The sequence below is a fragment of the Citrobacter sp. Cpo074 genome (assembly GCF_030332745.1).
In the GTDB taxonomy this organism is placed as follows: domain Bacteria; phylum Pseudomonadota; class Gammaproteobacteria; order Enterobacterales; family Enterobacteriaceae; genus Citrobacter; species Citrobacter portucalensis.
The window spans coordinates 115,343-230,685 of record NZ_JAOWHG010000023.1 but is presented as its reverse complement, the minus strand read 5'-3'; the positions used below and the strand labels follow the sequence as shown (position 1 = coordinate 230,685).

Annotated in this window: 102 protein-coding genes (2 of these 102 running past the window's edge); 38 read left to right on the top strand and 64 right to left on the bottom strand. The window is 52.3% G+C overall.

Going from position 1 to position 115,343, the window contains the following annotated elements; all coding sequences use genetic code 11:
- The 3 genes in view from mtnN to OGX83_RS02110 are tightly spaced (at most 37 nt apart) and all read left to right on the top strand, a layout consistent with a single transcriptional unit that may run on beyond the window.
- A protein-coding gene (gene mtnN, locus OGX83_RS02120) for a 5'-methylthioadenosine/S-adenosylhomocysteine nucleosidase (RefSeq protein ID WP_003829195.1) crosses the window boundary here: on the top strand, nucleotides 1-587 show its 3' portion. Its footprint begins 112 nt before the window's first position; the window shows 587 of its 699 coding nt (coding positions 113-699); the start codon falls outside the window, past its left edge; the stop codon is at nucleotides 585-587.
- Complete coding sequence (gene btuF, locus OGX83_RS02115; protein WP_003829197.1) at nucleotides 580-1,380, top strand: vitamin B12 ABC transporter substrate-binding protein BtuF; 801 nt, start codon at nucleotides 580-582, stop codon at nucleotides 1,378-1,380. Before mtnN ends, btuF begins: the two co-directional genes overlap by 8 nt.
- A 37-nt stretch (nucleotides 1,381-1,417) precedes the next feature.
- Complete coding sequence (locus OGX83_RS02110; protein WP_003829199.1) at nucleotides 1,418-2,041, top strand: TRIC cation channel family protein; 624 nt, start codon at nucleotides 1,418-1,420, stop codon at nucleotides 2,039-2,041.
- 119 nt (nucleotides 2,042-2,160) lie between these two features.
- On the opposite strand, the gene erpA is transcribed toward OGX83_RS02110, so the two are convergent.
- Genes erpA through clcA form a run of 3 tightly spaced genes read right to left on the bottom strand, consistent with a single transcriptional unit; the run spans nucleotide 2,161 to nucleotide 4,008 of the window.
- Nucleotides 2,161-2,505, bottom strand: a complete 345-nt coding sequence (gene erpA, locus OGX83_RS02105; RefSeq protein ID WP_008786260.1) for an iron-sulfur cluster insertion protein ErpA — start codon at nucleotides 2,503-2,505, stop codon at nucleotides 2,161-2,163.
- Nucleotides 2,498-2,563, bottom strand: coding sequence for a small protein YadW (yadW, locus tag OGX83_RS02100; protein WP_122973801.1), 66 nt, complete (start codon nucleotides 2,561-2,563; stop codon nucleotides 2,498-2,500). Before yadW ends, erpA begins: the two co-directional genes overlap by 8 nt.
- A 23-nt stretch (nucleotides 2,564-2,586) precedes the next feature.
- On the bottom strand, nucleotides 2,587-4,008 hold the full coding sequence (gene clcA / locus OGX83_RS02095) for a H(+)/Cl(-) exchange transporter ClcA (RefSeq protein ID WP_111466095.1): 1,422 nt from the start codon (nucleotides 4,006-4,008) through the stop codon (nucleotides 2,587-2,589).
- A 168-nt stretch (nucleotides 4,009-4,176) separates the two neighbouring features.
- Here clcA and hemL point away from each other — a divergent pair, with 168 nt between their 5' ends.
- Nucleotides 4,177-5,457, top strand: a complete 1,281-nt coding sequence (gene hemL, locus OGX83_RS02090; protein ID WP_286587273.1) for a glutamate-1-semialdehyde 2,1-aminomutase — start codon at nucleotides 4,177-4,179, stop codon at nucleotides 5,455-5,457.
- Between the two features lie 96 nt (nucleotides 5,458-5,553).
- On the opposite strand, the gene stfH is transcribed toward hemL, so the two are convergent.
- From stfH to stfA, 7 genes are all read right to left on the bottom strand, one after another.
- Nucleotides 5,554-6,399: a fimbrial adhesin StfH gene (gene stfH / locus OGX83_RS02085; RefSeq protein ID WP_071446638.1), complete on the bottom strand. Its 846-nt coding sequence runs from the start codon at nucleotides 6,397-6,399 to the stop codon at nucleotides 5,554-5,556.
- Complete coding sequence (locus OGX83_RS02080; RefSeq protein ID WP_208744680.1) at nucleotides 6,399-6,929, bottom strand: fimbrial protein; 531 nt, start codon at nucleotides 6,927-6,929, stop codon at nucleotides 6,399-6,401. The genes stfH and OGX83_RS02080 overlap by 1 nt, the downstream gene beginning before the upstream one ends.
- Complete coding sequence (stfF, locus tag OGX83_RS02075; protein WP_186413708.1) at nucleotides 6,929-7,405, bottom strand: fimbrial minor subunit StfF; 477 nt, start codon at nucleotides 7,403-7,405, stop codon at nucleotides 6,929-6,931. The genes OGX83_RS02080 and stfF overlap by 1 nt, the downstream gene beginning before the upstream one ends.
- On the bottom strand, nucleotides 7,402-7,914 hold the full coding sequence (locus OGX83_RS02070; RefSeq protein WP_186413709.1) for a fimbrial protein: 513 nt from the start codon (nucleotides 7,912-7,914) through the stop codon (nucleotides 7,402-7,404). Before OGX83_RS02070 ends, stfF begins: the two co-directional genes overlap by 4 nt.
- A gap of 18 nt (nucleotides 7,915-7,932) precedes the next feature.
- Nucleotides 7,933-8,685 (bottom strand): fimbrial chaperone StfD, encoded by a 753-nt coding sequence (gene stfD / locus OGX83_RS02065; protein ID WP_208744682.1) that lies wholly within the window; start codon nucleotides 8,683-8,685, stop codon nucleotides 7,933-7,935.
- Between the two features lie 17 nt (nucleotides 8,686-8,702).
- Nucleotides 8,703-11,360: an outer membrane usher protein gene (locus tag OGX83_RS02060; protein ID WP_286585674.1), complete on the bottom strand. Its 2,658-nt coding sequence runs from the start codon at nucleotides 11,358-11,360 to the stop codon at nucleotides 8,703-8,705.
- Between the two features lie 83 nt (nucleotides 11,361-11,443).
- A complete protein-coding gene (gene stfA / locus OGX83_RS02055) occupies nucleotides 11,444-12,004 on the bottom strand; it encodes a fimbrial major subunit StfA (RefSeq protein ID WP_186413712.1) in 561 nt (186 codons plus the stop codon).
- Between the two features lie 640 nt (nucleotides 12,005-12,644).
- On the opposite strand from stfA, the gene OGX83_RS02050 reads away from it, so the two are divergent.
- A complete protein-coding gene (locus OGX83_RS02050; protein WP_219987447.1) occupies nucleotides 12,645-12,812 on the top strand; it encodes a hypothetical protein in 168 nt (55 codons plus the stop codon).
- Nucleotides 12,813-12,876: 64 nt separating this feature from the next.
- Here OGX83_RS02050 and fhuB read toward each other — a convergent pair whose 3' ends face one another.
- The 10 genes from fhuB to hrpB form a co-directional block, all read right to left on the bottom strand.
- On the bottom strand, nucleotides 12,877-14,916 hold the full coding sequence (gene fhuB / locus OGX83_RS02045) for a Fe(3+)-hydroxamate ABC transporter permease FhuB (protein WP_286585830.1): 2,040 nt from the start codon (nucleotides 14,914-14,916) through the stop codon (nucleotides 12,877-12,879).
- Nucleotides 14,917-14,930: 14 nt separating this feature from the next.
- Nucleotides 14,931-15,821, bottom strand: coding sequence for a Fe(3+)-hydroxamate ABC transporter substrate-binding protein FhuD (gene fhuD / locus OGX83_RS02040; RefSeq protein WP_008786256.1), 891 nt, complete (start codon nucleotides 15,819-15,821; stop codon nucleotides 14,931-14,933).
- Complete coding sequence (gene fhuC, locus OGX83_RS02035; protein WP_003829206.1) at nucleotides 15,821-16,618, bottom strand: Fe3+-hydroxamate ABC transporter ATP-binding protein FhuC; 798 nt, start codon at nucleotides 16,616-16,618, stop codon at nucleotides 15,821-15,823. Before fhuC ends, fhuD begins: the two co-directional genes overlap by 1 nt.
- Nucleotides 16,619-16,665: 47 nt before the next feature.
- On the bottom strand, nucleotides 16,666-18,915 hold the full coding sequence (gene fhuA, locus OGX83_RS02030; protein ID WP_048227070.1) for a ferrichrome porin FhuA: 2,250 nt from the start codon (nucleotides 18,913-18,915) through the stop codon (nucleotides 16,666-16,668).
- A 210-nt stretch (nucleotides 18,916-19,125) separates the two neighbouring features.
- Nucleotides 19,126-20,124, bottom strand: a complete 999-nt coding sequence (locus tag OGX83_RS02025; RefSeq protein WP_286587272.1) for a fimbrial protein — start codon at nucleotides 20,122-20,124, stop codon at nucleotides 19,126-19,128.
- 34 nt (nucleotides 20,125-20,158) lie between these two features.
- Nucleotides 20,159-22,645 (bottom strand): fimbria/pilus outer membrane usher protein, encoded by a 2,487-nt coding sequence (locus tag OGX83_RS02020; protein WP_286582171.1) that lies wholly within the window; start codon nucleotides 22,643-22,645, stop codon nucleotides 20,159-20,161.
- A 43-nt stretch (nucleotides 22,646-22,688) separates the two neighbouring features.
- Complete coding sequence (locus tag OGX83_RS02015) at nucleotides 22,689-23,402, bottom strand: fimbrial biogenesis chaperone (RefSeq protein WP_219987443.1); 714 nt, start codon at nucleotides 23,400-23,402, stop codon at nucleotides 22,689-22,691.
- A gap of 47 nt (nucleotides 23,403-23,449) precedes the next feature.
- Nucleotides 23,450-24,016, bottom strand: a complete 567-nt coding sequence (locus OGX83_RS02010; protein ID WP_174770691.1) for a fimbrial protein — start codon at nucleotides 24,014-24,016, stop codon at nucleotides 23,450-23,452.
- 421 nt (nucleotides 24,017-24,437) lie between these two features.
- Nucleotides 24,438-26,999, bottom strand: a complete 2,562-nt coding sequence (mrcB, locus tag OGX83_RS02005; protein ID WP_286587271.1) for a bifunctional glycosyl transferase/transpeptidase — start codon at nucleotides 26,997-26,999, stop codon at nucleotides 24,438-24,440.
- Nucleotides 27,000-27,134: 135 nt separating this feature from the next.
- Nucleotides 27,135-29,564, bottom strand: a complete 2,430-nt coding sequence (hrpB, locus tag OGX83_RS02000; RefSeq protein ID WP_286587270.1) for an ATP-dependent helicase HrpB — start codon at nucleotides 29,562-29,564, stop codon at nucleotides 27,135-27,137.
- 73 nt (nucleotides 29,565-29,637) lie between these two features.
- Here hrpB and thpR point away from each other — a divergent pair, with 73 nt between their 5' ends.
- From thpR to panD, 16 genes are all read left to right on the top strand, one after another.
- Complete coding sequence (thpR, locus tag OGX83_RS01995) at nucleotides 29,638-30,168, top strand: RNA 2',3'-cyclic phosphodiesterase (protein WP_286587269.1); 531 nt, start codon at nucleotides 29,638-29,640, stop codon at nucleotides 30,166-30,168.
- Nucleotides 30,169-30,183: 15 nt separating this feature from the next.
- Nucleotides 30,184-30,888 (top strand): DNA/RNA nuclease SfsA, encoded by a 705-nt coding sequence (gene sfsA / locus OGX83_RS01990; protein ID WP_048214903.1) that lies wholly within the window; start codon nucleotides 30,184-30,186, stop codon nucleotides 30,886-30,888.
- Between the two features lie 177 nt (nucleotides 30,889-31,065).
- Nucleotides 31,066-31,521: an RNA polymerase-binding protein DksA gene (dksA, locus tag OGX83_RS01985; RefSeq protein WP_003829221.1), complete on the top strand. Its 456-nt coding sequence runs from the start codon at nucleotides 31,066-31,068 to the stop codon at nucleotides 31,519-31,521.
- 70 nt (nucleotides 31,522-31,591) lie between these two features.
- Complete coding sequence (gene gluQRS / locus OGX83_RS01980; RefSeq protein WP_125362719.1) at nucleotides 31,592-32,488, top strand: tRNA glutamyl-Q(34) synthetase GluQRS; 897 nt, start codon at nucleotides 31,592-31,594, stop codon at nucleotides 32,486-32,488.
- A gap of 71 nt (nucleotides 32,489-32,559) precedes the next feature.
- Complete coding sequence (gene pcnB / locus OGX83_RS01975; RefSeq protein WP_204354956.1) at nucleotides 32,560-33,957, top strand: polynucleotide adenylyltransferase PcnB; 1,398 nt, start codon at nucleotides 32,560-32,562, stop codon at nucleotides 33,955-33,957.
- A gap of 51 nt (nucleotides 33,958-34,008) precedes the next feature.
- On the top strand, nucleotides 34,009-34,500 hold the full coding sequence (gene folK / locus OGX83_RS01970) for a 2-amino-4-hydroxy-6-hydroxymethyldihydropteridine diphosphokinase (protein ID WP_286587268.1): 492 nt from the start codon (nucleotides 34,009-34,011) through the stop codon (nucleotides 34,498-34,500).
- Between the two features lie 360 nt (nucleotides 34,501-34,860).
- Entirely contained in the window at nucleotides 34,861-35,454 is a 594-nt protein-coding gene (locus OGX83_RS01965; protein ID WP_219987439.1) for a fimbrial protein, read from the top strand.
- Between the two features lie 178 nt (nucleotides 35,455-35,632).
- Nucleotides 35,633-36,367, top strand: a complete 735-nt coding sequence (locus OGX83_RS01960; RefSeq protein WP_008786240.1) for a fimbrial chaperone — start codon at nucleotides 35,633-35,635, stop codon at nucleotides 36,365-36,367.
- Between the two features lie 59 nt (nucleotides 36,368-36,426).
- Complete coding sequence (locus tag OGX83_RS01955; RefSeq protein ID WP_174771600.1) at nucleotides 36,427-39,036, top strand: outer membrane usher protein; 2,610 nt, start codon at nucleotides 36,427-36,429, stop codon at nucleotides 39,034-39,036.
- Nucleotides 39,023-39,589, top strand: a complete 567-nt coding sequence (locus OGX83_RS01950) for a fimbrial protein (RefSeq protein ID WP_048236114.1) — start codon at nucleotides 39,023-39,025, stop codon at nucleotides 39,587-39,589. Before OGX83_RS01955 ends, OGX83_RS01950 begins: the two co-directional genes overlap by 14 nt.
- A 14-nt stretch (nucleotides 39,590-39,603) precedes the next feature.
- On the top strand, nucleotides 39,604-40,212 hold the full coding sequence (locus tag OGX83_RS01945) for a fimbrial protein (RefSeq protein WP_048236115.1): 609 nt from the start codon (nucleotides 39,604-39,606) through the stop codon (nucleotides 40,210-40,212).
- 11 nt (nucleotides 40,213-40,223) lie between these two features.
- The gene (locus OGX83_RS01940) at nucleotides 40,224-40,808 is read left to right on the top strand and encodes a fimbrial-like protein (protein ID WP_111466105.1); all 585 of its coding nucleotides are present in this window, start codon (nucleotides 40,224-40,226) and stop codon (nucleotides 40,806-40,808) included.
- A gap of 33 nt (nucleotides 40,809-40,841) precedes the next feature.
- Entirely contained in the window at nucleotides 40,842-42,062 is a 1,221-nt protein-coding gene (locus OGX83_RS01935) for a fimbrial protein (RefSeq protein ID WP_286587267.1), read from the top strand.
- Nucleotides 42,063-42,178: 116 nt separating this feature from the next.
- Nucleotides 42,179-42,973 (top strand): 3-methyl-2-oxobutanoate hydroxymethyltransferase, encoded by a 795-nt coding sequence (panB, locus tag OGX83_RS01930; protein WP_008786234.1) that lies wholly within the window; start codon nucleotides 42,179-42,181, stop codon nucleotides 42,971-42,973.
- A 78-nt stretch (nucleotides 42,974-43,051) separates the two neighbouring features.
- Nucleotides 43,052-43,906, top strand: a complete 855-nt coding sequence (gene panC / locus OGX83_RS01925; protein ID WP_008786233.1) for a pantoate--beta-alanine ligase — start codon at nucleotides 43,052-43,054, stop codon at nucleotides 43,904-43,906.
- A gap of 95 nt (nucleotides 43,907-44,001) precedes the next feature.
- Entirely contained in the window at nucleotides 44,002-44,382 is a 381-nt protein-coding gene (gene panD / locus OGX83_RS01920; protein WP_000621526.1) for an aspartate 1-decarboxylase, read from the top strand.
- Between the two features lie 6 nt (nucleotides 44,383-44,388).
- Here the strand turns inward: panD and OGX83_RS01915 are convergent, their stop codons facing one another.
- The 4 genes from OGX83_RS01915 to OGX83_RS01900 all read right to left on the bottom strand — a co-directional run bounded on the left by OGX83_RS01915 (nucleotide 44,389) and on the right by OGX83_RS01900 (nucleotide 47,917).
- Nucleotides 44,389-45,618, bottom strand: a complete 1,230-nt coding sequence (locus tag OGX83_RS01915) for a polysaccharide deacetylase family protein (protein ID WP_153753725.1) — start codon at nucleotides 45,616-45,618, stop codon at nucleotides 44,389-44,391.
- A 61-nt stretch (nucleotides 45,619-45,679) separates the two neighbouring features.
- On the bottom strand, nucleotides 45,680-46,120 hold the full coding sequence (locus OGX83_RS01910) for a PTS sugar transporter subunit IIA (RefSeq protein WP_032942385.1): 441 nt from the start codon (nucleotides 46,118-46,120) through the stop codon (nucleotides 45,680-45,682).
- A 103-nt stretch (nucleotides 46,121-46,223) separates the two neighbouring features.
- A complete protein-coding gene (locus tag OGX83_RS01905) occupies nucleotides 46,224-46,994 on the bottom strand; it encodes an ABC transporter permease (RefSeq protein WP_008786229.1) in 771 nt (256 codons plus the stop codon).
- Nucleotides 46,991-47,917: an ABC transporter ATP-binding protein gene (locus OGX83_RS01900; RefSeq protein WP_003829469.1), complete on the bottom strand. Its 927-nt coding sequence runs from the start codon at nucleotides 47,915-47,917 to the stop codon at nucleotides 46,991-46,993. Before OGX83_RS01900 ends, OGX83_RS01905 begins: the two co-directional genes overlap by 4 nt.
- A gap of 108 nt (nucleotides 47,918-48,025) precedes the next feature.
- On the opposite strand from OGX83_RS01900, the gene can reads away from it, so the two are divergent.
- On the top strand, nucleotides 48,026-48,688 hold the full coding sequence (gene can, locus OGX83_RS01895) for a carbonate dehydratase (RefSeq protein WP_008786227.1): 663 nt from the start codon (nucleotides 48,026-48,028) through the stop codon (nucleotides 48,686-48,688).
- Nucleotides 48,689-48,758: 70 nt separating this feature from the next.
- On the opposite strand, the gene hpt is transcribed toward can, so the two are convergent.
- The 3 genes from hpt to cueO all read right to left on the bottom strand — a co-directional run bounded on the left by hpt (nucleotide 48,759) and on the right by cueO (nucleotide 53,002).
- Entirely contained in the window at nucleotides 48,759-49,295 is a 537-nt protein-coding gene (gene hpt, locus OGX83_RS01890; RefSeq protein ID WP_003018658.1) for a hypoxanthine phosphoribosyltransferase, read from the bottom strand.
- 251 nt (nucleotides 49,296-49,546) lie between these two features.
- On the bottom strand, nucleotides 49,547-51,202 hold the full coding sequence (gene tcp, locus OGX83_RS01885) for a methyl-accepting chemotaxis citrate transducer (RefSeq protein WP_186413724.1): 1,656 nt from the start codon (nucleotides 51,200-51,202) through the stop codon (nucleotides 49,547-49,549).
- Nucleotides 51,203-51,385: 183 nt separating this feature from the next.
- Nucleotides 51,386-53,002 (bottom strand): multicopper oxidase CueO, encoded by a 1,617-nt coding sequence (gene cueO, locus OGX83_RS01880; RefSeq protein WP_057067420.1) that lies wholly within the window; start codon nucleotides 53,000-53,002, stop codon nucleotides 51,386-51,388.
- A 153-nt stretch (nucleotides 53,003-53,155) separates the two neighbouring features.
- Between cueO and OGX83_RS01875 the strand changes: the two genes are divergently transcribed.
- Complete coding sequence (locus OGX83_RS01875) at nucleotides 53,156-53,503, top strand: YacC family pilotin-like protein (protein WP_032941691.1); 348 nt, start codon at nucleotides 53,156-53,158, stop codon at nucleotides 53,501-53,503.
- Nucleotides 53,504-53,533: 30 nt separating this feature from the next.
- Here the strand turns inward: OGX83_RS01875 and OGX83_RS01870 are convergent, their stop codons facing one another.
- The 6 genes from OGX83_RS01870 to acnB form a co-directional block, all read right to left on the bottom strand.
- Complete coding sequence (locus OGX83_RS01870) at nucleotides 53,534-54,301, bottom strand: DeoR/GlpR family DNA-binding transcription regulator (RefSeq protein ID WP_032942381.1); 768 nt, start codon at nucleotides 54,299-54,301, stop codon at nucleotides 53,534-53,536.
- A gap of 9 nt (nucleotides 54,302-54,310) precedes the next feature.
- Complete coding sequence (locus tag OGX83_RS01865) at nucleotides 54,311-55,294, bottom strand: D-threonate 4-phosphate dehydrogenase (RefSeq protein ID WP_082196955.1); 984 nt, start codon at nucleotides 55,292-55,294, stop codon at nucleotides 54,311-54,313.
- A complete protein-coding gene (dtnK, locus tag OGX83_RS01860) occupies nucleotides 55,284-56,555 on the bottom strand; it encodes a D-threonate kinase (RefSeq protein ID WP_079934989.1) in 1,272 nt (423 codons plus the stop codon). The genes OGX83_RS01865 and dtnK overlap by 11 nt, the downstream gene beginning before the upstream one ends.
- Nucleotides 56,552-57,505 (bottom strand): 2-keto-3-deoxygluconate permease 1, encoded by a 954-nt coding sequence (locus OGX83_RS01855; protein WP_286587265.1) that lies wholly within the window; start codon nucleotides 57,503-57,505, stop codon nucleotides 56,552-56,554. The genes dtnK and OGX83_RS01855 overlap by 4 nt, the downstream gene beginning before the upstream one ends.
- Nucleotides 57,506-57,685: 180 nt before the next feature.
- The gene (yacL, locus tag OGX83_RS01850) at nucleotides 57,686-58,048 is read right to left on the bottom strand and encodes a protein YacL (RefSeq protein WP_020996227.1); all 363 of its coding nucleotides are present in this window, start codon (nucleotides 58,046-58,048) and stop codon (nucleotides 57,686-57,688) included.
- 174 nt (nucleotides 58,049-58,222) lie between these two features.
- Complete coding sequence (gene acnB, locus OGX83_RS01845; protein ID WP_008786215.1) at nucleotides 58,223-60,820, bottom strand: bifunctional aconitate hydratase 2/2-methylisocitrate dehydratase; 2,598 nt, start codon at nucleotides 60,818-60,820, stop codon at nucleotides 58,223-58,225.
- A 448-nt stretch (nucleotides 60,821-61,268) separates the two neighbouring features.
- On the opposite strand from acnB, the gene OGX83_RS01840 reads away from it, so the two are divergent.
- A complete protein-coding gene (locus tag OGX83_RS01840; protein WP_048214931.1) occupies nucleotides 61,269-62,855 on the top strand; it encodes a DUF3300 domain-containing protein in 1,587 nt (528 codons plus the stop codon).
- 10 nt (nucleotides 62,856-62,865) lie between these two features.
- Nucleotides 62,866-63,660, top strand: a complete 795-nt coding sequence (locus OGX83_RS01835) for a DUF2950 family protein (RefSeq protein ID WP_008786213.1) — start codon at nucleotides 62,866-62,868, stop codon at nucleotides 63,658-63,660.
- Nucleotides 63,661-63,723: 63 nt separating this feature from the next.
- On the opposite strand, the gene traT is transcribed toward OGX83_RS01835, so the two are convergent.
- The 5 genes from traT to pdhR form a co-directional block, all read right to left on the bottom strand.
- Nucleotides 63,724-64,455, bottom strand: coding sequence for a conjugal transfer complement resistance protein TraT (gene traT, locus OGX83_RS01830; protein WP_048236127.1), 732 nt, complete (start codon nucleotides 64,453-64,455; stop codon nucleotides 63,724-63,726).
- Between the two features lie 194 nt (nucleotides 64,456-64,649).
- Nucleotides 64,650-66,074, bottom strand: a complete 1,425-nt coding sequence (lpdA, locus tag OGX83_RS01825) for a dihydrolipoyl dehydrogenase (protein ID WP_003829486.1) — start codon at nucleotides 66,072-66,074, stop codon at nucleotides 64,650-64,652.
- Nucleotides 66,075-66,249: 175 nt separating this feature from the next.
- On the bottom strand, nucleotides 66,250-68,139 hold the full coding sequence (gene aceF, locus OGX83_RS01820) for a pyruvate dehydrogenase complex dihydrolipoyllysine-residue acetyltransferase (RefSeq protein WP_111466114.1): 1,890 nt from the start codon (nucleotides 68,137-68,139) through the stop codon (nucleotides 66,250-66,252).
- 14 nt (nucleotides 68,140-68,153) lie between these two features.
- The gene (gene aceE / locus OGX83_RS01815; RefSeq protein WP_048236129.1) at nucleotides 68,154-70,817 is read right to left on the bottom strand and encodes a pyruvate dehydrogenase (acetyl-transferring), homodimeric type; all 2,664 of its coding nucleotides are present in this window, start codon (nucleotides 70,815-70,817) and stop codon (nucleotides 68,154-68,156) included.
- A 163-nt stretch (nucleotides 70,818-70,980) separates the two neighbouring features.
- Nucleotides 70,981-71,745, bottom strand: a complete 765-nt coding sequence (pdhR, locus tag OGX83_RS01810; protein WP_286587264.1) for a pyruvate dehydrogenase complex transcriptional repressor PdhR — start codon at nucleotides 71,743-71,745, stop codon at nucleotides 70,981-70,983.
- Between the two features lie 564 nt (nucleotides 71,746-72,309).
- Between pdhR and aroP the strand changes: the two genes are divergently transcribed.
- The 3 genes from aroP to OGX83_RS01795 all read left to right on the top strand — a co-directional run bounded on the left by aroP (nucleotide 72,310) and on the right by OGX83_RS01795 (nucleotide 76,199).
- The gene (aroP, locus tag OGX83_RS01805) at nucleotides 72,310-73,683 is read left to right on the top strand and encodes an aromatic amino acid transporter AroP (RefSeq protein WP_008786209.1); all 1,374 of its coding nucleotides are present in this window, start codon (nucleotides 72,310-72,312) and stop codon (nucleotides 73,681-73,683) included.
- Nucleotides 73,684-73,842: 159 nt separating this feature from the next.
- Entirely contained in the window at nucleotides 73,843-75,249 is a 1,407-nt protein-coding gene (locus OGX83_RS01800; RefSeq protein WP_003829494.1) for a glycoside-pentoside-hexuronide (GPH):cation symporter, read from the top strand.
- Nucleotides 75,249-76,199: a glycoside hydrolase family 43 protein gene (locus OGX83_RS01795; protein ID WP_100271503.1), complete on the top strand. Its 951-nt coding sequence runs from the start codon at nucleotides 75,249-75,251 to the stop codon at nucleotides 76,197-76,199. The genes OGX83_RS01800 and OGX83_RS01795 overlap by 1 nt, the downstream gene beginning before the upstream one ends.
- Nucleotides 76,200-76,291: 92 nt before the next feature.
- Here OGX83_RS01795 and ampE read toward each other — a convergent pair whose 3' ends face one another.
- On the bottom strand, nucleotides 76,292-77,146 hold the full coding sequence (ampE, locus tag OGX83_RS01790; RefSeq protein ID WP_003829498.1) for a beta-lactamase regulator AmpE: 855 nt from the start codon (nucleotides 77,144-77,146) through the stop codon (nucleotides 76,292-76,294).
- Nucleotides 77,143-77,706 carry a 1,6-anhydro-N-acetylmuramyl-L-alanine amidase AmpD gene (gene ampD, locus OGX83_RS01785; RefSeq protein ID WP_008786207.1) on the bottom strand — a complete coding sequence of 188 codons (564 nt, stop codon included), beginning with the start codon at nucleotides 77,704-77,706 and terminating at the stop codon, nucleotides 77,143-77,145. The genes ampE and ampD overlap by 4 nt, the downstream gene beginning before the upstream one ends.
- A gap of 87 nt (nucleotides 77,707-77,793) precedes the next feature.
- On the opposite strand from ampD, the gene nadC reads away from it, so the two are divergent.
- The 4 genes from nadC to hofC all read left to right on the top strand — a co-directional run bounded on the left by nadC (nucleotide 77,794) and on the right by hofC (nucleotide 81,955).
- Complete coding sequence (gene nadC, locus OGX83_RS01780) at nucleotides 77,794-78,687, top strand: carboxylating nicotinate-nucleotide diphosphorylase (RefSeq protein WP_003837454.1); 894 nt, start codon at nucleotides 77,794-77,796, stop codon at nucleotides 78,685-78,687.
- 243 nt (nucleotides 78,688-78,930) lie between these two features.
- Nucleotides 78,931-79,368, top strand: a complete 438-nt coding sequence (ppdD, locus tag OGX83_RS01775) for a prepilin peptidase-dependent pilin (RefSeq protein ID WP_032942370.1) — start codon at nucleotides 78,931-78,933, stop codon at nucleotides 79,366-79,368.
- A 9-nt stretch (nucleotides 79,369-79,377) separates the two neighbouring features.
- The gene (gene gspE, locus OGX83_RS01770) at nucleotides 79,378-80,763 is read left to right on the top strand and encodes a type II secretion system protein GspE (RefSeq protein WP_286587263.1); all 1,386 of its coding nucleotides are present in this window, start codon (nucleotides 79,378-79,380) and stop codon (nucleotides 80,761-80,763) included.
- Entirely contained in the window at nucleotides 80,753-81,955 is a 1,203-nt protein-coding gene (hofC, locus tag OGX83_RS01765) for a protein transport protein HofC (RefSeq protein WP_286587262.1), read from the top strand. The genes gspE and hofC overlap by 11 nt, the downstream gene beginning before the upstream one ends.
- Before the next feature lie 57 nt (nucleotides 81,956-82,012).
- Here hofC and OGX83_RS01760 read toward each other — a convergent pair whose 3' ends face one another.
- The gene (locus OGX83_RS01760; protein ID WP_003829510.1) at nucleotides 82,013-83,056 is read right to left on the bottom strand and encodes a GMP reductase; all 1,044 of its coding nucleotides are present in this window, start codon (nucleotides 83,054-83,056) and stop codon (nucleotides 82,013-82,015) included.
- A gap of 225 nt (nucleotides 83,057-83,281) precedes the next feature.
- Between OGX83_RS01760 and coaE the strand changes: the two genes are divergently transcribed.
- Genes coaE through yacG form a run of 3 tightly spaced genes read left to right on the top strand, consistent with a single transcriptional unit; the run spans nucleotide 83,282 to nucleotide 84,849 of the window.
- Entirely contained in the window at nucleotides 83,282-83,902 is a 621-nt protein-coding gene (gene coaE / locus OGX83_RS01755; RefSeq protein ID WP_060682750.1) for a dephospho-CoA kinase, read from the top strand.
- Nucleotides 83,902-84,645 carry a cell division protein ZapD gene (gene zapD / locus OGX83_RS01750; RefSeq protein ID WP_008786201.1) on the top strand — a complete coding sequence of 248 codons (744 nt, stop codon included), beginning with the start codon at nucleotides 83,902-83,904 and terminating at the stop codon, nucleotides 84,643-84,645. The genes coaE and zapD overlap by 1 nt, the downstream gene beginning before the upstream one ends.
- A gap of 9 nt (nucleotides 84,646-84,654) precedes the next feature.
- A complete protein-coding gene (gene yacG / locus OGX83_RS01745; protein WP_003018740.1) occupies nucleotides 84,655-84,849 on the top strand; it encodes a DNA gyrase inhibitor YacG in 195 nt (64 codons plus the stop codon).
- A 173-nt stretch (nucleotides 84,850-85,022) separates the two neighbouring features.
- Here the strand turns inward: yacG and mutT are convergent, their stop codons facing one another.
- The 23 genes from mutT to leuO form a co-directional block, all read right to left on the bottom strand.
- Nucleotides 85,023-85,412: an 8-oxo-dGTP diphosphatase MutT gene (gene mutT / locus OGX83_RS01740; protein ID WP_008786200.1), complete on the bottom strand. Its 390-nt coding sequence runs from the start codon at nucleotides 85,410-85,412 to the stop codon at nucleotides 85,023-85,025.
- 56 nt (nucleotides 85,413-85,468) lie between these two features.
- On the bottom strand, nucleotides 85,469-88,174 hold the full coding sequence (secA, locus tag OGX83_RS01735; RefSeq protein WP_003829517.1) for a preprotein translocase subunit SecA: 2,706 nt from the start codon (nucleotides 88,172-88,174) through the stop codon (nucleotides 85,469-85,471).
- Nucleotides 88,175-88,234: 60 nt separating this feature from the next.
- Nucleotides 88,235-88,741 carry a secA translation cis-regulator SecM gene (gene secM, locus OGX83_RS01730; protein WP_003829520.1) on the bottom strand — a complete coding sequence of 169 codons (507 nt, stop codon included), beginning with the start codon at nucleotides 88,739-88,741 and terminating at the stop codon, nucleotides 88,235-88,237.
- A gap of 283 nt (nucleotides 88,742-89,024) precedes the next feature.
- Nucleotides 89,025-89,942: a UDP-3-O-acyl-N-acetylglucosamine deacetylase gene (lpxC, locus tag OGX83_RS01725; protein ID WP_006686706.1), complete on the bottom strand. Its 918-nt coding sequence runs from the start codon at nucleotides 89,940-89,942 to the stop codon at nucleotides 89,025-89,027.
- A gap of 100 nt (nucleotides 89,943-90,042) precedes the next feature.
- Entirely contained in the window at nucleotides 90,043-91,194 is a 1,152-nt protein-coding gene (gene ftsZ, locus OGX83_RS01720; RefSeq protein ID WP_003018753.1) for a cell division protein FtsZ, read from the bottom strand.
- 62 nt (nucleotides 91,195-91,256) lie between these two features.
- Complete coding sequence (ftsA, locus tag OGX83_RS01715) at nucleotides 91,257-92,519, bottom strand: cell division protein FtsA (protein ID WP_003018755.1); 1,263 nt, start codon at nucleotides 92,517-92,519, stop codon at nucleotides 91,257-91,259.
- Complete coding sequence (ftsQ, locus tag OGX83_RS01710; RefSeq protein ID WP_003018758.1) at nucleotides 92,516-93,349, bottom strand: cell division protein FtsQ; 834 nt, start codon at nucleotides 93,347-93,349, stop codon at nucleotides 92,516-92,518. Before ftsQ ends, ftsA begins: the two co-directional genes overlap by 4 nt.
- A 1-nt stretch (nucleotide 93,350) precedes the next feature.
- Nucleotides 93,351-94,271, bottom strand: coding sequence for a D-alanine--D-alanine ligase (locus tag OGX83_RS01705; RefSeq protein WP_008786198.1), 921 nt, complete (start codon nucleotides 94,269-94,271; stop codon nucleotides 93,351-93,353).
- Nucleotides 94,264-95,739 carry a UDP-N-acetylmuramate--L-alanine ligase gene (gene murC, locus OGX83_RS01700; protein ID WP_003018763.1) on the bottom strand — a complete coding sequence of 492 codons (1,476 nt, stop codon included), beginning with the start codon at nucleotides 95,737-95,739 and terminating at the stop codon, nucleotides 94,264-94,266. The genes OGX83_RS01705 and murC overlap by 8 nt, the downstream gene beginning before the upstream one ends.
- A gap of 51 nt (nucleotides 95,740-95,790) precedes the next feature.
- The gene (gene murG / locus OGX83_RS01695; protein ID WP_060682752.1) at nucleotides 95,791-96,858 is read right to left on the bottom strand and encodes an undecaprenyldiphospho-muramoylpentapeptide beta-N-acetylglucosaminyltransferase; all 1,068 of its coding nucleotides are present in this window, start codon (nucleotides 96,856-96,858) and stop codon (nucleotides 95,791-95,793) included.
- Nucleotides 96,855-98,099 (bottom strand): cell division protein FtsW, encoded by a 1,245-nt coding sequence (gene ftsW, locus OGX83_RS01690; RefSeq protein ID WP_003829529.1) that lies wholly within the window; start codon nucleotides 98,097-98,099, stop codon nucleotides 96,855-96,857. The genes murG and ftsW overlap by 4 nt, the downstream gene beginning before the upstream one ends.
- Nucleotides 98,099-99,415: a UDP-N-acetylmuramoyl-L-alanine--D-glutamate ligase gene (murD, locus tag OGX83_RS01685; protein WP_125362735.1), complete on the bottom strand. Its 1,317-nt coding sequence runs from the start codon at nucleotides 99,413-99,415 to the stop codon at nucleotides 98,099-98,101. Before murD ends, ftsW begins: the two co-directional genes overlap by 1 nt.
- A gap of 2 nt (nucleotides 99,416-99,417) precedes the next feature.
- Nucleotides 99,418-100,500: a phospho-N-acetylmuramoyl-pentapeptide-transferase gene (gene mraY / locus OGX83_RS01680; protein ID WP_003018774.1), complete on the bottom strand. Its 1,083-nt coding sequence runs from the start codon at nucleotides 100,498-100,500 to the stop codon at nucleotides 99,418-99,420.
- A complete protein-coding gene (gene murF / locus OGX83_RS01675) occupies nucleotides 100,494-101,852 on the bottom strand; it encodes a UDP-N-acetylmuramoyl-tripeptide--D-alanyl-D-alanine ligase (RefSeq protein ID WP_057067409.1) in 1,359 nt (452 codons plus the stop codon). The genes mraY and murF overlap by 7 nt, the downstream gene beginning before the upstream one ends.
- Nucleotides 101,849-103,336 (bottom strand): UDP-N-acetylmuramoyl-L-alanyl-D-glutamate--2,6-diaminopimelate ligase, encoded by a 1,488-nt coding sequence (gene murE / locus OGX83_RS01670; protein ID WP_286587261.1) that lies wholly within the window; start codon nucleotides 103,334-103,336, stop codon nucleotides 101,849-101,851. Before murE ends, murF begins: the two co-directional genes overlap by 4 nt.
- The gene (gene ftsI, locus OGX83_RS01665; protein ID WP_003829538.1) at nucleotides 103,323-105,089 is read right to left on the bottom strand and encodes a peptidoglycan glycosyltransferase FtsI; all 1,767 of its coding nucleotides are present in this window, start codon (nucleotides 105,087-105,089) and stop codon (nucleotides 103,323-103,325) included. The genes murE and ftsI overlap by 14 nt, the downstream gene beginning before the upstream one ends.
- 15 nt (nucleotides 105,090-105,104) lie before the next feature.
- Nucleotides 105,105-105,470, bottom strand: coding sequence for a cell division protein FtsL (gene ftsL, locus OGX83_RS01660; protein ID WP_000625651.1), 366 nt, complete (start codon nucleotides 105,468-105,470; stop codon nucleotides 105,105-105,107).
- Nucleotides 105,467-106,408, bottom strand: a complete 942-nt coding sequence (gene rsmH, locus OGX83_RS01655) for a 16S rRNA (cytosine(1402)-N(4))-methyltransferase RsmH (RefSeq protein WP_003018789.1) — start codon at nucleotides 106,406-106,408, stop codon at nucleotides 105,467-105,469. Before rsmH ends, ftsL begins: the two co-directional genes overlap by 4 nt.
- Before the next feature lies 1 nt (nucleotide 106,409).
- Complete coding sequence (gene mraZ, locus OGX83_RS01650; protein WP_003018792.1) at nucleotides 106,410-106,868, bottom strand: division/cell wall cluster transcriptional repressor MraZ; 459 nt, start codon at nucleotides 106,866-106,868, stop codon at nucleotides 106,410-106,412.
- 613 nt (nucleotides 106,869-107,481) lie between these two features.
- Complete coding sequence (gene cra / locus OGX83_RS01645; RefSeq protein WP_003018794.1) at nucleotides 107,482-108,486, bottom strand: catabolite repressor/activator; 1,005 nt, start codon at nucleotides 108,484-108,486, stop codon at nucleotides 107,482-107,484.
- A gap of 264 nt (nucleotides 108,487-108,750) precedes the next feature.
- Nucleotides 108,751-109,242 (bottom strand): acetolactate synthase small subunit, encoded by a 492-nt coding sequence (gene ilvN / locus OGX83_RS01640; RefSeq protein WP_286587260.1) that lies wholly within the window; start codon nucleotides 109,240-109,242, stop codon nucleotides 108,751-108,753.
- 2 nt (nucleotides 109,243-109,244) lie between these two features.
- Complete coding sequence (gene ilvI, locus OGX83_RS01635; RefSeq protein WP_020996230.1) at nucleotides 109,245-110,969, bottom strand: acetolactate synthase 3 large subunit; 1,725 nt, start codon at nucleotides 110,967-110,969, stop codon at nucleotides 109,245-109,247.
- Nucleotides 110,970-111,287: 318 nt separating this feature from the next.
- Nucleotides 111,288-112,235 carry a transcriptional regulator LeuO gene (gene leuO, locus OGX83_RS01630; RefSeq protein ID WP_020996231.1) on the bottom strand — a complete coding sequence of 316 codons (948 nt, stop codon included), beginning with the start codon at nucleotides 112,233-112,235 and terminating at the stop codon, nucleotides 111,288-111,290.
- A 654-nt stretch (nucleotides 112,236-112,889) separates the two neighbouring features.
- On the opposite strand from leuO, the gene leuL reads away from it, so the two are divergent.
- The 3 genes from leuL to leuB all read left to right on the top strand — a co-directional run.
- On the top strand, nucleotides 112,890-112,976 hold the full coding sequence (leuL, locus tag OGX83_RS01625) for a leu operon leader peptide (protein WP_048998978.1): 87 nt from the start codon (nucleotides 112,890-112,892) through the stop codon (nucleotides 112,974-112,976).
- Nucleotides 112,977-113,066: 90 nt separating this feature from the next.
- On the top strand, nucleotides 113,067-114,638 hold the full coding sequence (gene leuA / locus OGX83_RS01620; protein ID WP_008786191.1) for a 2-isopropylmalate synthase: 1,572 nt from the start codon (nucleotides 113,067-113,069) through the stop codon (nucleotides 114,636-114,638).
- Nucleotides 114,638-115,343 carry the 5' portion of a 3-isopropylmalate dehydrogenase gene (gene leuB, locus OGX83_RS01615; protein WP_003829570.1) on the top strand. 386 nt of this gene lie beyond the right edge of the window, so 706 of the gene's 1,092 nt are visible here — the first part of the coding sequence; it begins with the start codon at nucleotides 114,638-114,640; the stop codon falls past the right edge of the window. The genes leuA and leuB overlap by 1 nt, the downstream gene beginning before the upstream one ends.

Below are 115,343 nucleotides of genomic sequence, written 5' to 3'. Positions count from 1 at the left end.
TGAACGGTACAGAGGTTGCGCTGCTGAAATCGGGTATCGGTAAAGTGGCTGCGGCACTGGGCGCTACGCTGCTGCTTGAACGCTGCAAGCCGGACGCCATCATTAATACCGGTTCTGCGGGTGGCCTGGCCTCTACGCTGAAAGTCGGAGATATCGTAGTTTCTGACGAAGCGCGCTATCACGACGCCGACGTCACTGCCTTTGGCTATGAATTTGGTCAGCTACCGGGATGCCCGGCTGGTTTTAAAGCCGATCCTGCGTTGATTGCTGCCGCAGAGTCTTGCATCGCCGAACTCAATCTGAACGCCGTTCGCGGACTTATCGTCAGCGGCGACGCATTCATTAACGGTTCCGTGGGGCTGGCTAAAATTAAGCATAACTTCCCACAGGCGATTGCCGTTGAGATGGAAGCGACCGCAATTGCGCACGTTTGCCACAACTTTAACGTGCCATTTGTCGTGGTTCGCGCTATCTCTGACGTTGCCGATCAGCAGTCCCATCTCAGCTTTGACGAATTCCTGGTGGTTGCCGCGAAGCAGTCAAGCCTGATGGTTGAAACGCTGGTACAGAAACTGGCGCATGGCTAAATTACTCTCCAGGGCGCTGGTCGCCCTGCTTTTCACTCTCCCGGCGTTCCTTTACGCCGCGCCGCGTGTTGTGACGCTTTCTCCTGCCAATACTGAACTCGCTTTTGCCGCTGGCATTACCCCCGTTGGCGTCAGCAGCTATTCAAACTACCCGCCAGAAGCCAAAAATATTGAGGAAGTCTCAACCTGGCAAGGGATGAATCTTGAACGTATTGTGGCGCTGAAACCTGATTTGGTCGTCGCCTGGCGCGGGGGAAATGCTGAGCGGCAGGTGAATCAACTGACCTCTCTGGGAATTAAGGTCATCTGGGTGGATGCCGTTACCATTGAGCAGGTTGCCGATGCGCTACGCCAATTAGCAGCATGGAGCCCCAAGCCTGAACAAGCTAAACAGGCGGCGCAAACCATGCTTGATGACTATGCTTTACTTAAATCTCAGTATGCCAACAAACCGAAAAAACGCGTGTTTCTCCAGTTTGGTGCCAATCCTCTGTTTACCAGTGGAAAAGGTTCTATTCAGCACGAAGTTCTTGAGGTATGTGGCGGAGAAAACATCTTTGCCGGTAGTCGGGTTCCCTGGCCGCAGGTTAGCCGTGAGCAGGTCCTGGCACGAGCCCCCCAGGCTATTGTTGCCACAGGCGGTCCGGGTGAAACTCTGAAAATTGAGCAATACTGGGGAAACCAGCTAAAAATACCCATTATTACACTTAATAGTGACTGGTTCGAACGCGCGAGCCCGCGTATTATCCTCGCCGCAAAACAACTCTGTAATGCGCTTTCACAGATAAATTAGCGCCTGCCCCCACCAGGTCTGTTGTGAGGATTTAAAAATGCTCGTCTATTGGCTTGATATTGTCGGCACCGCGGTATTTGCAATCTCTGGCGTATTACTGGCCGGAAAATTACGTATGGATCCGTTTGGCGTCCTGGTACTTGGCGTGGTTACCGCCGTTGGTGGTGGAACGATCCGCGATATGGCGCTGGATAATGGACCGGTTTTTTGGGTTAAGGATCCGACCGATCTGGTGGTGGCGATGATCACCAGCATGCTGACGATCCTGTTGGTACGTCAACCAAGACGCATACCGAAATGGATCCTTCCGGTGCTGGATGCCGTTGGTCTGGCTGTGTTCGTAGGTATTGGGGTCAACAAGGCATTTCTCGCAGGAACAGGGCCGCTGGTGGCGATTTGTATGGGGGTGATTACCGGCGTTGGTGGTGGGATCATTCGCGATGTGTTAGCTCGTGAAGTCCCGATGATTTTGCGCACCGAGATCTACGCCACAGCCTGTATTATCGGCGGGATCGTGCATGCGACAGCGTTTTATACCTTTGATGTTTCACTGGAAAACGCCAGTATGATGGGGATGATTGTCACGCTGCTGATTCGGCTTGCCGCCATTCGCTGGCATCTGAAATTGCCGACGTTTGCGCTGGATGATAACGGGCGTTGATATGACGATACAGAATATGTAGGCCGGATAAGGCGTTTACGCCGCCATCCGGCACATTGCCCGGTGGCGTTGCGCTTACCGGGCCTACAACATCAGACCATCAGTATTACAGACAGCAATCAGATGCTGAAAGAAGAACCACACCCGCAGGTGCTTTTCGCATTCGGGTTAGTCACAACGAAGCGGGAACCTTCCAGACCTTCGGTATAGTCAACCGCGCCGCCCACCAGATATTGCAGACTCATCGGATCAACGACCAGACCAACACCTTGTTTCTCGATGGTCATATCACCTTCATTGACCTGATCATCAAAGGTGAAACCGTACTGGAAACCGCTGCAACCACCGCCAGTGATATACACGCGTAATTTCAGATTCGGGTTATCTTCGTCAGCGATCAGGCTTTTAACTTTATTGGCTGCTGCTTCAGTAAATTGCAGTGGCAGCGCTACGTCATCACTCATATTTTGCTCCAAACGACATCGGCAATTGGGTAAATTTCAACCCAATATTTTGGGCCATTATCTAATACCCTGGTATTTCGTTCAAGTATTCTCGCCAGCGGCAGTACCCTGGCTTTTTGCCGCCTGCTCCGCTTCCTGTTTTGCCAGCGTACGAGCCAGGATAGTCGAGTATAGCGGCTTTCCGCCCATAAATTGGGCTAATAGTGTTGCGCCAAGACAGGTAATAATCATTGGCAAAATGAGCTGATAGTTATCGGTCATCTCCAGCACCAGTACAATACCTGTTAGCGGCGCACGCACCGAAGCAGCCAACAAAGCCCCCATTCCGGCAATGGCAAAGGTTCCGGCCTCCAGGTGATACTGCGGAAAAGAGGCCGCCGCAGCCATACCGAACGCCGTACCAAGCAACGTCCCCAACGCCAGCATCGGGGCAAAGATCCCACCGGGTGCGCCGGATGAGAAGCACAGCAGCGTGGTGATCACCCGGGTGATAAATATAAACAGCAGTAGACCGACGCTAAAATTGCCTGCTGCGGCAATCGGGATCAGGTTAAAGCCACCGCCTGCCGCTTCAGGTTGAATTAATCCCAGAATCCCGCACAGACCGCCGATCGCGCCGCCCATCAGCACCCATTTTTTAATTTCACCGCCGTGAAAGCGCTGGAACATATCCTGGGTGCGCAACACCATGGTGTTGAACAATGGCCCGACACAGCCAAAAATAAGCCCGAGCACGAGATACAGCCACAGCGTATTCACCGGCGCATTAGACAGTTTCCCGACTTCAATTATCGGGGCTTCACCGTTGAAAACACGAAACACAATGCTCGACATAATAACGCCGGTAAACACGGCTTTGATCGACACAAGGTTATAGCGAAACTGCGGGCGCATCTCTTCAATGATGAACAGGATCCCCGCCAGCGGAGCGTTAAACGCCGCCGAAAGGCCCGCTGCCGCACCGGTAGCCAATAAGGTATGCCGCGCTTCGGCGCTACGCATGCGGAAAATATCCAGCACCATGCGCCCGAGGTTACCGCCAATCTGCACGGTCGGACCTTCACGCCCAAGCACCATGCCAGCACCCAGCGTGCCCATGCCGCCGATAAATTTCACCGGCAGGACACGCCACCAACGCACAGGTCGCAGCTCTTCCAGCGCACCTTCAATCTCAGGGATCCCCGAACCACCGGCTTCCGGCGCAAATTTACGCACCAGGAAATAGCCGACCATCGCCAGCAACGCCGAGAGAATAAACGCCAGCGGCCACAGCAGAATGTCATGGTCCGCAACCTGAGCCAGCGTGCCAATGCGCTGATTCTGCACCCAGGTCACCGCTTTCTCAAATGCCACGCCAACAAGCCCTGTCACAGTACCTACTACTGCAGCCATCAACAGGATCGCCAACGGCGTTTTGTCTCGTTCCAGGAGACGACGAATTTGATCCCTGCGGCGTAAACGCACAATTTGCTGTGCTTCAAAAGAGGGAGTGTCTGTCTTCATCAGATGATCATTAATTGGTAATACAAATACGGAATCGGCATTCTACTCGCACATTTCGCGAAAATCCCCTGCAAATCGCATTGTTTCAAATGCGTAAAACTTTCATAACCTTCTCTGAATAACTAGAATAGCGGGCATTTACTTTTTCTACGAACCAGGACCCCATCCATGAGTAAGTCTGAAAATCTCTACAGCGCAGCACGCGAACTTATCCCAGGCGGCGTCAACTCCCCCGTTCGCGCCTTTACTGGCGTGGGTGGTACTCCGCTGTTTATCGAAAAAGCGGACGGCGCGTATCTGTACGATGTCGATGGTAAAGCCTATGTCGATTACGTCGGTTCCTGGGGACCGATGGTACTGGGTCACAACCACCCGGCAATCCGTAATGCGGTGATTGAAGCTGCGGAGCGCGGTTTAAGCTTCGGTGCACCGACCGAGATGGAAGTGAAAATGGCGGAGCTGGTCACCGAATTAGTGCCGACCATGGACATGGTGCGCATGGTGAACTCCGGTACGGAAGCGACAATGAGCGCAATCCGTCTGGCGCGCGGTTTCACCGGTCGCGATAAAATCATCAAATTTGAAGGCTGCTACCACGGCCATGCCGACTGCCTGCTGGTTAAGGCTGGTTCCGGTGCATTAACGCTGGGCCAGCCGAACTCCCCAGGCGTTCCGGCCGATTTCGCGAAACACACCCTGACCTGCACCTACAACGATCTCGCTTCAGTACGTGCGGCATTTGAACAGTACCCGCAGGAGATCGCTTGCATCATCGTTGAGCCGGTTGCCGGCAACATGAACTGCATCCCGCCGCTGCCGGAATTCCTGCCGGGCCTGCGTGCGCTGTGCGATGAGTTTGGCGCACTGTTGATCATAGATGAAGTGATGACCGGTTTCCGCGTAGCGCTGGCCGGTGCGCAGGATTATTACAGCGTCGTGCCGGATCTGACCTGCCTCGGTAAAATTATCGGTGGCGGAATGCCCGTTGGCGCATTCGGCGGTCGCCGCGATGTGATGGACGCACTGGCGCCGACCGGTCCGGTTTACCAGGCGGGGACGCTTTCCGGTAACCCGATCGCGATGGCGGCAGGTTATGCCTGTCTGACCGAAGTCGCCCAACCGGGTATTCATGAAACGCTGAACGAACTGACGACGCGTCTGGCGGAAGGTCTGTTGGAAGCTGCCGAAGAAGCGAATATTCCGCTGGTGGTTAACCATGTGGGCGGGATGTTCGGGATTTTCTTCACCGATGCAGAAACCGTAACCTGCTATCAGGATGTGATGGCATGCGACGTCGAACGCTTCAAGCGCTTCTTCCACATGATGCTGGATGAAGGAATTTATCTGGCGCCGTCTGCTTTCGAAGCGGGCTTTATGTCCGTGGCGCACAGTCAAGACGATATCAATAACACCATCGACGCCGCGCGCCGGGTGTTTGCGAAGTTGTAAAAAAGAGAACGTGCAGAAATGTAGGCCGGGTAAGGCGAAGCCGCCACCCGGCTTTTTTTGGTTCATCGCAGGTTAGCCTGAACCGCACCAAACACCCTAAAGCTCATCAATAATATACTGGAAGCTACATGTCGACGTGAACTGCCCGGAGCCAATGTTGCTGGTGTTCACCGCCACATTAATGTCATGAAGTTCAACATCGGTTATCGGATGATCAACGGCGCTGGTCGTGACGCTCGACTGGTCGCAGCCCAGCACATTGAGCGTAATCCCCGATGAGACAAAACGGCAATAAGCGCCACGGTCGTCAAATTTGCTGCCATCGCAAAGTTTCCCCCCCTCCATCAAATAGGTATGTAACGTGCGATTCACCGTACCACCGGTGGCATCAAGCATGAGGGTTGTTTTCTGTTTCGAAACGTTCGCATCCCAGGAGATATCAAAAGTATCAACGGGAACTTTCGGGCAAACTGAGCTGCGCGTATCCGGTGGACTATAGGTTACGCCAGGATAAATAAGATCCGTCGCAGTTGTATGAGTGGCAGCCAGCCACGGGCAACTATAATTATCATTTTGTACCGTAATATCCACAATAAAAGAGCCACAACCATACCAATCCGCAGGAAGATTTTTACAAAGGGAGCGAGAAACGGTGTTATCAAAATCCCGCATAACTATTGTTGGCGCGGGCTCTGGTCCGGACCATGAGATTAAGATCGCAGTATCTCCTTTCCTTGATGCTCTGAACTTCCAGGAACCATAATACACACCATCTGACGTGGTCACTGTGCTATTCAGTATAATCGATCTATCTGCTAAACTAGGACCTATGCCGTAATAGAGCGTGGTACTTGAAAACGTCGCTTTCAGCATGGGTTTGGCCACTACCGAACTGCCATAAACGGCAATCAGCAGCAAAAATAAAGTCCGTATTATTTTCATCATAAATACTCAAATGTAACCAGTGCACTTGCGAAGAACGTTCCCGGAACCAGATCTTCGCCAGGAAGGTGCTGTACCCAGGCATTCAGGCTTAGCGAGTTATTCCCCGGCACCAGCATGAATATCGCCCCCTCTTCATCGTTCATGCCCACGGGAACGCCGGATAGCGTTTCAATACCAATCCCGATCCCGGAAGCGCCTGAATGGCTATCGATGGCCAGGATACCGCGCATTCCGGTCGCTTCGGTTCCAGTGAAATTCACCTGCACCCCGTTACTCAGCGCCGAATCGCAATCCGTGAGTTCAAACACTAAAGGCTTACGAGCAGACTGGCCATCGGGAGTGAAATCAGAACTGTCAAGCGACGAAAAATCGACTTCGGCAATCCCCGTCCCCTGCATCGTGAGCGTGCAAGGACTGGCCAGCAGGCTACCGGAAAAATGCAGGTTATCTGCCGCTGAGACCGGCAATATCAGCGCCCCACAGAGAATGCAGGCCGCGCCGTGTAATAGCGCCTGTCTTTTAGCCATTACTGATAATCCACCTGTAATGTTGCCGTCGCATCGAAGCCGCCTTCTGTCAGCGAAGCACCGCTCTTTTTAACCGGTATGGCTTTCAGAACAGGTATCGATTGTTCATTCACCTTAATGGTGGACCCCAACGTAAAGGGTTGGTCGTTCTGCCTGAGTTCAATCCCCAGTCCCGCCACGCTGGTGTTTACTGCCGCCTGATTAAAATCACTCACGGAACCGCTTAGCGTCAGGGTCATCGCCATCGCCTCATCGCGCACCGTTGAATCACAGGTGATCTCATACGGAACATTCTGCGCATAACGCGTACCATCTATTTTATTAATCAGCATGTTACCGAACTCAACATCGATCGTCTGATCATTGTTAATCGTACAATTCGGCGGTGATATTAACGTACCGTGAAACTTAAGGTTCTCAGCCGACTGTGCGGCAAAACTGCTACTTATTAACACTATCAAAGCCATTTTTTTCATTGGTAATCCACCACCAGCGTAGCGCCTGCGTTAAACGCGCCACCTGTTAACGTTACGCCATTATTTTTGACGGGAATTGCCTCAATGGCCGGACTGCTGCCACCGCTATATTGAAATGACAACCATTGCGTATTGCCGGGTGAAATCAGCGCGCCATCCGTGGCGGTTTGCAGACGGATTCCCAATCCATCAACATCGGTTTGCAACACCGACTCGCCATTGATAGCCACAGCATTTCCCTGAATCTGTAACTTCAGGTAATCGCTCACTCTGCCGTTACAGCTCAGGCGATAGCCCACCGCCTGCCGGTAATTCACCCCATCCACTTTCGTCGTCAACACATTGCCAAATTCCACCTCACCGCCGGTCACAGTACAGGGCGGCGCGGCATTAACGAGTATCGTCAACGTCATGTTGACCGTCTTACTTTCCGCTGCCAGCGGCATACTGACCGCACTCAGCATGGCCGCACACGTTACCGTGCCCAGCCGTAACCGCCATTGCCTCATCTTGCGTCTCCTTGTCGGTTACGACTTTCTGCTTTTTGCTTCATCTACCGCACAACTGTTGTCAGTACAGTTAAAAATCAGCGGTAACCGCGCGCCATAATCGTTGACGTAAGTCAGCACAGGCGAGCGACCTAATTCACTGGCTTCCCCTCCCAGCGTCACGTTGCTTTTTGGTGCAATCACCATTGGGCTAAAACCTCTGGCCGGTGCGCCGTCCATGCGGCTGCTGGCGTTGCTTAACACCACGTAGTAACCGGTCGGATTGCTCACCTGATAGCCATTGCCCTGACGCTGAAGGGTGATCTTGTATTGCCAGGGATGCTGCATATCGATTTTCGATAGCGCCTGCGGGCGGTAAAAAACTTTGATGCGCGTTTGCAGGGCAATTTGCAGCGTATTGGGCTTGTCGCTTTGCGGCGGAATTTCACGCACGTTGTAATAAAAGAGGGTCTCCCGATCCTGGGGGAGCGACGCCAGTGCCGGCATCCCCTGAATTTTGACCTGTCCGATTCCCGACGGCTCAATGCGCTGGACCGGCGGGACGACGATTAAAGGCGATGTGATTTTGGCGCCCTTCTCATCTTCCACCCAGGACTGCGCCAGATAGGGCAGTTTGCTGTTGGCGTTTTTCAGATCGACGCTTATCGATTTATCTTCGCCGCGAAACACCAGGCGGGTGCGATCGGGCGCGATGGCGGCCTGAGCGCTACCGTAGCCGCCCAGCAAAAGCAGCAAAACAGCGGCCAGGTTATAACGTTTTAATGGCATCATGAATGCGATTTCCTGAATCAATGTGTTGGATAACGAGAAGAGAGCGCTTCGGGTTGCGTTGGAGACGTCAGCCGCTGCGTATGAAGCTGGAGTAATGGTTTCTCTTCGGGCTGCGTTGCCATAGGTGATGAAGCGTCGCCGATGCACGGCAGCAGCAGGCCGCTAAACAGATCGCCCGGCAGAGGATCGGGCAACGCCGCTTCACACTGCGTTTTACCTTCCCATGTCACCTGCAACCGCTCGCTGGGGTTAATGCCGATCAGATAAACGCTGCCGTCTTCACCTACGATCCCTAACTGTTGCTGGCGACTGTTGTAAACCTCCGCGCCGAAGGGCGGCGTGCCGCCATCGCGCAAGCGGATACTGGCCATGGCTTTTTTACCGCTGAGCACCTCCATGCGGCGATAACCGATCGCCCCTTCCGTCAGGGTCGCCTGAGCAATGGAGAGGGTTGCTTCCGCGTCTTCCGGCAACTGGGTAATGTCGATTTTCACCTGATTGCGGTAGTAGTCGTTGACGTCGACAATGACGGCTTTACCAAACGCGTTGGTATATACCGGCGTGCTGTAGCCGGAGATGGGTACGTTCGCTTCATCGCCGACATCCACCATCAGCCGCGAGCCGCCGTTGACGCTGGTGCGGTGCAGTGCCCCGCCTTTAGCAGTCAGCGTCGCGCCGCCCTGGATGTTCAGCCCGCCGGAGGTATAGTCGCCTTCCTGATAGTTCGCACTGACGTCAATGTCGGCATAGCTCGCTTGATGACGGTAGTAGCCGTCGAGAGTCGCGCCGTTATCCGCGCGGCCAGCGTTGATCTGGTAGTTATTGCGATCGTCAATGCGCTCGTAATAGCCGACCTGATTAATGTTGTTGTCATCGCTAAAAGAGCCGTTGTAGCTCAGTGTGCGGTTGTTGCCCCACGGAATACTTAGCGAGACGTACACGCCGTCATCTCGCTCATCATCATATTCATTGCGAAAACCGTTCACCGACAGACTGATCCCGCGCACCTCACCGACATAGAAATAGTGCGACAGCGTCATGTTATAGCTGTCCTGGTTGGGTTGATTCCAGTAGGTTCGATGGGTGTAGTTGATATAGGCGTTGACGTTTATTGCCGAAAAGTTCTGGCTGTACGTCAGGGTATACATCTCTTTATCATGGCCGGTACGCTGACGATCGTTATCGTCATTATGCGTATCGATAAACTCGTCCATCGTCATGTAGTTTTCTTCGGAAAAGCGATAGCCAGCAAACGTCAGACGGCTGTCTATATCATCAAAATCTTTAGCGTAGCTGGCACGGAACGAGTTACCCTGAATGGTGCCGTCGCCGTAGGCGCTACCCTCTGGCAGAGTCGCACGGGAATGGGTGACATCGACGGAAAACGCGCCCAGCAGCGCCAGATCGCGCCCCAGTCCTAGCGCCAGCGCCTGATAATCCTGCTCGCCAATGGCACCGCCGTACAGCGACCAGCCATTAGCGATCCCCCAGGAGGTTTCGGCTGAAGTGAAAAAGCCGCCTTCCATATTGTGATCCCAGTCCTGCGGTCGCCCGGCTGCCAACTTGTAGCGCACCTGGCCGGGGCGGGTCAGAAACGGAATGGAGGCGGTGCTGACATCATATTCCTGCACCTGACCGCTTTGTTCTTCAATTTTGACGTGTAGATCGCCGGATACCGTTTCATTAATATCCTGAATGCGAAACGGCCCCGCCGGGACCTGCGACTCATAAATCACCCGCCCGCGCTGAGTCACGGTGACTTTGGCGTTGGTGCGCGCCACGCCGGATATATCCGGGGCGTAGCCGCGCAGATTAGGCGGTAACATCTGATCGTCGGTAATAAGGCTACCGCCAACATAGTTAAAGCCGTCGAAAATATCGGATTCCAGCGATCCTTCGCCCAGCGTTAGCTGCGCCTGAAGTTGCGGGATAGCCCTGTAGGCGTAATAACGGTTCCAGTCCCAATTCTGTTCTGAGCTAGAGCCAAAGTTGTCTTCATCTTCGCTGTCATTTTCGTGACGGTAATTAGACTGCCAGTCCGCGCGCAGACGCCACGCGCCGAGGTTGGCACCCACCGTACCATTGCCGCTGATGTCATATTCATCGCCGTCATCATGTTCAGCATGTCGCCACTGGCTGTTAATATTGTAGTCAAATAACACGCCGGGTATCCCCTCGTCCCAGCGGGAAGGCGGGTCCCACTCTTCATCGCTGTATTCCAGATACGCCTGCGGAATAATCACCGTCAGCGTTGACTGGCTTAAATCAGTTTGGGTTTCCATCCCTTCCAGTTGTCCCATTTGCAAACACTGCCCAGCATTTATCCAACTCATTTTTTCCGCTATTTCGGGTTTTAACCCCAGCAGCGACACCAGTTCAGGTGATAAACAGGGATAAGTATTGTCAGGATCGCCATTATCAACGGAATACGTAATAATATTATCCTGGGCAATTTGACTCTGATTGACCAGCACCTGGAGATTATAACTCCCCGGCATAATGTAGCCCTTACGGGAAAAACGGGAAAGATCCAAACTAGCGTCATCTTTAACATCAAGAAACCGGGTATTAAATTGAATGGGCGCTTCCGCATAACTATTATCCGGGCCAACAGCCAGAATAATACCCACCACAGACGCAAGCGTGCTCAGACGAAATTTTTTATAGTGAGCCATCAGACAATCTATCCCTGAAAAATATAATCCATTTTTATTTTAATCATTATCCTGCGGCAGATTGCCGCAGGATGGCATTTCACTTACAGATAGCTGATCGTGAAGTTTACAGTACTGCTAAATTCGCCGGTCTCAATAGAAGGTGCCGCTGAATCGCCTTTCACCCAGGCTTTGAAGTTCAAAGTCTGTTTCGCTGCGGCTACGCTGCCATTCATCGTCAAGTTTTCGCTGTAAGCGTCGCCCAGTTTGATCGCGGAACCCAGGTGGTTACCGATGACAATGCTGGAACCCGCCATTTCGCCGCCGCCGATACGCATCAACGCAACGTTGCCCGGATTAGCGCTGGATTCGTTACCGATCGCAGAGAAAACGGTAGATGCTTCTTTCTCAGTGGTGAACGCGCAGTTTTCCAGACCAATATGGAAATCGACTTTTGAAGATTCTTTACCGCCCATCAGAGAACCGGTACCGATATGACCCAGGTTGACGGTCTGGTGTTCATCACCGACAACGATTGAACACGGAGAATCTTCAATCGTACCGGTAAAAGTAACCGTACCAGTATTACTGCCCGCAGCATTGGCAAAGCTGGAAACCCCCATAACCAGTGCGGCAGTAACCGCAGCTTTTACAGCTGTATTCATTTTTCATCCTTATTAAAAGTTGGTGAGTATTTTTACGCTATTCACATGAAGTTATACTCAACACCCCATGTTTATATTAGTAGATATATATTATATGACGAGTTATAAAATTTCCGACGCAACATTCAAAAGAAGCAAACAACACGTTAATAAATAACATCAATTAAGCTCAGCGAAGTATTTTCCATTAAAAGTCCAAAGACAAGTGTTTTTTATTTAAAGGATTATCAGAATTAAATAACAATTATTTTTTTACTGTTCAAAAAACAAACAAAGCAAGCAGAATGGAAGAGCAAAAAAAACAATAAACATGTCAAAATGAATAAAAAAAGATCTGAATCACAGTACTGAATGTATATTAATGACGCATAACATTTATTTTGGGTATAAATTCCATAAAAAAAAACAAAAAATGCTAAGTTACATTTTTTTTGTTTACTCGTGGCAATTAATTTATTTTAATAGAATTGTTTTTATTACTTTAATAGAAAAAATAATATTTTATTATAAAAATTCTATAATGAAAACTTATTATTAAATAAAAATTGATTTACGAGAAGTATCAAAAATGCGACATCTACACCTTAATATTTAAAAAGCATAATGCCCGAATCCGATAATTTTTATTATTGGATAGTTCATGTCGCAATTTATCATCAACGTTTCGAGCCTGGATATGCTGAAATTAGTCACCCTGTTCAGGGGGCAGCAGCGGCGCGCTACTGAAATAGCAATGACTTATCGATACAGAGATAACACCTGCTTCTTCCTGAAAATCAAAGCAGCGTTCCCCGGTAAAATGCGATGAACCTTTTTTATTGCCGGATGTCGACGCAAAGCGTCTTATCCGGCCTACATGAAAGGGGTCAGCCTCAGCGACTCTGCTTTCTCAGCAGATAGATAAAGTACGGCGCACCAATAAACGTCGACAATAATCCCGCCGGGATCTGATACGGAAACAGCACCATCCTGCCGCACCAGTCAGCAAAGACCAGCAACACGCCACCCGCCAGCGCCGAAATCAGCATATGCGGCATCGCCCGACGAAAACCCATCATACGGGCAATATGCGGAGCCATCAGCCCGACAAAGCTCAACGGTCCAATAGTCATGGTGGCTGTCGCCGTCAGCCCTGCCGCCAGCAGCAGTAACCCCACGCGTGATGGCGTGATAGCCATACCGACAGCCCGCGCCGTATCGCCGCCGAGCGGTAAAATTGTCAGCCAACGGCGGCACAGCGGCGTCATCGCCAGCAGAATCACCATCACAATCCCGGTACGCAGTACCTGCTCTCCGCTCGCGTTATAGGTTGAGCCGGAAATCCAGGTCAACACGCCCGCCATGCGCGGATCGCCGCTGGCCTGCAGCATCATCAGCAGCATAGTAAAGGCCGTACTGAGCGCCATGCCGGCCAACAGCATACGATGCGGTGAAAAACCACCGCGCCCAGCGGCAATCATAATGATAAGCAGAGTAGCCGCGGCCCCGAGGCTTCCGGCAGGCAGCAGCCAGCCAAAAGCATTTCCGGGGACCAAAAACAGCATGAGCACCACGCCAAATGCCGCACCGGAGCTAATGCCCAGCACTTCCGGGCTGGCCATCGGGTTGCCCGTCAGACGTTGAATAATACAGCCCGCTACCGCCAGCATCACCCCGGCAATCAGGGCCGCCAGAATGCGGGGCCAGCGCCAGGGCATCAGCTCATCCAGCATCGCGCCGCTGGCCCATGTCCAGCCATGTGCGTCGCGGCCAAACGACAGCGCCACCACGAGGGTTAGCAGCAAGATAACGCCACCTGCCAGCGCAAACATCAGCACATTCTGACGCTCAGCGGCGATGCGATTACTGGCGTTCATATCCGGGGCGCTCATACTCCTCAAGCGCGGCAACAACCACAGTAGCAACGGTGCGCCAATCAACGCCGTCACTGAACCGGTGGAGACTTCCATCCATACGCGGGTCAGCCACAGAATGATTTGGTCGGAGAGCCAGAGGATCAACGCACCAATCAGCGGGGCCAGTACCAGACGTGCCAGCAAACGACGCGCACCGAGCATTTTCGCCAGCAGCGGTGCAAACAGGCCAATAAAGCCGATAATCCCAACCGCGTTAACCAGTAAGGCGCTGATGACAATGGCCAGCGATAACGCCGCCAGACGTGCCAGCGACAGCGCCAGACCGAGGTTGCGCGCCACGCCGTCATCCAGTCCCATCAGCGTCATTGGGCGTAATAACAACAGAGTCAGCATCACACCGCCCAACAGCTGCGGCCACAGACGCTGTACGCCGCTCCAGTCGGTTTGCGTTAACGTGCCGCTGCTCCATAAAAACATGCTTTGCAGCTGATCGTGATGGAAGATAACCATCAACTGGTTAATCGCCCCGCAGTACAGGCTGACCACCAGCCCGGCAAGGATTAACGTCACCGGAGAAAGACGCTTGCCCCAGGCAACGCCAAACACCAGCACCCCAACGACACATGCTCCCGCCAGCGCCGCAAATTGCGTGGTCAGCGCACCAGGAATAGCCCACAGCGTGGTAACCGTAATGCCCAACTGCGCACCGGTCGCAACGCCCAGCGTGGTTGGCTCCGCCAGCGGGTTACGCAACACCTGCTGAAACAACACGCCGACCAGACCCAGCCCGGCGCCGACCAATAGCGAAATCGCCAGCCTCGGCAGCAGGCTATAGTGAAAAACCATCTGCTCAATGACGTCGATATCCGGTGACCAGATAGCCTGTTGCCACTGACTGCGCGGTAGCGCAACGGAGAAGTTAACCCATGTCAGCCAGCAGGCAGCAACAAACAGCACCAACAACAGCAACGCCGGATGGCGGCTTCGCCTTATCCGGCCGACAAAGCGCCCAAACCGTAAGTCGGATAAGGCGTTTTTCGCACCGCCATCCGGCATTTCAAGTTTCCTGCTCACGCTTTGCCTCCCAACGCATTATCCAGAATACGGGCAAAATGCATGGCCGATAGCGTTGCGCCATAAAACCAAACGGCAGGCACACGTTGAAAACGTCCGCCACGGACAAACGGCATCGCCTGCCATAATGGCGTAGACATCAGCGCAGCCATCTCTTTATCGTTGCCGTGATCAAAGCACAATACATCGACATCCTTATAAGCAGCCAGACGGTCAATACTCACGGCAGTGCTGCCCCAGAAGTTTGTTTCTCCCTGCCAGGCGTTAGGGATCCCATATTCGTCCAGTACGTCCTGGAACAGGCTGTTTGAACCAAACACCAGCATATGCCGCGAATCAAGCAGGGATGTCAGGAGCACGGGACGCGCGCCGCGTTGCATAAAGCGCGGTTTCAGGCTGGCGATAAAATGATCGTACTCAGTCAAATGGCGTTCAGCAGAAGCTTGCAGATTGAACAATTGCGCCATTTCCTGCAGCGACTGTCGCGCAACGGCCAGCGGCTTTTTGCCATCGCTAAAGTTAAATCCCCGGCCTGGTGCAATCCGCGCCAGCTTTTCAGGAGAAGGACCGTAACCTGCCGACCAGAGCAGAAACGAGGGCTTCATTTCGGTCAGCAGTTCGAGATTGGGTTCCGTACGTAGCCCGACGTCAATTACCGAGTCCGGCAGAGGAGGCTCACTGACCCACAGCTTGTAGTTAGGGATATCTGCGATGCCATACGGCGTAATACCCAGCGCCAGCAGCAGCTCTACCGGCAGCCATTCCAGCGCTACAATGCGCTGTGGATCAACCGCCGCGGCGTGCGCCGTATTCATCCGCCACAGCAGAGGCGACAGCGCCATCGCCGTAAGCAGCCGCCGACGGGTAATATGATGTAATCCGATCATTAATAGACAAAACTCACGGGTGCGGCACCGGCCGGATGCGGCAAAATGCCCATCGGGATACCGTAAATTTGTTCCAGAGTTTCACTGCGCATCAGTTCAGCAGGCGTTCCTTGAGAAATCATCTCACCGCCGCGCAGCGCAACGAGGTAATCGCAGTAACGGGCCGCCATATTGATATCATGCAGCACCGCAACCACCGTCAGCCCGCGCTGCTGGCTTAAGCGGTGCACCAGCGCCAGCACGTCAACCTGATGGGCGATATCCAGCGCGGAAGTCGGTTCATCAAGCAGCAGACAGCGGCTGTCCTGTGCCACCAGCATGGCAATCCACGCGCGTTGGCGTTCCCCACCGGACAGGCTATCGACCAGACGGTGCGCCAGCGGCTTTAAACCGACCAGCGAAATTGCTTCTTCTACTTTCTCTCTGTCGGCAACGCCAAAACGCCCCAGCGCCCCGTGCCACGGATAACGACCAATCGCCACCAGTTCGCGTACGGTCATCCCTTCTGCCTGCGGCAGCTGTTGCGGCAGATAGGCGACCTTGCGGGCAAACGCTTTGCTACTCCAGCTCTCCAGCGGCTGTTCGTCGAGCAGGATTTCACCTTCTGACGGCGGCTGATGACGTCCCAGCATTTTCAATAATGTCGATTTACCGGAACCGTTGTGGCCGATAAGACCAGTCACTTTCCCTACAGGAAAAGTTAATGAGAGAGGATGCAAAAGCGTGCGGCCAGGCACACGAAAGGAGACATTACGCAACGCAAAAGTGGTGTCGGGATGGGATCTGTTTTCCTGCATAGCAGCCAACTTGTAAAACGGGCACGCAAAGCGTGCCCAAAGAGAAATTAGAAACGGAAGGTTGCAGTTGCAACGACCTGACGTTCTGCGCCCCAGAAGCATCCATAAGTATTGAAGCAGCTGGCGACGTATTCACGGTCAAACAGGTTGTTCACATGCAGCGCCACGTTGGAGCCAGCCATACCTACACGCGCCAGATCGTAACGCACTAACGCATCTACCAGCGTGTAGCTTCCCACTTTGAAGGAGTTTGCCGGATCGCCATAACTGGAACTAGTATAACGAACACCCGTACCCAACGTCAGCCCGGAAAGCGCACCATCATAGAGGGTGTAATCCCCCCACAGTGATGCCATATGTTTTGGCACCTGGGCAGGCGTATTGCCTTTGTAGTTGGTATCAGTGGTGTATTCCGCATCGGTATAGGTATAAGAACCAACCACGTTAACGCTGGCTGACAGCGCCGCTTTCGCTTCAATTTCTACACCACGTGAGCGAATTTCGCCGCCTTCAACTGACCAGATCGATCCATTCGGGTCGGCCATCAGGTTGTTGGTTTTGGTCAACTGGTAAACGGCACCGGTCAACACGATCGGACGATCGCTCGGTACGTACTTCACGCCCGCTTCGTACTGCTTACCTTTAGATGGCGCAAAGATATTACCGCTTTCCCCAACCTGAGAATTTGGTTCAAACGATTCGCTGTAGCTGAAATACGGGGTTACACCGTTATCGAACAGATAGTTAACACCGCCACGCCAGGTGAACTGTCGGTCATCACGGGAGTCCAGCACACCAGAAACTCGGTTCAGAGAGTCCTGCTTAGCCCAGTCGTAACGACCGCCCAGAGTGACCAGTACCTTATCCCACTGCATCTGATCCTGAGCGTACAGGCCCGTTTGTTCCTGTTTATTCAGAACGCGATAAGCTGCGCCAGGTCCAGGGTGCGAGCCAAAGTCAAAATCGCTACGGTCAAGATTATAGATATCTGACGGCGCTACCGAACCAGCCCAACCGAACCAGGAGTTGATATCGTTACGCATACGCATATAGTCAACGCCGGTCAGCAATGTATGATCCAGGGAACCTGTGGCGAATGTGCTCTGCAACTGGGTATCAACAGAGAAATTCTGCAATTTTTCATTATCGTCAACGTACTGACGAGTCAGCGTGTGATCCCAATCTGACTGAGGGATACTGGCACAAGGGCTGTTAGCCGGATCCTTGGTATACAGCGGATCGGAGCACATGCCGTAGCCGTACACGCTTTTCTGCGACACTTTGTTTTGGGCATAACGCAGGTTCTGACGTACGGTAAAGGTGTCGTTAAATTCGTGGTCGAAGCTGTAGCCCACCATCTTCTCGTTACGAGAGTAGGTATTGTTGTCCGCACCTTCGTTGAAATCAGTCGGCAGACGTGAACCATTTGGCAGCTTAGACACGGTCCCCTCTTTCGGCAACCAGCCGTAATAACCGGTTTCCGGCTCGTTCTGGAAGTAGGAGAGGAAGGTGAAATTCGTCTTATCATCCGGACGCCATGTGAAAGATGGCGCGATAGCATAACGCTGTTCTTCTGCGCCCTGCTGCTGCGCATTCGCGGAACGCGCCAGGCCGGTCAGGCGGTATGAGTACACACCATCGTCATCCAGCGCATCGCTGAAGTCAAAACCGGTCTGGAACAGGCTGTCTGTGCCCATTTTGAACTGAACTTCTTTCAGCGGCTCCGTTGTCGGGCGCTTGCTGACCATGTTCAACAACCCACCCGGGTTGCTCTTTCCGTACAGAACGGAAACCGGACCGCGCATCACTTCGGCGCGCTCCAGCATATAAGGGTCGATGACCGCATCGTTGTAGAAGTTGCCCTGCATCTTCAGGCCATTCAGATAGTTATTCTGACTTTGGCCGTCTGCGGCAAATCCGCGAATAATCAGGTAGTCATAGGTATTGGACGCGCCACGCGTACCCACGGCAACGCCCGGGGTGTAGCTGAGCGCTTCTTTGACCGATTTTGGCTGATGCAACGCCATCTCTTCGGCGGTGACCACTGAAATAGACTGAGGAACTTTTTGAATCGGAGTGTCGGTTTTGGTCGCCGTAGCAGACTGTCGTGCAGCGATGGTTGCCGCAGGCCCCCATGCGCTTTCCTGCGGAGCAGGTGCAGCAGTTACGGTGATGGTTTCTTCTTTCGGGTCAACCGCCGCCTGTGCATAGACAGACATGCCGCTAACCGCTGTGGCTACCACTACTGCGATTTTACGCAGCGATGAACTTGGCTGAGCAGTTTTAAGACGCGCCATTGGTATTTCTCTGATGAAAGTGAATGATAACGTAAACGAGAATTATTATTATAACGAGAGCATAATATTCGAAACACCGTTGCGATCGCAAGCGGTACACGTCCCTACTAAAACTGAGGGGTTAATAAATAACCAGATGAAAAGAAAGGGTTAATAAATTAGGCTGGAATGTTGAAAAGAAAAGCCTGCAAATACACAGGCTATTTTTGGCTAGCGGTAAAAAACGTTAAATGTCGCAACAGAGTCAACCTTTCCCGCTTTTACAGTGCCTGTTTGTACATATCTCGCTTTCAAAGGGATAGTGACAGACTGCCTATCGGTTGTTTGCGCTACCGCGTTGTAATCATGATCAAATTTCAGCACATTATTGTTGCTGTCGAGAATTTGTAATCCGACCCCTTCGGCTGCGTCATTACCACTGGCGATCTCCAGGATGTCGCTATTGCCACTCACGCCAGTTGAACCGGCAGTGGTGAATTTATAATCAAGTTTGATGCCCGCGACACACTGTTCCAGCTGAATCTTGAAACTATCATCAGATACAACATCGGAATAACCGTCCACAATATCGCTAGTCATGATTCTCTTAAGCGGCACTGTGATATTTTTTTCAACCAAATTGCAGGTGTTAGCAGTAACGTTAATCGCTATTGGCGCAAAGCGAATTTGAGCAATAACCTGCGAATCATAAATCCAGTCCGCATTGAGCATGTTGACGTCAATAACCCCTGACTGCACAACGCCAGTGACGACAAATTCAGCTCTCGCATGTGATTGAATACTATAGTCACTTAAATGGTCTGTTTTTGCCGACCCTATATGCATTGGGGTAACCACCGATCCTGCTGTTAGGGCGGAAGCGTTATCTTTAACCCAGGCGACCCGAAAACCTATTCCCGGAACATTTGTTTGATAAACGCGGCTAAGGGGATTATCCGTGCGGGCATCGCTACTCGTGAATACGGTATAGCCTGTATAGATATCGCCATTATCTGTACAGTCCACGACATTAATAAGGTCGCCAGTCACTTCCTGGGTTGCAATGATCGTACCTGGAGCGGCGTCCGCATTTACCGTAAACGACGGCATATTGAACGTAGAGGTTGACGGCGACGCATCATTCTCAATTTTGCAGGATGCCTGAACTGATTGCTGTGCGAACAATAGACCGCAACATAGAATCAATCTAAAAATCATATAATTATTCATATTCCCACAGTCCATTTTATGTTTTCCCTTTACACTATCGACACTCAACCGCAGCCTGGTAAATAGAGGACTCGATATCTTCCGGGATCTGTGCATTTCCTTCACAGCGCTGTTCTGGAGCACTACCCCACTGTACTTTAAACGGTACATTACCTTTCAAACCGGTCAGATAAACTTCGCCACCATCTCCGACTATTGAGGAGCCACCCTCAATTGACAGTACCGCGCCGAAAGGCACAAAACTCGATCCATGGTGAAGTGTTAATAAGGCGCGAATACCCTGGCGGGCAGAGAAATTAGCTGCGACAACAGCCCCTTTCGTAGGTACGACATCTTTGGCCGGTTTTTCGATATCCAGATCGTCGCGTTCCCCGCTGTTCACCGTGACGGTATTACGACGATAATTAGTTAGATATGGTACGACCGCATTTCCCCAGTAGTCAGTGTAAATACCTTGCATATTCTGGACTTTAACATCTGCTCCCTCGTCAATATGGACAATAGCAAAAGCATCCTGGACAGATTGCCCCAGCGTAATACCATAAGGATGTGCGACGACGGATCCTTGCGCGCTGTAGTTCCACTGTTTGCTATCTTTGGCATAGCTATAGTTCGCCCCAATTTCACCGTATGAGCCACGATAACGCCCCGTCATGCTCGCACCATATCCAGTATCGTGATCGGTATAGCTTTGCTGCAGGTTATAACTTAAGTTGTTATCTTCCAGCGCAGTCCCGCCAATCCCAACCTGATGCACGGTATTGCCATTTTTAGCGCTGTTTAGGTTGTAGGTCGCCCAACTGTTTGACAGCCAACGTGACAAAGGAATATTGACGGAAAATGCAACCTGCTGATCATTATCGCTGTTTGGTGTTTTTGTCAGGCTATAGTTCACGGACCAGGTGATGTCCTGCCAACTGGAGCTGAATCCCATACTGGCACTGCGCTCATGCCCACTCATATCCCAGTAATCTTGTTGATAACCATTGATATACACAGACCCGACAGATCCCAATGATTGCGACATACTCAACTGTAAACGGCTACGACGATTGTTTGTTTTACGGTAATTGTAGATTCCATCATCTTCACCTCTATCGCGCTGATCGAGTGCTTCCTGGAAGGTATAAAAACCAGAAGTGGAATAACGGTAACTGGCCAGCGTCACCGTGGTATCTGTTGCAGAAAAGTCTTTGGAATATTGTGCACGCCAGGATAAACCATTGGCATTACCACGCCCATCGTCAAACTGAGTTCTGGCCGCAGTAACATCTACAGACACAGAACCAAGCTCACCGAGATCGGCCCCCGCCCCGACCAGACCGGCACGATAAATTGATGCTTCGAGCGCTCCGCCATACAGAGTAATGCCATGAGGCATGCCGTAGATTACCGTCGCCTGACCAAACCCAGGTTCCTCGCCGTTATCGCTATCGCGGTATTTTCCACCAGCAAGGCTATATTTCAGCGCACCTTCACGCTGTAAGATGGGTACCGAAGCGCTTGCCTGAATAAACGAATGCTCGCTTCCATCGGCCTCTTTAACGGTAACTTGTAAATCTGACCCTGCTGTTACCTGACTGAGATCTCTGATTTCAAAGGGGCCGCTGGAGACATAAGTCTGATATATCGTGTAGCCATTTTGCTTAATCGTTACTTTTGCATCGCTATTGGCAATTCCGCGCACAACAGGCGCAAACCCTTGTAAGCTATTGGGTAACATGCTGGTATCGGTTTCCAGCTTCACCCCTGTCATCTGTACGCTGTCAAACAGTTCGCCGTTGGTATATGTCTGGCCAATTTCAAGCTGGCTTTGCAGAAATTTAATATCCCGCTCCAGCGTGGTGCTGATCGCATCCCAGCCATCCGAATTGCTGTAAGTACTTGAATTACGGAGCCGCCAGGCGCCAAGATTTAGACCGGAATTAAGGCTTGCCCAGTTCGAGTTATCGTTCTCGCCATTTACTTGCTGGCGGTTGCCGCTAATGTAATAGCTGCTCCATGCCGCAGGAATGCCATCATCCCAGTCTTTAATAGGGATAGCGCCAGCGACTTGCTGGTCGCGATAAATTTGCGGGATCCGCACGAAAAGAGTTTGGCTATCGAGTTGAAAATCAAACTTTGCTCCCGATATGTACTGGGCGATGTCGCCAACTGGAGCCGTATCAGCCAATGATTTCAAGCCGGGAAGGCTATCGACCTTCACCCCCAGCTCTCTGAGATCCCCTTTGCTGAACTGCGGGAGTAACTGCGTCTTATCCTGTGATAGTACGTAAGTAATATTTCGCTTATCAATGCGATCATAATCCCACATCACTTCAGTCAAATAAGTCCCTGGTTGTAACCCATTATTTTGCAAAAAGGTTTCCAGTGTTGACGTATTCTCTAACGGTGTACCGAGTTCCAGAATATGCAAATTGAATTCATCTTCAGCACTCGCTGGGTGCAAAAATGAGCATAATGCCAGCGTAATGCTGTTGAGCAAAAAGAGTCGGCAAGATCGCAAAGGATAAGGCTGCATATAATAAAGTCCCTTTAATTTTTACCCATACGCGTCATTGCGTTTATAGTTGTTGGCGCTTTTTCACCGTTGCAGCACCATAGTCATTCACTGCAGCCCATGACACATCACCTACTGCAGCTGCAGGTATTGAAAATATCTGTTCCCCAAAGGGAGGAACCGTCATTGACAATGACTCAGGTACAGAACTGTCTGCGAGAGGTTTTACCTGCTTTCCGCCAACAGAGAGTTCTAATAACGAAATATGAAATGGCGTTGGATTTTTTGCGGTTAATTGAGAACCCTGACGGCTAAACCGTAATTTTTCCCACGCACCGGCAGCGGCCGATTCTTTAAGACCCACTGGCCGCCAAAAAAGTTTCAGCTGTGTTTTCATCGCAAACTGCAACGTATTTTTATCTTTTAATTCATCAGGCATAGCCGAAACAGATTTAAAGTTGGCAACAAACATCGATTCACGGTCTTGTGGTAGCGATCCTTTATCGCCAATAAAGACGATATGCAGCAGAGCCTGGCCATTAGCGTCCATTTTATAAATCGGCGGAGTGATAATAAAAGGCGCTTTTGTGTTATCTGTCTTTGTTACCCAGCTTTGTATCAGATATTTATTGGCATCTTCTTTATTCTTAATAGATATCTGTACTTCTTTTTTATTCTCCGAGTAAATGATTCTAGTTCCCCCCAGGACAATGCTGGCCTGTGCATTTATGGCAATAAGCCCAATGATGGCAAAACAAATTCGCGCATATAATTTCACCCGCAATACTCCCTGGTCAGGCAGCCCTGAAGGGCTGCCTGTCATACTTAACGATAGAACACGGTAAAATTCGCGGAGGCGTGATATTTACCTGCAGTCGGTTTTTCATCACCAATCTGAATCACTTTCGCGGTATAGTTGAAAATAGAAGGCGTTGCTTCATCGCCAGTATTCGCCACATCCGTGGTTGATACCGGAACGGAGTCATCAAACACAACGTCAGTGTTACCACCATTATTATTGGTTACGGTAATACCTACATTTGTTGCAGCACTCGCATCACTAAGGTCGTTCTTCAGGCGTAAATTCTCGCCGTCAGTAGTGTCACCACTGAACCTCAGGTTTAAACTTGCTATAGCAGGGTCACATTTAGCCAGAGAAATCTGGAAATCTTTTGTCGGGCCAATTGCCCCATCAGAACCAAAATTATCCGGATAAGCATCAGAAAAAGTCACCACGGTATTTGCTCCTGCACCATCGACATCAATAACGCAAGTGTCGGCAACAATACGGCCAGAAAACTCTACCTTACCCGTATCTTCTGCAAATGCAGAAGTATTTACAGCGGCAATCAGGCTTCCGGCCATCAGCACAGTAAGAAGCTTTTTATTCATTAGAATCCCTTAATCAGAACGATTGAATGACAAAGTCCCATTACCAATAATAAATTACTGGTGAGAAATATTGAGGGTGAGCACGGAGAGAAAAGAATAAAGATATGCAAAAAAACATGATCTTCTGAAATCCATTCGTCAAATCAATACAATGAATCGCGTATAATGAATCTTGTATAGTGTTCACTCGCGGATTAAATCAAACCACCGGAGAGACTGTCTATAGTCTGTGATTTTTCACACACCATAAAAGAAGTTAACTATTTAATTTCCAATATCTTTTACAAACATTTATTTTACTTAATTTGTTCTTAATTAAAATTAAATCAATACAATTACATCATAAAAAAATAAAACTCATATTACCCAGAAATAAAAACACCCGCTAATAGCGGGTGTTTAGGTCTAATTTACTACTGAATTAATTACTACCAAACATCTCTTTAATCCAACCGGCTACGCCATCGCCGTCCTTCTTCTCTTGCTGCGGCGGTTGCTGCTGTTGAGGCTGCTGTTGCTGCTGTTGAGGCTGCTGTTGCTGCGGCTGCTGAGAAGATTGATCGAACGGATTACCCGACTGCTGCAGCATCTCACCTTGCTGACACAGTGAATCCGGATCGGTGGTCCATACAGGAAGCGTGCGCATACCCCCGCTACAAACGAAGTTACCGTCGTAGTCTACGCCCATATCCACCACATCCTCCGGCGGCGTCAGCACCAGCGGTGTCGGGGTCTGGTTAGCCAGATAACGCTGATAAATCGACATCGCACCGCTGGCACCGTACAGCTTGGTTGGCTGGTTGTTATCGCGGCCCACCCAGGTGATGGTCACCTGGCTGCCGTCGATCCCGGCAAACCAGGTATCCACGTTGTTGTTGGTGGTCCCGGTTTTCCCTGCCAGATGCAGACCCGGATACTTCGCGCCAAGTTGGCGACCTGTACCACGCTGAACCACCTGCTGCATCGTCCACAGCGTCATATACGCTGCCTGGGCCGGAACGGCACGCTCGGCCTGTGGGAAACTCTGGTACAGTACGGTTCCATCTTCGGCAATCACCGAACGCAGCGCCGACAGCGGCGCGCGGTTCCCGCCGCTGGCGATAGTCTGGAACGCCTGCGCCACTTCGATTGGCGTCAGGTTTAACGCACCCAGCAACATGGCCGGAACCGGGTTAAGCTGATCTTTCGGCGCCCCCAGCTTCAACCAGGTATCGGTTACAGCAGGCAGGCCCAGCGCCATCCCCAGATTTACCGTTGGCACGTTCATTGAACGCGTTAACGCATCCACCAGCATCACTTTACCGCTTTCGCTATAGCGACGGTCATCGTTCTGCGGTGACCACACCTGGCCGTTCGGCTGACGCAGTGCAATCGGCGCGTCGGCAATCCAGGTATTCAGGCGGTACAGTTTCGGCTGGCTGAGCGCGGTCAGATAGGTCGCAGGCTTGGCCAGAGAACCAATCGAACGACGCGCCTGCATCGCACGGTTATAGCCCGCAAACTGCGGTTCTGCTCCGCCGACCATGGCGCGAACTTCGCCGCTAAAGCGGTCAACGACCACAATCGCGGTTTCCAGATCGCTCAGCTTACGCTGTTTCTTCAGTACCGGAATGCCTTCCACCGCCGCTTTTTCTGCGGCATCCTGCGCCACGGAATCAAAGGTGGTGAAAATCTTCACGCCGGAGAGATCTTTAACTTTATCGCCCAGCTTCGCCTGGAGCTCCTGACGCACCATCTGCATAAAGGCAGGCTGCGGGGAGATCACCCCACCACGCGGCTGTACGCCTAACGGACGCGCACTCAGCATGTCATACAGATCCTGGTCGATAATCTGCTGCTGTTGCAGAAGACGCAGAACCAGGTTACGACGCTCCAGCGCCAGTTTCGGGTTACGCCACGGGTTGTAGATCGACGCCCCTTTAACCATCCCCACCAGCAGCGCCTGCTGGTCGAGGCTCAGCTCTTCTACCGGACGACCGAAATAATAAAGGCTCGCCAGCGGGAAGCCGCGAATCTCGTTATCACCGCTTTGGCCGAGATAGACTTCGTTCATGTACAGCTCAAGAATGCGGTCTTTGCTGTAACGCGCATCCATGATCAGCGCCATATAGGCTTCGTTGGCCTTACGCCAGTAGGAACGTTCGCTGGACAGGAACAGGTTTTTCACCAGCTGCTGAGTCAGCGTACTGGCCCCCTGTACCGTACGACCCGCCGTCAGGTTCGCCAGCACCGCACGGCCAATGGAATAGAGACTGATACCGTCATGCTCATAGAAGTGACGATCTTCGGTCGCCAGCAGCGTGTCCACCAGCAGATCCGGGAAGCCGCTACGCGGAACAAACAGGCGCTGCTCACCGTTAGGTGAAGAGAGCATGGTGATCAGACGCGGATCGAGACGGAAGAAACCGAACTGGCGGTTGTTATCCATATTCTCGATGGTGTCCAGATGATCGCCGTCAAAGGTCAGACGCGCACGCACCTGCCCTTCTTTGCTGTCCGGGAAGTCAAACGGACGACGAATCATCTCGATGCTCTTCGCCTGCACGGTAAATTCGCCCGGACGCGTCATCTTCGTCACCTGACGATACTGCGTGGCCTCCAGCAGCTTCACCATCTCGTTTTTGCCGATAGGCATTTCTGGCTCAAGGTTAACCATACGGCCATAAACTGCCGCAGGAAGCTGCCAGACTTTGCCATCAATACGGCTACGAATTTTTTGGTCCAGATAAACGCCGTAAATGGCGATCAGCACCAAAAAGACAATCGACAGTTTTACCAGCAGCCAGAACCAGCCGCGCTTACCACGAGGCTTACGCCCTTTGCCTTTACCCTTACGCGGCATCGGTTCTTCATCCTCATAGTCATCATCATCATAATCGTCGTCATACTCTTCATCTCTGAGTTGACGACGGCTCACCTTTTGTTTCACCGGACGCGAGGGTTTCCCTTTACGTCCAATTGGCTCGCGGTCATTCCCCGCCATGCTTTTTCTCCGCAACATTCAGGCGCAAGGGCCCGATTCTCTGTTCTTCCGTCCTGCGACAGAAGAAGAAATCTCTCAATTATTACCGCTCTTTCGCCGGATGCGGCATAACGCCTTATCCGGCCTACAGTTACATTACGAATACTTTTTGGTACGCCGCGTTGGCGCGGTATTCGCCGGATCGTCTGGCCAGACATGTTTGGGATAACGCCCTTTCATCTCTTTTTGCACCTCACGGTACGATCCCTGCCAGAACGCGCTCAGATCGCTCGTCACCTGTAGCGGTCTTTGGGCCGGAGACAGCAGCTCCAGCACCAGCGGCACGCGCCCCTGGGCAATGGTTGGAGTCTTTGCTTCACCAAACATTTCCTGCATCCGAACCGCCAATACTGGAGGATTATCCTCATGATAGCGAATGGCAATCCGGCTTCCCGTCGGCACAGTGTAATGCGCAGGCAGCTCACTATCCAGACGTTGCAACATTGACCAGTCCAGTAAACCGCGCAACGCCTGTCCCACATTGAGTGCTTTTAATGCGCGTAACGAGTGCACACCGCTCATGTGCGGCAGCAGCCAGGTCTCCAGCGACGCCAGCAGAGAATCCTCATCTACCGCGGGCCAGTCGTATTCTGGCAACCAGTTTGCCGCACATTGCAGACGCAGTCGAAACTGCTCGGCTTCCGGCGTCCAGTTGAGCACACTTAGCCCTTTATCGCGAATGCCATTCAACATCGCCTGATGCAACTCCTCTTCCGAGGGTTTGGCCAATGGCTGTACTTTTACCGTGAGCTGACCAATGCGCGACCGACGCAATGCCTTTAACGTTCCCTGGGTTTCATCCCATTCGATGGTGTCGGACTGTTGCAGCAGCTCAGGACATGCCTGCATCAGCGACTCGATATCCAGCGGCAGAGCCAGCAAGATACGCGCGTCTGGCGAAGCGCTGCCCTGCAACAAAAGTGGCGCTATCAACCATTCATGGCGTCCTGAGGCATCATCGGCATCCAGCATGGCGCCCATGCCATTCGCCAGTTGATAGCGCCCTTCCTGCCCGCGTCGACGCGCGATCCGATCGGCAAACGCCCGCGCCAGCAATGAGGGGAGCAGCGTGCTGTCGGGCTGCCCGCTGCTAACGTTAAGCCGTTTCAGCAACTGTTGACTGCGCTGCTGCCAGGCTGGCTGATTTCGTGAAAACGCCACGGTCAGATCGGTACTTCCGCCGCGCGGCGGCTCTTCCAGAATCGCAGCCAGTTTTGCCGCCGTAGCCGCTTCGGTATTATTTTTGGCACCGACCAGCATCGCCGCTAAACGAGGATCGTTACCCAATGCCGCCATTTTCTGCCCGCGGGCACTGAGCCTGTCGCCCTCAAGCGCGCCCAGCATCCGCAACAGCCGTTTTGCCGCCTGCAGGTTGATGGCGGGCGGCGTATCCAGCCAGTTCAGTTGCTCAGGTTCGGTACATCCCCATTGCAGCAACTCCATCAGTAGCCCGGACAGATCGCTCTGCAATATCTCCGCTTCCCCCTGCGCTGCCGCTCTTTCTGCCTGCTCTTTGGCAAGCAGATGCAGGCAAATACCGGGCTCCAGACGACCCGCACGTCCCGCGCGCTGAGTCATCGAAGCCTGGCTGATGCGCTGGGTAATCAGTCGCGTCAGACCGGTACGCACGTCATAGCGCGCCACGCGTTCCTGGGCGCAGTCCACCACCAGCCGGATGCCTTCGATCGTCAAGCTGGTTTCAGCAATATTGGTGGCCAGCACCACTTTGCGTTTGCCTTGCGGCGCGGGCACAATCGCCTGACGCTGCTCGGCAAGCGTTAACGCGCCGTACAGTGGACACAGCACAACATCGCTGCCTACACGCGTAGCCAGCTGCTCCTGTACACGCAGGATTTCGCCCACACCCGGTAAAAATAGCAGCAGTGACCCGCTTTCATGGCGCAATAGCTCCGCCGTCGCTATCGCCACCGCTTCATCAAAACGCAAATGCGCCGCCAACGGCTGATACCGCCGCTCAACGGGAAATGCGCGGCCTTCAGAAACGATCGTCGGCGCATCGGGCAACATCTGCTGCAAACGCTCGTTATCTAGGGTGGCGGACATAATCAACAGTTTCAGATCGTCCCGCAGCCCTTGCTGCACATCCAGCAATAGCGCCAGCGCCAGATCAGCCTGTAAACTCCGTTCGTGAAATTCGTCGAGGATCACCAGCCCGATGCCTGTCAGTTCAGGATCGCGTTGGATCATCCGCGTCAGGACGCCCTCTGTTACCACTTCCAGCCGGGTCTGCGGCCCTACGCAACTTTGTGCGCGCATGCGATAGCCCACTGTTTCACCAGGCTTTTCGTTCAGCAATTCCGCTAATCGTTGCGCCACATTGCGCGCTGCCAGGCGGCGCGGCTCCAGCAAAATAATCCGCCCCGTAATACCGCGATGCTCAAGAAGTCGCAACGGCAGCCAGGTCGATTTCCCGGCACCGGTCGGCGCCGTCAGCAGAACCTGCGGCGAGGCATCAAGGGCGGTAAGCAGTTCAGGCACTACAGCGGCAACGGGCAACGACGTCACAAATGGCTCCAGAGGGTTAACATTCTTCGCGCTGCATTGTAGCATCGCGTTAATTCATAACCGAGTATCCATCATGTCTGAGCCAAAAAGGCTGTTCTTTGCGATTGAATTGCCAGCCGGGGTTCGGGAGCAGCTAATCCACTGGCGGGCCGCGCAGTTCCCCCCTGAAGCGGGTCGCCCCGTCGCGGCTGATAATCTGCATCTGACGCTGGCCTTTTTAGGCGACGTCAGCGCTGAGAAGCAACAGGCGCTGTCGCAGCTCGCGGGGCGTATTCGCCAGCCGGGTTTTACGCTCAAACTCGATGATGCCGGGCAATGGTTGCGATCCCGGGTTGTGTGGCTGGGAATGCGTCAGCCGCCGCGCGGGTTGCTGCAACTGGCGAATATGCTGCGGGCACAGGCCGCACGCAGCGGTTGCTACCAAAGCCCGCAGCCGTTTCACCCGCATATCACGCTGCTGCGCGATGCCGGCCACGCGGTGCCAATCCCGCCACCGGGCTTTGGCTGGTCGTTTCCAGTCACGGAATTTGCGCTTTATTCCTCCTCATTTGCGCGAGGACGCACGCGTTATACGCCGCTGCAACGCTGGACGCTGACTGAATAATCAAAGGGACTGTTTATGCAATTTTCTCCACCTTTACAACCTGCAACGCTCATCCAGCGCTATAAGCGCTTTTTAGCGGATGTGATCACACCCGATGGCACTGAGTTAACGCTACACTGCCCAAATACCGGTGCGATGACCGGATGCGCAATGCCAGGTGACACCGTTTGGTATTCGACATCAGAAAATACTAAACGCAAATATCCACATACCTGGGAATTAACGCAAACCCAATCCGGTGAATTTATTTGTGTTAACACGCTGTGGGCCAACAGATTAACGAAAGAGGCGATTCAACAGGCGTTAATTTCGGAAGTTTCAGGCTACAGTACTTTGAAAAGTGAAGTAAAATACGGCGCAGAAGGGAGCCGCATCGACTTTTTGTTACAGGCAGATTCCCGACCTGACTGCTATATTGAAGTGAAATCAGTCACGTTGGCGGAAAAAGAGCAGGGTTATTTTCCCGATGCCATCACTGAACGAGGTCAGAAGCATCTTCGGGAATTGATGAGCGTAGCGGCTGAAGGCAAGCGGGCAGTGATATTTTTCGCCGTGCTACATTCAGCCATTACACGGTTTTCACCCGCGCGCCATATCGATGCAAAATATGCGCAATTATTAGTTGAAGCACAGCTTAAGGGGGTTGAAATTCTGGTTTATAAAGCGGAACTTTCTGCCCACGGCATGACTCTTAAAGAGCCGTTGCCCATTACCTTGTAATGGTGTAAATATCTGGTCAATTAGTATTCTGGGCGCGTGGGCAAATACGCTTTTCCTCACAGGGTTGTCAAGTGTTACGTTTAGATAATTGCTATCCGGAAAAGCATCTGCTATTTATAGCGACCTGATTTTTCCCCCGAACATGGGGATCGATAGTGCGTGTTAAGGAGAAGCAACATGCAAGAAGGGCAAAACCGTAAAACATCGTCCCTGAGTATTCTCGCCATCGCTGGGGTGGAGCCGTACCAGGAGAAACCGGGCGAAGAGTATATGAACGAAGCCCAGCTGTCGCACTTCAGGCGTATTCTTGAGGCATGGCGCAATCAACTTAGGGATGAAGTCGATCGCACCGTAACTCATATGCAAGACGAAGCGGCTAACTTCCCTGATCCGGTGGACCGCGCCGCACAGGAAGAAGAATTCAGCCTTGAGCTGCGTAACCGTGACCGTGAGCGCAAACTGATCAAAAAGATCGAGAAGACGCTGAAGAAAGTAGAAGACGAAGATTTCGGCTACTGCGAATCATGCGGCGTAGAAATTGGTATTCGCCGTCTGGAAGCGCGTCCGACAGCCGATCTGTGCATCGACTGTAAAACGCTGGCAGAAATCCGCGAAAAACAAATGGCAGGTTAATTCCGGTCATTTTTACCACGTTTACTACAGGCGGGAGCTTCTCCCGCCTTATTATTTGTTAGTCCGCAAAATGAGCGATTCACACTATATAGGCCGCTTCGCCCCTTCCCCTTCTGGCGAACTGCATTTCGGTTCACTAATTGCCGCCCTCGGGAGTTACCTGCAGGCCCGCTCACAGCGCGGAATCTGGCGAGTGCGCATTGAAGATATTGACCCCCCTCGTGAAGTTCCCGGTGCTGCAGATACGATTCTGCGTCAGCTGGAACATTACGGACTGCACTGGGATGGCGATATTTTATGGCAATCCCAACGTCATGATGCCTACCGCGAGGCGCTCGCCTGGTTACATCAACAGGATCTGAGCTATTACTGCACCTGTACGCGGGCGCGTATTCAAAGCGTCGGCGGTATTTATGACGGCCACTGCCGTGAGTTACGCCTCAGACCAGAGCAGGCGGCAGTCCGCATAAAGCAACGTCACCCGGTGATGCAGTTTACTGACCAACTGCGCGGTGAAATTCAGGCAGATCCACAGCTTGCAGGCGAAGATTTTATCATTCACCGTCGCGACGGGCTGTTTGCCTATAACCTCGCCGTGGTGGTTGATGACCACTTTCAGGGCGTAACAGAGATTGTACGCGGCGCCGATCTTATCGAACCCACGGTGCGGCAAATCTCTTTGTATCAGCAGTTTGGCTGGCAAGCGCCTGACTATATTCATCTTCCGCTGGCGCTCAACGAACAAGGCGCTAAACTTTCAAAACAAAATCATGCACCTGCGCTGCCGCAAGGCGATCCGCGTCCGGTGATTATTGCCGCGCTGCGCTTTCTCGGCCAGCGTGCCGATATCCCGTGGCAGGATATGCAGGTTGATCAGATCCTGGAGTTTGCCGTTGAGAATTGGCGTCTGACAACGGTGCCTGAATCGGCGATCTTAAATCCGGCATTCTCAAATGCATCATGCTGAGCTATGATTAGCCGCTATTTTTACACAGCAACACTTGTTCTGATTGAAGTTTGACACTACCGAGGTGCACTATTTTTACCCGAGTCGCTAATTTTTGCCGCAAGGTGCTAAGCCGCGAGGAGCGCGAGGCTGAGCTCGCCGTCGCCCGTCCACATATGACGGTAATTCCGCGTGAGCAGCACTCTATCTCCCGCAAAGATATCAGTGAAAATGCCCTGAAGGTAATGTACAGGCTCAATAAGGCCGGATACGAGGCATGGCTGGTTGGCGGTGGTGTACGCGATCTTTTGCTGGGCAAAAAACCGAAAGATTTTGATGTCACCACTAACGCAACGCCGGATCAGGTGCGCAAACTGTTTCGTAACTGTCGCCTCGTCGGTCGCCGTTTCCGTCTGGCCCATGTCATGTTCGGCCCTGAAATTATCGAAGTGGCGACGTTCCGCGGCCATCATGAAGGCAGCGAATCCGATCGCACAACATCGCAGCGCGGGCAAAACGGTATGCTGCTGCGTGACAACATCTTCGGCTCCATCGAAGAAGATGCACAGCGTCGCGATTTCACGATTAACAGCCTGTATTACAGCGTGGCCGATTTCACCGTACGTGATTACGTTGGGGGAATGCAGGATCTCGAAGAGGGCATCATTCGCCTGATCGGTAATCCGGAAACGCGCTATCGCGAAGATCCTGTGCGCATGCTGCGCGCCGTACGCTTTGCCGCCAAGCTCGACATGCGTATCAGCCCGGAAACCGCAGAGCCGATCCCACGTCTGGCTACCTTGCTTAACGATATTCCTCCTGCACGCCTGTTTGAAGAAGCGCTCAAGCTGTTACAGGCGGGCTATGGGTACGAAACCTATAAAAAACTGCGTGAGTACAGCCTGTTCCAACCGCTGTTCCCAACCATTACGCGCTACTTCACCGAAGACGGTGACAGCCCGATGGAACGCATCATTGCCCAGGTACTGAAGAATACCGATAACCGCATTCACAATGATATGCGCGTTAACCCGGCGTTCTTGTTTGCTGCCATGTTCTGGTATCCGTTACTGGAAGCCGCACAGAAAATTGCGCAAGAAAGCGGTCTGGCCTATTACGACGCTTTCGCGCTGGCAATGAACGACGTGCTGGACGAAGCCTGCCGCTCGCTGGCGATCCCGAAACGTTTGACCTCACTGACCCGCGATATCTGGCAGTTGCAGTTACGTATGTCCCGTCGCCAGGGCAAACGCGCCTGGAAGCTGATGGAGCATCCAAAGTTCCGCGCAGCTTACGACCTGTTAGCACTGCGTGCTGAAGTCGAACACAACGCGGAATTGCAGCGACTGGCGAAATGGTGGGGTGAATTCCAGGTTTCTGCGCCGCCAGAACAAAAAGGCATGCTGAACGAGCTGGATGAAGAGCCAGACACACGTCGTCGCCATCGTCGCCCGCGTAAACGCGCGCCACGCCGTGAAGGCTCCGCATGACCTATCACGTATACCCAACAAATTTCGAGTCGTATCAAGGTGGTGACACAGATGCAGCTTGAAAAACGACGGGTATATATCGCCCTCGGCAGTAATTTAGCCTCCCCTCTGGAGCAGGTTAATGCTGCCGTGAAAGCGATCGGGGAAATCCCTGACAGCCGAATCGTGGCTGTCTCCTCATTTTACCGTACGCCACCATTAGGCCCACAGGATCAACCCGATTACCTGAACGCCGCCGTCGCACTGGAAACCACCCTTGCGCCGGAAGAATTACTCAGTCACACCCAACGCATTGAGTTACAGCAGGGCCGGGTGCGCAAAGCCGAACGCTGGGGACCACGAACGCTGGACCTCGACATTATGCTGTTTGGCGATGAAGTGATTAACACCGAACGTCTGACCGTACCGCACTACGACATGAAAAACCGTGGTTTTATGCTGTGGCCGCTCGCTGAAATCGCGCCGGATCTTATCTTTCCAGACGATAAACAACCACTTGCGTTTTTCATCCAGCAAACCACTCCTCGTCCGGCGCAATGGTAACCGCGTTATATAATAAAATTAACTATGAAAAGCCTCACTCAAATTAATTAAACTACATTTTCCTTTCAGTAAATCTAATTAACACATACTACTCAGACATCATCCATGCAAAACAATTATTATTAAAGACCAGTAGTTGTTTGTTCCTTGCGCTTTATCACACAAACCTATATCCCATAAAAATATATTTCAAAAAACAAAGAAAGCCCTCCTACAATAATTTTAAAATAAAATGATTTTATAAAAACCATAGACCCAAGTTATTTTACAAAACATTACTAACCGCTAGAATATGCCCCTGCTATTTAATATAGCAAAGTAGTAATTATCTAATATTTCAAATCCTGTAAGGATACAGTAATGAAAAAAGCAATTTTGGCAGTAGCTATGGTTATGGCAATGGGCTCAACTTCAGCAATGGCAGCGGATGCAGAAGGCGGTCAGCTTAATTTTCACGGTTTAGTCAGTGCTACAACCTGTTCTAAAGTCGTTTCCACCAGCCGTGGTGATGAATCCACTGATGGCAATATCTATCTGGAAACCGCAACCCCGGCGGATATCACCACTGAAGTCGCTGATGCTACTTACGGCGCAAAAGCAGAACCTTTCTCCATCGTTCTGAACTGTAAAGATGCATCCGAAGTGACCACCGGAACTAAGGCCAGTCTGTCAATGGTCTCTTCTTTTGGCAATACCAAAGGCACGCTGGATAACGACACCAACCTGACTGCCGCCGGCATGGCTGCTGCGAAGAACGTAAACATCGCGATTCACGATGCAGACACCAAAACGCTGATGAAAGTTGACGGTGCAGACGTTCACGAAGCCACCTTCGATGCCAGCAAAATCGCTACCTACCACTTTGTAGCTTCCTATGTGAAAGCGGTACTGGGTGATGACGTAACCCCAGGTCACGTTACCACTAACGCAATGTATACCTTTACTTATCAGTAAGCATTAACGCTTTACTGATGAAATAAGTATACAAAAAAGCGCGTTAATAGCATTAACCGGAATTATTACACCGTTTGTCATTAACACAGCTTGTAATAACGAGGTGAGAATTACGATTACTATCGCACCTCGTTTCTTAAATTAAGAACACCAAATCATCCACTGGCAAGGAATGCTCATGTTGAATTTTAAGAAAACGCTTACCACATTGGTACTAGCAGGAAGCTTATTGAGTAATACCAGTCATGCCGATATTATCATTTCCGGCACGCGCATCATTTATGATGAAAATAAAAAAGATGTCAGTATCCGCCTGGAAAATAAAGGTACCCGACCGCTGCTGGTGCAAAACTGGATTGATCTCGGGAATGATAATGCCGATCCAGGCAGTATTAAGGCCCCATTCGTCTCCACTCCTCCCGTTTCACGTATAGAACCAAAGCACGGTCAATCCGTGAAAGTAATGTTTACCCAAACCACAGCATTGCCAAAAGACCGTGAAAGCGTGTTCTGGTTTAACGTGCTGGAAGTACCGCCAAAAGCAGACGCCAACAAAGAAGAAAACAAAAGTTTGCTGCAGTTAGCTTTCCGCACTCGTATCAAACTGTTTTACCGCCCTGCCGGTTTACAGGGTTCGCCTGCAGAAGCCACCAAACAGTTGAAGTGGCAGATGGGGAATGAACAAGGCCATACGACGCTAAAGGTTAATAACCCAACACCTTACTACGTTTCATTTAATGATGCTGTCGTTACGGTTGGCGGGAAGCGCTATACCGTTGATGCCACCATGGTTGCGCCTTTGAGCAATGCCTCTTTTAACGTCAAAGGTCTACAAAATACCGTATCAGGCAAATTGGACTACCACGCCATTAACGATTATGGCGGCATGATCGAAGGCTCTGTTTCACTGTAATCGATTAATCAAAACGCAGGATGCAAAAGACGGTGCAAAACTTTCCTTATACCGAATCGATGCCGAAAAAAACGCTACTGGCGATGTGCTGTGCACTGCTTTACAGCCAGCCCGGTTTTGCCGCAGAAAGCGTCGAGTACGACAGCTCATTTTTAATGGGAAGTAGCGCGGCTAGTATCGATATCAGTAAATATTCCGACGGCAACCCTACGCCAGCGGGAACCTACAGTGTGAAAGTTTTCGTCAACGAGAAATCAGTAGCAAGCCTGACCCTACCCTTTGTTGATGTCGGTAAAAATAGCGCACAAGCCTGCCTGACATCGAAGAATCTGGCACAGCTGCACATAAAGCAGCCTGAGATCGGCAACGAACACGCTATTCTGAAAAAAGGCGATGAAGATGGGGATGACTGCTTAAACCTACCTGCACTTATCGAGCAGTCAAACGTAAGCTTTGATATGGGTGAGCAGCGCCTGGATATCTCCGTTCCTCAGGCGTGGCTCATTAAAGGTTATTCTGGCTATGTCGAACCCTCCTTGTGGGAAAGCGGCATCCCGGCAGCCCTGTTTTCCTATACCCTTAACGGCTACCACAGTACCAACCACGATACTGACAGCGATAGCTTGTATGCTGCATTTAATACGGGCATCAATCTCGGTGCATGGCGTCTTCGTGCCAGTGGTAACTACAACTGGGCGAAGGACGGCGGCAGCAATTTCGAATACCAGAACCGTTATCTGCAGCGCGACCTCCCGGCACTACGCTCACAGCTGATTGTCGGCGAAGCCTATACCACTGGCGAAACCTTTGACTCGGTGAACATCCGCGGGGCACGTCTGTATAGCGACACGCGTATGCTGCCTTCACAGTTGGCTAACTATGCGCCTATTATCCGCGGCGTCGCCAACACTAACGCCAAAGTGACCGTGACTCAGGGCAGTTATAAGATTTATGAAGCGACCGTTCCGCCGGGACCTTTCGAGATCAACGATATCAGCCCTTCCGGCTACGGTAGCGACCTGATCGTCACCATCGAAGAAGCTGATGGCAGTAAACGTACTTTCTCCCAGCCGTTTTCTTCGGTCATGCAGATGCAGCGCCCGGGCGTCGGACGCTGGGACGTGAGCGTCGGGGAAGTCAATAACGACGAACTTCATGACAAACCAAACCTGGCGCAGGGCTCATACTACTACGGTCTGAACAACTTTCTGACGGCCTACACCGGTATTCAGGCAACGGACAACGACTATTTCGCTGGACTCCTCGGTCTGGGTCTGAATACGCCCTTTGGCGCACTGGCGGTTGACGTTACCCATTCACGCGCAGATATCCCTGACGACGATACCTATCAAGGCCAAAGCTATCGCTTGACCTGGAACAAACTGATTGAGGCGACCGATACGTCGTTCAACGTCGCGGCCTATCGCTACTCGACGCGAGACTACCTGGGCCTGAATGACGCGCTAGAGCTAATCGACGATGCCAAATTCAAAGGTACTGACGCTGAACGCAATACCATGAATAACTTCTCGCGTATGAAGAATCAGGTCACCGTCAGCATGAACCAACCTTTGCAGTCCGCTGAGGTTGATTACGGTTCATTTTATCTGTCAGCCACCTGGACCGACTACTGGGCAAGCAACGAGAGCCGCAGCGATTACAGCCTGGGTTATGGCAAAGGATTTTCCTGGGGCAGCATGAGTATCAACCTGCAGCGCACCTGGGATGAAGAAGGCGAAAAGGATGATTCGCTTTATATCAACTTCAATATTCCGCTGGAGAACCTGCTGGGTGGTGAACGTCGTCGCTCAGGATTCAGCAACTTGAGCACCCAGATGCGTACCGATTTTAACGGTGGGCACCAGCTCAGCATGAACAGTAGCGGCAGCAGCGAAGACAATAAGCTGAACTACAGCGTGAATACAGGCTACACCATGCAAAAAGAGGGGAAAAACATCTCCGATATTGGTGGATATACCAGCTATCAGTCCCCATGGGGAGATCTTTCAGCATCCGCCTCGGCGAATAACGACAGTAACCGTCAGTATTCGCTCTCCACTGACGGCGGTTTTGTGTTGCACAGCGGTGGTTTAACGTTTACCAACGACAACTTTGGCAACAGCGATGCCATTGTGCTGGTGAAAGCGCCTGGCGCTAAAGGCGCTCGGATTAACGGAGGAAGCAGCACAATTGATCGTTGGGGTTATGGCGCAACGAACTCACTGACGGCCTACCGGGAAAACCAGGTCAATCTCGACATCGATACGATGGATAACGACGTCGAGCTGAAGAGCACCAGCACCACACTGGTACCACGCGATGGTGCGGTCGTTTTCGCCAGTTTCGAAACCGATGAAGGACGTTCAGCCATTCTCAACATGACGCGCAGCGATCACCAGACGATCCCATTCGGCGCCGAAGTTTATGAGAACAATGTACAGATCGGCAATATGGGCCAGGGCGGCCAGGCTTTTGTCCGCGGTATTAGCGATAACGGCGAACTTACGGTGCGCTGGTTTGAAAATAACCAACCCGCAACCTGTACGGCAACCTTCCTGTTGCCAGCAACGCAACAAACGGTCGGCTCCAGCCAGACCCTACTGTTAGACAACATTACGTGTCGTGTCACTAACCACAATACAAATGGAATCCCCAATGAAAAGGAATAAGCGCTTTTTAGCTGCCTCCGTACTCGCGGTACTCTTTCCGCTGACCAGTCAGGCGGAAACACTTAACGTCGACTTCACCGCCACCGTGTTGGCCACCACCTGCAGCATGACCATTGCGGCCCTGGATGGCTCATCGGTTTCTGGCGATGCCACCAACGGCTATAAGTTAACGGTGGGCGATGTTGGTCTGGATAAGATCATTAAGAAATCAGCTGAATCGCAGAAGAACTTTAAGTTCGTCGCCAGCGATTGTGCCGGTTCATTGACCAGTATCACCACAGCACTGGCAACCTCGACCTCTGCCAGCGGTAACTTCATTAAAAATGAATCCGCTGATTCAGGTGCCGCCACCAATATCGGTATGGGCTTTAAACGTAAAAGCGTCAGTGATGAAACCTATATGAAGCCAGGTTCTGGTTCCTTCACCTGGACCCCTGAAGAACGTACTAACAACGCCGTCGAAATGACAGTGGCGCTGCGCGAACTGACGGATGGCGCAGGTACCACCGGTGCATTCAGCTCTAAAGCGACCTTCACCTTCACTTATCAATAACAGGGACGATGATAATGAAAAAACAACTTTTGCGCGGGTTAATGATTGGCGCACTGGCAACGATGGGGGCGGGCGTTTCCACCATGGCGCAGGCTGATGGTACTGCACAGTTGGACTTAACCGTAGAGGCAAATATCACCGCCGGTACCTGTGCGGCATCGGTGGTTGACGGCGAGACCGCTACCAACACCATTGCCTTTGGTAATGTCTATATCTCTGAAGTTTTTGCAAAAACAAAAGTGAAACCGTTTAAGCTGCGCTTTAGTGAATGCGCGGGATTAAAGGACAAAACTGCGACCGTTACTTTATCACCAAATAACGTCGGTTGTTCTGGCGGTGACTCAAATCAGGCAGCATTTGCAAACTCTTCAACATCGAGCACAAAAGCGAGCAAAACCGGTGTTGAGGTCTGGACAACCAGTACACCTGGAGGTACAGATAGCGTGCAATTCCACTGTTATAATAAAAACCCAGAGACCGTTGATCTGAGCAGCGCCACCACAACAACGCCTGTAGATTACCCACTCAGCGCACGTATGGTAGCCGTTCAAGGTGCTGCCCTTTCTGGTATTACTGCCGGTGATTTCTATTCACCAACCACGTTCACCATTACTTACCAGTAACGGTAATCACCATGATGCGTTTGCGTAGATTAACACTCTCCGCGTTAATTCCAGGGCTGGCAACAGCTCTGGTTGTCGCGCCGCTGTATGCCGACACCAACGTGGATTTCACCGCCACCGTGCAGAAGGATACCTGCCAGTTAGAGATTAACGGCAGTGGAACGGTAAATTTCGCAACCGTAGGTCCCGCCTATTTTGCCGACGGCATTACTGCGGAAACTGATTATGAAGGCGGTCAAGAGTTTTCAATTAAACTTCTGAATTGTCCAATCAGTGACGGAGCCATCACTAATGTTACCTTTAACTTTACCCCCCAAAGCGGCCAGTTTGCGAAGGGCAATCAGCAGGTATTTGCGAATGATCTAACTCAGACCTCGGGCGGTGTGGCAAATGTAGGAGTAGTGATTTTCACCACAGATTCACCACGTCAAAATGTGTTGAATACTGACGGCTCGTCAAGGGCGATATTTTCCGCTACAGATTATAGCGATACAACCTGGACCTTTTATTCACGGATGCAGAAAATCCTGAGTACCGAAACAGTTACCCTCGGCGAATTAAGTAGCCATGTACTTGTCAATGTCACCTACCAATAAAATTCGGAACGACCATTAATAGGGAAATTAGCCATGAAGAAAAACATACTCCTTTTAATATCATCTCTATTTTTATGGTTAGGAGCCAGCAACGCTTATGCCTGGTCTGTCTATATTGGGCAAGCGACCTCGTATCAAGGAGGTGCAGAATATGCAGATGTACAAGACTACTCAGCTCCATTCTCATGGAACCTGCTCCCTTCAGTTGCCGCCCATACAGAATCAGGCTTACGCGAACTTGCCGTTTCTGGTGCGACAGAATTTGATCCCAAGCATGGACTTAATTGTAACTATAACCACGATGTTCATAGTGTAAATCTTTATCATGGTTTTCAGAGTGCGGGTATTAAAAATAATAGCGGCAATCCATTATGGAAAACAAATACTACGGGTTTGTATCTTGGTATGGAAATTACCAAGATTAACTTTGGCACCGCCTATTATCCAGGGAGTTCATTTTGGGTTGACTGGAACGGCGGTGGTACGGATTATAAGTCCTTTGATCTGAATTTCATTAGTACCTCTTATGCAGATTTCTCCACTTTCTGCGATTCAATCGCATGGAAGAAAGGTTATTTTGAAATGGGGGGAATTGTTCTGTGGATTAAATTCCATCTTTATGCTGATGATACATTTAAGCCAACCACATCAGCAGTTAACGTTACCTTTCCAACAAGTACCGGATACAACTTCCGATTTAAGCTTTCAGACACCAGTATCGGTGGTGGCAACCACTACCTTGATTACGTCATCAGTCCAGGTTCAATAACGATTCACTACCCAACATGTACTGCCACTGCCGTTACAGGTGAAGGTGTTTCAGGATCTACCGTGCCTTTTGGCAGTCGCAACGCAAAAGAACTGAAAGGCGACGGTGTGACAAAAGACTTTTCAATAAAATTAAGTAACTGTACCTACATTAAGAATGTCGAAGTGAAGTTAGGATCAACAATAACAGGCAGCAGTGACAACGCATTATTGGGTAATACTTTAACATCTGGTGCCGCCAGCGGTATTGGCGTGACGGTTGCCGGCGAGAAGAACCCAGCAAGCATCAGCGACTGGATGACGATCATGCCAAACAACTCCAGCTCCGTTTATAAGTTTACGAATATGGAAGACTATACCTATAGCAATATCGGTAACCCCGATCAGATTCTGAATTTCAGAGCAACGCTGAAACAAGACGGTAGCAACACCATCAAACCCGGCGAGTTCAAAGCGACGGGCAGCTTCACTATCGACTATCCCTAAGCGCGTTAATCCGGCGGCTTTCGCTGCCGGGAATACACACAAAGGGCTAACGCTTTTCTGCTTCATTCCCCTACAATGCGGCCATTATATTCATCAATATTATGGCCGGAGAGGTTATGAGCAAACCCACCACTATCGCTGTGTTGCAGAAATGCAAACAAGAGAAAAAGCGCTTCGCGACTATCACCGCCTACGACTACAGCTTCGCTAAGCTGTTTGCCGATGAAGGCATCAACGTGATGCTGGTCGGTGATTCGCTGGGCATGACGGTACAGGGGCACGACTCCACCCTGCCCGTCACCGTTGAAGACATTGCTTACCACACCCGAGCCGTGCGTCGCGGTGCACCGAATTGTCTGCTACTCTCCGACCTACCGTTTATGGCTTATGCCACTCCGGAGCAGGCGTTTGAAAACGCTGCGGTGGTCATGCGCGCGGGCGCTAATATGGTCAAAATCGAAGGCGGCGCCTGGCTTACGGATACGGTGAAAATGCTCACCGAACGCGCGGTGCCGGTTTGCGGTCATCTGGGATTAACGCCCCAGTCGGTGAATATCTTCGGCGGCTATAAAATTCAGGGCCGCGGCGACGCCGGGCAGGTACTGCTGGATGATGCACTGGCCTTAGAAGCCGCTGGCGCTCAGTTGCTGGTGCTGGAGTGCGTGCCGGTTGAACTGGCGAAGCGCGTCACTGAAGCGCTGTCGATTCCGGTGATTGGTATCGGCGCCGGCAACGTCACCGACGGGCAAATCCTTGTCATGCATGATGCCTTTGGCATTACCGGTGGCCACATCCCGAAATTTGCGAAGAATTTCCTCAATGAAGCAGGCGACATGCGCGCCGCAGTGCGGCAGTATATGGCTGAAGTGGAGTCCGGCGTTTATCCGGGTGAAGAGCACAGCTTCCACTAATTTTCTGACCGTGCCGGATGACGACGCTACGCGTCTTATCCGGCCTACGGTACCTCAGGCAACTCAAGGAGTCTTGTCGTGTTAATCATTGAAACCTTGCCGCTGCTACGCCAGCATATTCGTCGTCTGCGTCAGGAAGGCAAACGCGTCGCACTGGTTCCCACCATGGGTAACCTGCACGACGGCCATATGAAACTGGTCGATGAAGCAAAAGCGCGGGCTGATGTGGTGTTCGTCAGCATTTTCGTTAACCCGATGCAGTTTGACCGACCGGACGATCTGGTGCGCTATCCGCGTACCCTGCAGGAAGATTGCGAAAAGCTGAACAAGCGTAAAGTCGATTATGTCTTTGCTCCGGCCGTTGAAGAGATCTACCCGCAGGGTCTGGAAGGCCAGACTTTCGTTGATGTTCCCGGCCTCTCTACCATGCTGGAAGGCGCCAGCCGCCCGGGCCACTTCCGTGGTGTTTCCACTATCGTCAGCAAGTTGTTTAACCTGATCCAACCCGATATCGCCTGCTTTGGTGAAAAAGATTTCCAACAGCTGGCGCTGATCCGCAAAATGGTAGCGGACATGGGTTATGACATTGAGATCGTTGGCGTACCGATTATTCGCGCCAAAGACGGTCTGGCCCTCAGCTCACGTAACGGTTATCTAACAGCAGAACAGCGTAAAATTGCGCCAGGCCTGCACAACGTGATGAACGGTATCGCTGAAAAGCTGATTGCGGGTAATCGTGAGCTGCAAGAAATTATTACCATTGCCGAACAAGAACTGAATGAAAAAGGCTTCCGCGCCGACGATATTCAGATTCGTGATGCCGACACGCTGCTGGAGTTGACTGAAACCAGTAAACGCGCGGTGATTCTGGCCGCAGCATGGCTGGGTCAGGCTCGTCTGATCGATAATCAAAGCGTTACATTAGCCCAGTAGACAGGGGTTAAAAATCGGGCAATACTGCCTGAAGATTTCTCAAAGCAGGCCAGTCGCGCCTGCTTAGCCAAGGTAAACGACAGGGTATAGAAGTTATGATTCGCACCATGCTGCAAGGCAAGCTCCACCGCGTAAAAGTCACGCAGGCGGACCTGCATTACGAAGGCTCCTGCGCCATCGACCAGGATTTCCTCGATGCCTCAGGTATTCTGGAAAACGAAGCTATTGATATCTGGAACGTGACCAATGGTAAACGTTTCTCAACCTATGCCATTGCGGCTGAACGCGGCTCCAGAATCATCTCGGTGAACGGTGCAGCGGCGCACTGTGCTGAAGTTGGCGACATTGTGATTATCGCCAGCTTCGTCACCATGTCTGACGAAGAAGCCCGTACATGGCGTCCGAAAGTGGCCTATTTTGAAGGCGACAACGAAATGAAACGCACTGCAAAAGCCATTCCGGTACAGGTCGCCTGACAGCCCTTACCCCTGCGGCTGATTGACTATCAGCCGCGACATTGTTTCCAGCGAATCCGTCCGCAGGATATACAGCCGCTTTAGCAACATCGGGTTATCGCCAGGCTTCACCTTCCCTTTCACCGTCGTCACCGCCAAATGAAAACCGGCATCATGCGCCGCTTTCACCGCCGTCGCGTTATAGCCGCCAAACGGATAGGAAAGATAGAGCACATGCGGATTAAACTGCCCGAGCGCCCGACGGGAGTGTTCAAAATCAAACAGAATATTGTGATAGTTACGGCTGAGTAAAATAGGTCGTCGCTGGCCATCCACCCGATGCAAGAAATGGGTGTGCGACTGGAAGTCGAAAACATCTTTAATCCCTTCCAGCTCGGAAATACTCATAAACTGCAGCGATTTCGGATCCCACTTCTGTGGGTGGCGCTTGATACGTGAGCTAATGATAAACGCCGTCGCCTTAAAGCCATACTGCTTGAGGACGGGATGCGCATAGCGGCTAACGGACTTCAGGCCATCATCAAACGTAATAACGACCGAACGCGCCGGAAGGTTTGCGCGATTATTGAGGTAGTCTTCTAACTGATACATCGTCAGCGTGGTATAGCCCATATCTCGCAGCCAGGTCATCTGGTTACTGAACGCGCGCACTGATGTGGTGGTGGAGGTATGACGAAAACGCGTGTTCTCTTCATCGCGCAGAATATGATGGTAAGTCAGAATCGGGATACCGTTATCCTGCTGAGCATCCAGCGCGCTGATATAGGCCAGCCGCTCGCCGATGCGAATCTGATACCAGGTCTGATTCAGTCTGTCTTTCAGCCGACTGAGCACTGGGTAACGTAGATTCTCAGCCAGCGTACCAAACGGCGCACTGCCTACGTCCGGCGCGTTATAGACCGGAGTATCTTTCCAGGTAATCAGGTTCTGGTTACTCAACGGTTTATTTAAGTCACCCAGGCCGTCTTCCACACGCTGACGCCCCTGCACAGGTTCCAGGTGCCCTTTGTCGATGTAGCCTTTGCCAAAACCGAAGTTGAAGGTGTAGTAATCCTTTGCATCCGGTTCAACGGCAATAATCTGTCCCGCGCGTAAATTACCGACAGTCTCAGTCTTATTGCCAACATGTGCCCAAATCACCGCATCTTCCGTGGTTTGCATATAGCGAGCGGGCAAGGCCGCACCTACGCCACCAGAAAACAGGAGCAACAGAACAAACAGAACGCGCATAACCATATGATTTAACCGAGGCGAGAAACCTCGGTTATTGTAGCAAAAGCATCATCAATACCAATGATTAATACTCATACAAATCATGCTTCAACACGAAGGGGGGATTTTTTTGTTGTTGATGCCAGAGGCTGGAGACTTCGGGGCCGCCAAGCGCGACGATGCAATCGCGAAACGCAGAACTGCTCAGCGATTCCCGTGACGAAATCATTCGCTCAAGCAATGGATAGCTGATACCTGAAATCACTTCGCACTGGGGATGTTTATGACTCATTAACGAGGCTACACGGTATGGCGCAGCCCCGGCCATATCCGTCAGGAATACTACCCCTTCACCTGAATCTGTAGCATGCAGGGCATGGCACATCATGCGGCTTAACATATTCGAGCTGAGCCCACGCCAGAAACTTACCGCCTGACATTGCTCCAACGGACCGTACTTTTTCTCCAGACGATGCAGCATATCCTGTGCCTTATCGTCATGACAGGTAATTACCCAACCTAACATTGCCTACCTCCTTAGCAGGCAAGTAGTTTATCAGGGTGATAAATCGGTAATGGTGATAAGCATCAAAAGTCTTCCTCTCCCGAGTCAGGAGAGGAAGAAAGAATTAGCTACGTAGGCCGCGTCCGCGCTGAATCAGGTACCAGCACAGCAAGTAAAACGCCGCAATGAACACCACCAGCACGCCAAACGTGGTGACCAGCGGAACATCGTGAATACCCAGGAAGCCGTATCGGAAGCCGCTAATCATGTAGACAATTGGGTTCAGATGCGACAGTCCCTGCCAGAACGGTGGCAGCAGCGTTAACGAATAGAACACGCCACCCAGATAGGTCAGCGGTGTCAGCACGAAGGTGGGGATCAGGCTGATATCGTCAAAGGTTTTAGCAAAGACTGCGTTCAGCAAACCGGCTAGCGAGAACAGTACCGCCGTTAACACCAGCGTGAGCGCCACAAAGACCCAGGAATGCACCTGGAACGGCACGAAGAACAGTGAAATAGCCGTGACCAGAATGCCTACGCACAGGCCACGCGCCACGCCGCCGCCGACAAAACCGGCGATAATCACGTGCGTCGGCACCGGGGCGACCAGCAGCTCTTCGATATTGCGCTGAAACTTGGCGCTAAAGAACGACGAGGCCACGTTGGCGTACGAGTTGGTGATCACTGCCATCATAATCAGCCCCGGCACAATAAACTGCATGTAGCTAAAGCCATGCATTTCGCCGATACGCGAGCCGATCAGGTTACCAAAGATAATAAAATAGAGCGTCATGGTGATGACGGGAGGCACCAAAGTCTGGATCCAGATACGCATAAAGCGGTGGATCTCTTTCGCCCAGATGCTTTTCAGCGCAACCCAGTAAAGCTGCATCATGCGCGATCTCCTTGTTTTTCATGCACCAGAGAAACAAACAGTTCTTCCAGTCGGTTCGCTTTGTTACGCATACTCAATACCTGAATGCCCTGCGCGCTCAGCTGAGAGAAGACGCTGTTGACCCCTTGTTCACGCAGAACCTCCACTTCCAGCGTGGAAGTGTCGACCAGTCGGTACTGATAACCTTCCAGTTTCGGCAGCGGACTTTTTGGTGCCAGATCGAGGATAAAGGTCTCGGATTTCAGCTTGGAGAGCAGACTCTTCATCGAGGTGTTTTCCACCAGCTCGCCGTGCTGAATAATGCCGATATTACGACACAGCATTTCCGCTTCTTCGAGATAGTGAGTGGTCAGAATAATGGTGGTGCCTTTGTCGTTTAAATCCTTTAAAAAGCCCCACATTGAACGACGCAGCTCAATGTCGACGCCCGCCGTTGGTTCATCCAGAATGAGTAATTTCGGCTCGTGCATCAGCGCACGGGCAATCATCAGACGACGTTTCATCCCACCAGACAGCATGCGTGCGCGCTCGTTACGTTTTTCCCATAAATCGAGCTGCTTTAAATATAGTTCGCTGCGTTTGACCGCTTCTTTATGCTCAACACCGTAGTAACCCGCCTGGTTGACCACGATCTGCTGCACGGTTTCAAACGGGTTAAAGTTAAACTCCTGCGGTACCAGGCCAAGCTGGCGTTTAGCATTAACCGTATCTTTTTCAAGATCGTATCCGAAGACGCTCACCCGCCCGGAGGTTTTATTCACCAGCGAGCTGATTATTCCAATGGTGGTGGATTTTCCTGCGCCATTCGGTCCCAAAAGCGCATAAAAATCACCCGCTTCGACTTGCAAATCTATCCCGCGTAACGCCTGAACGCCACCGGGGTAAGTTTTTTTAAGTTGTTGAAGTTCCAGAGCAATGGTCATGTTTTTATACTTACCTTACGTTCTGACATTTTATATATAGTTTAAATAATGATGGAGTTACCCTATATTAGCCCATCGAATTTATCTGGCTTCGGGTCGTGCTACTCCATGAAAGACATAGATACACTCATCAGCAACAATGCACTATGGTCAAAGATGCTGATAGAAGAAGATCCCGGATTTTTTGAAACGCTGACGCATGCCCAGAATCCGCGTTTTCTATGGATTGGATGTTCCGATAGCCGCGTTCCCGCTGAACGATTGACCGGTCTTGAACCGGGTGAATTATTTGTTCACCGCAATGTTGCCAATCTGGTTATTCACACCGACCTGAACTGTCTCTCAGTGGTTCAGTATGCGGTGGATGTGCTGGAAGTGGAACATATTATTATATGCGGCCACTATGGATGCGGCGGCGTCCAGGCGGCGATTGAAAATAAAGAACAGGGGCTGATAGATAACTGGTTACTGCACATCCGCGATATCTGGTTCAAACACAGCTCACTGCTGGGCGAAATGCCGCAGGAACGTCGCATGGACACCCTGTGCGAACTGAATGTCATGGAACAGGTCTATAACCTGGGCCACTCAACCATTATGCGTTCAGCCTGGAAGCGCGGTCAGAAAGTGACCATTCACGGCTGGGCTTACGGTATTCATGATGGCCTGCTGCGCGATCTCGACGTCACCGCCACCAGCCGCGAAACGCTGGAACAGCGCTATCGCCAGGGGTTGTCTAACCTGAGTCAGAAACACAGCAACCATAAATAATGTGACATTGCCGGGAGGCGGCGACGCCTTACCCGGCCTACAAACCTGCGCCATCAGGCGCTCCAGCCAATTACTCGTCCAGCAGCACTACTTTGCCAACATACGGCAGATGGCGATAACGCTGGGCATAGTCAATGCCGTAACCGACCACAAACTCATCAGGAATTGAGAAGCCGATAAACTCGACCGGAACATTCACTTCACGACGAGAAGGTTTGTCCAGCAGCGTACAAATAGCCAGGGATTTCGGCTCGCGCAGGCTCAGAATTTCACGCACTTTGGACAGCGTATTGCCGGAGTCGATGATGTCTTCGACAATCAGCACGTCCTTGCCACGAATGTCTTCATCCAGGTCTTTCAGGATTTTAACATCACGCGTGGTAGACATTCCGCTACCGTAGCTGGATGCCGTCATGAAATCGACTTCGTGAGAGACATGCACTTCACGGCACAGATCCGCCATAAACATAAATGAGCCACGTAACAGACCAACCAGCACCATATCGCTGCCGCTGTCCTTGTAACGTTCGTTAATCTGGCGCCCCAGTTCAGCAATACGCGCTTTGATCTCCGCTTCCGGGATCATCACTTCAACAGTATGTTTCATAAACCCTATAACTCACTGATTTTTATCAGTTGACACATCATGCAGATCGAAAGAAAGCGCTTACGTTGATACACCGACTGACAGACGGCGACCCGCTCTAACCACAAAACTTGCGACAGCATACAAACAATTCAGTTGATGAAGTATACCAGTAAAGAGAGCGGGTTCCTCTGATAGTTCACAGGAGAACCCGTTTGCGTCGTTTTTTGTACACTTATTAATCAAAACCAGGAGCGCACGGCAGCCTGTGGCTAAAACGTTTCCCAGTGCGGATCTTGTGGCGAACTCCCCGCAGAGGTCGCTCGTGGAGTATCCTTAGGTGGTTTTCGATGCTCACCGTTGGAGGCATCGCGAGTGATGCGAAATGCCGCCACGGCCAGGCGTAACTGTTCAGCTTGTTGTTCCAACGAAGCGGCGGCGGCAGCAGACTCTTCTACCAGCGCGGCGTTTTGTTGTGTGACACTGTCCATCTGCGAGACCGCGAGACTCACCTGCTCAATCCCCCGACTCTGTTCCTCCGAGGCTGAGGCGATTTCCCCCATGATGTCCGTCACGCGGGTGACCGCTGCGACAATCTCTTTCATCGTTTTACCCGCGTCCGACACCTGCTGAGATCCCATCCCCACGCTGTGGGTTGAGTTATCAATCAACGCTTTGATCTCTTTGGCTGCCTGAGCGCTACGGCTTGCCAGGGTACGGACTTCACCCGCCACAACAGCAAATCCGCGTCCCTGCTCTCCTGCTCTGGCAGCCTCAACCGCCGCGTTGAGCGCCAGGATATTGGTCTGGAAAGCAATACTGTCGATGACGCTGGTGATCTGCGCAATTTGCTGTGAACTACCGGCAATTTCACTCATCGTGTGCACGACAGTATCAACAACCCGTCCACCACGTGCGGCAGTATCAGACGCATTCTTAGCCAGTTGAGTCGCCTGTTTCGCATTGTCCGTATTTTGCTTCACGGTCGCGGTAAGCTGTTCCATGCTGGCGGCTGTCTCTTCAAGTGAAGCAGCCTGCTGCTCAGTACGCGAAGACAGATCGTTGTTACCTGATGAGATTTCCGTTGCGCCGCTATGAATCGTTTCTGAGCTGTTACGCACCGACGTGACTGTCGAAATCAGCGACTGTCGCATTTCATCTAAGCCCGTGGCCAAACGTCCCATTTCATTACGTCCCTGGACGTCGAGTTGATGGGTCAGATCACCACGGGTAATAATGCGGATATGCTCCATGATCTGCGCCAGGGGTTTAAGCAGCATATGCTGCAACCCACTCCAGATCATGCCCAGAACGATGAGCACAGCGACGACAATTGCCCCTAACGTCCATTGCATACGGGTAAAGCTGTGCTGATTTTCCGCCGCCGCGTGCTGGAGCAACGCGTTGTTTTCGTTACGCCACTGGTCATAGCTGGCTTCCATTTCATCCTGCGCCTTCTGAGCATCAAGATCGCCATAGGCCTGATAGTTATTCGCGCGCAGATACTCTATCGATAACGCCATCACGTCGTGCATCTGCCGATACTGTTTTTCCATTTCAGATGCAATTTGCGGATTCTGCCCCGACACCTGCGGCAATGACTGATAATGCGCGAAGTATCCCTCAGCCTTCTTCATCGACTCACTCGCCGTTTTTAGCAAAGTATCAATGGCCGCCAGTGAGGCCGGATCGCGTTGATTCTTTAAGAAACGAATTGCTACGCGGGTTACCGTTACTCGGGTTTTAATCAGCGTATTGACGCTATCACTCAGATTTTCCTGTTGGGCATTCAGGGTGCCTGAGTTCTGGAAATTATGGCGATCATTGTTTACCGCAGAATAAAAAAAGCTTCCTGTCACGACCTGTAGCAAACAGAAAATGGCGAGAACCAGAAGAATGCCGGTAATAACACGCACATTTTTAATCATAGTATTTCATCCATTGAACTCACATTGGGTACCCAATGATTATCGGCTTCAAAGGCGATTACTTTATGTGCAATAGCAGAATTTGCAGGAAGAGGGAGTCGTGCGGTGAAACGCTGTAAAGCGACTGTGTCTTATCCGGCCTACGAGAGATTTCTGCAGGCCGGATAAGCACAGCGTAATTTTTTAGACGGTGAAGCCGAGCATCATCCCGGTATCTTCATGCTCTAACAGATGGCAGTGCGCCATATAGGCATGCTCTTTTGGCGCGTCGTGGTCAAACTTCACTAACACCTCGCTCACGCCGCCTTCTACCCGCACAGTGTCCTTCCATCCCGCGCGGTGTGCGGCAGGCGCTTTGCCATTCTCAGACAGAATGCGGAACTGCGTGCCGTGAATGTGGAACGGATGCAGCATCATGTCGCCCTGGCCGGAAATCACCCAGCGTTCGTGCTGACCTTTCGCCGCGGCAAACATCGGTTTATTCATATCAAATGCCTGGCCATTAATCCGGTTGGCATTATGGAAGTCGAATGTTCCATGCTTCATGTTGCCCATGTCGCCATGCTGCATATTCCCCATCTCACCGTGGTTCATATTGCCATGATTCATATTGCCGTGGCCCATATTGTCATTATTCATATGGCCCATCATCTTCCCATGATCCATACCCGCCATGGCCTGACCGCCGTATTTCTTCATCAGCATTTGCATGCCCATCATATCGAGCATCGGATCCATCGACAGCTGCAGCTTGCGCACCGTCAGCCCTTCCAGTGACGGCAGCGATGGCATGGATGTCAGCGAATCTGGCAGCGTGCCGGAAGCGGTAATCAGCAATGGTTGAACGCGCATCACCGGGTGCGGCTTATCGAATGGCGCAATCGCCATCCCCATCTGACTGACTGGCAGAGTGACCAGATCAAAAGCTTTGCCGTCACTGACATCCACCAGCACTTCAAAGCGCTCGCCCATCAGCATAGGAAGCTCGGTCACTTTTACCGGTTCAGCCAACAGTCCACCGTCGCTGGCAATGACGTACAAAGGACGATTGTCGCTGGCCGCAATGTTCAGTGAGCGTGCGTTACAACCATTCAACAGGCGTAGACGCAACCAGCCACGCGGTGCGGCATGCTGAGGATAAATCGCCCCGTTGGTCAGCAGCGTATCGCCAAACCAGCCGACGGCGGCGGTCATGATGTCCAGTTGATAATCAACCTGCCCATCAGCAGAGAACTGTTTATCCTGAATAATCACCGGCACATCATCAATGCCCCACTGCTTAGGCAGCATCAGCTTGCGAATCTCTTCATCTTCAATTAGCACCAGTCCGGCCAGTCCCATAGCTACCTGACGGCCGGTCTTTCCATGCTGATGCGGGTGGAACCAGCAGGTCGCCGCCCGCTGATCCGGCGTGAAGGTCACTGAACGTTTCCCGCCCGCCGGGATAATGCCTTGCGGTCCACCGTCGACTTCACCGGGGATTTCCAGACCGTGCCAGTGCAACGTCGTCTCTTCGGCAAGCTGGTTATGGATATCCACGGTCACCGACTGCCCTTTGTTCAGCTTGACCGCAGGTCCGAGTAAATTGCCGTTATATCCCCAGGTCGTCGCTGTTTTACCAGCAAAGCTCGATTTTCCGGCTTGCACCACCAATTGCATACGGTTTGAGGCATCCGCGGTTAACAGGTCAGGAATGGGCAATGCAGGGCGGTCTGCGGCAAATACGCTCCGGCTCCACAGAGGTAACGCTGACGCGACGCCCAGCGCCACGGAGTACTTTAAAAAGTCACGACGTTGCATAATCACTTCCTTATATTCAGCAGCTTAAGCAGGCTATCTTTTAAGCATAAGCCTTCCCCTTACGGGAAGGTCAAGTGAACGGCTAATAATAAAGGTCGTCGCTTCGCTCGCAGTATGCTAACGTTTAAATTCCGTGATGCAGTGGTAGAAGCAATGAAGACGTTTTTCAGAACAGTTTTGTTCGGCACCCTGATGGCCGTATGCGCAAATAGCTACGCGCTCAGCGAGTCCGAAGCCGAAGATATGGCCGATTTAACGGCAGTTTTTGTTTTTCTGAAAAATGACTGTGGATACCAGAATTTGCCTAATGGGCAGATTCGTCGCGCACTGGTCTTTTTTGCCCAGCAAAACCAGTGGGACCTGAGTAATTACGACACCTTCAATATGAAAGCGCTGGGTGAAGACAGCTACCGCGATCTCAGCGGTATCGGCATCCCAACAGCAAAGAAATGCAAAGCGCTGGCGCGTGACTCTCTGAGCCTGCTGGCCTACGTTAAATAATCTCCGGCGCAATCAGGGTTGAGAGTGCAGTTACTCTGGCTGTACCAGCGTCAGGGCAACGGATTGCGCTTTTAATTCAGCCTGCGCGTTTGGCGGTAGATTCACATCGGTAACAACATCGGTAAAGCAACTAAGCGGCGCGACGTTAAATAACGAATGTGCGCCGTACTTACTGCTATCCGCCAGCAATACCTTCCGTTGGGCATTCGCAATAATTTCCTGCTTTAATCCCGCTTTGTCTTCCGTTGGCGTGGTTACACCCTTTTCCATACTCCAGGTGTTACAGCTCATAAAAGCAATATCAGGATAGACGCTGCGCAACATTTTCCGGCCAAACTCACCAATACAGGACTGGCTGCTGTCATCGATGCGTCCACCGACGATCGTCACCTCTATCTGACGGAATTCTGACAAAAACAGGGCAATATGCAGATCAACGGTAATCACTCGCAGCGGCAAATGCGTCAGACATTTTGCCAGCTCCAGCATTGTGGTACCGGCATCAAGCACCACGGCATCGCCCGCACGCACCATTGAGGCGGCAAAACGCGCAATCGCCCGTTTCTCAGCAGGCGATCGCAGTTGCTTTTCGTTTGTGGTTGGCTGCGCCGCTTCAAAGCGTCGTAACGCAACACCGCCGTGGCTGCGGCTGATCACACCCTGTTCATCCAGCTTGATGAGATCGCGCCTGATCGTTGCTGGAGAGGCGTCAACCGCGTCAACCAACTGTTCCACGGTAACCAGCGTATGATTTTTCAAATACGCCACAATCTTATCCAGACGGTGTTGCCCTTTCATAACAGTAAATTACGCCAGTTGCATTGCCAGTTTGATCGATACGGCCATGCTCTCAGATTTTGCTTTTCCCGTCCAGGCGATATCAAATGCCGTACCGTGATCGGCAGAGGTACGAATAAACGGTAAACCTGCTGTGATATTTACACCATCATAGAAACCCAGCAATTTCAGCGGGATATGCCCCTGATCGTGGTACATCGCCACCACCATGTCATACTGACCTTCATAAGCCTGTAAAAACACGGTATCCGGCGGGCACGGACCGTAAACATCCATCCCCTTCGCTTTCATATTCTCAATCGCGGGTCCGACAATACGAATTTCCTCATCGCCAAACAGGCCATTCTCTCCGGCATGTGGATTCACCCCCGCAACGGCAATACGCGGGTGTGCAAAGCCTACGCGCTTCAGGAAGGTATCCGCGATACCAATCACCGTTTCGACACGTTGCCCATTGAGCGTATCAAGGAATTTGCGCAGTGCGATATGCGTCGAAACATGGATAACTTTCAGCTTATCGGTGTACAGCACCATCGCATAGTCGCGGCTTTCGGTTAGCGTTGCCAGCAGTTCGGTATGTCCAGGATAATTGTGTCCGCCGAGATGCAGCGCTTCTTTGTTCAACGGCGCGGTCGCGATGGCATGTACATCCCCCTTCATCGCCAGTTCAGTCGCACGTTTCACACAGCGATAGGCCAGATCGCCCGCCTGCGCCTGCACTGTACCTGGAAGCAGTTCGTCAGGTTTCGCCAGCGGTTCATCAATCACATGAATCGTATCTGGCGTGAATCTGGCATCGGCGACCTGTTCAATAGCGCGAAATGTTACTCCGTCAGCCAGCCCCTGAGCCTGTAACCGCTGCAGCGTTTTTAGGCACCCAACCACCACCAGCGGTGCACCATTAAGTTCATCTTCGCGTAGCGCTTTAACAATAATTTCCGGACCAATCCCCGCCGGGTCTCCCATCGTAATCGCAATTGTTTTAGTTACCACGGTACATCTCCTCAATAAAATACAGCGCATCGCAAAGGGTCGTATCAGAACCGAATCCACCCGCTTTGGTAATAACCGGCAAGTCGTCAATCTCGCTATTCACAAACGTTCCGCACGGAATACAGGGGGCGACCTCACTGTGGATGCGATATCCTTCGGCACCCAACGCACTGGCGACCGCCGTGGCAATATCGCCTCCGGTCAGGAACAATCCGCCGATACGTGCTTGTTCAATAATGCGCAGCGTTATCTCCCCTAGACGCTGACTCAGCAGTTCTCCCAACTGCTGGCGACTCATCCCCACGTTGAAACACAGCGTGTCGATCATGTCCCGGTCTTCTGCACATCGACTGGTGCGTAAGATCGTGTGCTGCTGCTGGCTCAGTTGCGCGCAAGCCTGTTCAATAACAGAGTCCATTTCCGGTGCAAATGACGATGCAACCAACCGCGCGGCATCGATATCAACGACTTTTGCCCGACCCTGACACACTGCTTTTTCCACCTGACGTCGCGTTGCCTCACTCATTGAGCCAGCTACAACCAACACCGGTAATTCCTGCTTCTCTTGCATAAACGTTGCGGCCGGTAGCGCATTGGCCAGCCCCGCCGCCCCTACGAGTAGCGGCATCTGTTTTTGCTCACAAACCGCCTGCGCAATGAGCGCGAGATCTCGCTCTTCCACGGCATCCACCACCACCATACATTCGCCGGCTTTTGCAAAAGCGCTCAGCAGCGCACTCAAACTTCCCCGACGCACATCCACCAGCGACACCTCATGTACAGGGACATCGCTTTGCAACGCGACCAGTTCAGCGATACGCGAAGAGTGAATAGGCGTTTTTGGATCGCTGGCGAATTCCGTTTCCAGCAGCGGCACACCATGGACCAGGCACAAGCCATCCTGCGTGGTGCGCCCGGCAGCAGGAATTGCCGCCGCAATCACGGCCAGCGTCCGACCGGCTGTACGCATGGCTGCAGTGACTTCAGCCCCCACATTGCCACGAAATGTCGAGTCTATTTTTTTGTATACCAGCGGTATTGCTTCGCCCTCACACCATGGCGCTAACGCTTGTTGTACAGCCGCGGCGGCCTGCGTTGCCGGCATCGCCCGGCTTTCCGTATTGATGACCAGAACATCGGCGCGGCGCGACGGTTTCTGCGCTGGGGTCAGCATTACTTCGGTACGCGCCCCTTTTTTCGCCAGCTGTACGCCGGTATCGTTAGAGCCCGTAAAGTCATCGGCGATAACGATCATTTTCATGCTTTCTTCTCCTGCACGGCCTGACGAGACTGCCTTTTCGCGACCCACGACGTAAGAATTGGCGTCAGAATGGCGGTTGTAATGACTGACGCAGCGATCAGCGGCGCTGCCGCAGCGGCAACCTCTGCCAGCGAGGGATCGGCCTGTGCTATGGCCAGTGGCGTCGCGACGGCGTTCCCCGCCGTACTGGATGCCGCAGCACCAGCAATACCACTCCCGCCAACCAGACGATCGGCACGAATGTTAAAGAAGCCGCCCACAAAGGTGGTCAGCACACCCAGCAGAATGCCCGCCAGACCGCCTTGCAGCAGCATTTCCAGGTTAATACCGGCTCCAAGTGCAAATGCAAAGAAAGGAATAAGCAGTGGACCACCTTTGGTCAGGAAGTCACGCATATTAGCGTCGAGGTTACCGAGGATCATGCCAACCACCAGCGGAACAAGAACCGCCGCCAGCGCCATGATAGGAATATTTGCCATACCCGCCGCGCCCAGCGCGATCATGGTAAAGAAAGGTCCGTCATTCAGAGACAAAATGGAGATCGCACCGACATCACGTTCATTGCCAAACTCGCCAACCAGCGCCGCGTAAAGCCCGCCATTGGAGTTACTCATTGCCGCAATAATGGCAACACCGCTTAAGCCAAAGATGCCCTCCGCGCCAAACAGGTGTTCAACCCCGAGACCAATTGCAATCGCGACCAGTAACTTGGTCAGCGTAATCGTGCCGCCTTGTAGCAAAGCTTGCGGCGCCGCCTTTACGCTAATTCCCGCCCCCATACAGAGCAGGAACGCGCCAATCAAGGGAGCCGCGCCATTTTTAAATAAAGCCGTGGTGAATCCACCGATCTGCAACGCCTGCGGGGCAAAAGTGTTGATAATGGCACCGATAACCAACGGCACAACCATCATGCCGCCGGGTACGCGTTCTATTGCCTTCTTGATGTTCATGGTCTTCCCGCCTGTTGTTATGTTGTGATTAAATAAAATCACAACGATTATATTCAATCAAAATAAGATCACAAACGCGGCAGATCACAGTTTTTGAATGATTAATAAAAATCAAATAATCATTCGGACGAAAAAAAAGCCGGGTTTGTCTCACCCGGCTTCATTGATATCTGAAATATCTCAGGATTGATGCACAAATTCGCGGTATGCCGCCACAACCTGAAGAAAGTCCTCTACACCACAGAGCGAAAAACTTTCTTCGTCGTAGTAGCTCATCCCCTCTTCCATCTCATCGCCAGAGAACTCCAGCTGATTAGCGCGAACCATCACTTCTTCGCCATCCAGCCAGAGCGTGTATTCATGCCCTGCTCGCTGCCAGGAGCGCTCACTGCCCTTAACCGCACGCGCTGCCTGTTCCACTTCATCCAGTAAGGCCAGGTTCTCTTTCACTTCCTCATTAAACCAGTGCCCCACCACCTCGTGGCCCATGGACATACGCACTTTTACCACCCCGGTAATATCGCGCAGAAATTCGTAATCCATAATGTCTTCCTCTACTCCCGGCAATGCGCCAATACCGCATTGCGCCTTGCTGTAATTATCGCAGCAGCGCGGCAGAAAAAAAGCGTAGTGGGTATAAGGAATAGAAATAAAAATGCCCGGAGAAGCAGACTTCTCCGGGCATTGATGCGTTTTTACACAAAATGCCTTAGGGCATTACACCGCGGTCTGGAAAATCACACCATCGGCTTTCTCGGTGTACTGAGACAGCTGGTCGAAGTTCAGATAACGGTAAGTATCTACGGCCGTTTTATCTACCTGCGCCACATAGGTCTGATACTCTTCCGCCGTCGGCAGTTTGCCGATCAGCGCCGCAACCGCCGCCAGTTCCGCAGAAGCCAGGTAGACGTTCGCCCCGGTACCTAAACGGTTCGGGAAGTTACGGGTAGAGGTCGACACCACCGTTGCGCCGTCGGCTACACGCGCCTGGTTACCCATGCACAGAGAGCAGCCTGGAATTTCGATACGCGCACCGCTCTTACCGAACACGCTGTAATAACCTTCTTCGGTCAGCTGTGCCGCATCCATACGGGTTGGCGGAGCCACCCACAGACGCGTTGGCAGTTGGCCTTTGTGCGCATCCAGCAGCTTACCAGCGGCACGGAAGTGGCCGATATTAGTCATGCAGGAACCGATGAACACTTCGTCGATCTTCTCGCCCTGTACGTCAGACAGCAGACGCGCATCGTCCGGATCGTTCGGTGCACACAGGATTGGCTCTTTGATATCCGCCAGATCGATGTCGATCACTGCCGCGTATTCTGCGTCAGCGTCGGCTTCCAGCAACTGCGGATCCGCCAGCCATTTTTCCATGCCCTGCACACGACGTTCCAGCGTACGGCGATCGCCGTAACCTTCTGCGATCATCCACTTCAGCAGAACGATGTTAGAGCTCAGATACTCAACGATCGGCTCTTTGTTCAGCTTGATGGTACAACCGGCAGCAGAACGTTCAGCGGAGGCGTCGGTCAATTCGAACGCCTGCTCCACTTTGAGATCCGGCAGACCTTCGATTTCAAGAATGCGGCCAGAGAAGATGTTCTTCTTACCTTTCTTCTCAACGGTCAGCAGACCCTGTTTGATCGCGTACAGCGGGATGGCGTGTACCAGATCGCGCAGGGTGATACCCGGCTGCATTTTGCCTTTGAAACGCACCAGAACGGATTCCGGCATATCCAGCGGCATCACGCCGGTCGCAGCAGCAAACGCCACCAGACCAGAACCTGCCGGGAAGGAAATCCCGATAGGGAAACGGGTATGGGAGTCACCACCGGTACCTACGGTATCCGGCAGCAGCATGCGGTTCAGCCAGGAGTGAATAACGCCGTCGCCCGGACGCAGCGACACACCGCCGCGGTTCATGATGAAGTCTGGCAGCGTGTGATGCGTGTTCACGTCAACCGGCTTCGGATACGCCGCAGTGTGGCAGAAGGACTGCATCACCAGGTCAGACGAGAAGCCCAGGCACGCCAGGTCTTTCAGTTCGTCACGGGTCATAGGGCCAGTAGTATCCTGAGAACCGACGGAGGTCATCTTCGGTTCGCAGTACGCGCCCGGACGGATACCTTTTACGCCGCAGGCACGGCCAACCATTTTTTGTGCCAGAGAGAAGCCACGGCTGCTTTCCGCCACGTCTTTCGCCTGACGGAATACGTCACTGTGCGGCAGGCCCAGCGCTTCGCGCGCCTTGGTAGTCAGGCCACGACCGATGATCAGCGGGATACGGCCACCGGCGCGTACTTCGTCGATCAGGACTTCGGTTTTCAGCTCAAAGCTTGCCAGCAGTTCGCCGGTTTCGTGGTTGCGTACTTCGCCTTTGAACGGGTAAACGTCAATCACGTCGCCCATGTTCATGTTCGACACGTCCACTTCAATCGGCAGTGCGCCCGCATCTTCCATGGTGTTGAAGAAGATAGGTGCAATTTTGCCGCCGAGGCACAGGCCGCCGCCGCGCTTGTTCGGCACATGAGGAATGTCGTCACCCATGAACCACAGCACGGAGTTGGTTGCGGATTTACGCGAAGAACCGGTACCGACAACATCACCCACATAAGCCAGCGGGTAACCTTTTTTCTGCAATTCTTCGATCTGTTTGATCGGGCCAACCACGCCAGGCTGATCCGGTTCGATACCTTCACGGGCGTTTTTCAGCATCGCCAGAGCGTGCAGAGGGATATCCGGGCGAGACCATGCATCCGGTGCCGGAGAAAGGTCATCGGTGTTGGTTTCACCCGTCACTTTAAAGACAGTAACGGTGATTTTTTCAGCCAGAGCTGGACGGTTCAGGAACCATTCGGCATCAGCCCAGGATTGCATTACCTGCTTCGCATATTCGTTGCCCGCTTTGGCTTTTTCTTCTACATCGTAGAAGTTATCGAACATCAGCAGCGTTGAAGAGAGCGCTTTGGCGGCAATCGGCGCCAGTTTTGCATCGTCCAGCGCGTCGATCAGCGGATGAATGTTGTAGCCACCCTGCATGGTGCCCAGCAGTTCAATGGCTTTTTCTGGGGTAACCAGCGGGGAGGTGGTGTCGCCTTTTGCGACAGCGGCGAGAAAACCAGCTTTAACATAAGCGGCTTCATCTACGCCAGGAGGAACGCGGTTGATCAACAGGTCTAACAGGAATTCTTCTTCGCCCACAGGCGGGGTCTTCAGCAGCTCGACAAGTGCAGCCATTTGGGTTGCGTCTAAAGGTTTTGGCACAATCCCCTGGGCAGCACGCTCAGCTACGTGCTTACGGTATTCTTCTAGCACGACGATATCTCCTCGCTCTCATTGTCATAATGCGGCGCTTTTGTAGATGGGCGATTCTCTTCACGCTCCTGTGAGACAGTAGTTAGTAGGGTAAATGCCCGGTACCGCATAAGGCACAATAACAGGATTTTCATTAAGTGTTAATCCGTTTACAAAAAAGCAACATAAAAAATTGGCTGAATCGTTAAGAATGGTATAGCGACAAGGTGAGGCGAAATTAAGTCAGCTTAAAACCGCCCATAAACGGTTAATTTTCAAGCGCGATCGGCTGAATATTCCAGCGATTTTTCCGCCATCACATATAATTGTGTAATAAATACTCACACTCTTTTTTCGGACCTACCTGGTGAATCAACCATAAAAGTCAAAACTGTCTAACACGGGTGAATAATACTCGCGGCAACAGGAACGCCTCACGGCACAGCGCTCGTCTCGTTGGAGTCATTTTATGAAGTTGCCCCTTAAGCCACATCTGCTTGTCCTTTTGTGCAGTGCCGGGCTGTTTGCCGCCTCTGGCGTGATGTTTGTTAAAAGTCGCACAACGGAGCCTGCTGCTCCGGCCCCCGTTGCGCAGCAGCCGTCAACACCGGCCCCAGCTCCCGTAGCGGCCCCCGCCCCGGTAGAGCAAACTGCACCCGCCGTGGCACCAACCTACTCAGCAGCACAAATCGATCAGTGGGTTGCACCTATCGCGCTCTATCCAGACTCGCTGCTGTCGCAAATTTTGATGGCCTCAACCTATCCGGCTAACGTCATCCAGGCCGCACAGTGGTCAAAAGACAATCCCAAAATGCAGGGCGATGCCGCCATTCAGGCCGTTGCCAGCCAGCCCTGGGATCCCAGCGTGAAATCGCTGGTCGCTTTTCCTCAGTTGATGTCGCTGATGGGTGAAAATCCGCCGTGGGTACAAAGCCTGGGCGATGCTTTCCTCGCGCAGCCGAAGGACGTCATGGATTCCGTTCAACGTCTGCGTGTACTGGCGCAACAAACCGGCGCGCTGCAATCAACACCGCAACAGACCGTCACCACCGTGACCAAAGCGGCACCGGCGAAAACCGCCACCAGCACGTCGACGACCAGCACTACCACCACGACAAGCCCTACTGTCATCAAGATTGAATCCGCCGATCCGCAGGTGGTGTACGTTCCAACCTATAACCCGAACACGGTTTACGGTACCTGGCCGAATACCGCCTATCCACCAACCTATCTGCCACCAACGCCCGGTGAGCAATTTGGTAACAGCTTCGTCAATGGTTTAGGCTTCAGCCTTGGTGTCGCCACAACCTATGCCATCTTCAGCAACATCGACTGGGATGACGACGACGACCACCATCATAATGATGACTGGGATAACCATGGCGGCTATAACCGCAACGGTGATAACAACATCAACATTAACGTTGATAACTTCAATAAAATCAGTGGTCAGCGCCTGACAGATGCCAACCGTACCTGGCAGCATAACCCGGCCTACCGTGAGGGTGTGCCTTACCCAAATAGCCAGCTCAATAACCGCTTCCACTCCACTAACACGGCAACCGGGTTAAGTTCGACCCAGCAAAGACCGGTCAACCGTGATAGCCAGCGTCAGGCAGCCCTGAGCCAGATGGAAAAATCGACGGGGAAAACATTCCCGCAAACGGCGCGTACGGGCACGAGAGACGCCCAGCGTCAGGCATCGAATCAACAACTGAAGCAAATTTCCCAACGTAATAACTACCGCGGTTACGATACCAAACCGCAAACCGCGAAGCGGACGAGTACTCAGCAGCGGGAGAATCGCCAGGCAGTCGCCCAGCGACAGGAGAAACGGGTCACGCAACCGGCGCAGCAACGCAATGTACAACAGCGCAATCTTCAACAGCGAACCAGCCAGCCACGCGCCAATGCGCTGAGCGGTAACGACAGTCGCTCCGCCAACTGGCAGGCACAGCAACAGCGAGGTGCCCAGAGCCGGCAGGTCGCCCGTAATCAGCCATCGCGCCAGCCTTCTGGCGGGCGTGCTGAACACCGTGAATTCCGTCATCGTTAAGGGAACCGACATGAAAAATAAACTACTCAGTGGAATGGTGTTGTTCATGGTTTCGGCCACCGCGATGGCACAACAATCCTTCAGCACACCAGACCAGGCAACAGATGCGCTGGCAAACGCTATTAGTGAGCAAAATGAAAGTGCAATGAGCAATCTGCTCGGGGAAAACTGGCGTGATTTTCTGCCGCCAGAAGGCGTCGATCCTGATGCGGTTGATCGCTTCCTGCGTGACTGGAAGGTACGCCATAGCACTGTCATCGACGGCAATACGGCGCATCTTGTGGTTGGGGACAGCGACTGGCAACTGCCTATCCCGGTCGTCAAAAACGCTTCAGGCTGGCAATTTGATATCAAGGAAGCGGCCGAAGAGATCCTGACCCGTGAGATTGGACGCAACGAACTTGCTGCCATCGAGGCGTTGCACGCCTATGTGGATGCTCAGCAGAGCTATTTTGCGATGAACCAGAAATACGCGCAAAAGATTGTCAGTTCTGAAGGGAAAAAGGATGGTCTGTACTGGCCTGTTTCGCCGGGCGAAGCGCCAAGCCCGCTTGGCCCAGCCTTCAGCCCACAGGAGCCGGGCATGGGCTATCACGGCTATCGCTTCCGGATCCTTCCCGATAAAACCAGCGGTTTTGCCATGGTAGCCTGGCCCGTTAGCTACGATCACACCGGCGTGATGAGTTTTATGATTAACGGTGAAGACAAAGTCTACCAGGCCGATCTCGGTGTTGAATCACAGCAGAAAGCGCAAGCGTTAACCACATTCCATCCGGATAAAAACTGGCAACCTGTAGCGCCCTGATACCGAGTCGGAAGGTTAGTAGGCCGGGTAAGGCATAGCCGCCCCCCGGCAACCCGCAACAAATTACAGGATGTTAGCGACAGATTTCGCCAGTTGAGCTTCCAACACCGGCTTCGCTTCTTCGAACTTCAGATTCACTTTGTTAGCATTAGACACAACGCGGGTCTGGTATTTTGCGCGATCGCCTTGCGCGCTGCTGGTTTGCAGCTTGATACCAGATGTCCCTTGACGCAATGCAGCAACATTATCCGTTGTCACTTTCGCTTTGCTGCGTTCAGAGATTTGCAGGTCAGTAACCATGGTGTAGTTAACGTCTTCCACCATCGCATCCGCGGCCATGCCGATCAGACCCGCCGCGATACCAACACCCAGCGCCGCACCAGAGGAGTTGCTGTTATAAGCGGTAATCCCCGCGCCCAGCGCTGCGCCCATCGCGGCACCTTCGTAACCCGTTTTCAGGAAGCCTTGAGCTTCACGCAGATCCATTTTGTCCGCTTTCAACACGTTCGCCTGCACCCAGTAATAAGCGCTGTCTGGCGAACTGGTCACTTTATACCCCTTCGCTGACAGGTCATTTGCCAGCAGGGTTTGCAGGTTACTCATGTCTTTGTCAGAGGTGTTTTTTACCTGAATGTAGACGGTCTTCTCGCTGGAAGGCTCCAGCCAGATGGTTTCACTCATCTGCGTTTTCACTTCAAGGTTACGTTTTTTAACGGCGGTGGTCATCGCACCACAACCGGTCAGCGTCATTGTCGCGACAACCATGCCAACAACCGCGATTTTTTTTAAAGACATGTATTTTCCTTTTTCGTGTAATAGAGAGTCCAGAGCCTCTTCTCCGTGCGGCCAGTAGCCACACAATGGCGAAAAAAGTATCGGCAGTTGCGCAATTTTTTTTAGTGGAAATATCAATGAGATGACTACTAAAACTGGTAGTTTTCAGGCAAAAAAAACGCCTCCGAAGAGGCGTTTTCACAAAAGCGGGAAGATTACTTTTTCTTCGCTTTCGGGTTTGGCAGGTCGGTAATGCTACCTTCAAAGATTTCTGCCGCCAGGCCAACGGACTCGTGCAGAGTCGGGTGCGCGTGGATGGTCAGCGCGATATCTTCTGCGTCACAACCCATTTCGATCGCCAGACCGATTTCGCCCAGCAGCTCGCCGCCGTTGGTACCGACAATCGCACCACCGATAACACGGTGAGATTCTTTGTCGAAAATCAGTTTGGTCATACCGTCTGCGCAATCGGAAGCGATAGCACGGCCAGAAGCAGCCCACGGGAAGGTGGCGGTTTCGTAGCTAATGCCTTTTTCTTTCGCTTCTTTCTCGGTCAGACCAACCCATGCAACTTCTGGTTCAGTGTATGCAATGGATGGGATAACTTTCGGATCGAAGTAGTGTTTCTTGCCGGCGATAACTTCAGCGGCAACGTGACCTTCATGAACACCTTTGTGTGCCAGCATCGGCTGACCGACGATATCGCCGATAGCAAAGATGTGCGGCACGTTGGTGCGCAACTGTTTGTCAACGCGGATGAAGCCACGGTCGTCAACTTCCACGCCAGCTTTGCCCGCGTCGAGGTTTTTACCGTTCGGTACACGACCGATAGCGACCAGCACAGCATCGTAACGCTGAGCTTCGGCAGGGGCTTTTTTGCCTTCCATGGAAACGTAGATACCGTCTTCTTTCGCTTCAACGGCGGTCACTTTGGTTTCCAGCATCAGGTTGAACTTCTTGCTGATGCGCTTGGTGAAGACTTTAACCACGTCTTTGTCGGCAGCCGGGATAACCTGGTCGAACATTTCAACCACGTCGATCTCTGAACCCAGCGCATGGTACACGGTACCCATTTCCAGACCGATGATACCGCCGCCCATTACCAGCAGGCGCTTAGGAACAGTTTTCAGTTCCAGTGCATCGGTGGAATCCCACACGCGCGGATCTTCATGCGGAATAAACGGCAGTTCGATCGGACGGGAACCCGCCGCGATGATTGCGTTGTCGAAGTTGATCACGGTTTTGCCGTTTTCGCCTTCAACTTCCAGGGTGTTTGCCCCGGTAAATTTACCCAGACCGTTAACCACTTTCACTTTACGGCCTTTGGCCATACCCGCCAGACCGCCGGTCAGCTGAGTGATAACTTTTTCTTTCCAGGTACGAATCTTGTCGATATCGGTTTTCGGCTCGCCAAAAACGATACCGTGTTCAGCCAGCGCTTTGGCTTCTTCGATAACTTTTGCTACGTGCAGCAGCGCTTTAGAAGGGATACAGCCGACGTTCAGACAAACACCGCCAAGGGTGCTGTAACGTTCTACGATGACGGTCTCCAGACCTAAATCTGCGCAACGGAAGGCAGCAGAGTAACCTGCAGGGCCTGCCCCAAGTACCACGACCTGAGTTTTGATTTCAGTGCTCATCATGACCTCTTAATTTATACCCGTCGTCCAGCGGGTCGTTCTATCCGCCCGTATTTTACAAAATTGTTAACAATTTTGAAACAACAAACGGCAACCGATTTGTCTTTCGCACAATAACCTCACTGACTTCATGAGATTACCAGAAAAAAGCCGGCCGTCGGGCCGGCTTTTTCGCTTACATCACCAGGCGGCGAATGTCAGACAGCATGTTGTTGATGATGGTGATAAAGCGCGCACCATCCGCACCGTCAATTACACGGTGGTCGAAGGAGAGCGAAATCGGCATCATCAGACGCGGCATAAACTCTTTACCGTTCCACACTGGCTCCATAGAGGACTTGGAGACACCGAGGATAGCCACTTCCGGCGCGTTCACAATCGGCGCGAAGTGGGTAGTACCCAGGCCACCGATGCTGGAGATGGTGAAGCAACCGCCCTGCATTTCGCCAGCGGTCAGCTTGCCATCACGCGCTTTCTTGGAGATCACGGTCAGTTCACGAGACAGCTCGGTAATGCTCTTCTTGTTCACGTCTTTGAAGACCGGAACAACCAGACCATTCGGAGTATCAACCGCTACACCGATGTTGATGTATTTCTTCAGGGTCAGGCGCTGACCGTCTTCAGACAGGGAGCTGTTGAAGCGCGGCATCTGTTCCAGAGCTGCGGCAACGGCTTTCATGATGAAGACTACTGGGGTGAATTTCACGTCCAGTTTACGTTTTTCAGCTTCGGCGTTCTGCTGTTTACGGAACGCTTCCAGATCGGTGATATCGGTCTTATCGAAGTGAGTAACGTGCGGGATCATCACCCAGTTACGGCTCAGGTTAGCACCAGAGATTTTCTGGATACGGCCCAGTTCCACTTCTTCGATTTCACCAAACTTGCTGAAGTCCACTTTCGGCCAAGGCAGCATGCCCGGGATACCGCCACCTGCTGCTGCAGTCGGAGCCGCTTCAGCACGCTTGATAGCGTCTTTCACGTAAGCCTGAACGTCTTCACGCAGGATACGACCTTTACGGCCAGAACCTTTCACTTTCGCCAGGTTCACACCGAATTCGCGCGCCAGGCGACGAATCAGCGGCGTTGCATGAACGTAAGCGTCGTTTTCAGCAAACTCAGATTTGCCTTCCGCTTTTGCGGCCGGAGCTGCGGCTTGCGCAGGCGCTGGTGCAGCGGCCGGAGCCGGAGCTGCTGCTTGTGCAGGAGCGGCTGCAGGTGCTGCGCCTTCGACTTCGAAGACCATAATCAGAGAACCGGTTTTAACTTTGTCGCCGGTGCTGATTTTGATTTCTTTCACGGTACCCGCGAACGGTGCCGGAACTTCCATCGACGCTTTATCGCCTTCAACGGTGATCAGTGACTGCTCAGCGGCAATTTTATCGCCCACTTTAACCATCACTTCAGTGACTTCAACTTCGTCACCACCGATATCCGGTACGTTAACTTCTTTCGAGCCGGAAGCAGCCGGAGCCGCCGCTGCTGCTGGAGCAGCCGCCTGAGCCGGTGCTGCAGCAGGCGCTGCGCCCGCCACTTCGAAGACCATAATCAGGGAACCGGTAGACACTTTGTCACCCGTGTTGATTTTGATCTCTTTAACGGTACCTGCGAACGGCGCCGGAACTTCCATAGAGGCTTTGTCACCTTCAACGGTGATCAGAGACTGTTCAGCCGCAACGGTGTCGCCCACTTTAACCATGATCTCGGTAACTTCTACTTCGTCGCCGCCGATGTCAGGTACGTGTACGTCTTTCGCCGCAGAGGCAGCAGGTGCTGCTGCCGGAGCTGCTTCTTTCTTCTCTTCTGCCTGAACAGGTGCAGCAGCTGCTGCACCGTCGGCGGAATCGAAAATCATGATCAGTTTGCCGGTCTCAGTTTTGTCGCCAACAGAGACTTTGATCTCTTTAACGATACCCGCCTGAGGGGACGGAACTTCCATAGAGGCTTTGTCGCCTTCTACGGTGATCAGCGACTGTTCAGCTTCAACTTTGTCGCCTACTTTGACCAGGATCTCGGTGATTTCAACTTCATCAGCCCCGATGTCCGGTACATTGATTTCGATAGCCATTATTCTTTTACCTCTTACGCCAGACGCGGGTTAACTTTATCTGCATCGATGTTGAATTTGATGATTGCGTCAGCAACCACTTTCTTATCGATTTCGCCACGTTTAGCCAGTTCGCCCAGGGCCGCTACAACCACGTAGGAAGCATCAACTTCGAAGTGGTGACGCAGGTTTTCACGGCTGTCAGAGCGACCGAAACCGTCAGTACCCAGTACGCGATAATCATCAGCCGGTACATAAGTACGAACCTGTTCGGCAAACAGTTTCATATAGTCAGTAGATGCCACTGCCGGAGCGTCGTTCATCACCTGAGCGATGTACGGAACGCGCGGAGTTTCCAGCGGGTGCAGCATGTTCCAGCGCTCACAATCCTGGCCATCACGCGCCAGTTCAGTGAAGGAGGTTACGCTGTAAACGTCAGAACCTACACCGTAGTCGTTCGCCAGGATCTGTGCTGCTTCACGCACGTGACGCAGGATAGAACCGGAGCCCAGCAGCTGAACTTTACCTTTCTTACCTTCGAGGGTTTCGAGTTTGTAGATACCTTTACGGATACCTTCCTCGGCACCTGCTGGCATTGCCGGCATGTGGTAGTTTTCGTTCAGCGTGGTGATGTAGTAGTAAACGTTCTCTTGTTTCTCACCGTACATACGCTCCAGACCATCGTGCATGATGACCGCAACTTCGTACGCGTAAGACGGATCGTAAGAGATACAGTTCGGGATAGTCAGAGACTGAATATGGCTGTGACCATCTTCGTGCTGCAGACCTTCACCGTTCAGCGTCGTACGACCGGAAGTACCACCAATCAGGAAGCCACGAGCCTGTTGGTCGCCTGCCTGCCAGCACAGGTCACCAATACGCTGGAACCCGAACATGGAGTAGTAGATGTAGAACGGGATCATCGGCAGATCGTTGGTGCTGTAAGAAGTCGCAGCAGCCAGCCAGGATGCGCCTGCACCCAGTTCGTTGATACCTTCCTGCAGGATCTGGCCTTTCTCGTCTTCTTTGTAGTAAGCAACCTGCTCACGGTCCTGCGGGGTGTACTGCTGACCGTTCGGGCTGTAGATACCAATCTGACGGAACAGACCTTCCATACCGAAAGTACGCGCTTCGTCAGCGATGATCGGAACCAGACGATCTTTGATCGACTTGTTCTTCAGCATCACGTTCAGGGCACGAACGAAAGCGATAGTGGTGGAGATTTCTTTGTTCTGCTCTTCCAGCAGCGCACCGAAGTCTTCCAGAGCTGGCAGTTCCAGCTTCTCGGTGAAGTTCGGCTGACGAGCAGGCAGGTAGCCGTGCAGTTTCTGACGCTGAGCGTGCAGATAAGTGTGCTCTTCAGAACCTTCCGGGAAGGTGATGTAAGACAGGTTTTCAACCTGCTCGTCGGTCACAGGAACGTTGAAACGGTCGCGGATATAACGCACGCCGTCCATGTTCATTTTCTTAACCTGGTGAGCGATGTTTTTACCTTCAGCAGTGTCACCCATGCCGTAACCTTTGATGGTATGGGCCAGGATTACAGTTGCTCTGCCTTTGGTTTCCTGCGCTTTTTTCAGTGCAGCGTAGACTTTCTTCGGATCGTGACCACCACGGTTCAGAGCCCAAATCTGCTCGTCAGTCCAGTCAGCAACCAGTGCTGCGGTTTCCGGGTATTTACCGAAGAAGTGCTCACGTACGTATGCGCCATCTTTGGATTTGAAGGTCTGGTAGTCGCCGTCAACGGTTTCGTTCATCAGCTGGATCAGTTTACCGCTGGTGTCTTTACGCAGCAGCTCATCCCAACGACCGCCCCACATGACTTTGATAACGTTCCAGCCAGCGCCCGCGAAGATGCCTTCCAGTTCGTTAACAATCTTGCCGTTACCGGTTACCGGGCCGTCAAGACGCTGCAGGTTACAGTTGATAACAAAGACCAGGTTGTCCAGTTTTTCACGGGTCGCGATGGTGATCGCACCTTTAGATTCTGGCTCATCCATCTCGCCGTCGCCCAGGAAGGCGTAAACGGTTTGTTTAGAGGTATCTTTCAGGCCACGGTGTTCCAGATATTTCAGGAATTTAGCCTGGTAGATAGCACCGATTGGGCCCAGACCCATAGATACGGTCGGGAACTGCCAGAATTCTGGCATCAGTTTCGGGTGCGGGTAGGAAGACAGGCCTTTGCCATGTACTTCCTGACGGAAGTTGTTCATCTGCTCTTCAGTCAGACGACCTTCCAGGAATGCGCGTGCGTAGATGCCCGGAGAGATGTGACCCTGGAAGTACACCAGATCGCCGCCATCTTGCTCGTTGCGTGCACGGAAGAAGTGGTTGAAGCAAACATCATATACCGTTGCGGAGGACTGGAAGGATGCCATGTGGCCACCCAGCTCGAGGTCCTTTTTAGACGCGCGCAGTACGGTCATGATGGCGTTCCAGCGGATAGCAGAACGAATACGACGTTCCAGCTCCAGATTGCCCGGGTATTCCGGTTCATCTTCAACGGCAATAGTGTTTACATAATTGCTGGCCCCTGCACCTGCCGCTACTTTCACGCCGCCTTTGCGAGCTTCTGAAAGCAGTTGGTCGATCAGATACTGAGCACGCTCAACACCTTCTTCACGGATGACCGATTCGATCGCCTGTAGCCAGTCGCGAGTTTCGATCGGATCCACGTCATTTGGGAAACGTTCTGACATGGGGGTATTCCTTATCTATCTAATACGTTGAGTTATCTGGAACCTGTCCCATTACGTTCTCGCCAGAGAGCGTAATAAGACAGGTTCTGCGTTTAGTTGCCGCGCACTTTATATGGCGCTTGATTTACAACATCTTCTGGTTAACGTTCTACCAGAAAAATCACTAATTCTTTCGTTGCTCCAGACGGCGTAAGGCGCGTTCACGACGGCTTTCCTCACGGCTTCTGTCCAGCAGGATCTCTTCGATAAACGCCAGGTGACGGTGGGACGCTTCACGCGCCTCTTCCGGCTTCCCGGCAATAATTGCTTCAAAAATACGGGTACGGTGACTGCTAACCAGTGGCAGCATTTCACGACGCGCATACAGCAATTCGAAGTTTTGCCGAACGTTCTGGGCCAGCATCGGCTCCATACACCTTAGCAAATGGAGCAGCACCACATTGTGTGCCGCTTCGGTGACAGCAATTTGATACTGGAGTACCGCATCAGATTCGCCGTCAAGATCGCCGGACTGTTGAGCAAGCTCGATCGCATGGTGGAGTTCACGGATACGCGTTTTGTCTTCAACCGTGCTGCGCAGTGCAGCGTAATAAGCCGCAATACCTTCCAGCGCATGGCGCGTCTCAAGCAGGTCAAACTGGGATTCAGGATGGTCGGAGAGCAGCTCTACCAGTGGGTCGCTAAAGCTCTGCCACAGGCTGCTCTGAACAAAAGTGCCACCGCCCTGACGACGAAGCAGTAAGCCCTTCGCTTCAAGGCGTTGGATCGCCTCGCGTAAGGAGGGGCGGGAGACGTCGAACTGTTTTGCCAGCTCGCGTTCCGGTGGGAGTTTTTCTCCGGGGCGAAGTGTCCCCTCAAGAATTAAAAACTCCAGCTGCTGCTCAATCACATCGGAGAGTTTTGGTTGGCGGATTTTGCTGTAGGCCATGATTTCCTGTCTTAAGCCATTTGCCCGGAGTCAATTGGTCTTACCAATTTCATGTTCTTGACGCTAAAGTAACAAAGTATTCACCTTCTGTCCATACAGGTTTTGATTGAAATCAGTAAAGGAGGCATATTTTAACAACATTACAGAAATAACGTTTCAAACATGTAACTATGCACAAATGTTAAATTTACCCACCTCGGGGTAGTTTTAACGGAATTGAAACGAAAAATTATCTCATCTGAACCGATTCACCTGCTTATTTATCGATATATCAACCACTATTAATGAATAGAAATTCAAAATGGAAATTTTGTGGTAGATAAACTCGCATTTACAAATGGTTTCTTTTTATTCAACTCGTCATCTTCCCCGCATAAAGCAGGTGCATTCGCGCTCGCGTATCATTATTCTGATCAAGACAAAAGTATTAAGGCAACATTTTATCAAAAGCATCTGTAAACAAATTAATACAACAAACGGAATTGAAAACTTACACACGCATTGCTGCGTAGTTCAAAAAATAAGCACTCGAAATATGAAGAGTAAAACCACACACGAGGTTTCATGATGGAAAGTCAACAGCATGGCGATCAGCTCAAGCGCGGCCTTAAGAACCGCCATATACAGCTAATCGCACTGGGTGGCGCGATTGGTACCGGGTTATTCCTCGGTAGCGCATCCGTTATCCAGTCTGCAGGACCGGGTATTATTCTGGGTTACGCTATTGCCGGCTTTATCGCCTTTTTGATTATGCGTCAGTTAGGTGAAATGGTGGTTGAAGAGCCCGTTGCAGGCTCATTTAGTCACTTTGCTTATAAATACTGGGGCGGTTTCGCGGGGTTCTCTTCCGGCTGGAACTATTGGGTGCTGTACGTGCTGGTTGCCATGGCAGAGCTAACTGCCGTGGGTAAATACATCCAGTTCTGGTACCCGGAGATCCCAACATGGGTGTCTGCGGCTGCCTTCTTTGTGCTGATCAACGCCATCAACCTGACCAACGTAAAAGTGTTTGGTGAGATGGAGTTCTGGTTCGCCATTATTAAAGTCATTGCCGTCGTAGCGATGATCCTGTTCGGCGGCTGGTTACTGTTTAGCGGTAACGGCGGCCCGCAGGCCAGCGTCAGCAACCTGTGGGACCAGGGAGGCTTCCTGCCGCATGGCTTCACCGGTCTGGTGATGATGATGGCTATTATTATGTTCTCTTTCGGTGGGCTGGAGCTGGTCGGGATCACCGCAGCAGAAGCGGATAACCCAGAGCAAAGCATTCCCAAAGCGACCAACCAGGTTATCTACCGTATCCTGATTTTCTATGTGGGTTCGCTGGCGGTTCTGCTTTCCCTGATGCCGTGGACGCGTGTCACGGCGGATACCAGCCCGTTTGTCCTTATTTTCCACGAACTGGGCGACACCTTTGTTGCTAATGCCCTGAACATCGTAGTGCTGACTGCCGCCCTTTCTGTCTATAACAGCTGCGTATACTGCAACAGCCGTATGCTGTTCGGTCTGGCACAGCAGGGCAATGCGCCGAAAGCGCTGATGAACGTCGACAAACGCGGTGTACCGGTGAACACCATTCTGGTTTCCGCACTGGTGACGGCTCTGTGTGTGCTGATCAACTACCTGGCACCGGAATCCGCCTTTGGCCTGCTGATGGCGCTGGTGGTTTCCGCACTGGTGATCAACTGGGCAATGATTAGCCTGGCACACATGAAGTTCCGCAAAGCCAAGCAGCAGCAGGGTGTTACCACCCGCTTCCCGGCGCTGCTCTATCCGCTGGGTAACTGGGTGTGCCTGATTTTCATGGCTGCAGTACTGGTGATTATGCTGATGACGCCGGGTATGGCGATCTCGGTGTACTTAATCCCTGTATGGATTGCCATTCTTGGCATCGGCTACCTGTGTAAACAAAAAACGGCCGGCGCGGTTAAAGCGCATTAATCCCCCCCTCCCCCCACCTGCGTCAGGTGGGGGTTGTTACCTGCCTCACACTTTCCCACTCACGACTGTTTAGTCCATATCAGCGGCGTTATCCTGCAACGCAAAAACACCGGTGCCGGACAATAATTCTCTCCATATCTCATTAATGGAGTGCAGTTGATGGAAACCAGTAAGCTCACGGTGAAAGAAAAGATCGGCTATGGAATGGGCGACGCCGGATGCAACATCATCTTTGGCGCCATCATGTTGTTTGTTAACTATTTTTACACAGACATTTTTGGTCTGGCACCTGCACTGGTCGGCGTATTACTGCTCTCAGTACGCGTTATCGACGCCGTTACCGACCCTATAATGGGCGCGATGGCCGACCGCACCCGTAGTAAATATGGTCGATTTCGTCCATGGCTTTTATGGATGGCTTTCCCGTACGCGTTATTCAGCGTACTAATGTTTACCACTCCAGAGTGGACCTATAACAGCAAAGTTATCTATGCGTTCGTTACCTACTTCCTGCTATCTATTACTTATACAGCGATCAACATTCCCTACTGCTCGCTCGGCAGCGTCATCACCAACGATCCGAAGGAACGCGTCGCCTGCCAGTCATATCGCTTTGTGTTGGTAGGCATTGCAACCCTGCTGCTGTCCCTCACCTTGCTGCCAATGGCCGACTGGTTCGGCGGGGAAGACAAAGCCAAAGGGTATCAGATGGCGATGGCGGTTCTGGCTTTCATCGGCATGTGTATGTTCCTGTTTTGCTTCGCTACGGTCCGTGAACGCGTGCGCCCTGCTGTCCAGACCAATGACGATTTAAAAGCCGATCTGAAAGACGTGTGGAAGAACGATCAGTGGGTAAAAATTCTGCTGTTAACACTGTGCAACGTCTGTCCGGGCTTTATTCGCATGGCTGCCACCATGTACTACGTGACATGGGTTATGCAGCAAAGCACGCAGTTCGCAACGCTGTTTATCAGTCTTGGTGTGGTCGGCATGATGATCGGCAGTATGTTGGCGAAGGTATTAACCGATCGCTGGTGCAAACTGAAAGTCTTCTTCTGGACCAATATTATCCTGGCGATTTTCTCTGCCGCGTTTTACTTCTTCGATCCGAAAGCCACCATGATGATTATGGTGCTCTACTTCCTGCTCAACATCCTGCACCAAATTCCTTCTCCGCTGCACTGGTCGCTGATGGCGGATGTCGATGACTATGGCGAGTGGAAAACCGGTAAACGCATCACCGGAATCAGCTTCTCCGGTAACCTGTTCTTCCTGAAACTGGGCCTGGCAATTGCCGGAGCGATGGTCGGCTTCCTGCTCTCCTGGTACGGCTACGACGCTGGGGCGAAAGCGCAAAGCGACTCTGCCATTAACGGTATTATGCTGCTGTTTACCATCATACCAGGCGTAGGCTACCTGATTACCGCAGGCGTGGTTCGTCTGCTGAAAGTTGACCGCGAGTTTATGCAGCAAATCCAGACAGATTTAGAAAAGCGCCGCGCCAACTACCGTGAACTGAATGAATACCACGATATAAAAACGACTGAAACCGTAAGGAAAGCCTAATGAATCAGTGGCCAAATCCCTTTATTGAACAGCGTGCCGATCCGTTTATCTTACGTGACGGTAGCCACTATTATTTCATTGCTTCAGTACCCGAATATGACCGACTGGAGATACGCCGGGCCGACTCGCTGGAAGGGTTGCGCACCGCCGCCCCAGTTGTCGTCTGGCACAAACCAGAAAGCGGCCCCATGAGCCAACTCATCTGGGCACCCGAAATCCATCATCTGGCAGGCAAGTGGTACATCTATTTTGCTGCCACTCACACACAGTCGCTCGACAAGCTGGGGATGTTCCAGCATCGCATGTTTGCGCTCGAATGTGCCGACGCCGATCCGCTGACCGGGCAGTGGACGGAAAAAGGTCAGATTAAAACGCAGTTTGATACCTTTGCGCTTGATGCCACCACCTTTAACCATCAGGGAAAACAGTGGTACCTCTGGGCGCAGAAGTCGCCCGATATCGCCGGAAACTCCAATATCTATCTCGCTGAGCTGGAAAATCCATGGACGATTAAAGGCGAGCCGGTCATGCTAAGTCACCCTGAGTATGACTGGGAATGCCGGGGTTTTTGGGTCAATGAAGGTCCTGCCGTCATGGTTCACGGCGATAAGCTGTTTATCAGCTATTCCGCCAGCGCAACCGATGAGAACTACTGTATGGGATTATTGTGGATTGACCTCAACGCCGATCCGCTCAACCCGCAGAACTGGCACAAATCACCGCGCCCGGTCTTTACCACCAGTTATGAAAACCGCCAGTTTGGGCCAGGACACAACAGCTTTACACAAACGCCGGAAGGTGAAGATGTGCTGGTGTATCACGCGAGAAACTACACCGAAATCGAGGGCGATCCGCTGTACGACCCAAACCGCCACACTCGTCTGAAGCTCGTGCGTTGGGACGAAAACGGCATGCCAGATTTTGGCGTGCCGCCTGCTGATACGAACTAAACCGTTGCACTGCCCGGTGGCGCTAGCGCTTACCGGGCCTACACGTTTTTTCATTGTAGGCCGGATAAGCATTAGCGCCATCCGGCACAACGCTATACTAATGCCCCATAAATGGTGAGCACCGCAATAACCACCACCACCACAAACGAGGTTTTCTTCGCCAGCGAAACGGCGGCTTTTGGCGTTTCGACTTTATCGGTGTGCGGTTCACGCGCCAGCGAGAACTGCGCCAGACGCGTAAGCACCTGATATTGCGACGTGTGCAGATCCGCAAGCGAGGCAAACCAGGCCGGCAGCGCTTTCTCACCATGTCCCAACAGCGCATAGACCACGCCCGCCAGACGCACCGGGATCCAATCCAGCACATGCAGGATCGCATCAATGCCTGATTGCAGACGCTGGTGCGGTGTCTGATAGCGCGCCAGCCAGGACTGCCAGGCGCGTAAAAAAGCATAACCAACCAGCGTCACAGGTCCCCACGGACCACCGACAATCAGCCAAAATAACGGCGCCAGATAAAAACGGAAGTTGTTCCATAACAGCGCGTTCTGCAGTTCGCGCAAGAATTCACGCTCATCGCAGTCCGGCGGAACCCCATGGATAAGCGTCAGCTCGCTGGCCATCGCATCACGGGCGTGAGCATCATCGCGAGCAGCCGCGTTCAGGTAAGCGTGATAGTGAAGGCGCGCCTTGCCAGCACCGATGCACAGCAAGCCAATTAAGATCCACGCCACCAGCAACGGAACATTAAACAACAGCCCATGAAGTGCGCGCAGTAGCAGAAATGTCACTCCCATCGCAATCAGAGTCATGCCTACCGTACGCATCATCGAAAAATGCTTAATCCGGCGGAAAAAAGCTTCAATCCGGTGATCAAGCTGCCAGTGCTCACCCAGCTTAAACAGGCGTTCAACAATCAACACCAATAATGTTGTAAACAGCGTCATGTCATCTCCTTGTGCGACGAGGGGGTGACCAGGGCGCGGAACCTTGCCCAGTCAAAGGACGGCCCAGGATCGGTCTTACGCTCGGGCGCAATATTGCAATGTCCTGTCATGTTGTTAGCAATGGCCGGATAACGCGTAATCAGAGTATTCGTCACGGCAGCCAGTTGCTGATACTGCGCATCGGTATAGGCCAGCGTATCCGTCCCTTCCAACTCAATACCAATTGAAAAATCATTACAGCGTTCTCGCCCTTGATAGCTCGACACACCCGCATGCCAGGCGCGTTTATCAAAAGGCACATATTGCACGATTTCACCGTCACGGCGAATCAAACAATGGGCCGAAACACGCAGATGGGCGATCCCGGCAAAATAAGGATGGGCGTTGGGATCAATCGTGCCCGTAAACAGCGCGTCTATCCACGGGCCGCCAAACTCGCCGGGCGGCAGGCTGATATTATGCACCACCAGCAGAGAAGGGTTTTCGTCATCCGGGCGGCAATCGTAATGCGGAGAGGGAACGCGTCGCGCCTCTGCCAGCCAGCCCTCGTCTAACAACATGCAGAATCTCCTTATTGGTGGTGCTCATATCAGGTTCAGGGTAGCATGTTTCCACCTTATGATTCGTTAGCAATTTGGAGTTTTATCATGCCGCCTCGCCGCTATAACCCTGACTACCGACGTGACGCGCTGTTGGAACGCATAAATCTGGATATCCCTGCCGCTGTAGCTCAGGCGCTGCGTGAAGATTTAGGCGGAGAAGTTGATGCCAATAACGATATCACCGCACAGCTTTTACCCGAAGACATGCGCTCCCATGCCACCGTAATCACCCGCGAAGATGGCGTTTTTTGTGGAAAACGTTGGGTGGAAGAGGTCTTTATTCAGCTGGCTGGCGATGATGTCAACATCACCTGGCATGTCGAAGATGGCGACAGCATAAAGGCCAATCAGCCGCTGTTTGAACTGGACGGCCCTTCCCGCGTTTTACTGACCGGTGAACGTACTGCGCTGAATTTTGTGCAGACGCTTTCAGGTGTAGCGAGTGAAGTGCGTAAATACGTCGACCTGTTAGCGGGAACCAAGACCCAACTGCTGGATACCCGCAAAACCCTGCCGGGACTGCGTACCGCGCTAAAATACGCCGTATTGTGCGGCGGCGGCGCGAATCATCGTTTGGGGCTGTCCGACGCCTTCCTGATTAAAGAAAACCACATTATTGCTTCCGGCTCGGTACGTCAGGCCGTCGAAAAAGCCTTCTGGTTGCACCCGGATGTGCCGGTTGAAGTCGAAGTAGAAAGCCTGGATGAACTGGACGACGCGCTGAAAGCCGGGGCCGATATCATCATGCTCGATAACTTCGAAACTGACCAAATGCGCGAAGCGGTAAAACGCACCAACGGCCAGGCGCGTCTGGAAGTGTCGGGCAACGTCACCCATGAAACGCTGCGCGAATTTGCCGAAACCGGTGTGGACTTTATCTCCGTTGGCGCGCTGACCAAACATGTTCGCGCACTCGATCTCTCCATGCGATTTCGCTAATTGCTGATTGTATTGCCCGATGACGCTTCGCTTATCGGGCCTACTACACAGGTTTATTCTGTAAGCCGGATACGGCATTTACACCACCACCCGGCAGTTTCTTCGAGTCTCTTCGCAAATACATTGCCTGACTCTGTAATTTCGTAAAAATCCTCTGAACCCGCTTTCCCGTTTTGTTTTTTGTCCCTCGCCGTCCTCCCGTGGGTTTGCCAAAGTAGCGCCAGCCAACTCAAGGAGCGAACGATGAACAAGCAACGAGGCTTTACGCTTATCGAACTCATGGTGGTGATTGGCATTATTGCCATCCTTAGCGCCATCGGCATTCCGGCATATCAAAACTATCTGCGCAAAGCCGCGCTGACGGACATGCTGCAAACCTTTGTCCCCTATCGCACGGCGGTTGAGCTCTGTGCACTGGAGCATGGCGGAACAAATACCTGCGATGCCGGAACGAATGGTATTCCCTCTCCAACAACTACCCGTTACGTCTCAGCCATGAGCGTTGAAAAGGGAGTTGTCAGTCTTAGTGGGCAGGAAAGCCTGAACGGGCTAAGCATCACCATGACGCCAGGTTGGGACAATGCCAACGGCATTACCGGCTGGAACCGAAACTGCGTCATCCAGAACGACAGCGCATTGCAGCAGGCCTGTGAAGACGTTTTCCGCTTCGATACCCACTAAGGAACAGAGATGAATACCACCCAACTTACGGCACTATGCCAACGTTATCAGGCAATATTACTGGATGCAGACAATGAAGTGGTGCATATCGCCGTCGTAGACGCCCCATCACACGAGCTGCTGGATGCGCTGCATTTTGCCACCACCCGACGCATCGACATTGTCTGCTGGACACGTCAGCAAATGGAAGGCCACACGCATACACCGCAGAAAATGCTCCCGGCAGTGGTCACGAAAAGCAGCGCCAGCGCAGCAGACTTGCTGAATCAGACGTTTCATTCCGCTCTGACGCAACGGGCTTCTGATATTCATTTTGAACCCGAGGAAAATCACTATCGAATCAGATTACGCGTAGATGGCGTGCTTCACGCGTTACCGGAAGTCACGACCGAGATGGGCATAGCCATCACCGCAAGGTTAAAAGTATTAGGCAGCCTGGATATCGCCGAGCATCGGCTTCCACAAGACGGACAATTTACCGTTGAGATTTCAGGAGAGCCGGTCTCGTTTCGCATCGCCACCCTACCCTGTCGCTACGGCGAAAAAGTCGTGTTACGGCTACTTCATCAGGTCGATCAGTCACTGGAGATCGCGGCGCTGGGAATGCAAGACGCGCAGCTGGCCGCATTTTCGCAAGCCTTGCAGCAGCCTCAGGGGTTGATTCTGGTCACCGGACCTACCGGAAGCGGCAAAACGGTCACGCTGTACAGTGCGCTGCAAACCCGAAACACCCCGGATGTGAATCTTTGTAGCGTGGAGGATCCGGTAGAGATCCCGATCGCAGGTCTCAACCAGACACAAATTCACCCACGCGCCGGTTTGACTTTTCAGGGCGTATTGCGCGCGCTGCTGCGCCAGGATCCCGACATTATCATGGTGGGTGAAATCCGCGATGGCGAAACGGCCGAAATAGCCCTTAAAGCAGCGCAAACTGGCCATCTGGTTCTTTCTACGCTGCATACCAATTCCACCAGTGAAACGCTGGTGCGCCTGCAACAAATGGGTGTCGCACGCTGGATGATCGCCTCCGCGCTGACGCTCGTTATTGCACAGCGGTTGGTCAGAAAGTTGTGCCCCCATTGCCGACAACGTCACAGTACGCCTATCACGCTCCCGAAAACTGTCTGGCCTACACCACTACCGAATTGGCTGGCCCCTGGCTGCAAACATTGTTATCACGGATTTTATGGCCGTACGGCATTGTTTGAAGTGCTCCCTGTTACTCCGGCATTACGTCAGAGTATTGCCAGTGGCACATCCGTAGACGAAGTGGAATCTGATGCTCAGCAATCAGGAATGAGAACGCTTTTCGAGAATGGCTGTCAGGCCGTCGAGCAAGGGTTAACGACATTTGAAGAGCTGATTCGTGTACTGGGCATGCCTCATGTCCGCTAAACAGCTTTGGCGCTGGCAAGGCATTAACAACGAAGGTAGATCGCTGGAAGGAACGCTATGGGCCGATACCCGACCGTCATTGATGCTGGCTCTTGAGGAACAACAGATTACGCCGCTGCGCATTAAACGTATGCGTGTCAAAATCTCGCACTGGAGCCGTACAAGAAGTGCCGAAACCATACACCAGTTGGCGACATTGCTAAATGCAGGGTTAACGCTCTCAACAGGGCTAGCTCTGCTTGCTGAACAGCATCCCAGCACTCAATGGCAGGCGCTACTGCGTACGCTGGCTTACGATATGGAACAGGGCATAACCCTCTCCGCCTCGTTATCACAATGGCAACACGTTTTTCCGCCCCTTTACCAGGCAATGATCCGTACCGGAGAACTTACGGGTAAGCTGGACGACTGCTGTTTTGAACTCGCCTACCAGCAAAAGAAACAACAGCAACTTGCTGATAAAGTTAAAAAAGCCCTGCGCTATCCGATCATCATCATAACAATGGCGGTGATGGTCGTATTTGCGATGCTGCAATTTGTACTCCCTGAGTTTGCCGCTATCTACCAGACGTTCAACACCCCGCTACCGGCGCTCACTCAGTGGATTATTACCATCGCACACTGTAGCAGCCAATGGGGATGGCTGGCGGTAGCGCTTGGCCTGGTAGCAGTTGCCACACATCATTTGATAAAGCAGAAACCGTACTGGCTCATTCTGCGCCAGAAATTGCTGCTCAGCCTCCCGGTCATAGGGCCGATGGTGAGAGGGCAAAAACTCACGCAGATATTCACTGTTCTGGCGTTAACGCAAAATGCAGGCATTCCCTTTTTGCAGGGGCTTGAGAGCGTTACCGAAACGCTGGCTAACCCTTTCTGGTCTCAACGTTTAGCACTGGTTCAGCAGGACATCAGCTCTGGAAAACCGATCTGGTTAGCGCTTAAAAATAGTGGTGAATTCAGCCCATTGTGTATACAGCTGGTCAGAACTGGTGAAGCTTCCGGCTCGCTGGATGCAATGCTGCGCAATCTTGCTCATCACCATGGCGAGAAAACCCTGGCTCAGGCTGATAATTTGGCTGCATTACTTGAGCCTGCGTTGCTGGTCATTACGGGGCTTATCATCGGTACACTGGTCGTCGCGATGTATTTACCGATTTTCCATTTGGGAGATGCGATGAGCGGGGTGGGATAGATTCAAATGCCTGATGACGGCGTAACGCCATCAGGCATTTCACAGAACTAGCTGTTCTTACAGGCTATTGAAAACACGGTTTTCTTGTTCCTGTACACGAATAAACGTTGTACGTTTGGTCAGCTCTTTCAGACGGGATGCGCCCACATAGGTACAAGCAGAACGCAAACCGCCGAGGATATCGCGAGCGGTATTATCAACCGGGCCGCGCAGTGGCAGTTTGACGGTTTTACCTTCTGCAGCGCGGTACTGTGCAACACCACCTACGTGACGCGTCATGGCAGATTCAGAGCTCATACCGTAGAACAGCATGAATTTCTCACCGTTCTCTTCAACAATTTTGCCGCCACTTTCTTCATGACCAGCCAGCATGCCGCCGAGCATCACGAAGTCTGCGCCGCCACCGAACGCTTTTGCCACGTCACCCGGCATTGTGCAGCCGCCGTCGCTGACAATCATGCCACCCAGACCGTGGGCTGCATCGGCGCATTCAATAACCGCAGAAAGCTGTGGATAGCCAACGCCGGTTTTTACACGCGTGGTACATACAGAACCAGGGCCAATGCCAACTTTGACAATATCAGCACCGGAGAGCACCAGCTCTTCGCACATTTCACCGGTGACCACATTGCCCGCACAGATCGTTTTAGTCGGCCATGCTTCACGCGCTTTCGACACGAACTGAACAAAATGCTCTGAGTAGCCATTGGCCACATCAATGCAGATAAAGTTTAACGCGGGGTTGAGCGCCAGAATCTGTTTAGTTTTTTCGAAATCTGCATCAGACGTACCGGTTGAAACCATTACGTGTTTGAGCACATCGGCAGAGCTCTCTGCGATGAAGGCGGCCCAGTCTTCAACAGAATAGTGTTTGTGCACGGCGGTCAGGATGTCGAAGGATGCCAGTGCCGTTGCCATGGCAAACGTCCCGACAGTGTCCATGTTCGCGGCAATAATAGGTACGCCGGACCAGGTCTGACCTGAATGCTTAAAGGTAAATTGACGTTCCAGCTCAACATCGGAACGGCTTTTGAGAGTAGAACGCTTAGGGCGGATAAGAACGTCTTTGAAACCTAACTTCAGATCTTCTTCGATACGCATGTGCGGATTCCTGGGGTTAATGGCGAAAAATCGAAACTCACAACTCCAGTGACGCTATCATACGCACTAATCAATGCCGCGCAAGACTGCGAAATTCTCTTTTTTTACGCTACAATCCCATAAATTTACCTGGCGAATAGTAGGTTAATCCTGCAGCAGCCTCGCCTTCGCACGCATAACTTTTAACTGTTTGATAATCAAACTTAAACTCCAGGATCGGCATCTATGAGGTATACGGTAGCCTTAACCGGCGGCATTGGCAGTGGTAAAAGCACCGTTGCAAATGCGTTCGCTGACCTCGGAATAAACGTCATTGATGCAGATATTATTGCGCGCCAGGTGGTTGAACCCGGCACACCTGCTCTTAAGGCGATCGAAGAACATTTTGGTTCCGACGTTATAGCCGCAGACGGATCGTTGCAGCGACGCATTTTACGCGAACGCATTTTTTCCAATCCTGAGGAGAAAAGCTGGCTGAATGCTCTGCTTCATCCGCTTATTCAGCAGGAAACCCAGCGTCAGTTTCAGCAAGCAACCTCTCCTTATCTGCTATGGGTTGTCCCTTTGCTGGTGGAAAATTCGCTGTATAAAAAAGCCGACCGCGTACTCGTGGTGGATGTCACCCCCGAAACCCAGCTCAGACGCACCATGCAGCGTGATGACGTCACGCGTGAGCATGTTGAACAAATTCTTGCTGCCCAGGCAACGCGTGAAGCGCGGCTGGCCGTGGCAGACGATGTTATTGATAATAATGGCGCACCGGAAGCCATCGCCTCGGATGTCGCCCGCCTGCACGCGCTCTATTTGCAATGCGCGTCGCAGTTTGTCTCACAGGAAAAATCGTAATGCACACCCAGGTCCTTTTTGAACACCCTCTCAATGAGAAGATGCGTACATGGCTGCGCATTGAGTTTTTAATCCAACAGCTCTCCGTTAATTTGCCCATTACTGACCATGCCGGCGCTCTGCATTTTTTCCGCAATATCGGAGATTTACTGGATGTATTTGAACGCGGCGAAGTCCGTACCGAACTCCTCAAAGAACTGGAGCGACAGCAGCGTAAACTCCAGGCCTGGGTCGAAGTTCCCGGCGTCGATCAAAGCAGAATCGACTCTTTGCGTCAGCAGCTAAAAAGTGCAGGCAGCATTCTGATTTCTGCCCCGCGTATTGGACAGACGCTGCGCGAAGATCGTCTGATTGGTCTCGTACGTCAGCGTTTAAGTATTCCTGGCGGGTGCTGCAGTTTCGATCTGCCGACTCTGCATATCTGGTTACACCTGGCACAGTCGCATCGTGACGCGCAGGTTGAAACCTGGCTTGCCAGCCTGAATCCGCTCAACCAGGCGCTGTCGCTGGTACTGGATTTAATTCGCAACTCAGCACCGTTTCGTAAGCAAACCAGCCTGAATGGTTTTTATCAGGACAACGGCGAAGATGCAGATCTGCTACGCTTGCAGCTGCCGCTTGATTCGCTGCTTTATCCGCAAATTTCTGGTCATAAGAGCCGTTTTGCCATCCGCTTTATGCCGCTGGATAGCGAGAATGGTCAGGTGCCTGAGCGCCTCGATTTTGAACTGGCGTGCTGTTAAGGAGTCAACATGTCTGAACAAACCATCGTCAACTGCCCAACCTGCGGCAAGCCTGTAGTATGGGCTGAGGTCAGTCCGTTTCGCCCATTCTGCAGCAAGCGCTGCCAGTTAATCGATCTGGGAGAGTGGGCCGCAGAAGAGAAACGCATCCCAAGCTCTGGTGATCTGTCAGAAAGCGACGACTGGAGTGAAGAGCAGAAGTAATTCTGCTAAAACGGTGGGTCGGATTAGGCAACGCCGCATCCGGCATTTTATGTTGTTTTGCCTGATGGCGCTGCGCTTATCAGGCCTAAGAACTAAAACGTAGGGCGAGCAAGCGTAGCGCCCCCGCCACAATTTGCCGGATGCGGCGTTGCCTTATCCGGCCTACAGCACCATTAGCCAGCAATCAGCTTTTCAATGACCGGTGCATTAGCGGGCGGGAAATCCTGCGCATTCAGAGCATCTTGCGCAATCCACTGCGCCGGTTGCCCCTCTTTTCCCCACGGCTCGCCTTCCCAGCTTTCAACCAGCCAGAACCACAGAGTGATATGCCTGTCCGGAAACTGATACTCCAGCTTTTCGAACAATGAGCTTTGAGTCGGCGTGATCCCCACTTCTTCCTGTAGCTCGCGAATCAGCGCCTGCTCCGGCGTTTCGCCCGCTTCAATTTTCCCGCCGGGGAACTCCAGCTTATTGGCCATGTGGGCATCAGCCGCACGCTGGGTGATAAAAATTTCATGTTGCTGATTACGAATAATCCCGACGGCGATTTGCAGTATTTTCATCTTTATCGTCCATAAAAAAGGCGCAGAATTCTGCGCCTTTTCAGTAAGTTATTTTCTTAGCTCAGACGGCCGTGGCACTGTTTGTATTTTTTGCCTGAGCCGCAAGGACACGGATCGTTACGACCCACTTTACGATCGCCGGTTTGTGCTGCCAGCTCTTCTGCTGCGGCAGAATCGTCGCCTTTATGACTCAACTGCTGCATCTGCGCTAAGCGCTCAGCTTCTTCACGACGCTGCTGCTCCATGGCTTCGACTTCTTCAGGCATACGCACCTGAACTTTGCTCAGGGTGCTGATCACTTCATATTTCAGTGATTCCAGCATTGACGCAAACATAGAGAAGGATTCACGCTTGTATTCCTGCTTCGGATCTTTTTGCGCATAACCACGCAGGTGGATACCCTGGCGCAGATAGTCCATCGCAGCAAGGTGCTCTTTCCACAGAGAGTCGAGAGTTTGCAGCATCACGCCTTTTTCGAAGTGACGCATCATCTCCGCGCCCACTACTTCTTCTTTACGCTGATAAACTTCGATGGCGTTTGCCAGGATACGTTCACGCAGCGTTTCTTCGTGCAGCTCAGGCTCTTTATCCAGCCACTCAGAAATCGGCATCTCAAGATCGAAGTCGTTTTTCAGACGTTCCTGCAGACCCGGGATATCCCACATTTCTTCCAGAGACTGCGGCGGAATATAGGCATCAATAGTTGCTTTGAAGACATCTTCACGGATGCTGTTGATGGTTTCGCTAACGTCAGTTACGTCCAGCAGTTCGTTACGCTGGGTGTAGATAGCACGACGCTGATCGTTGGCAACGTCATCATATTCCAGCAGCTGCTTACGAATATCGAAGTTGCGGCTTTCCACTTTACGCTGCGCGTTAGCAATTGCTTTGGTCACCCATGGGTGTTCAATGGCTTCACCTGGCTTCATACCCAGTTTACGCATCATGCCTGACACGCGGTCAGAGGCAAAAATACGCATCAGCGCATCTTCCATCGACAGATAGAAACGGGAAGAGCCCGCATCACCCTGACGACCTGAACGACCACGCAGCTGGTTATCGATACGGCGAGATTCGTGACGCTCGGTACCGATAATATGCAAGCCACCGGCAGCTAATACCGCGTCATGGCGAACCTGCCACTCGGCTTTAATCTGCGCGATTTGTTCCGGAGTTGGGTTTTCCAGCTCGGCTACTTCCGCCTGCCAGCTACCGCCCAGCACGATATCGGTACCACGACCGGCCATGTTCGTCGCGATAGTCACGGCTGACGGATAACCCGCCTGGGCGACGATTGCAGCTTCGTTGGCGTGGAACTTGGCGTTCAGAACGTTGTGTTTGATACCCGCTTTGCTCAGTTCGTTAGATACCACTTCCGATTTTTCAATGGAGATAGTACCTACCAGCACCGGCTGGCCATTTGCGGTACGCTCTTTAATATCTTCAATGATCGCCTGAATTTTTTCCGCTTCGGTCATGTACACCAGATCCGGTAAATCCTTACGGATCATCGGACGGTTGGTCGGCACAACCACGGTATCCAGTTTGTAGATGGAGCTAAATTCAAACGCTTCAGTGTCGGCTGTACCGGTCATACCGGCCAGTTTTTCGTACAAACGGAAGTAGTTCTGGAAGGTAATAGATGCCAGCGTCTGGTTCTCGTTCTGGATCTCTACGCCTTCTTTAGCTTCAACAGCCTGGTGCAGACCATCGGACCAGCGACGCCCCTGCATGGTACGACCGGTGTGTTCATCGACGATGATAACTTCGCCGTCTTTCACGATGTAGTCTACGTCGCGGGTAAACAGCACGTGCGCACGCAGTGCGGCAGTCACGTGGTGCATCAGCATAATGTTGCCTGGAGAGTACAGTGACTCGCCCTCGTCCATAATGCCTTCGTTAACCAGCAGCTCTTCAATCAGTACCAGACCACGTTCGGTCAGGTTAACCTGGCGCGCTTTCTCATCAACAGAGAAGTGGCCTTCGCCCTGGAACGTGTCGGAATCTTCCTTCTCCTGACGGATCAGGTGCGGGATGATTTTGTTCACTTTTTTGTACATTTCCGAGCTGTCTTCAGCCGGGCCGGAAATGATCAGCGGCGTACGCGCTTCATCGATCAGGATGGAGTCGACTTCATCGACCAGCGCATAGTGCAGTTTACGTTGAACACGCTCTTCCGGACTAAACGCCATGTTGTCACGCAGGTAGTCAAAGCCGTATTCGTTGTTGGTACCGTAAGTAATATCGGCGTTGTAGGCTTCACGCTTGGCTGGCGCAGGCAGGCCAGACATGTTGATACCAACGGTCATGCCGAGGAATTCAAACAGCGGGCGGTTATTTTCGGCATCACGCTGAGCCAGATAGTCGTTCACGGTAACCACGTGTACGCCCTTCCCGCTTAATGCGTTCAGGTAGGCTGGCAGCGTCGCGGTAAGGGTTTTACCTTCACCAGTACGCATTTCCGCGATGCAGCGATCGTTAAGCACCATACCGCCCAGCAGCTGAACGTCGAAGTGACGCATACCGAACACACGCTTACTCGCTTCACGCACTACGGCGAACGCTTCCGGGATCAGGCTCTCAACGCTGGCACCTTTTTCCAGACGGGCGCGGAATTCAGCGGTCTTCGCTTTCAGTTCATCATCGGAGAGTTTTTCCATCTCCGGTTCCATCGCGTTGATGACATTGACCACTTTACGCATACGACGCAGCGTACGCTCGTTACGGCTACCGAATACTTTCGTTAATAATTTGATTAGCATAATAAAATCTCAAACGCCCCGCGGTGCGGAGTCAAAAATTATAAGTTGGAAGGTTCTTTTTTAGCTGAGGCGTTGAGGACCAGCGCGGATACCCTGCAGCTGGCTGATCCAGACCGGAACGCTAAACGCGGCCTGAGAGGTAAAGTGTGCGTATGTCACGCGACTTACTGTCGCGGGCGGAGTGCCTTCCTGCGTCAGCATCGCGCTGAGCGTATTCAGTAACGCAAGATGGTGCGCCTGGATTGGCAATGGCTCTTCGGCAACGGGCAACGCCTGAGGTGCCATGGCAAAAGAAAGATGGCGGATAACCGTACGAATGGCATGTTGATGCCAGTAATCGACGGTAAAATTTGGGCGGCGATTGGTCGCTTCCAGCAAAGCAAGCTGGCTAAAGTTAACTTTAGCGCCTTGATCGTGATTGCTGGCGGTCGCCTTCGCGGGGGTATTAGGTTCAGCAGCATTACCGAGCGCGGGCAGGCCAAAACTAGCCGCGACCATCCCCAACAGGAGATGCGGCCAGAAGTACCGTCTGCCTAACTGTCGCCAGCGCGTCAGTATTCCACTCACGTTATTGCCACCTGATATACCCTGCGTTTGGGGTTACAAATGCAAAACCATTTTTTGCGCACAAATCTTACCATTAATGCGTTCGCACCACAGCAGTAATGACAGCAAGTCGCGGGTAAATATGCTTAAGAAAGCAGCGATCGAACGGTATTTTAATCTACCTGTGGGGAAAAAATCGCTTCAGATAAGGTGGTTTGCACTCGGAAGATAAAAAAACGACTGGCTCACCTGGCCGGAGAGAGTGCCAGATTTACCAGTCGAATTTATGCGACAGCGTATGTCGTTATGCCAGTACGGTCGATGGTGCTTTGAACGCCAACGGCAGTTCTGCATCGTCCTGGAAGGTCACATATTCCCAGGCTTCCTGTTTTGCCAGGACCGCCTGCAACAGTTTGTTATTCAATGCATGACCGGATTTATATGCGGTAAATGCACCAATAATGTTGTGACCACACATGAACAAGTCACCGATCGCGTCGAGCATTTTGTGACGAACGAATTCATCTTCAAAACGCAGGCCGTCTTCGTTCAATACGCGATAATCGTCAACAACGATGGCACAATCGAAGCTGCCGCCCAGGCACAGGCCGCGGGACTGCAGATATTCGATATCACGCATGAAGCCGAAAGTACGCGCACGGCTGATCTGACGCATGAACGCATCCGCAGAGAAGTTCATCGCGTAGCGCTGCGTGCTGGAGTCGATCGCCGGATGGTTAAAGTCGATGGTGAAATCCAACGTAAAACCATTATACGGCTTAAACTCAGCCCACTTATCGCCATCTTCGACACGAACGGTCTCTTTGATGCGAACAAATTTTTTGGCGCTGCTCAGTTCTTCAATACCTGCATCAAGCAGCAGATAAACGAACGGAGCGGCACTGCCATCCATGATCGGGATTTCCGGTGCGTTAACTTCAATAACGATGTTATCGATACCTAAACCCGCCAGAGCAGCATTAAGGTGCTCTACGGTTGAAATCCGTACATCATGCTCATTGACCAGACACGTACAGAGCATGGTATCACGCACAGATTTGGCATCGGCCGGGAAATCTACCGGAGGATTCAAGTCGGTGCGACGATAGATGACCCCGGTGTTGGCCGGCGCAGGGCGTAATGTCAGGGTGACTTTTTTGCCGGTATGCAAACCGACGCCAGTCGCCTGAACGATACGTTTAAGAGTCCTTTGTTTGATCATCGTATAATCTCGCCAAATTACCTATCCAACCGAAGTGTACTATACATTCGGTGGGCCAGTTTAGCACAAAGAGCCACAATTCCCAAATTCCAGCTAATTCTTAATCAGCTTGCTTACGCAGGAATGCTGGGATATCCAGATAATCCGGCTCTTTGGTGGTTTGCGGCGTATTGTCGTTAACCACTTTCGCTACCGGTTTCTGCTCTTGCGTCAACGGCGCCATGCCGTGCTGCTGGTAACGATCCATTACCGGCTGCTGTACCTGCTTGTTGGTCACCAGAGTGATTTCAGGACGTTTGTCCATACCAATTCCAGTTGCAACAACGGTGACGCGCAGTTCGTCGTTCATATCCGGGTCCAGAGAGGTACCGATAACCACGGTCGCATTATCCGATGCAAAGGCACGAATCGTGTTACCGACGGTTTCGAACTCATCCAGACGCAGGTCGAAGCCCGCAGTAATGTTGACCAGCACGCCGCGTGCGCCAGACAGATCGATGTCTTCCAGCAGCGGAGAAGAGATAGCCATTTCAGCCGCTTCTTCTGCACGGTCTTCACCGCTTGCCACGCCTGAACCCATCATCGCGTAGCCCATTTCGGACATCACGGTGCGCACGTCTGCAAAGTCGACGTTCATCAGGCCCGGACGAGTAATCAGTTCAGCGATACCCTGGACTGCGCCTTTCAGCACATCGTTCGCTGCGCCAAACGCATCCAGCAGGGAGATACCGCGACCCAGCACTTTCAGCAGTTTGTCATTCGGAATAGTGATCAGAGAGTCCACATGTTTGGACAGCTCGGTGATACCCTGCTCCGCGAATGCCATACGCTTCTTACCTTCAAAGTTGAAAGGCTTAGTCACGACAGCAACGGTCAGAATACCTAAATCTTTTGCTACTTCAGCAACCACTGGCGCTGCACCGGTACCGGTACCGCCGCCCATGCCAGCTGCGATAAACACCATGTCTGCGCCGTCAAGCGCTGCACGCAGAGCTTCACGATCTTCGTCTGCCGCATTACGGCCTACTTCCGGGTTTGCACCCGCGCCCAGACCTTTGGTGATGCCGCTACCAATCTGAATGGTCTGTCCAACCGCCGTTTTACGCAACGCCTGAGCGTCGGTATTCACCGCGAAGAATTCAACACCTTCGATGCGCTCGCGCACCATGTGTTCAACGGCATTACCGCCGCCGCCGCCGACGCCGATGACTTTAATCACCGCGTCATTGGTAAGTTCCATAGGTTCAAACATAGTTTCTCTCTCCGTTGTGCCTGTCGCCTGAGACCGTTAATGTGCGTTGGTCTCTTTAAAAATTAAAACTCTTTTCGCAGCCAGCTATTGAGTCGTTTGATCCACGAGCCAACTGATGCCGTAACGCGTTTTTCTACTTCAGCCTCACCACTCAAATGGGATTCTTTCCCGTAGTGAAGCAGCCCCACTGCCGTTGAATAATAAGGCTCCTGGGCATAATCCGTCAGACCAGTGATATTCAGCGGTGCACCAATACGTACTTGCGTATGGAACACGCGCTGTGCGCAGGCCGCAAGACCTTCAATTTGCGCAGCGCCACCGGTTAACACAATCCCCGCCGCCAGATGATGTTTCACACCCTGCTGGCGAAGCTGTTCTTGTAATTGCAAAATTTCTTCGTTGACCAGGTTGAGCAGCTCGGTATAACGCGGCTCAATGACCTCTGCCAGGGTCTGACGTTGCAGGCTACGCGGTGGACGACCACCTACGCTTGGCACTTCAACGCTTTCGTCTTTACCCACGATGGAGCCCAGTGCGCAACCATGACGCACTTTGATGGCTTCAGCATCGCTCGGCGGCGTACCAAAGGCATACGCGATATCGCTGGTCACTACATTCCCTGCATAAGGGATAACTTTAGTGTGGCGCAACGCCCCGCCAGTATAAACGGCGATGTCCATTGTACCACCACCAATATCCACCACGCAGACACCCAGCTCACGTTCATCTTCCGTCAACACGGAATAACTGGCTGCCAACCCGGCAAAAATCAGTTGGTCAACTTTCAGACCACAACGTTCAACGGCTTTGACAATGTTCTTTGCCATGTCGTTGTGGCAGGTAATAAGATGGACTTTTGCCTGCATACGCACGCCGGAAAGACCGACCGGATTTTTAATGCCTTCCTGGTAGTCGATGGCGTATTCCTGCGGAATAACGTGCAGAACACGATGTTCATCGCGAACGCGTACGGATTTTGCCGTATGTACCACGTTTTCCACATCTTCCTGCGTCACTTCCTCTTCGGAAATGGGCACCATACCAATTTCATTTTGACAGCTAATATGTTTACCGGAAAGTGCCAGATACACCGAGGAAATCTGGCAATCTGCCATCAGTTCAGCCTGGTCAATGGCGCGCTGTACGCACTTCACCACTGACTCAAGGTCATTCACCCCGCCTTTATCCATACCTCGCGATGGGCAACTGCCCACGCCAATGATATTGACCATACCGTCGGGCAGAACTTCCCCTACTAAAGCGGCTACCTTCGCGGTGCCAATCTCCAGTCCAACTACCAGTTTTCTGTCCGTCGCCTTGATCATTGTTGTTCTGCCTGTGCCTGATTCTGTTGCTGATTAGATTCCTCAGGAGGCAAGGGAACCCAGCCTACTGCCGCTCCTGAGTCATAACGCAAATCAACGTAGCTAATCCGTTTGCCATCGGTTTGCGCCTGCTGCTGTAAAACCGGGTAGAGTTCCACAAAGCGAGCCAAACGTTTTATCGTATCGCCCCTGCCCAGATTCAGCTTAATATCGTTATTCAGCGTCAACTGCCAGGAACGACGAGCGGTCATCGCCGCTTCCTTCAGGGTGAATCTATCCTTAGCCAGCACCTGCCCCATATCGCGGAACCCTTGCAACACTTCACTTGCGCTGCCTTCCGGTCCATACAACATGGGTAATACCTGCTTATTGGCCCGACCGGTTGGAACACTGAACGTATTTCCTTCAGCATCCACCATATGTTGGTCATTCCAACGCGCAATGGGCACATATTCAACCAGATGAATCTTCAATTCATCGGGCCATTGCTTTCTGACGCTCGCCTGTTTAATCCAGGGGAGGCGTTCAATTTGACTCTGAATGATGTTCACATCCTGAGTCATAAAGGTTCCCGGAGCGCCCAGCGCCAAAATGGACTGACGAATATCGTCATTGCGCGTGTAATGTCGTTCGCCGGTTAACACCAGTTTCGATAAAGGCAAACGTTGCGCATCTTCCATCCATCCCAACACTACCCAGCCGCTGACAAACACGGTGCACAGCACTGTCAGCAGGAACAATATTCCTGCAAGACGCGTTCCATTATTGCGGCGTGAGGAGTTTACTTCTTCTTCATCACCGTTTCGCGTGTTCAGCGCAGCCTGCGACATATCAGTCCGCCAACTCCAGAATTCTTACCACCAACTGCGAGAAGCTCAGGCCCGCCTGACGCGCCGCCATCGGCACCAGACTGTGGCTGGTCATACCCGGAGAGGTATTCGCTTCCAGCAGATAAAACTGGCCATCGCTGTCCAGCATGACGTCAATGCGACCCCAACCTTTACAGCCCAATGTGGTCCACGCTTTCAGGACTAATTCCTGTAAACGGGCCTCTTGTTCGACTTCCAGACCGGCAGGGCAGAAATATTGTGTCTCATCAGAGAGATACTTCGCCTCATAATCATAGAAGGTTCCCGCAGGTTGGATACGTATTGACGGTAAAATTTCTTCACCAAGTATCGCAACTGTAAATTCCGGGCCACTGAGCCATTTTTCGATCAGTACTTCTTCATCATGCTGAAAAGCCAATGCTAATGCACCATGCAAAGCATTTTCTTCTTCAACTTTTGACATCCCTACGCTTGAGCCTTCACGGCTTGGCTTCACAATCAGCGGCAAACCTAGCGCAGAAATCTCCGTAACCACCTCATCACTAAGACCTTTTTCGAACTCAGCGCGGGTCAATGCGACCCAAGGCGCGACCGGTAAACCAGCCCCCTGCCACAACAGTTTGCTGCGCAGTTTGTCCATCGAAATCGCAGAAGCCATGACGCCACTACCGGTGTACGGCAGTCCAATCAGCTCCAGCATGCCCTGCAACGTGCCATCTTCACCACCACGACCGTGCAGTGCAATAAACACCTTTTGAAAACCCATCGATTTCAAAAGCGTGACATCAACCTCTTTTGGGTCAATTGGATGAGCATCCACACCACCTTCGCGTAACCCTGCCAGTACGGCCGCGCCGGAATTCAGCGAAACGTCACGCTCTGCGGAGGTTCCCCCTAACAGGACCGCGATTTTATCAGCCATGTTGTTCTTCCTCCGGGTTTTGCGGCTTCAGTTTGATTTCAGCTAAGGAACGCGCGATTTTGCCGATATTTCCAGCGCCCTGCACCAAAATCAGATCGTTGCCGGTTAATACCGGCGCCAGCATGTCTGCCACCTGAGCCGGATCGGATACCAGAATCGGGTCGATCTTACCGCGACCACGGATCGTACGGCACAGCGAGCGGCTGTCGGCTCCTGGAATCGCGGCTTCACCCGCGGCGTACACATCCAGCATCAACAGCGCATCGACCTGAGTCAGCACGTTGGCAAAGTCGTCATACAGATCGCGAGTACGCGTAAAGCGGTGCGGCTGGAACAGCATCACCAAATTTTTGTCCGGCCAGCCCGCGCGTGCAGCTTTAATCGTGGCATCCACTTCCGTAGGGTGATGACCATAATCATCCACCAGCATCGCCGTCCCGGCTTTACCGTTTACCGGCTCAAGCGGGAATTCGCCGAGGAAGTCAAAACGTCGTCCGGTGCCCTGGAAACTTTCCAGCGCGCGCAGAATTGCGTCGTCTTCAATGCCTTCTTCTGTTGCAACTGCTACCGCCGCCGCCGCGTTCAGCGCATTGTGACGGCCCGGTGCGTTCAACGTCACGCGTAAATCGGCCATCCCCTGACGCAGCAGCGTGAAGTGTCCTTGTGGACCAATCTGCTGGTAATCTTCGACGCGCACATCAGCATCATCGCTGAAACCATAGGTTGTGGTTTGACGACCAACTCGCGGCAACAACTCGCGGATCACCGGGTCGTCAACGCACATCACCGCACGACCATAAAACGGCAAGTTATGCAGGAAATTAATAAACGTCTGCTTTAAATTTTCGAAGTCGCCATGGTAGGTATCCATATGATCGGCTTCGATATTGGTAACAATCGCTACCATCGGCTGCAAATGCAGGAACGACGCATCGCTCTCATCCGCCTCCGCAATTAAATAACGGCTATGACCCAGACGCGCATGGACGCCTGCGGCCTTCACCAGACCGCCGTTGACAAACGTCGGATCCAGCCCCGCTTCCGCGTAGATACTGGAGACCATCGCTGTGGTCGTGGTTTTACCGTGCGTCCCGGCAATGGCGATACCGTGACGAAAACGCATTAACTCCGCCAGCATTTCAGCACGACGGATCACCGGAATGCGCGCTTCATGCGCCGCAACAATTTCCGGGTTATCCGCAGAAATGGCGCTGGATACCACCACTACGCTCGCATCGCGCACGTTTTCCGGGCGATGGTTGAAGAAAATCGTGGCGCCCAGATTCGTCAACTGCTGCGTCACCGGGTTCGGCGCTAAGTCAGAACCGCTGATCTGATAACCTTCGTTGGCCAAAACCTCGGCAATACCGCCCATACCAGCACCACCGATGCCGACAAAGTGAATGTGCCGAACGCGACGCATTTCGGGCACGATGGAACGCAGTTTTGCCAGTTGTTGTGTATTCATTCTTTAGCCATTAACTTCTTAGTTCATGCGATGCAAAAGGCATCACCACAATTACGCCCGGGCAGCCCGGCTCACTTCATTAGCAACGCGCTCTGTAGCATCCGGAATGGAAGCGGCGCGCGCACGTTCTGCCATGGTTAATAAGGTTTCTCGCGACCACCCGGAAAGGGTGTTAGCGACGGCATCCACAGTAAACTGCGGCTGCTCAAGAATTTTGGCGGCGCCCGCTTTCTCCAGCGGCAGCGCGTTCCAGTACTGCTGTCGGTCTTTATGCTGAAAAGGCACAAACAGCGCAGGCAAACCTGCGGCGGCAATTTCGCTTACCGTCAGCGCGCCGGAGCGACAAACTACGACATCCGCCCACGCGTAGGCTGCTGCCATATCATCAATAAACTCAGTGACCTTGTGCTGCGGTTGTCCCGCGTCGGCATACGCGTGTTCAACGGTTTGCTGCGCACCTTTGCCACTCTGATGCCAGATAGTCACCGCATCACCAAGCTTTGCAGCAACCTGCGGCATCGTCTGGTTCAATACGCGTGCGCCCTGAGATCCCCCGACGACCAGCACGCGAACCGGGCCTTCACGCCCCGCCAGACGCGCTTCGGGCAACGGCAGCGCCAGAACATCGGTGCGTACTGGGTTACCCACCACTTCCGCATTCGGGAAAGCGCCAGGAAAAGCCTGCATCACCTTCGTTGCAATCTTCGCCAGCCACTTGTTGGTTAATCCCGCAATGCCGTTCTGCTCATGCAGGACAACCGGAATGCCTAATGACCAAGCAGCCAGACCGCCAGGGCCGGACACGTAACCGCCCATCCCCAGCACCACATCAGGCTTAAACTGCTTCATGATGGCGCGCGCCTGACGCCAGGCATTAAAAATACGCACGGGGGCGGCAAGCAGCGCGTTGACACCTTTGCCACGCAAACCGGAGATGCGAATAAAGTCAATTTCGATGCCATGCTTTGGCACTAAGTCCGCTTCCATACGATCGGCGGTGCCCAGCCAACGAACCTGCCAGCCCTGGGCCATTAAATGATGCGCGACCGCCAGCCCCGGGAACACATGCCCGCCGGTACCGCCTGCCATCACCATTAACCGCTTCGGTTGACCACTCATCGTGCACCTCGTGTAAACGCCTGGGCTTTTTCCAGACGCGTTTCATAATCAATACGTAACAAAAACATGATGGCCGTCGACATAATCAACAAACTGGAACCACCATAACTGATCAGCGGTAACGTCAGACCTTTTGTTGGCAGCATACCTGCTGCCGCGCCGACGTTTACCAGGGCCTGGAAGCTAAACCAAATCCCGATGGAGCAGGCTAAAAAGCCTGAAAAACGGTGGTCAATTTCCAGCGCTTTGCGGCCAATCGACATCGCGCGAAAAGCGACGAAGAATACCATTAAAAGCGCCAATACCACACCGATATAACCCAGCTCTTCCCCAATGATGGCGAAGATGAAGTCGGTGTGCGCTTCCGGTAAATACTCCAGTTTTTGCACTGAATTACCTAACCCCTGACCCCAAACCTCACCGCGACCAAAAGCCATCAGCGATTGCGTTAACTGATAGCCGCTGCCAAACGGATCTTCCCATGGGTTCCAGAAAGAGGTTACGCGGCGAATACGATACGGTTCGGCAAGGATCAGCAGCACCACCGCCGAAATCCCCATGCCGATAATGGCAATGAACTGCCACAGTTTCGCACCAGCGAGAAACAGCATCGCCAGCGTCGTGACAAACAGTACCACTACCGTACCAAGGTCAGGCTGCGCCAGCAGTAAGACTGCCAGCACCAGAATCACGCCCATCGGTTTTAAGAAGCCGCGCAGGTTGTTACGCACTTCATCGACTTTACGCACCAGGTAGTTAGCGAGATAACAGAACAGCGACAGCTTGGTGAATTCCGCAGGCTGAATACGCAGCGGCCCCAGCGCGATCCAGCGCGATGCCCCGTTAACGGAGCTCCCCACCACCAGCACGATCAACAACATGATGATCGAGGCGATCAGCATCGTCGTGCTGTACTTTTGCCAGAACTCCATCGGCAGACGCAGCGTCACCATCGCCAGACAGAACGCGAGGAAGATATACAGCGCGTCACGCTTAGCAAACAGGAAGGGATCGCCTGCCAGGCGTTGCCCTACGGGCATCGATGCCGATGTCACCATCACAAAACCGATCGCTGCCAGACCAAAAGTCAGCCACAGCAGCATGCGGTCATACATGATCAGGCTGTCCGCGTCTTTATCACGCGAAGCCATCACCCAGCCTTTAAGTGCCGCGAAGATCCACGCCAGGACACCCAGTCCCGGTACGCGCGGCATTTTCAGACGAGGGAGAGAGAATCGCATCAACCCAACTCCTTCGCCAAACGGGTAAAGACGTCACCGCGTTGCTCAAAGTTCTTGAACTGGTCAAGGCTGGCGCAGGCTGGCGACAGCAGCACCATATCACCCTGCTTCACACGTGGTGCGAGCAGACGCATTGCCTGCTCCATGGTTTCAGTGTGTTCCGCAACCTCAGGACGCAGAGCGGCAAGCTGCGCGCCATCGCGACCAAAGCAGTACAGACGAATGTTGTCGCCAGTCAGGTAGCGTTGCAGCGGCATAAAGTCGGCGGATTTCCCATCGCCGCCCAGCAGCAGGTGCAACGTACCGTCAACGTGCAGACCATTCAGCGCCGCTTCGGTGCTGCCAACGTTGGTGGCTTTTGAATCGTTGATCCAACGCACACCGTTATGATTCAGTACCAACTGGAAACGATGCGCCAGACCGGTAAAGGTAGTCAGCGCTTTCAGGCTGGATGCCCGCGGCAGACCCGCAGCATCCGCCAGCGCCAGCGCCGCCAGGGCGTTGGTATAGTTATGCTGGCCGGTAAGCGTCATCTCTTTCACGTTCAGGACTTTTTCACCCTTCACCCGCAGCCAGGTTTCACCCTGCTGACGATTGAGATGATAGTCACCCATGTTGATGCCAAAGCTCACGCAGCGCTCATCCGCCCCGCGAATCGGCATGGTCAGCGCATCATCGGCATTAACCACGCACACTTTCGCATTCTCATAGACGCGCAGTTTGGCCGCACGGTACTGCTGCAAGCCAAACGGATACCTGTCCATATGATCTTCAGTGACGTTCAAAATGGTGGCGGCTACGGCCTGTAAGCTGGAGGTTGTCTCCAGCTGGAAGCTCGACAGCTCCAGTACATACAGCTCACGTTCGTCATCCAGCAACATCAGCGCGGGCAGGCCGATATTTCCGCCAACACCCACGTTCACACCAGCCGCTTTCGCCATTTCTCCCACCAACGTGGTGACGGTGCTTTTCCCGTTGGAACCGGTGATCGCGACGATCGGCGCCTGCGCTTCACGACAGAACAGCTCGATGTCACCGACAATTTCGATCCCTGCATCAGCAGCGGCGCTCAGAGAAGGATGCGCCAGGGCAATACCAGGGCTGGCGACGATGAGATCGGCGGCCAGCAGCCAATCATCATTCAGGCTGCCAACATGACGCTCAACCGCTTCCGGCAATTTATCCAGGCCAGGTGGCGTTGCGCGGGTATCCATCACACGCGGCGTCACGCCACGCGCCAGAAAGAAATCCACGCAGGACAGCCCGGTCAATCCCAGACCGATAATGACGACTTTTTTACCCTGGTAATCAGCCATGATTAACGTACCTTCAGCGTTGCCAGGCCAATCAGCACCAGCATCAGCGAAATAATCCAGAAGCGCACAATTACGCGCGGTTCCGGCCAGCCTTTCAGTTCATAGTGATGGTGAATCGGCGCCATACGGAAGATACGCTGTCCGCGCAGCTTAAAGGAGCCAACCTGCAGAATGACCGACAGCGTTTCCACAACAAATACGCCGCCCATGATTACCAGCAGGAATTCCTGACGCAGCAGCACGGCAATAATGCCCAGCGCGCCGCCCAGCGCCAGCGAACCGACGTCGCCCATAAAGACCTGCGCCGGATAGGTGTTAAACCACAGGAAGCCTAACCCCGCACCGACAATCGCCGTACAGACGATCACCAGTTCGCCGGCATGGCGTAAATAGGGAATGTGCAGGTAGTTGGCAAAGTTCATGTTACCGGTCGCCCACGCCACCAGCGCAAAACCTGCAGCCACGAACACGGTCGGCATAATCGCCAGACCATCCAGGCCATCGGTGAGGTTTACCGCATTGCCAGTACCCACAATCACGAAGTACGCCAGCAGCACGTAGAACAGCCCCAACTGCGGCATGACATCTTTAAAGAACGGCACCACCAGCTCGGTAGCCGGGGTATCTTTACCGGCGAGGTACAGCGCAAAGGCTACACCCAGCGCAATCACCGACATCCAGAAGTACTTCCAGCGGGCAATCAGCCCCTTGGTATCTTTGCGCACCACTTTGCGGTAGTCATCGACAAAACCGATAATGCCGTAGCCAATCAATACCACCAGCACGCACCATACGTACGGGTTCGACGGATATGCCCACAACAGAACGGAGATAACAATCGCGGTGAGGATCATGATCCCGCCCATCGTTGGCGTACCACGTTTACTAAAGTGCGATTCAGGACCGTCGTTACGTACAACCTGTCCAAAGGACATTTTTTGCAAGCGGGCAATCATGCGCGGGCCCATCCACAAAGAGATGAACAGCGCGGTCAGCAGGCTGACGATGGCGCGAAACGTCAGATAGGAAAAGACGTTAAAGCCGGAATAATATTTGACCAAATGTTCGGCCAGCCAAACTAACATGTCCCATTCTCCTGTAATGCGCGTACTACCTCTTCCATGGCGGCACTACGTGAACCCTTCACTAAAATCGTCATGACCTGATGTTCTGCAATCAATGCTTTAAGATGCGCGGCCAGCGCGCTTTTATCCGCAAAATGTTCGCCAACGCCGCTGGCGTCGCTAATTGCCTGACTCAGTTTTCCTGTACTCAGTACACGGTCGATACCTGCTGCTTTCGCAGCAACACCTACCTGTACATGGCATGCTTCACTTTCTGCGCCAAGCTCTGCCATATCGCCAACGACCAGTACGCGATAGCCCGGCATTTCAGACAGCACCTGCACCGCTGCGGTCATCGAACCGACGTTCGCGTTATAGGAGTCGTCCAGCAGCAACTGATTTTCTGCGAGTTGAATCGGGAACAGACGTCCCGGTACCGCTTGCAGATCCTTCAAACCCGCTTTGATCGCCTCGTGCGTCGCGCCTACCGCCATAGAAAGCGCCGCCGCCGCAAGGGCGTTAGCGATATTGTGGCGACCCGGCAACGGCAGCAGGACATCAATGCTTCCGGTCGGCGTTTGCAGAGAAAATTCTGTGCCATGCGAGGTCACATGAACGTTGGTAGCAGAAAAGTCGCTGTTGGCCGCATTTGGGGAGAAGCGCCAGACTTTGCGTTCGCCGATGATGCTTTGCCAGTTCAACCAGTCGTTGTTGTCGGCATTCATAATGGCGATACCATTCTCAGACAGGCCGGTAAAAATCTCACCTTTTGCCTTCGCAACGCCCGCCAGAGAGCCGAAACCTTCCAGGTGCGCGGCGGCCAGATTGTTCACCAGCGCCGCTTCCGGACGCGTCAGGCCGACGGTCCAGGCGATTTCGCCCTGATGGTTGGCGCCGAGCTCAATCACGGCATAGTCGTAATCGTTAGTTAAGCGCAGCAGCGTCATCGGTACGCCGATGTCGTTATTCAGATTGCCCGCGGTATATAGGGTGTTACCACACTGGCTCAGAATGGCAGCCGTCATCTCTTTGACGGACGTTTTACCGGATGAGCCGGTCAGCGCGACAACGCGCGCCGGAACCTGAGCGCGAACCCACGCCGCCAGTTCACCAAACGCCAGACGCGTATCTTTAACAATCAGCTGCGGCAGGTTGGTGTCCAACGGGCGGCTGACCAGCAGCGCACCCGCCCCGCTCTCTTGCGCTTTGTCTGCAAAATCATGGGCATCAAAGCGTTCGCCTTTCAGCGCCACAAACAGGCAGCCCGGCGTCACTTTACGCGTATCGGTTGTTACGGCATCAAGGGTCAGATCGGCCCCTTTCAGTTCGCCACGGAGGATCTCCGCCAGTTGGCTGAGCGTTACGCTAATCATGCGATAACCCCCAGCAGACGCGCTGCGGTCACGCGGTCAGAATAGTCGAGACGCTGCGAGCCGACGATCTGGTAATCTTCGTGACCTTTCCCGGCCACCAGCACCACGTCGTTTTCTTTCGCCTGCATAATGGCGTTTGTCACGGCTTCTGCGCGCCCTTCCATCACCTTCGCCTGTCCGGCATCCAGCATACCCGCCAGAATGTCGTTAATAATGGCGCGCGGCTCTTCGGTACGCGGGTTGTCATCAGTCACCACGACAACATCTGCAAACTGCTCGGCGATTGCGCCCATCAACGGACGTTTGCCTTTATCGCGATCGCCACCGCAGCCAAAGACGCACCACAGTTTGCCAGTACAGTGCAGACGTGCCGCCTGCAGCGCTTTTTCCAGCGCATCTGGCGTATGAGCGTAATCAACCACCACGGTGGTTTTACCCGGCGCGCTGAACACTTCCATACGTCCGCAAACCGGCTGCAATTGTGTCGCCGTTTTCAGTAAATCAGCTAACGGATAGCCCAGTGCCAACAGCGTTGCCAGCGCCAGCAAAAGATTGCTGACGTTAAACGCCCCCATCAGGCGGCTTTCAATTTTGCCGTCGCCCCATGAGGAGGTAAAACGAATCGTTGCCCCGCTGTCGTGATACTTCACGTCAACCGCTTTTAACCAACGACCATGACAGTTCGGGTTGATGTGGTCTTCCATCGAAACGGCAACCGCATCAGGGAGTTTCGCCAGCCAGCGACGCCCGACTTCATCATCCGCATTGACGATGGCCTGACCGCAATGGTGCGTGGAATACAGCAGCCATTTCGCGGCTTCGTAATGTTCCATGTCGCCGTGGTAGTCGAGATGGTCACGGCTTAAGTTAGTAAATACTGATGCGGCAAACTTCAGCGCCGCCACGCGATGCTGAACCAGGCCGTGTGAAGAGACTTCCATCGCGCCAACCGTTGCGCCCTGCGCAGCCAGCCCCGCCAGCACATGCTGGACATCAACGGCTGAACCGGTGGTATTTTCCGTCGGGATCACTTTGCCCAGCAGGCCATTACCTACTGTTCCCATTACCGCGCTGGTTTCGCCAAGCAGTTGGCTCCACTGGGTCAGCAATTGGGTGGTGGTGGTTTTACCGTTAGTCCCGGTTACGCCGACCAGACGCATTTTCTCAGAAGGCTCGTGGTAAAAACGGCCCGCCAGTGCAGATAAACGTTCGTTAAGCTGACTGAGATAGATGACCGGAACGCCATGCATTTCACGGATTTCACCATCAGTAGCTTCATCTTTTGCTTCTGCAATAATGGCAGCCACACCTTGCGCTATCGCCTGCGGGATATACCGACGCCCGTCCGCCTGATGACCCAATACTGCGACAAAGAGATCGCCTGATGCAGCCACACGGCTGTCAAGCGTCATCTCCCGCAGTGCTCGCTCCGGTGCACCCGGCACCCATGGAGCAAGAAGGTCGCGCAAATTACGATCTGCCACCTGTTGCCTCGCCTTGATTATTCACAAATTCATTTTTATCGCCCGTTGTCAGCGCATCCGGCTCGATGTTCATGGTGCGCAGTACGCCGCCCATGATGGCACCAAAGACCGGCGCGGAAACGGCGCCACCGTAGTATTTACCCGCCTGCGGATCGTTGATAACAACAACCAGCGCGAAGCGCGGCTGACTCGCAGGCGCAACGCCTGCGGTATAAGCAATGTATTTGTTGATGTAGCGGCCATCCGGCCCTACTTTTTTCGCTGTACCGGTTTTAATAGCGATGCGATAGCCTTTAATCGCCGCCTTCACGCCGCCGCCGCCCGGCAGCGCCACGCTTTCCATCATATGCACGACGGTACGCACGGTATCTTCCGGGAAGATACGCTCACCCGGAACAGGAGGGTCTACTTTGGTAATCGACAGTGGACGATAAACGCCGTAGCTGCCGATCGTTGCATAGACTCGCGCTAACTGTAACGGCGTTACCATTAGCCCGTAGCCGAAAGAGAAGGTGGCCCTCTCTATGTCAGACCACCGTTGTTTTTGAGGATATAAGCCACTGCGTTCTCCGACCAACCCCAAATTGGTCGCTTTTCCCAGCCCAAAACGTGAGTAAGTATCTACTAACGCTGAGGACGGCATCGCTAACGCCAGCTTGGAAACACCGACGTTACTCGACTTCTGCAAAACCCCGGTGAGGGTTAATTCGCTATAACGCGCCACGTCTTTGATTTCGTGACCATTAATTCGGTAAGGGATAGTGTTAAGGACGGTATTTTCGCGTACCACGCCACGCTGCAGCGCGGTCATCACCACCATCGGTTTAACGGTAGAACCCGGTTCAAACACGTCGGTGATAGTACGGTTACGCATCGCGTCTTTTGGCGTACCGGTGAGATTGTTCGGGTTGTAGGACGGACTGTTGGCCATGGCCAGCACTTCACCGGTGTTTACATCCACCAGTACCGCACTGCCTGACTCCGCCTTGTTGAACGCCACGGCGTTATTCAGTTCACGGTAGACCAGTGCCTGTAAACGCTCATCAATGCTCAACGCGAGGTTATGCGCCGCCTGGCTGTCGGTAGAGGAGATATCTTCAATGACGCGGCCATAACGGTCTTTACGTACAATACGTTCGCCCGGTTGTCCGGTGAGCCACTTGTCGAAGCTCTTCTCAACGCCTTCAATCCCCTGGCTGTCGACGTTAGTAAAGCCGATGAGGTGAGCAGTCACTTCTCCGGAAGGATAGTAACGGCGGGATTCTTCGCGCAGGTGGATACCTGGCAGCTTCAGTTTCTTGATGTAGTCGGCCATGTCAGGGTTTACCTGACGCGCCAGATAGATGAAGCGCCCTTTCGGGTTGGCGTTAATGCGGGAAGCCAGTTGATCGAGCGGGAGATTCAGCGCGGTTGACAGCGCTCTCCAGCGTTCACCAACGCTCACGCCGCCTGCATCATGTACTTCTTTCGGGTCGGCCCATATCGCTTTAACCGGAACGCTCACCGCCAGCGGGCGACCAGAGCGGTCGGTAATCATTCCGCGTGATGTAGACACTTCCTGGACGCGTAGAGAGCGCATATCACCCTGACGCACCAGCATGTCCGGCGCGATGATTTGCAGCCAGGCAACGCGCCCCAGCAGAAAACCCAGTGCCAGCAAAATACAGCCGCACAGTAACGCAAAACGCCAACTGATAAAGTTGGCTTGTTCTTCCTGGCGTTTTGGTTTGTGCGTTTTTGCCGCTGCTTTCATGCGTCGCGTTTATCCTTATTTTTGTACTACGATATTTTCTTGTGAGGGATCGACATGCTGCATTTGCAGCTTTTCCGTTGCGATCCGTTCAACACGGCTATGGTCGCCGAGCGCGTTCTCCTCAAGGATCAAGTTGCGCCATTCGATATCCAGCGCATCTCGCTCCAGAACCAGCTGCTCACGCTGCGCAGTCAGTAACCGCGTATGGTGTGCTGTTGTCACGACGGTAACCGCCGTCAAAATAATGCAAATGAACAGGCAGAGTGGCAGCTTCCCAAACCGCAAAAGATCGTCACCGATCACGCCAGGCAAGGCATGGCGCTCGTTGCTTCCTATCGATCCTTTAACTTTGCTGAGGGCTTCTGTCACTCTGCTGATCATGCGTTCGTCCTCTCTGCAATACGCAGAACTGAACTACGGGCACGAGGATTCTCAGCTACCTCTTCTTCACCCGGCATCATCTTGCCTAGTGCTCTTAACTCACGGCCGCCCAGCTTTTTGATCTGCGCTTCGGTCATCGGTATTCCAGCCGGTACCTGAGGACCACGGCTTTGTTCACGCATAAAGCGTTTCACAATGCGGTCTTCAAGCGAATGGAAACTGATGATCGAAAGGCGACCACCTGGAGCCAGCACGCTGAGCGAGCTTTTTAGCGCCTGCTCTATCTCCTCCAGTTCACTGTTCACCCAAATGCGCACCGCCTGGAAGGTACGGGTCGCGGGATGTTTGAATTTGTCCTTCACCGGCATTGCCGCTGCAATAACTTCCGCCAGCTCTTTGGTGCGGGTCATCGGTTCGATGCGGTTGCGCTCCACGATGGCGCGCGCAATGCGTTTGCCAAAGCGCTCTTCGCCAAAGGTTTTAATCACCCAGGCAATGTCTGCTTCATCGGCGGTTTGCAGCCATTCGGCCGCTGACTGACCGCGTGTTGGGTCCATACGCATATCTAACGGACCGTCACGCATAAACGAGAAACCGCGCTCTGCGTCATCGAGCTGCGGTGAAGAAACGCCGAGATCGAGAAGAATCCCGTCGATCTTACCGGTCAGTCCACGCTCGGCGACATAGTCAGCCAGCGCAGAGAAAGGTCCATGTACGATGGAGAAACGGGGATCGGTAATCGTTTTTGCAACGGCAATAGCCTGCGGATCGCGATCGATTGCCAGTAAACGTCCCTCTTCGCCAAGCTGGGAGAGGATCAGACGTGAGTGACCACCGCGACCAAATGTCCCGTCAATGTAGATGCCGTCTGGACGAATATTCAGGCCGTTTACGGCTTCATCCAGCAACACCGTTGTATGTTTATAATTTTCCGTCATTTTATAGAGACAAATCCTGCAATCGTTCCGACAACGCGCCAGTAACAGACTGCTCAGCGTCGATATCTTCCTTGACCTGTTGATACCAGGTCGTTTCATCCCACAGCTCAAACTTATTGAACTGCCCAACCAGCATCACTTCTTTCGTTAGCCCTGCGTGTTGCCGCAGAATGGGTGCTATCAGTAATCGACCAGCGTTATCCATCTGACATTCGCTGGCATGACCCAACAATAAGCGCTGTACGCGGCGCTCAACTGGATTCATGCTCGACAGACGCGATAGCTTCTGCTCGATTATTTCCCATTCAGGCAGGGGGTACAGCAGCAGGCACGGGTGATGGATGTCAATGGTGCAAACCATTTGACCGGTAGCGCTCTCAAGCAGTTGATCCCGATAACGGGTAGGCACGGATAAGCGCCCTTTACTGTCGAGATTAACTAACGTTGCTCCCCGGAACATGCCAGTCTCACCCCCAATTACCACTTTATCCCACAAATTCCCACTTAAAGGAGTTTACGGAGCGGAGGAAAACCTTGTCAAGCAAGTCGCGGCGCTTAGCGGAGCAAAAAACCCATTGTTTACGGCTAATATCAGCGTTGAACAAATTCCGTACAGCAAACGAAGCAAATTAACGTCATGAATATTTGTAAGAAAAAAATCCAACAACTCATCATTGTTTAAAACAACTGAATATCATCCAAAGAAAATATAAAGTGTCAGTTTGCGACGCGAGCGGCATTTTAGGACAATATGCAGCGAGTTAACAGTACCAGTTAATCGGTCTGTACGCCGCGCAGAGCCGAGGTAAGCACCAGATGGCCGCAATACGAGAGCAAAGTGTTTGTTAATTCGGCAAATCCATACATGCATGTAACAAAATAATACAAGCGTAACGCGTCGTTACGTATCAATAACCCAAAAATGGATAGTTGCATTTTTAATTCGGGGTATTTCAAGAATGAATTTCAGATAATTCTAAAGAATATTCTTAAATATAATGCGGTTATTTCTGAGAATAGAAAAATTGAAGACGTCAGAGGCTTATCCCGCCGACGTCATCAATTGAGGAAACTTAGTTACGGCTGAGAATACCGCGACGGTACAGATTACGCCGTATACGCGTTAAACCTGGTTTTGGTTTACGCGGTTCGTCCAGACTTGCCAGTACAATCTCCAGCACGCGTTCTGCGACATCGCGATGGCGCTGTGCCACTGCCAGTACCGGGCACTGCAGGAAGTCGAGCAGTTCGTGATCGCCAAAAGTCGCAATCGCTAAATCAGACGGCAGTTGCCCATCACGACGCAGGGTCACATCCATCACGCCCTGCAACAGGGCAAACGACGTGGTAAACAACGCCTGAGGCATTGGGTGCGTTTCCAGCCATTTATCAAACAGCTGCGCAGCCGCTTCCCGCTCATAGCTGTTGGCGTACAGGAAATGGACTTCACGCGGATCGTCCTTCCACGCGGTACGAAAACCCTGCTCGCGCAGGAAACTGACGGATAATTCAGGAAGCGCGCCCAGATAGAGGACGGTTTCAGCAGGGAATTTGCGTAACTCCTCTGCCAGCATTTCCGCATCATCCTGATCCGCCCCCACAACGCTGGTAAAATGTTCGCGGTCCAGTGCACGGTCCAGCGCCACAATCGGGAATGAACTGTTTGCCCAGCGTTGGTAGAACGGATGCTCAGGCGGCAAAGAAGTCGACACAATAATGGCATCGACCTGGCGCTGTAAAAGATGCTCAATACAGCGCATTTCGTTATCCGGCTGATCTTCTGAGCAGGCAATCAACAGCTGATACCCACGCTGACGCGCCTGGCGTTCCAGATAGTTTGCGATCCGGGTATAGCTTGTGTTCTCAAGATCCGGGATCACCAGCCCGATAGAACGTGTGCGTCCAGCACGCAGCCCGGCCGCCACGGCATTTGGGTGGTAATTATGCTCACGCACCACCGCCATGACTTTTTCAACCGTTTTGTCGCTTACGCGATATTGCTTTGCTTTGCCATTAATAACGTAGCTTGCAGTCGTTCGCGAAACGCCGGCCAACCGAGCGATTTCATCCAGTTTCACAATTGCCCCTTGCGTAAAATGTACAAACCATAACCTTTTAGATGGCATGGGTTAAACTTCTTAACATCTAAGCGCAGAATAATGACTGCGGCAACCGCTTTTGTCTCTGGTTACTGCTGATTTCGCAAAAAAAAGCGCAGCAGGTAGCATCAGCGAAAGCGGGTTCGTTACCTGCAGGCAGGATAAGGCGTTTATGCCGCTATCCGGCATGACCTCCACGATGAGGCCTGATAGCGCTTTGCTTACCAGGCCTACGGTTGACGATTAGCGCATAATTTTATCGCCACGGGAGAGTCCCACCACACCGGAACGAGCAACTTCCACAATTTTGGCGACTTCACGCAAGGTTGCCAGAAACGCATCCAGCTTGTCGCTGGTGCCCGCCAGTTGTACGGTGTAGATAGACGGCGTCACATCGATGATTTGCCCGCGGAAAATCTCCGTGTTGCGTTTCACCTCCTCCCGGCCATAACCGCTGGTCTGGATTTTCACCAGCATGATTTCTCGTTCAACGTGGGCACCCTGCCCCAGCTCGCTAACGCGCAGAACATCCACCAGTTTGTGGAGCTGCTTTTCGATCTGCTCAAGGACTTTCTCATCCCCTACCGTCTGAATCGTCATCCGCGATAAGGTGGGGTCGTCGGTCGGCGCGACGGTCAGGCTTTCAATGTTGTATCCACGCTGGGCGAAGAGGCCAATCACCCGCGACAATGCACCCGACTCATTTTCCAGCAATACCGATAATATCCGGCGCATAATCAGGTCCTCTCCGTTTTGCTTAACCACATTTCATCCATACCGCCCCCACGAATCTGCATCGGGTAGACATGCTCGCTGCCGTCGACGGTGACGTCGACAAACACCAGGCGATGGTTACGCACATGCTCCAGCGCTTCACCCAGCTTGCTCTCCAGTTCATCTGGATGATTAATCTGGATACCGATATGCCCATAAGCCTCAGCAAGGCGCACAAAATCGGGCAGCGACTGCATGTAAGACTGGGAGTGACGCCCGGAGTAGATCATGTCCTGCCATTGTTTGACCATGCCGAGATAACGGTTGTTAAGGTTGAGCACCAGCACCGGCAGTTCATACTGCAGCGCCGTCGACAGCTCCTGGATGTTCATCTGAATGCTGCCATCCCCGGTGACGCACACTACCGTTTCATCCGGCAACGCCATTTTCACCCCTAACGCCGCAGGTAAACCGAATCCCATCGTGCCGAGGCCGCCTGAGTTAATCCAGCGACGCGGTTTATCGAACGGATAATAAAGTGCGGCAAACATCTGATGCTGGCCAACGTCAGAGGTCACATACGCCTCCCCTTTCGTCAGACGCCAGATGGTTTCAATCACCGCCTGCGGCTTAATGCTTTCGCTTTGCGTGTCGTATTTCAGACACTGACGGGCGCGCCAGTGCTCAATCTGTTGCCACCAGTCACGGTTATCATCCAGTGGCTGCTGTGATTTCTCTTGCTCCAGCAGTTCGAGCATTTGATCCAGCACCAGACGGGCATCACCCACAATCGGAATATCCGCAGTAACGGTTTTAGAAATAGAGGTCGGATCGATGTCGATATGCAGCACGGTCGCATTCGGACAATATTTTGCCAGGTTATTCGTCGTTCGATCGTCAAAGCGAACGCCGACAGCAAAGATCACATCGGAATGATGCATGGTCATATTCGCTTCGTAGGTACCGTGCATCCCTAACATGCCCAGCGCCTGACGATGCGTGGCCGGAAACGCGCCCAACCCCATTAGCGAGGAGACAACCGGCAGATTCAGCGCTTCAGCAATCTGAGCTAACTGCTCATGGCAAGCAGCATTGACCGCGCCACCGCCCACATAGACAACCGGTTTCTTCGCCGCAACCAGCGTCTGTAGCGCCCGTTTGATCTGTCCTTTGTGCCCCGTCGTCGTCGGATTATACGAGCGCATACTCACCGAGTCCGGCCAGCTATAAGGCAGTTTCTTCGCCGGATTCAGAATATCCTTCGGCAAATCCACCACCACCGGCCCAGGACGACCGCTTGCTGCCAGCCAGAAGGCTTTTTTCAGCACCTGCGGGATATCTTCCGTTTGTTTGACCAGGAAGCTGTGTTTTACCACCGGGCGGGATATACCTACCATGTCGCACTCCTGGAAGGCATCGTAGCCAATCAGCGACGTTGCGACCTGTCCGGAGAGGATCACCAGCGGAATGGAATCCATGTAAGCCGTTGCGATTCCGGTAATCGCGTTGGTCGCCCCCGGTCCGGAGGTAACTAATACGACCCCCACTTCTCCCGTGGCACGCGCAAGGCCATCAGCCATATGTACTGCCGCTTGTTCATGGCGAACCAGCACATGATCAATACCGCCGACCGTATGCAGCGCATCATAAATATCGAGAACGGCCCCTCCGGGATAACCGAATACCTGCTTCACACCCTGATCGATGAGCGATCGGACGACCATCTCGGCTCCAGACAACATCTCCATGGCTTGCCTCACTCTTATAATGAATTACGGTTTAACAACACATTAACCGCTGACGATGACGCATGGCAATTGACTCCGAAGGGGTGGCACTGGAGTAAATAAGAATAAAAAGGAGGAAAGACGCGAATAAACGGAGAATTAAACCAACATAAGCAATCAGTATGATAAATAATCGCTTAAAAATGGGAACTTACAGCAATTACTCTATTTTTTGACACTTTTGGACAGACGTAAAAAATAGAGTTCAGCATAAAATTTCAGTTATAAAGACAAAAGCAGAATAAACAGGATGTATTGTCCGGTTTACTCTGCCGAGTGCTACTGCTTACAAACGGAGACTAACAGCTCTTCCATCCATTGATGTCCTTTATCCCGGCCCGCGGCTTCATGCCAGGAAAGATAGCATGTGCGGCTGTTCAATTTTAACGGTAAAGGTAAGATCTGTAGTTCTAAAGAATCGGCAAATTCTTCTGCTAACCAACGCGGCGCAATAGAGACCAAATGCGTTTGCGACACAATATTAAGAACGCTAATTAATGCCATGCCCTGATAAGCTACGCAGGATTGTTTATCCGGTGTGTCATACCACGGTTGGCTGAATGATGCGAAGCGATCAAGTGACACCACCGCATGCTGTTCATTATAGACATCGCTTTCCAGTAACGGACCACTAATGCGCGGATGCTTTTTACTTGCGACTAACACCATTTCGTCATTGAATAACGGAATACTGGTAAATTCAGGACGACGGAATTCTTCATAGCTAATAACGAATTCTGTTTCCTGGTAACGTAATTGATGCTCTGTATTTTGATTGAGTGAAGATTTAAATACGACATGAATGTTTGGCGCTACTTGCTCAACCCGATTATAAATCAACGACGTCAGAATATTATCCAATGGGCTGCATACGCAAAGATTGAATACGCGCTCGCTGCTGGCTGGCTCAAAACCCGATCCAGGCAGTTCATTTTGCACTAATTGCAATGCCTGGCGAACAGAACCAAATAGCTGGAAAGCTCTTGCTGTCGGCTGGATACCGCGTCCATAACGAACAAAAAGCTCATCATTAAACATCACTTTCAGGCGCGCGACCGCATTACTGACAGCAGGTTGCGACATTCCTAAAGTATGCGCGGCACGGGTAATATTTTGTTCTTGCATCACCGCATCAAAGACGGTTAATAAATTAAGATCAACCATGCGAAGCTGTGGCTTCCCCATATCTATAATATTTGTTTTATCTATTATTTTTACTTCTGGCATATTTAACTCCACTGTCACTCTAAACTCCCTTTTCCCAGACGGAGTGAAGAAATAATCTCCGTTAATATGATTTACCATACATATAAGATGAGAAAAAGAAAAAACATTAAAATTAGGAAAACATAAAGGTACAAACCTAAATGAACAAAAGACCAATGCGAGCGCAGTGTGGCAGGTGTCACTGCACGGTGATTCATATGTTTAAATTTCAAAAACAATATAACCATAAGCATGGCGAATATACAATCATACGTATCGTGAATACGTATTTAAGTTTTAATTAAATGTTTATATTATTAATACATTAAAAGTTAACATTAATTTATCAATTATGTGGAGTCATACCGCACATAGCCATTCACGATTACTATAAAAACAGTCAAATCATAAAGATATGAAATCCCAAGAGCGACCTTTTCTTCAGTTCGCCGTTACAATAAATGCAAATAATTATGCTCAAATATGTCAAACCATGAAAAGTATGTACAACCATCAACTGATTAATTTTATGTACTCCGAAAAATTCAGCACAATTCGCTTAAGTTTTGCAGAAACTTCTCCCCTCAAGTAAGGCATTTGCAGGGGTGAGGGTTGACATCAGTCTTCATATCCAGTACCACTAAAAGCATATCGCATTCGCCTGGAGCTTAATTGATGACTTACATTGCTCGTTTTAACGGTCTACTACTACTAAACGCATCTTCATTGCGCGGTAGACTGGTGGACGACATTCAGCATTAAGTCAGCTCCAGTTAAGACAAAAACCCGCGCCGTTGCGCGGGTTTTTTTATGCTCGAAGCAAGGCGCCCTAAGAAACCAAGGACCTAAACCATGAGCCAGCAAGTCATTATTTTCGATACCACCTTACGCGATGGTGAACAGGCGTTACAGGCAAGCCTGAGTGTGAAAGAAAAACTGCAGATTGCGCTGGCCCTTGAGCGTATGGGCGTTGACGTGATGGAAGTGGGTTTCCCCGTTTCTTCACCGGGCGACTTTGAGTCAGTTCAGACCATTGCTCGTCAGGTTAAAAACAGCCGCGTTTGCGCCTTAGCCCGCTGCGTAGAAAAAGATATCGACGTCGCTGCAGAATCGCTGAAAGTCGCTGAAGCTTTCCGTATTCATACGTTTATCGCCACCTCGCCGATGCACATCGCGACGAAATTACGCAGTACGCTGGATGAGGTCATTGAGCGCGCGGTCTACATGGTTAAGCGTGCGCGTAATTATACCGATGACGTGGAGTTCTCCTGCGAAGATGCAGGCCGTACCCCTATCGCCGATCTGGCTCGCGTGGTTGAAGCTGCCATTAACGCAGGTGCCAAAACCATTAACATCCCCGATACCGTCGGTTACACCATGCCTTTCGAATTTGGGGCAATCATTTCTGGCCTGTATGAACGCGTACCAAATATCGATAAAGCCATCATCTCCGTACACACCCATGATGATTTAGGTTTGGGCGTCGGCAACGCGCTGGCAGCCGTTCACGCCGGAGCGCGTCAGGTGGAAGGCGCGATGAACGGTATCGGCGAACGCGCCGGTAACTGTTCACTGGAAGAAGTGATCATGGCGATCAAGGTGCGTAAAGATATCCTGAATGTACAGACCCGCATCAATCACCAGGAGATCTGGCGTACCAGTCAGTTAGTCAGCCAAATCTGCAACATGCCAATTCCGGCAAACAAAGCCATTGTCGGTAGCGGCGCCTTTGCCCACTCCTCCGGCATCCATCAGGACGGCGTACTGAAAAACCGTGAAAACTACGAAATCATGACGCCTGAATCCATTGGTCTGAACCAGGTACAGCTGAACCTGACCTCCCGTTCCGGACGCGCAGCGGTGAAACACCGTATGGACGAGATGGGATATAAAGAAAATGAATACAGCCTGGACAACCTGTATGACGCATTCCTGAAACTGGCGGATAAAAAAGGTCAGGTATTTGATTACGACCTGGAAGCGCTGGCCTTCATTAATAAACAGCAGGAAGAACCAGAGCATTTCCGTCTGGATTACTTCAGCGTGCAGTCCGGCTCAAACGACATCGCCACCGCCTCCGTCAAGCTGGCCTGCGGTGACGAAGTCAAAGCCGAAGCGGCGAACGGTAACGGTCCGGTCGATGCTATTTATCAGGCCATCAACCGTGTAACTGAGTACAACATCGAACTGGTGAAATACAGCCTGACCGCCAAAGGGCACGGTAAAGATGCGCTGGGTCAGGTGGATATCGTTGCCAACTATAACGGTCGTCGTTTCCACGGCGTCGGTCTGGCGACAGATATCGTCGAATCTTCTGCTAAAGCGATGGTGCATGTGCTGAACAACATCTGGCGCGCCGAAGAAGTCGAAAAAGAATTGCAACGCAAAGCTCAGAACAACGAGAACAACAAGGAAACCGTGTGATGTCGAAGAATTATCATATTGCTGTTTTGCCGGGTGACGGTATTGGCCCGGAAGTAATGGCGCAAGCCCTGAAGGTACTGGACGCAATCCGTAACCGCTTTAATATGCGCATTACCACCAGCCACTACGACGTGGGTGGTGCCGCGATCGATAACCACGGTCAGCCACTGCCACCTGCAACGGTTGAAGGCTGTGAACAAGCTGACGCCATTCTGTTTGGCTCCGTTGGCGGCCCGAAATGGGAAAACCTGCCGCCAAACCAGCAGCCAGAGCGTGGCGCACTGCTGCCATTGCGTAAGCACTTCAAATTATTCAGCAACCTGCGCCCGGCTAAGCTCTACCAGGGGCTGGAAGCGTTTTGCCCTCTGCGCGCGGATATTGCCGCGAACGGTTTCGACATCCTGTGCGTACGCGAACTGACTGGCGGGATTTACTTCGGTCAACCAAAAGGCCGCGAAGGCAGCGGACAACATGAAAAAGCCTTTGATACCGAGGTTTATCACCGTTTCGAGATCGAACGTATTGCGCGTATCGCGTTTGAATCCGCTCGCAAACGTCGCCGTAAAGTTACGTCGATTGATAAAGCTAACGTACTGCAAACGTCTATTCTGTGGCGCGAAATTGTCAATGAAATTGCTAATGAATACCCGGACGTTGAACTGGCGCATATGTACATCGACAACGCGACTATGCAATTAATTAAAG

Coding starts and splice junctions, on each gene's coding strand:
- btuF (WP_003829197.1), top strand. CDS start 580: ATGGCTAAATTACTCTCCAGGGCGCTGGTCGCCCTGCTTTTCACTCTC.
- OGX83_RS02110 (WP_003829199.1), top strand. CDS start 1,418: ATGCTCGTCTATTGGCTTGATATTGTCGGCACCGCGGTATTTGCAATC.
- erpA (WP_008786260.1), bottom strand. CDS start 2,505: ATGAGTGATGACGTAGCGCTGCCACTGCAATTTACTGAAGCAGCAGCC.
- clcA (WP_111466095.1), bottom strand. CDS start 4,008: ATGAAGACAGACACTCCCTCTTTTGAAGCACAGCAAATTGTGCGTTTA.
- hemL (WP_286587273.1), top strand. CDS start 4,177: ATGAGTAAGTCTGAAAATCTCTACAGCGCAGCACGCGAACTTATCCCA.
- stfH (WP_071446638.1), bottom strand. CDS start 6,399: ATGAAAATAATACGGACTTTATTTTTGCTGCTGATTGCCGTTTATGGC.
- OGX83_RS02080 (WP_208744680.1), bottom strand. CDS start 6,929: ATGGCTAAAAGACAGGCGCTATTACACGGCGCGGCCTGCATTCTCTGT.
- stfF (WP_186413708.1), bottom strand. CDS start 7,405: ATGAAAAAAATGGCTTTGATAGTGTTAATAAGTAGCAGTTTTGCCGCA.
- OGX83_RS02070 (WP_186413709.1), bottom strand. CDS start 7,914: ATGAGGCAATGGCGGTTACGGCTGGGCACGGTAACGTGTGCGGCCATG.
- stfD (WP_208744682.1), bottom strand. CDS start 8,685: ATGATGCCATTAAAACGTTATAACCTGGCCGCTGTTTTGCTGCTTTTG.
- OGX83_RS02060 (WP_286585674.1), bottom strand. CDS start 11,360: ATGGCTCACTATAAAAAATTTCGTCTGAGCACGCTTGCGTCTGTGGTG.
- stfA (WP_186413712.1), bottom strand. CDS start 12,004: ATGAATACAGCTGTAAAAGCTGCGGTTACTGCCGCACTGGTTATGGGG.
- OGX83_RS02050 (WP_219987447.1), top strand. CDS start 12,645: ATGTCGCAATTTATCATCAACGTTTCGAGCCTGGATATGCTGAAATTA.
- fhuB (WP_286585830.1), bottom strand. CDS start 14,916: ATGCCGGATGGCGGTGCGAAAAACGCCTTATCCGACTTACGGTTTGGG.
- fhuD (WP_008786256.1), bottom strand. CDS start 15,821: ATGATCGGATTACATCATATTACCCGTCGGCGGCTGCTTACGGCGATG.
- fhuC (WP_003829206.1), bottom strand. CDS start 16,618: ATGCAGGAAAACAGATCCCATCCCGACACCACTTTTGCGTTGCGTAAT.
- fhuA (WP_048227070.1), bottom strand. CDS start 18,915: ATGGCGCGTCTTAAAACTGCTCAGCCAAGTTCATCGCTGCGTAAAATC.
- OGX83_RS02025 (WP_286587272.1), bottom strand. CDS start 20,124: ATGAATAATTATATGATTTTTAGATTGATTCTATGTTGCGGTCTATTG.
- OGX83_RS02020 (WP_286582171.1), bottom strand. CDS start 22,645: ATGCAGCCTTATCCTTTGCGATCTTGCCGACTCTTTTTGCTCAACAGC.
- OGX83_RS02010 (WP_174770691.1), bottom strand. CDS start 24,016: ATGAATAAAAAGCTTCTTACTGTGCTGATGGCCGGAAGCCTGATTGCC.
- mrcB (WP_286587271.1), bottom strand. CDS start 26,999: ATGGCGGGGAATGACCGCGAGCCAATTGGACGTAAAGGGAAACCCTCG.
- thpR (WP_286587269.1), top strand. CDS start 29,638: ATGTCTGAGCCAAAAAGGCTGTTCTTTGCGATTGAATTGCCAGCCGGG.
- sfsA (WP_048214903.1), top strand. CDS start 30,184: ATGCAATTTTCTCCACCTTTACAACCTGCAACGCTCATCCAGCGCTAT.
- dksA (WP_003829221.1), top strand. CDS start 31,066: ATGCAAGAAGGGCAAAACCGTAAAACATCGTCCCTGAGTATTCTCGCC.
- gluQRS (WP_125362719.1), top strand. CDS start 31,592: ATGAGCGATTCACACTATATAGGCCGCTTCGCCCCTTCCCCTTCTGGC.
- folK (WP_286587268.1), top strand. CDS start 34,009: ATGCAGCTTGAAAAACGACGGGTATATATCGCCCTCGGCAGTAATTTA.
- OGX83_RS01965 (WP_219987439.1), top strand. CDS start 34,861: ATGAAAAAAGCAATTTTGGCAGTAGCTATGGTTATGGCAATGGGCTCA.
- OGX83_RS01960 (WP_008786240.1), top strand. CDS start 35,633: ATGTTGAATTTTAAGAAAACGCTTACCACATTGGTACTAGCAGGAAGC.
- OGX83_RS01955 (WP_174771600.1), top strand. CDS start 36,427: ATGCCGAAAAAAACGCTACTGGCGATGTGCTGTGCACTGCTTTACAGC.
- OGX83_RS01950 (WP_048236114.1), top strand. CDS start 39,023: ATGAAAAGGAATAAGCGCTTTTTAGCTGCCTCCGTACTCGCGGTACTC.
- OGX83_RS01945 (WP_048236115.1), top strand. CDS start 39,604: ATGAAAAAACAACTTTTGCGCGGGTTAATGATTGGCGCACTGGCAACG.
- OGX83_RS01940 (WP_111466105.1), top strand. CDS start 40,224: ATGATGCGTTTGCGTAGATTAACACTCTCCGCGTTAATTCCAGGGCTG.
- OGX83_RS01935 (WP_286587267.1), top strand. CDS start 40,842: ATGAAGAAAAACATACTCCTTTTAATATCATCTCTATTTTTATGGTTA.
- panB (WP_008786234.1), top strand. CDS start 42,179: ATGAGCAAACCCACCACTATCGCTGTGTTGCAGAAATGCAAACAAGAG.
- panD (WP_000621526.1), top strand. CDS start 44,002: ATGATTCGCACCATGCTGCAAGGCAAGCTCCACCGCGTAAAAGTCACG.
- OGX83_RS01915 (WP_153753725.1), bottom strand. CDS start 45,618: ATGGTTATGCGCGTTCTGTTTGTTCTGTTGCTCCTGTTTTCTGGTGGC.
- OGX83_RS01910 (WP_032942385.1), bottom strand. CDS start 46,120: ATGTTAGGTTGGGTAATTACCTGTCATGACGATAAGGCACAGGATATG.
- OGX83_RS01905 (WP_008786229.1), bottom strand. CDS start 46,994: ATGATGCAGCTTTACTGGGTTGCGCTGAAAAGCATCTGGGCGAAAGAG.
- OGX83_RS01900 (WP_003829469.1), bottom strand. CDS start 47,917: ATGACCATTGCTCTGGAACTTCAACAACTTAAAAAAACTTACCCCGGT.
- can (WP_008786227.1), top strand. CDS start 48,026: ATGAAAGACATAGATACACTCATCAGCAACAATGCACTATGGTCAAAG.
- hpt (WP_003018658.1), bottom strand. CDS start 49,295: ATGAAACATACTGTTGAAGTGATGATCCCGGAAGCGGAGATCAAAGCG.
- tcp (WP_186413724.1), bottom strand. CDS start 51,202: ATGATTAAAAATGTGCGTGTTATTACCGGCATTCTTCTGGTTCTCGCC.
- cueO (WP_057067420.1), bottom strand. CDS start 53,002: ATGCAACGTCGTGACTTTTTAAAGTACTCCGTGGCGCTGGGCGTCGCG.
- OGX83_RS01875 (WP_032941691.1), top strand. CDS start 53,156: ATGAAGACGTTTTTCAGAACAGTTTTGTTCGGCACCCTGATGGCCGTA.
- OGX83_RS01870 (WP_032942381.1), bottom strand. CDS start 54,301: ATGAAAGGGCAACACCGTCTGGATAAGATTGTGGCGTATTTGAAAAAT.
- dtnK (WP_079934989.1), bottom strand. CDS start 56,555: ATGAAAATGATCGTTATCGCCGATGACTTTACGGGCTCTAACGATACC.
- OGX83_RS01855 (WP_286587265.1), bottom strand. CDS start 57,505: ATGAACATCAAGAAGGCAATAGAACGCGTACCCGGCGGCATGATGGTT.
- yacL (WP_020996227.1), bottom strand. CDS start 58,048: ATGGATTACGAATTTCTGCGCGATATTACCGGGGTGGTAAAAGTGCGT.
- OGX83_RS01840 (WP_048214931.1), top strand. CDS start 61,269: ATGAAGTTGCCCCTTAAGCCACATCTGCTTGTCCTTTTGTGCAGTGCC.
- OGX83_RS01835 (WP_008786213.1), top strand. CDS start 62,866: ATGAAAAATAAACTACTCAGTGGAATGGTGTTGTTCATGGTTTCGGCC.
- traT (WP_048236127.1), bottom strand. CDS start 64,455: ATGTCTTTAAAAAAAATCGCGGTTGTTGGCATGGTTGTCGCGACAATG.
- lpdA (WP_003829486.1), bottom strand. CDS start 66,074: ATGAGCACTGAAATCAAAACTCAGGTCGTGGTACTTGGGGCAGGCCCT.
- aceF (WP_111466114.1), bottom strand. CDS start 68,139: ATGGCTATCGAAATCAATGTACCGGACATCGGGGCTGATGAAGTTGAA.
- aceE (WP_048236129.1), bottom strand. CDS start 70,817: ATGTCAGAACGTTTCCCAAATGACGTGGATCCGATCGAAACTCGCGAC.
- pdhR (WP_286587264.1), bottom strand. CDS start 71,745: ATGGCCTACAGCAAAATCCGCCAACCAAAACTCTCCGATGTGATTGAG.
- aroP (WP_008786209.1), top strand. CDS start 72,310: ATGATGGAAAGTCAACAGCATGGCGATCAGCTCAAGCGCGGCCTTAAG.
- OGX83_RS01800 (WP_003829494.1), top strand. CDS start 73,843: ATGGAAACCAGTAAGCTCACGGTGAAAGAAAAGATCGGCTATGGAATG.
- OGX83_RS01795 (WP_100271503.1), top strand. CDS start 75,249: ATGAATCAGTGGCCAAATCCCTTTATTGAACAGCGTGCCGATCCGTTT.
- ampE (WP_003829498.1), bottom strand. CDS start 77,146: ATGACGCTGTTTACAACATTATTGGTGTTGATTGTTGAACGCCTGTTT.
- ampD (WP_008786207.1), bottom strand. CDS start 77,706: ATGTTGTTAGACGAGGGCTGGCTGGCAGAGGCGCGACGCGTTCCCTCT.
- nadC (WP_003837454.1), top strand. CDS start 77,794: ATGCCGCCTCGCCGCTATAACCCTGACTACCGACGTGACGCGCTGTTG.
- ppdD (WP_032942370.1), top strand. CDS start 78,931: ATGAACAAGCAACGAGGCTTTACGCTTATCGAACTCATGGTGGTGATT.
- gspE (WP_286587263.1), top strand. CDS start 79,378: ATGAATACCACCCAACTTACGGCACTATGCCAACGTTATCAGGCAATA.
- hofC (WP_286587262.1), top strand. CDS start 80,753: ATGTCCGCTAAACAGCTTTGGCGCTGGCAAGGCATTAACAACGAAGGT.
- OGX83_RS01760 (WP_003829510.1), bottom strand. CDS start 83,056: ATGCGTATCGAAGAAGATCTGAAGTTAGGTTTCAAAGACGTTCTTATC.
- coaE (WP_060682750.1), top strand. CDS start 83,282: ATGAGGTATACGGTAGCCTTAACCGGCGGCATTGGCAGTGGTAAAAGC.
- zapD (WP_008786201.1), top strand. CDS start 83,902: ATGCACACCCAGGTCCTTTTTGAACACCCTCTCAATGAGAAGATGCGT.
- yacG (WP_003018740.1), top strand. CDS start 84,655: ATGTCTGAACAAACCATCGTCAACTGCCCAACCTGCGGCAAGCCTGTA.
- mutT (WP_008786200.1), bottom strand. CDS start 85,412: ATGAAAATACTGCAAATCGCCGTCGGGATTATTCGTAATCAGCAACAT.
- secA (WP_003829517.1), bottom strand. CDS start 88,174: ATGCTAATCAAATTATTAACGAAAGTATTCGGTAGCCGTAACGAGCGT.
- lpxC (WP_006686706.1), bottom strand. CDS start 89,942: ATGATCAAACAAAGGACTCTTAAACGTATCGTTCAGGCGACTGGCGTC.
- ftsZ (WP_003018753.1), bottom strand. CDS start 91,194: ATGTTTGAACCTATGGAACTTACCAATGACGCGGTGATTAAAGTCATC.
- ftsA (WP_003018755.1), bottom strand. CDS start 92,519: ATGATCAAGGCGACGGACAGAAAACTGGTAGTTGGACTGGAGATTGGC.
- ftsQ (WP_003018758.1), bottom strand. CDS start 93,349: ATGTCGCAGGCTGCGCTGAACACGCGAAACGGTGATGAAGAAGAAGTA.
- OGX83_RS01705 (WP_008786198.1), bottom strand. CDS start 94,271: ATGGCTGATAAAATCGCGGTCCTGTTAGGGGGAACCTCCGCAGAGCGT.
- murC (WP_003018763.1), bottom strand. CDS start 95,739: ATGAATACACAACAACTGGCAAAACTGCGTTCCATCGTGCCCGAAATG.
- murG (WP_060682752.1), bottom strand. CDS start 96,858: ATGAGTGGTCAACCGAAGCGGTTAATGGTGATGGCAGGCGGTACCGGC.
- ftsW (WP_003829529.1), bottom strand. CDS start 98,099: ATGCGATTCTCTCTCCCTCGTCTGAAAATGCCGCGCGTACCGGGACTG.
- murD (WP_125362735.1), bottom strand. CDS start 99,415: ATGGCTGATTACCAGGGTAAAAAAGTCGTCATTATCGGTCTGGGATTG.
- mraY (WP_003018774.1), bottom strand. CDS start 100,500: ATGTTAGTTTGGCTGGCCGAACATTTGGTCAAATATTATTCCGGCTTT.
- murF (WP_057067409.1), bottom strand. CDS start 101,852: ATGATTAGCGTAACGCTCAGCCAACTGGCGGAGATCCTCCGTGGCGAA.
- ftsI (WP_003829538.1), bottom strand. CDS start 105,089: ATGAAAGCAGCGGCAAAAACGCACAAACCAAAACGCCAGGAAGAACAA.
- ftsL (WP_000625651.1), bottom strand. CDS start 105,470: ATGATCAGCAGAGTGACAGAAGCCCTCAGCAAAGTTAAAGGATCGATA.
- rsmH (WP_003018789.1), bottom strand. CDS start 106,408: ATGACGGAAAATTATAAACATACAACGGTGTTGCTGGATGAAGCCGTA.
- mraZ (WP_003018792.1), bottom strand. CDS start 106,868: ATGTTCCGGGGAGCAACGTTAGTTAATCTCGACAGTAAAGGGCGCTTA.
- ilvN (WP_286587260.1), bottom strand. CDS start 109,242: ATGCGCCGGATATTATCGGTATTGCTGGAAAATGAGTCGGGTGCATTG.
- ilvI (WP_020996230.1), bottom strand. CDS start 110,969: ATGGAGATGTTGTCTGGAGCCGAGATGGTCGTCCGATCGCTCATCGAT.
- leuO (WP_020996231.1), bottom strand. CDS start 112,235: ATGCCAGAAGTAAAAATAATAGATAAAACAAATATTATAGATATGGGG.
- leuL (WP_048998978.1), top strand. CDS start 112,890: ATGACTTACATTGCTCGTTTTAACGGTCTACTACTACTAAACGCATCT.
- leuA (WP_008786191.1), top strand. CDS start 113,067: ATGAGCCAGCAAGTCATTATTTTCGATACCACCTTACGCGATGGTGAA.